At 60.2% G+C, this 109,430-nt stretch carries 118 protein-coding genes, 2 tRNA genes and 3 riboswitches (2 of these 123 only partly in view); of the genes, 61 read left to right on the top strand and 59 right to left on the bottom strand.

What is annotated here, in order from left to right; genetic code table 11:
• On the top strand, window positions 1-420 hold the 3' end of the coding sequence (locus tag ACEWMW_RS02285) for an isoaspartyl peptidase/L-asparaginase family protein (protein ID WP_409412272.1). Its footprint begins 582 nt before the window's first position; only the last 420 of its 1,002 coding nucleotides appear in the window; its start codon lies beyond the left edge, outside the window; its stop codon occupies window positions 418-420.
• On the opposite strand, the gene ACEWMW_RS02280 is transcribed toward ACEWMW_RS02285, so the two are convergent.
• The gene (locus ACEWMW_RS02280) at window positions 417-1,325 is read right to left on the bottom strand and encodes a prephenate dehydratase (RefSeq protein ID WP_409412271.1); all 909 of its coding nucleotides are present in this window, start codon (window positions 1,323-1,325) and stop codon (window positions 417-419) included. The two genes, ACEWMW_RS02285 and ACEWMW_RS02280, sit on opposite strands and share 4 nt — an antisense overlap.
• Window positions 1,326-1,485: 160 nt before the next feature.
• Between ACEWMW_RS02280 and ACEWMW_RS02275 the strand changes: the two genes are divergently transcribed.
• Entirely contained in the window at window positions 1,486-2,148 is a 663-nt protein-coding gene (locus ACEWMW_RS02275; RefSeq protein ID WP_409412270.1) for a c-type cytochrome, read from the top strand.
• Between the two features lie 17 nt (window positions 2,149-2,165).
• Here the strand turns inward: ACEWMW_RS02275 and ACEWMW_RS02270 are convergent, their stop codons facing one another.
• Window positions 2,166-2,831, bottom strand: a complete 666-nt coding sequence (locus ACEWMW_RS02270; protein ID WP_409412269.1) for an RlmE family RNA methyltransferase — start codon at window positions 2,829-2,831, stop codon at window positions 2,166-2,168.
• 8 nt (window positions 2,832-2,839) lie between these two features.
• A complete protein-coding gene (locus ACEWMW_RS02265; protein ID WP_409412268.1) occupies window positions 2,840-4,033 on the bottom strand; it encodes a Ppx/GppA phosphatase family protein in 1,194 nt (397 codons plus the stop codon).
• Between the two features lie 188 nt (window positions 4,034-4,221).
• On the opposite strand from ACEWMW_RS02265, the gene ACEWMW_RS02260 reads away from it, so the two are divergent.
• The 4 genes from ACEWMW_RS02260 (at window position 4,222) to ACEWMW_RS02245 (ending at window position 7,659) form a co-directional block, all read left to right on the top strand.
• A tRNA-Gln gene (locus ACEWMW_RS02260) sits at window positions 4,222-4,295 on the top strand.
• A gap of 229 nt (window positions 4,296-4,524) precedes the next feature.
• Window positions 4,525-4,689: a hypothetical protein gene (locus ACEWMW_RS02255; protein ID WP_409412267.1), complete on the top strand. Its 165-nt coding sequence runs from the start codon at window positions 4,525-4,527 to the stop codon at window positions 4,687-4,689.
• Between the two features lie 16 nt (window positions 4,690-4,705).
• A complete protein-coding gene (locus ACEWMW_RS02250; RefSeq protein WP_409412266.1) occupies window positions 4,706-6,085 on the top strand; it encodes a class I SAM-dependent methyltransferase in 1,380 nt (459 codons plus the stop codon).
• A 62-nt stretch (window positions 6,086-6,147) separates the two neighbouring features.
• Window positions 6,148-7,659 (top strand): sulfatase-like hydrolase/transferase, encoded by a 1,512-nt coding sequence (locus ACEWMW_RS02245; RefSeq protein ID WP_409412265.1) that lies wholly within the window; start codon window positions 6,148-6,150, stop codon window positions 7,657-7,659.
• Window positions 7,660-7,779: 120 nt separating this feature from the next.
• Here ACEWMW_RS02245 and ACEWMW_RS02240 read toward each other — a convergent pair whose 3' ends face one another.
• From ACEWMW_RS02240 to ACEWMW_RS02215, 6 genes are read right to left on the bottom strand one after another with little or no spacing between them, the layout of a single operon-like run.
• Entirely contained in the window at window positions 7,780-8,832 is a 1,053-nt protein-coding gene (locus ACEWMW_RS02240; protein WP_409412264.1) for an MBOAT family O-acyltransferase, read from the bottom strand.
• The gene (locus ACEWMW_RS02235) at window positions 8,829-9,875 is read right to left on the bottom strand and encodes a hypothetical protein (protein ID WP_409412263.1); all 1,047 of its coding nucleotides are present in this window, start codon (window positions 9,873-9,875) and stop codon (window positions 8,829-8,831) included. Before ACEWMW_RS02235 ends, ACEWMW_RS02240 begins: the two co-directional genes overlap by 4 nt.
• A complete protein-coding gene (locus tag ACEWMW_RS02230; protein WP_409412262.1) occupies window positions 9,857-11,305 on the bottom strand; it encodes an amino acid adenylation domain-containing protein in 1,449 nt (482 codons plus the stop codon). Before ACEWMW_RS02230 ends, ACEWMW_RS02235 begins: the two co-directional genes overlap by 19 nt.
• Window positions 11,302-11,565, bottom strand: coding sequence for a hypothetical protein (locus tag ACEWMW_RS02225; protein WP_409412261.1), 264 nt, complete (start codon window positions 11,563-11,565; stop codon window positions 11,302-11,304). Before ACEWMW_RS02225 ends, ACEWMW_RS02230 begins: the two co-directional genes overlap by 4 nt.
• Complete coding sequence (locus tag ACEWMW_RS02220; RefSeq protein ID WP_409412260.1) at window positions 11,555-12,385, bottom strand: hypothetical protein; 831 nt, start codon at window positions 12,383-12,385, stop codon at window positions 11,555-11,557. Before ACEWMW_RS02220 ends, ACEWMW_RS02225 begins: the two co-directional genes overlap by 11 nt.
• 18 nt (window positions 12,386-12,403) lie before the next feature.
• The gene (locus ACEWMW_RS02215) at window positions 12,404-13,819 is read right to left on the bottom strand and encodes a hypothetical protein (protein ID WP_409412259.1); all 1,416 of its coding nucleotides are present in this window, start codon (window positions 13,817-13,819) and stop codon (window positions 12,404-12,406) included.
• Window positions 13,820-14,299: 480 nt separating this feature from the next.
• On the opposite strand from ACEWMW_RS02215, the gene ACEWMW_RS02210 reads away from it, so the two are divergent.
• Window positions 14,300-15,067 carry a glycosyltransferase gene (locus ACEWMW_RS02210; RefSeq protein ID WP_409412258.1) on the top strand — a complete coding sequence of 256 codons (768 nt, stop codon included), beginning with the start codon at window positions 14,300-14,302 and terminating at the stop codon, window positions 15,065-15,067.
• Between the two features lie 24 nt (window positions 15,068-15,091).
• Here ACEWMW_RS02210 and ACEWMW_RS02205 read toward each other — a convergent pair whose 3' ends face one another.
• The 6 genes from ACEWMW_RS02205 to ACEWMW_RS02180 all read right to left on the bottom strand — a co-directional run bounded on the left by ACEWMW_RS02205 (window position 15,092) and on the right by ACEWMW_RS02180 (window position 21,931).
• Window positions 15,092-17,029, bottom strand: a complete 1,938-nt coding sequence (locus ACEWMW_RS02205) for a hypothetical protein (protein WP_409412257.1) — start codon at window positions 17,027-17,029, stop codon at window positions 15,092-15,094.
• The gene (locus tag ACEWMW_RS02200) at window positions 17,026-17,457 is read right to left on the bottom strand and encodes a hypothetical protein (RefSeq protein WP_409412256.1); all 432 of its coding nucleotides are present in this window, start codon (window positions 17,455-17,457) and stop codon (window positions 17,026-17,028) included. The genes ACEWMW_RS02205 and ACEWMW_RS02200 overlap by 4 nt, the downstream gene beginning before the upstream one ends.
• Window positions 17,458-17,533: 76 nt before the next feature.
• On the bottom strand, window positions 17,534-18,913 hold the full coding sequence (locus tag ACEWMW_RS02195) for an MATE family efflux transporter (RefSeq protein WP_409412255.1): 1,380 nt from the start codon (window positions 18,911-18,913) through the stop codon (window positions 17,534-17,536).
• 10 nt (window positions 18,914-18,923) lie between these two features.
• A complete protein-coding gene (locus tag ACEWMW_RS02190) occupies window positions 18,924-20,150 on the bottom strand; it encodes a WcaI family glycosyltransferase (protein WP_409412254.1) in 1,227 nt (408 codons plus the stop codon).
• Window positions 20,147-21,157: a hypothetical protein gene (locus ACEWMW_RS02185; RefSeq protein ID WP_409412253.1), complete on the bottom strand. Its 1,011-nt coding sequence runs from the start codon at window positions 21,155-21,157 to the stop codon at window positions 20,147-20,149. The genes ACEWMW_RS02190 and ACEWMW_RS02185 overlap by 4 nt, the downstream gene beginning before the upstream one ends.
• Window positions 21,158-21,163: 6 nt before the next feature.
• Window positions 21,164-21,931: a methyltransferase domain-containing protein gene (locus ACEWMW_RS02180; protein ID WP_409412252.1), complete on the bottom strand. Its 768-nt coding sequence runs from the start codon at window positions 21,929-21,931 to the stop codon at window positions 21,164-21,166.
• A 134-nt stretch (window positions 21,932-22,065) separates the two neighbouring features.
• On the opposite strand from ACEWMW_RS02180, the gene ACEWMW_RS02175 reads away from it, so the two are divergent.
• The 8 genes from ACEWMW_RS02175 (at window position 22,066) to gcvPB (ending at window position 32,523) form a co-directional block, all read left to right on the top strand.
• Complete coding sequence (locus ACEWMW_RS02175; RefSeq protein ID WP_409412251.1) at window positions 22,066-23,055, top strand: ArsR/SmtB family transcription factor; 990 nt, start codon at window positions 22,066-22,068, stop codon at window positions 23,053-23,055.
• A complete protein-coding gene (gene metF / locus ACEWMW_RS02170) occupies window positions 23,052-23,978 on the top strand; it encodes a methylenetetrahydrofolate reductase [NAD(P)H] (RefSeq protein WP_409412250.1) in 927 nt (308 codons plus the stop codon). The genes ACEWMW_RS02175 and metF overlap by 4 nt, the downstream gene beginning before the upstream one ends.
• On the top strand, window positions 23,978-25,024 hold the full coding sequence (locus tag ACEWMW_RS02165; RefSeq protein WP_409412249.1) for a homocysteine S-methyltransferase family protein: 1,047 nt from the start codon (window positions 23,978-23,980) through the stop codon (window positions 25,022-25,024). Before metF ends, ACEWMW_RS02165 begins: the two co-directional genes overlap by 1 nt.
• Window positions 25,024-27,681 (top strand): methionine synthase, encoded by a 2,658-nt coding sequence (metH, locus tag ACEWMW_RS02160; protein ID WP_409412248.1) that lies wholly within the window; start codon window positions 25,024-25,026, stop codon window positions 27,679-27,681. Before ACEWMW_RS02165 ends, metH begins: the two co-directional genes overlap by 1 nt.
• Before the next feature lie 54 nt (window positions 27,682-27,735).
• Window positions 27,736-27,834: riboswitch (glycine riboswitch) on the top strand.
• A riboswitch (glycine riboswitch) is annotated at window positions 27,835-27,933 on the top strand.
• Window positions 27,934-27,975: 42 nt separating this feature from the next.
• Window positions 27,976-29,115: a glycine cleavage system aminomethyltransferase GcvT gene (gcvT, locus tag ACEWMW_RS02155; protein WP_409412247.1), complete on the top strand. Its 1,140-nt coding sequence runs from the start codon at window positions 27,976-27,978 to the stop codon at window positions 29,113-29,115.
• A gap of 4 nt (window positions 29,116-29,119) precedes the next feature.
• The gene (gene gcvH, locus ACEWMW_RS02150) at window positions 29,120-29,491 is read left to right on the top strand and encodes a glycine cleavage system protein GcvH (protein ID WP_409412246.1); all 372 of its coding nucleotides are present in this window, start codon (window positions 29,120-29,122) and stop codon (window positions 29,489-29,491) included.
• Window positions 29,492-29,584: 93 nt separating this feature from the next.
• Window positions 29,585-30,949: an aminomethyl-transferring glycine dehydrogenase subunit GcvPA gene (gene gcvPA / locus ACEWMW_RS02145; RefSeq protein WP_409412245.1), complete on the top strand. Its 1,365-nt coding sequence runs from the start codon at window positions 29,585-29,587 to the stop codon at window positions 30,947-30,949.
• Window positions 30,946-32,523, top strand: a complete 1,578-nt coding sequence (gcvPB, locus tag ACEWMW_RS02140; protein WP_409412244.1) for an aminomethyl-transferring glycine dehydrogenase subunit GcvPB — start codon at window positions 30,946-30,948, stop codon at window positions 32,521-32,523. Before gcvPA ends, gcvPB begins: the two co-directional genes overlap by 4 nt.
• Before the next feature lie 111 nt (window positions 32,524-32,634).
• On the opposite strand, the gene ACEWMW_RS02135 is transcribed toward gcvPB, so the two are convergent.
• From ACEWMW_RS02135 to ACEWMW_RS02125, 3 genes are all read right to left on the bottom strand, one after another.
• Complete coding sequence (locus ACEWMW_RS02135; protein ID WP_409412243.1) at window positions 32,635-32,826, bottom strand: hypothetical protein; 192 nt, start codon at window positions 32,824-32,826, stop codon at window positions 32,635-32,637.
• Window positions 32,827-32,982: 156 nt separating this feature from the next.
• Window positions 32,983-34,266 (bottom strand): lipopolysaccharide biosynthesis protein, encoded by a 1,284-nt coding sequence (locus ACEWMW_RS02130; protein ID WP_409412242.1) that lies wholly within the window; start codon window positions 34,264-34,266, stop codon window positions 32,983-32,985.
• Window positions 34,267-34,285: 19 nt separating this feature from the next.
• Window positions 34,286-35,086 carry an NTP transferase domain-containing protein gene (locus ACEWMW_RS02125; protein ID WP_409412241.1) on the bottom strand — a complete coding sequence of 267 codons (801 nt, stop codon included), beginning with the start codon at window positions 35,084-35,086 and terminating at the stop codon, window positions 34,286-34,288.
• A gap of 68 nt (window positions 35,087-35,154) precedes the next feature.
• Between ACEWMW_RS02125 and ACEWMW_RS02120 the strand changes: the two genes are divergently transcribed.
• Window positions 35,155-35,880 (top strand): Nmad3 family putative nucleotide modification protein, encoded by a 726-nt coding sequence (locus ACEWMW_RS02120; protein WP_409412240.1) that lies wholly within the window; start codon window positions 35,155-35,157, stop codon window positions 35,878-35,880.
• Here ACEWMW_RS02120 and mmsB read toward each other — a convergent pair.
• From mmsB to ACEWMW_RS02080, 8 genes are all read right to left on the bottom strand, one after another.
• Window positions 35,867-36,733, bottom strand: a complete 867-nt coding sequence (mmsB, locus tag ACEWMW_RS02115) for a 3-hydroxyisobutyrate dehydrogenase (RefSeq protein WP_409412239.1) — start codon at window positions 36,731-36,733, stop codon at window positions 35,867-35,869. The genes ACEWMW_RS02120 and mmsB overlap by 14 nt on opposite strands.
• Window positions 36,730-36,894 carry a hypothetical protein gene (locus ACEWMW_RS02110; RefSeq protein WP_409412238.1) on the bottom strand — a complete coding sequence of 55 codons (165 nt, stop codon included), beginning with the start codon at window positions 36,892-36,894 and terminating at the stop codon, window positions 36,730-36,732. Before ACEWMW_RS02110 ends, mmsB begins: the two co-directional genes overlap by 4 nt.
• A gap of 95 nt (window positions 36,895-36,989) precedes the next feature.
• Window positions 36,990-37,772 carry an enoyl-CoA hydratase-related protein gene (locus ACEWMW_RS02105; RefSeq protein WP_409412237.1) on the bottom strand — a complete coding sequence of 261 codons (783 nt, stop codon included), beginning with the start codon at window positions 37,770-37,772 and terminating at the stop codon, window positions 36,990-36,992.
• Entirely contained in the window at window positions 37,769-38,815 is a 1,047-nt protein-coding gene (locus ACEWMW_RS02100) for an enoyl-CoA hydratase/isomerase family protein (RefSeq protein WP_409412236.1), read from the bottom strand. The genes ACEWMW_RS02105 and ACEWMW_RS02100 overlap by 4 nt, the downstream gene beginning before the upstream one ends.
• On the bottom strand, window positions 38,812-39,957 hold the full coding sequence (locus ACEWMW_RS02095; RefSeq protein ID WP_409412235.1) for an acyl-CoA dehydrogenase family protein: 1,146 nt from the start codon (window positions 39,955-39,957) through the stop codon (window positions 38,812-38,814). Before ACEWMW_RS02095 ends, ACEWMW_RS02100 begins: the two co-directional genes overlap by 4 nt.
• Window positions 39,954-40,343 (bottom strand): RidA family protein, encoded by a 390-nt coding sequence (locus ACEWMW_RS02090; RefSeq protein WP_409412234.1) that lies wholly within the window; start codon window positions 40,341-40,343, stop codon window positions 39,954-39,956. The genes ACEWMW_RS02095 and ACEWMW_RS02090 overlap by 4 nt, the downstream gene beginning before the upstream one ends.
• The gene (locus tag ACEWMW_RS02085) at window positions 40,343-40,606 is read right to left on the bottom strand and encodes an I78 family peptidase inhibitor (protein WP_409412233.1); all 264 of its coding nucleotides are present in this window, start codon (window positions 40,604-40,606) and stop codon (window positions 40,343-40,345) included. The genes ACEWMW_RS02090 and ACEWMW_RS02085 overlap by 1 nt, the downstream gene beginning before the upstream one ends.
• 50 nt (window positions 40,607-40,656) lie before the next feature.
• Window positions 40,657-42,153: a CoA-acylating methylmalonate-semialdehyde dehydrogenase gene (locus ACEWMW_RS02080; protein WP_409412232.1), complete on the bottom strand. Its 1,497-nt coding sequence runs from the start codon at window positions 42,151-42,153 to the stop codon at window positions 40,657-40,659.
• 161 nt (window positions 42,154-42,314) lie between these two features.
• Between ACEWMW_RS02080 and ACEWMW_RS02075 the strand changes: the two genes are divergently transcribed.
• Window positions 42,315-42,388, top strand: a tRNA-Gly gene (locus tag ACEWMW_RS02075).
• A gap of 42 nt (window positions 42,389-42,430) precedes the next feature.
• Complete coding sequence (locus ACEWMW_RS02070) at window positions 42,431-43,378, top strand: alpha/beta fold hydrolase (protein ID WP_409412231.1); 948 nt, start codon at window positions 42,431-42,433, stop codon at window positions 43,376-43,378.
• Here the strand turns inward: ACEWMW_RS02070 and ACEWMW_RS02065 are convergent.
• Both ACEWMW_RS02065 and ACEWMW_RS02060 read right to left on the bottom strand, forming a co-directional pair.
• On the bottom strand, window positions 43,375-44,445 hold the full coding sequence (locus ACEWMW_RS02065) for an NAD(P)-dependent alcohol dehydrogenase (RefSeq protein WP_409412230.1): 1,071 nt from the start codon (window positions 44,443-44,445) through the stop codon (window positions 43,375-43,377). The two genes, ACEWMW_RS02070 and ACEWMW_RS02065, sit on opposite strands and share 4 nt — an antisense overlap.
• 35 nt (window positions 44,446-44,480) lie before the next feature.
• Window positions 44,481-45,275, bottom strand: a complete 795-nt coding sequence (locus ACEWMW_RS02060) for an SDR family oxidoreductase (RefSeq protein WP_409412229.1) — start codon at window positions 45,273-45,275, stop codon at window positions 44,481-44,483.
• Between the two features lie 141 nt (window positions 45,276-45,416).
• Between ACEWMW_RS02060 and ACEWMW_RS02055 the strand changes: the two genes are divergently transcribed.
• Genes ACEWMW_RS02055 through ACEWMW_RS02040 form a run of 4 tightly spaced genes read left to right on the top strand, consistent with a single transcriptional unit; the run spans window position 45,417 to window position 48,340 of the window.
• Entirely contained in the window at window positions 45,417-46,700 is a 1,284-nt protein-coding gene (locus tag ACEWMW_RS02055) for an alkaline phosphatase PhoX (protein ID WP_409412228.1), read from the top strand.
• A 7-nt stretch (window positions 46,701-46,707) separates the two neighbouring features.
• Complete coding sequence (locus ACEWMW_RS02050) at window positions 46,708-47,247, top strand: hypothetical protein (RefSeq protein ID WP_409412227.1); 540 nt, start codon at window positions 46,708-46,710, stop codon at window positions 47,245-47,247.
• Window positions 47,248-47,249: 2 nt separating this feature from the next.
• Window positions 47,250-47,873, top strand: a complete 624-nt coding sequence (locus ACEWMW_RS02045; RefSeq protein WP_409412226.1) for a 6-phosphogluconolactonase — start codon at window positions 47,250-47,252, stop codon at window positions 47,871-47,873.
• On the top strand, window positions 47,861-48,340 hold the full coding sequence (locus tag ACEWMW_RS02040) for an NUDIX hydrolase (RefSeq protein ID WP_409412225.1): 480 nt from the start codon (window positions 47,861-47,863) through the stop codon (window positions 48,338-48,340). The genes ACEWMW_RS02045 and ACEWMW_RS02040 overlap by 13 nt, the downstream gene beginning before the upstream one ends.
• On the opposite strand, the gene dinB is transcribed toward ACEWMW_RS02040, so the two are convergent.
• Window positions 48,337-49,458, bottom strand: a complete 1,122-nt coding sequence (gene dinB / locus ACEWMW_RS02035) for a DNA polymerase IV (protein ID WP_409412224.1) — start codon at window positions 49,456-49,458, stop codon at window positions 48,337-48,339. The genes ACEWMW_RS02040 and dinB overlap by 4 nt on opposite strands.
• A 114-nt stretch (window positions 49,459-49,572) precedes the next feature.
• Here dinB and ACEWMW_RS02030 point away from each other — a divergent pair, with 114 nt between their 5' ends.
• Window positions 49,573-50,832, top strand: coding sequence for a multidrug effflux MFS transporter (locus ACEWMW_RS02030; protein ID WP_409412223.1), 1,260 nt, complete (start codon window positions 49,573-49,575; stop codon window positions 50,830-50,832).
• 133 nt (window positions 50,833-50,965) lie between these two features.
• On the opposite strand, the gene ACEWMW_RS02025 is transcribed toward ACEWMW_RS02030, so the two are convergent.
• The 7 genes from ACEWMW_RS02025 to crtY all read right to left on the bottom strand — a co-directional run bounded on the left by ACEWMW_RS02025 (window position 50,966) and on the right by crtY (window position 59,441).
• Complete coding sequence (locus ACEWMW_RS02025; protein WP_409412222.1) at window positions 50,966-52,510, bottom strand: acyl-CoA carboxylase subunit beta; 1,545 nt, start codon at window positions 52,508-52,510, stop codon at window positions 50,966-50,968.
• 106 nt (window positions 52,511-52,616) lie between these two features.
• Window positions 52,617-54,566 carry an acetyl/propionyl/methylcrotonyl-CoA carboxylase subunit alpha gene (locus ACEWMW_RS02020; RefSeq protein WP_409412221.1) on the bottom strand — a complete coding sequence of 650 codons (1,950 nt, stop codon included), beginning with the start codon at window positions 54,564-54,566 and terminating at the stop codon, window positions 52,617-52,619.
• A gap of 10 nt (window positions 54,567-54,576) precedes the next feature.
• A complete protein-coding gene (locus ACEWMW_RS02015) occupies window positions 54,577-55,041 on the bottom strand; it encodes a hypothetical protein (protein ID WP_409412220.1) in 465 nt (154 codons plus the stop codon).
• A gap of 44 nt (window positions 55,042-55,085) precedes the next feature.
• Window positions 55,086-56,111 (bottom strand): phytoene/squalene synthase family protein, encoded by a 1,026-nt coding sequence (locus ACEWMW_RS02010; RefSeq protein ID WP_409413590.1) that lies wholly within the window; start codon window positions 56,109-56,111, stop codon window positions 55,086-55,088.
• A 59-nt stretch (window positions 56,112-56,170) separates the two neighbouring features.
• Window positions 56,171-56,752, bottom strand: a complete 582-nt coding sequence (locus ACEWMW_RS02005; RefSeq protein ID WP_409412219.1) for an LOG family protein — start codon at window positions 56,750-56,752, stop codon at window positions 56,171-56,173.
• Window positions 56,749-58,257 (bottom strand): phytoene desaturase, encoded by a 1,509-nt coding sequence (locus ACEWMW_RS02000; RefSeq protein ID WP_409412218.1) that lies wholly within the window; start codon window positions 58,255-58,257, stop codon window positions 56,749-56,751. The genes ACEWMW_RS02005 and ACEWMW_RS02000 overlap by 4 nt, the downstream gene beginning before the upstream one ends.
• On the bottom strand, window positions 58,254-59,441 hold the full coding sequence (crtY, locus tag ACEWMW_RS01995) for a lycopene beta-cyclase CrtY (protein WP_409412217.1): 1,188 nt from the start codon (window positions 59,439-59,441) through the stop codon (window positions 58,254-58,256). Before crtY ends, ACEWMW_RS02000 begins: the two co-directional genes overlap by 4 nt.
• 106 nt (window positions 59,442-59,547) lie before the next feature.
• Between crtY and ACEWMW_RS01990 the strand changes: the two genes are divergently transcribed.
• Window positions 59,548-60,429 carry a MipA/OmpV family protein gene (locus ACEWMW_RS01990; RefSeq protein WP_409412216.1) on the top strand — a complete coding sequence of 294 codons (882 nt, stop codon included), beginning with the start codon at window positions 59,548-59,550 and terminating at the stop codon, window positions 60,427-60,429.
• Window positions 60,430-60,491: 62 nt separating this feature from the next.
• On the opposite strand, the gene ACEWMW_RS01985 is transcribed toward ACEWMW_RS01990, so the two are convergent.
• Window positions 60,492-62,468: a S9 family peptidase gene (locus ACEWMW_RS01985; RefSeq protein ID WP_409412215.1), complete on the bottom strand. Its 1,977-nt coding sequence runs from the start codon at window positions 62,466-62,468 to the stop codon at window positions 60,492-60,494.
• Between the two features lie 288 nt (window positions 62,469-62,756).
• Here ACEWMW_RS01985 and ACEWMW_RS01980 point away from each other — a divergent pair, with 288 nt between their 5' ends.
• A complete protein-coding gene (locus tag ACEWMW_RS01980; protein WP_409412214.1) occupies window positions 62,757-63,236 on the top strand; it encodes a hypothetical protein in 480 nt (159 codons plus the stop codon).
• Window position 63,237: 1 nt separating this feature from the next.
• Here the strand turns inward: ACEWMW_RS01980 and ACEWMW_RS01975 are convergent, their stop codons facing one another.
• The 4 genes from ACEWMW_RS01975 to ACEWMW_RS01960 all read right to left on the bottom strand — a co-directional run bounded on the left by ACEWMW_RS01975 (window position 63,238) and on the right by ACEWMW_RS01960 (window position 67,054).
• The gene (locus ACEWMW_RS01975; protein ID WP_409412213.1) at window positions 63,238-63,702 is read right to left on the bottom strand and encodes an MEKHLA domain-containing protein; all 465 of its coding nucleotides are present in this window, start codon (window positions 63,700-63,702) and stop codon (window positions 63,238-63,240) included.
• Window positions 63,702-64,925 (bottom strand): cytochrome P450, encoded by a 1,224-nt coding sequence (locus tag ACEWMW_RS01970; RefSeq protein WP_409412212.1) that lies wholly within the window; start codon window positions 64,923-64,925, stop codon window positions 63,702-63,704. The genes ACEWMW_RS01975 and ACEWMW_RS01970 overlap by 1 nt, the downstream gene beginning before the upstream one ends.
• Window positions 64,925-66,310, bottom strand: a complete 1,386-nt coding sequence (locus tag ACEWMW_RS01965) for a flavin-containing monooxygenase (protein ID WP_409412211.1) — start codon at window positions 66,308-66,310, stop codon at window positions 64,925-64,927. The genes ACEWMW_RS01970 and ACEWMW_RS01965 overlap by 1 nt, the downstream gene beginning before the upstream one ends.
• Before the next feature lie 114 nt (window positions 66,311-66,424).
• Complete coding sequence (locus ACEWMW_RS01960) at window positions 66,425-67,054, bottom strand: hypothetical protein (RefSeq protein WP_409412210.1); 630 nt, start codon at window positions 67,052-67,054, stop codon at window positions 66,425-66,427.
• A gap of 177 nt (window positions 67,055-67,231) precedes the next feature.
• On the opposite strand from ACEWMW_RS01960, the gene ACEWMW_RS01955 reads away from it, so the two are divergent.
• Together ACEWMW_RS01955 and ACEWMW_RS01950 are read left to right on the top strand one after the other, a co-directional pair.
• Window positions 67,232-67,861, top strand: a complete 630-nt coding sequence (locus tag ACEWMW_RS01955; RefSeq protein WP_409412209.1) for a TetR/AcrR family transcriptional regulator — start codon at window positions 67,232-67,234, stop codon at window positions 67,859-67,861.
• An 84-nt stretch (window positions 67,862-67,945) separates the two neighbouring features.
• A complete protein-coding gene (locus ACEWMW_RS01950) occupies window positions 67,946-69,748 on the top strand; it encodes a flavin-containing monooxygenase (RefSeq protein WP_409412208.1) in 1,803 nt (600 codons plus the stop codon).
• 44 nt (window positions 69,749-69,792) lie between these two features.
• On the opposite strand, the gene ACEWMW_RS01945 is transcribed toward ACEWMW_RS01950, so the two are convergent.
• A complete protein-coding gene (locus ACEWMW_RS01945; RefSeq protein WP_409412207.1) occupies window positions 69,793-72,162 on the bottom strand; it encodes a putative bifunctional diguanylate cyclase/phosphodiesterase in 2,370 nt (789 codons plus the stop codon).
• Window positions 72,163-72,421: 259 nt separating this feature from the next.
• On the opposite strand from ACEWMW_RS01945, the gene ACEWMW_RS01940 reads away from it, so the two are divergent.
• From ACEWMW_RS01940 to ACEWMW_RS01885, 12 genes are all read left to right on the top strand, one after another.
• Complete coding sequence (locus ACEWMW_RS01940; protein ID WP_409412206.1) at window positions 72,422-72,829, top strand: hypothetical protein; 408 nt, start codon at window positions 72,422-72,424, stop codon at window positions 72,827-72,829.
• Window positions 72,830-72,891: 62 nt separating this feature from the next.
• The gene (locus tag ACEWMW_RS01935) at window positions 72,892-73,488 is read left to right on the top strand and encodes a DUF2585 family protein (RefSeq protein ID WP_409412205.1); all 597 of its coding nucleotides are present in this window, start codon (window positions 72,892-72,894) and stop codon (window positions 73,486-73,488) included.
• A 90-nt stretch (window positions 73,489-73,578) separates the two neighbouring features.
• Window positions 73,579-74,178 (top strand): thiamine biosynthesis protein ThiC, encoded by a 600-nt coding sequence (locus ACEWMW_RS01930; protein ID WP_409412204.1) that lies wholly within the window; start codon window positions 73,579-73,581, stop codon window positions 74,176-74,178.
• Between the two features lie 57 nt (window positions 74,179-74,235).
• A riboswitch (TPP riboswitch) is annotated at window positions 74,236-74,343 on the top strand.
• A 34-nt stretch (window positions 74,344-74,377) separates the two neighbouring features.
• Window positions 74,378-76,288, top strand: coding sequence for a phosphomethylpyrimidine synthase ThiC (gene thiC / locus ACEWMW_RS01925; protein WP_409412203.1), 1,911 nt, complete (start codon window positions 74,378-74,380; stop codon window positions 76,286-76,288).
• 26 nt (window positions 76,289-76,314) lie between these two features.
• The gene (locus tag ACEWMW_RS01920) at window positions 76,315-76,881 is read left to right on the top strand and encodes a hypothetical protein (RefSeq protein WP_409412202.1); all 567 of its coding nucleotides are present in this window, start codon (window positions 76,315-76,317) and stop codon (window positions 76,879-76,881) included.
• Window positions 76,882-76,929: 48 nt separating this feature from the next.
• Window positions 76,930-77,646 carry a hypothetical protein gene (locus ACEWMW_RS01915; RefSeq protein ID WP_409412201.1) on the top strand — a complete coding sequence of 239 codons (717 nt, stop codon included), beginning with the start codon at window positions 76,930-76,932 and terminating at the stop codon, window positions 77,644-77,646.
• Window positions 77,647-77,681: 35 nt separating this feature from the next.
• Window positions 77,682-78,173: a RidA family protein gene (locus tag ACEWMW_RS01910; protein WP_409412200.1), complete on the top strand. Its 492-nt coding sequence runs from the start codon at window positions 77,682-77,684 to the stop codon at window positions 78,171-78,173.
• Between the two features lie 116 nt (window positions 78,174-78,289).
• The gene (locus ACEWMW_RS01905) at window positions 78,290-79,267 is read left to right on the top strand and encodes a hypothetical protein (RefSeq protein WP_409412199.1); all 978 of its coding nucleotides are present in this window, start codon (window positions 78,290-78,292) and stop codon (window positions 79,265-79,267) included.
• Between the two features lie 78 nt (window positions 79,268-79,345).
• Entirely contained in the window at window positions 79,346-79,792 is a 447-nt protein-coding gene (locus ACEWMW_RS01900) for a PaaI family thioesterase (protein WP_409412198.1), read from the top strand.
• An 87-nt stretch (window positions 79,793-79,879) separates the two neighbouring features.
• Window positions 79,880-80,506, top strand: coding sequence for a dioxygenase family protein (locus ACEWMW_RS01895; protein ID WP_409412197.1), 627 nt, complete (start codon window positions 79,880-79,882; stop codon window positions 80,504-80,506).
• Between the two features lie 40 nt (window positions 80,507-80,546).
• Window positions 80,547-80,924: an EthD domain-containing protein gene (locus ACEWMW_RS01890; protein WP_409412196.1), complete on the top strand. Its 378-nt coding sequence runs from the start codon at window positions 80,547-80,549 to the stop codon at window positions 80,922-80,924.
• A 128-nt stretch (window positions 80,925-81,052) separates the two neighbouring features.
• Window positions 81,053-81,256 (top strand): dodecin family protein, encoded by a 204-nt coding sequence (locus tag ACEWMW_RS01885; RefSeq protein WP_409412195.1) that lies wholly within the window; start codon window positions 81,053-81,055, stop codon window positions 81,254-81,256.
• A gap of 139 nt (window positions 81,257-81,395) precedes the next feature.
• Here the strand turns inward: ACEWMW_RS01885 and ACEWMW_RS01880 are convergent, their stop codons facing one another.
• Complete coding sequence (locus ACEWMW_RS01880) at window positions 81,396-81,530, bottom strand: hypothetical protein (protein WP_409412194.1); 135 nt, start codon at window positions 81,528-81,530, stop codon at window positions 81,396-81,398.
• 86 nt (window positions 81,531-81,616) lie between these two features.
• Window positions 81,617-82,099, bottom strand: coding sequence for a YaiI/YqxD family protein (locus ACEWMW_RS01875; RefSeq protein ID WP_409412193.1), 483 nt, complete (start codon window positions 82,097-82,099; stop codon window positions 81,617-81,619).
• A 78-nt stretch (window positions 82,100-82,177) separates the two neighbouring features.
• Between ACEWMW_RS01875 and ACEWMW_RS01870 the strand changes: the two genes are divergently transcribed.
• From ACEWMW_RS01870 to ACEWMW_RS01860, 3 genes are all read left to right on the top strand, one after another.
• Window positions 82,178-82,546 carry a hypothetical protein gene (locus ACEWMW_RS01870; RefSeq protein ID WP_409412192.1) on the top strand — a complete coding sequence of 123 codons (369 nt, stop codon included), beginning with the start codon at window positions 82,178-82,180 and terminating at the stop codon, window positions 82,544-82,546.
• Window positions 82,543-83,094: a hypothetical protein gene (locus ACEWMW_RS01865; protein WP_409412191.1), complete on the top strand. Its 552-nt coding sequence runs from the start codon at window positions 82,543-82,545 to the stop codon at window positions 83,092-83,094. Before ACEWMW_RS01870 ends, ACEWMW_RS01865 begins: the two co-directional genes overlap by 4 nt.
• A 255-nt stretch (window positions 83,095-83,349) precedes the next feature.
• Window positions 83,350-83,694, top strand: coding sequence for an HPF/RaiA family ribosome-associated protein (locus ACEWMW_RS01860; protein ID WP_409412190.1), 345 nt, complete (start codon window positions 83,350-83,352; stop codon window positions 83,692-83,694).
• 3 nt (window positions 83,695-83,697) lie between these two features.
• Here ACEWMW_RS01860 and ACEWMW_RS01855 read toward each other — a convergent pair whose 3' ends face one another.
• Window positions 83,698-84,213 (bottom strand): hypothetical protein, encoded by a 516-nt coding sequence (locus ACEWMW_RS01855; protein ID WP_409412189.1) that lies wholly within the window; start codon window positions 84,211-84,213, stop codon window positions 83,698-83,700.
• Between the two features lie 118 nt (window positions 84,214-84,331).
• On the opposite strand from ACEWMW_RS01855, the gene ACEWMW_RS01850 reads away from it, so the two are divergent.
• Complete coding sequence (locus tag ACEWMW_RS01850) at window positions 84,332-84,736, top strand: GFA family protein (protein WP_409412188.1); 405 nt, start codon at window positions 84,332-84,334, stop codon at window positions 84,734-84,736.
• A 3-nt stretch (window positions 84,737-84,739) separates the two neighbouring features.
• Window positions 84,740-85,183, top strand: coding sequence for a COG3650 family protein (locus tag ACEWMW_RS01845; RefSeq protein WP_409412187.1), 444 nt, complete (start codon window positions 84,740-84,742; stop codon window positions 85,181-85,183).
• A gap of 6 nt (window positions 85,184-85,189) precedes the next feature.
• On the opposite strand, the gene ACEWMW_RS01840 is transcribed toward ACEWMW_RS01845, so the two are convergent.
• Window positions 85,190-86,629: a S41 family peptidase gene (locus tag ACEWMW_RS01840; RefSeq protein WP_409412186.1), complete on the bottom strand. Its 1,440-nt coding sequence runs from the start codon at window positions 86,627-86,629 to the stop codon at window positions 85,190-85,192.
• A 254-nt stretch (window positions 86,630-86,883) separates the two neighbouring features.
• On the opposite strand from ACEWMW_RS01840, the gene ACEWMW_RS01835 reads away from it, so the two are divergent.
• Both ACEWMW_RS01835 and ACEWMW_RS01830 read left to right on the top strand, forming a co-directional pair.
• Window positions 86,884-87,480, top strand: coding sequence for a YbhB/YbcL family Raf kinase inhibitor-like protein (locus tag ACEWMW_RS01835; protein WP_409412185.1), 597 nt, complete (start codon window positions 86,884-86,886; stop codon window positions 87,478-87,480).
• 35 nt (window positions 87,481-87,515) lie between these two features.
• Window positions 87,516-87,761 carry an SWIB/MDM2 domain-containing protein gene (locus tag ACEWMW_RS01830; protein ID WP_409412184.1) on the top strand — a complete coding sequence of 82 codons (246 nt, stop codon included), beginning with the start codon at window positions 87,516-87,518 and terminating at the stop codon, window positions 87,759-87,761.
• A 114-nt stretch (window positions 87,762-87,875) separates the two neighbouring features.
• Here ACEWMW_RS01830 and ACEWMW_RS01825 read toward each other — a convergent pair whose 3' ends face one another.
• Complete coding sequence (locus ACEWMW_RS01825; protein WP_409412183.1) at window positions 87,876-88,313, bottom strand: cupin domain-containing protein; 438 nt, start codon at window positions 88,311-88,313, stop codon at window positions 87,876-87,878.
• Window positions 88,310-88,600 (bottom strand): DUF427 domain-containing protein, encoded by a 291-nt coding sequence (locus ACEWMW_RS01820; RefSeq protein ID WP_409412182.1) that lies wholly within the window; start codon window positions 88,598-88,600, stop codon window positions 88,310-88,312. The genes ACEWMW_RS01825 and ACEWMW_RS01820 overlap by 4 nt, the downstream gene beginning before the upstream one ends.
• Window positions 88,601-88,678: 78 nt before the next feature.
• Here ACEWMW_RS01820 and ACEWMW_RS01815 point away from each other — a divergent pair, with 78 nt between their 5' ends.
• Window positions 88,679-89,938: a dipeptidase gene (locus tag ACEWMW_RS01815; RefSeq protein WP_409412181.1), complete on the top strand. Its 1,260-nt coding sequence runs from the start codon at window positions 88,679-88,681 to the stop codon at window positions 89,936-89,938.
• Here ACEWMW_RS01815 and ACEWMW_RS01810 read toward each other — a convergent pair.
• From ACEWMW_RS01810 to dapD, 3 genes are all read right to left on the bottom strand, one after another.
• Window positions 89,935-90,159: a hypervirulence associated TUDOR domain-containing protein gene (locus tag ACEWMW_RS01810; RefSeq protein WP_409412180.1), complete on the bottom strand. Its 225-nt coding sequence runs from the start codon at window positions 90,157-90,159 to the stop codon at window positions 89,935-89,937. The two genes, ACEWMW_RS01815 and ACEWMW_RS01810, sit on opposite strands and share 4 nt — an antisense overlap.
• Window positions 90,160-90,162: 3 nt before the next feature.
• The gene (locus ACEWMW_RS01805) at window positions 90,163-90,429 is read right to left on the bottom strand and encodes a hypothetical protein (RefSeq protein ID WP_409412179.1); all 267 of its coding nucleotides are present in this window, start codon (window positions 90,427-90,429) and stop codon (window positions 90,163-90,165) included.
• 91 nt (window positions 90,430-90,520) lie between these two features.
• On the bottom strand, window positions 90,521-91,360 hold the full coding sequence (gene dapD / locus ACEWMW_RS01800; protein WP_409412178.1) for a 2,3,4,5-tetrahydropyridine-2,6-dicarboxylate N-succinyltransferase: 840 nt from the start codon (window positions 91,358-91,360) through the stop codon (window positions 90,521-90,523).
• A gap of 157 nt (window positions 91,361-91,517) precedes the next feature.
• Here dapD and ACEWMW_RS01795 point away from each other — a divergent pair, with 157 nt between their 5' ends.
• Entirely contained in the window at window positions 91,518-93,908 is a 2,391-nt protein-coding gene (locus tag ACEWMW_RS01795; RefSeq protein ID WP_409412177.1) for a S8 family peptidase, read from the top strand.
• A 13-nt stretch (window positions 93,909-93,921) separates the two neighbouring features.
• Here ACEWMW_RS01795 and ACEWMW_RS01790 read toward each other — a convergent pair whose 3' ends face one another.
• The 4 genes from ACEWMW_RS01790 to ACEWMW_RS01775 form a co-directional block, all read right to left on the bottom strand.
• Complete coding sequence (locus tag ACEWMW_RS01790) at window positions 93,922-95,007, bottom strand: phosphotransferase family protein (protein ID WP_409412176.1); 1,086 nt, start codon at window positions 95,005-95,007, stop codon at window positions 93,922-93,924.
• Window positions 95,007-96,095, bottom strand: coding sequence for a Zn-dependent alcohol dehydrogenase (locus tag ACEWMW_RS01785; protein WP_409412175.1), 1,089 nt, complete (start codon window positions 96,093-96,095; stop codon window positions 95,007-95,009). Before ACEWMW_RS01785 ends, ACEWMW_RS01790 begins: the two co-directional genes overlap by 1 nt.
• A gap of 15 nt (window positions 96,096-96,110) precedes the next feature.
• Window positions 96,111-97,445, bottom strand: coding sequence for an acyl-CoA dehydrogenase family protein (locus tag ACEWMW_RS01780; RefSeq protein ID WP_409412174.1), 1,335 nt, complete (start codon window positions 97,443-97,445; stop codon window positions 96,111-96,113).
• 100 nt (window positions 97,446-97,545) lie between these two features.
• On the bottom strand, window positions 97,546-98,418 hold the full coding sequence (locus ACEWMW_RS01775; protein ID WP_409412173.1) for an SDR family NAD(P)-dependent oxidoreductase: 873 nt from the start codon (window positions 98,416-98,418) through the stop codon (window positions 97,546-97,548).
• 173 nt (window positions 98,419-98,591) lie between these two features.
• Between ACEWMW_RS01775 and ACEWMW_RS01770 the strand changes: the two genes are divergently transcribed.
• The 3 genes from ACEWMW_RS01770 to ACEWMW_RS01760 are packed head-to-tail and all read left to right on the top strand — an operon-like array spanning window position 98,592 to window position 101,768.
• Window positions 98,592-99,779 (top strand): acyl-CoA dehydrogenase family protein, encoded by a 1,188-nt coding sequence (locus ACEWMW_RS01770; RefSeq protein WP_409412172.1) that lies wholly within the window; start codon window positions 98,592-98,594, stop codon window positions 99,777-99,779.
• Window positions 99,780-99,782: 3 nt separating this feature from the next.
• Window positions 99,783-100,937, top strand: coding sequence for an acyl-CoA dehydrogenase family protein (locus ACEWMW_RS01765; protein WP_409412171.1), 1,155 nt, complete (start codon window positions 99,783-99,785; stop codon window positions 100,935-100,937).
• A 21-nt stretch (window positions 100,938-100,958) separates the two neighbouring features.
• Window positions 100,959-101,768 carry an SDR family oxidoreductase gene (locus ACEWMW_RS01760; protein WP_409412170.1) on the top strand — a complete coding sequence of 270 codons (810 nt, stop codon included), beginning with the start codon at window positions 100,959-100,961 and terminating at the stop codon, window positions 101,766-101,768.
• A gap of 92 nt (window positions 101,769-101,860) precedes the next feature.
• Here ACEWMW_RS01760 and ACEWMW_RS01755 read toward each other — a convergent pair whose 3' ends face one another.
• The 4 genes from ACEWMW_RS01755 to ACEWMW_RS01740 form a co-directional block, all read right to left on the bottom strand.
• A complete protein-coding gene (locus tag ACEWMW_RS01755) occupies window positions 101,861-102,319 on the bottom strand; it encodes a DUF6841 family protein (RefSeq protein WP_409412169.1) in 459 nt (152 codons plus the stop codon).
• 246 nt (window positions 102,320-102,565) lie between these two features.
• Window positions 102,566-103,201, bottom strand: a complete 636-nt coding sequence (gene gmk, locus ACEWMW_RS01750; RefSeq protein WP_409412168.1) for a guanylate kinase — start codon at window positions 103,199-103,201, stop codon at window positions 102,566-102,568.
• A gap of 54 nt (window positions 103,202-103,255) precedes the next feature.
• Window positions 103,256-103,681: a hypothetical protein gene (locus ACEWMW_RS01745; RefSeq protein WP_409412167.1), complete on the bottom strand. Its 426-nt coding sequence runs from the start codon at window positions 103,679-103,681 to the stop codon at window positions 103,256-103,258.
• 40 nt (window positions 103,682-103,721) lie between these two features.
• Entirely contained in the window at window positions 103,722-104,225 is a 504-nt protein-coding gene (locus ACEWMW_RS01740; RefSeq protein ID WP_409412166.1) for an SspB family protein, read from the bottom strand.
• Window positions 104,226-104,327: 102 nt separating this feature from the next.
• Here ACEWMW_RS01740 and hisB point away from each other — a divergent pair, with 102 nt between their 5' ends.
• From hisB to tolQ, 10 genes are all read left to right on the top strand, one after another.
• Window positions 104,328-104,921 carry an imidazoleglycerol-phosphate dehydratase HisB gene (hisB, locus tag ACEWMW_RS01735; protein WP_409412165.1) on the top strand — a complete coding sequence of 198 codons (594 nt, stop codon included), beginning with the start codon at window positions 104,328-104,330 and terminating at the stop codon, window positions 104,919-104,921.
• The gene (hisH, locus tag ACEWMW_RS01730) at window positions 104,914-105,540 is read left to right on the top strand and encodes an imidazole glycerol phosphate synthase subunit HisH (RefSeq protein ID WP_409412164.1); all 627 of its coding nucleotides are present in this window, start codon (window positions 104,914-104,916) and stop codon (window positions 105,538-105,540) included. The genes hisB and hisH overlap by 8 nt, the downstream gene beginning before the upstream one ends.
• Window positions 105,537-106,265, top strand: coding sequence for a 1-(5-phosphoribosyl)-5-[(5-phosphoribosylamino)methylideneamino]imidazole-4-carboxamide isomerase (gene hisA, locus ACEWMW_RS01725; protein ID WP_409412163.1), 729 nt, complete (start codon window positions 105,537-105,539; stop codon window positions 106,263-106,265). The genes hisH and hisA overlap by 4 nt, the downstream gene beginning before the upstream one ends.
• Window positions 106,262-106,681, top strand: a complete 420-nt coding sequence (locus ACEWMW_RS01720) for a hypothetical protein (protein WP_409412162.1) — start codon at window positions 106,262-106,264, stop codon at window positions 106,679-106,681. Before hisA ends, ACEWMW_RS01720 begins: the two co-directional genes overlap by 4 nt.
• On the top strand, window positions 106,681-106,932 hold the full coding sequence (locus tag ACEWMW_RS01715; RefSeq protein ID WP_409412161.1) for a hypothetical protein: 252 nt from the start codon (window positions 106,681-106,683) through the stop codon (window positions 106,930-106,932). Before ACEWMW_RS01720 ends, ACEWMW_RS01715 begins: the two co-directional genes overlap by 1 nt.
• The gene (hisF, locus tag ACEWMW_RS01710; protein ID WP_409412160.1) at window positions 106,929-107,693 is read left to right on the top strand and encodes an imidazole glycerol phosphate synthase subunit HisF; all 765 of its coding nucleotides are present in this window, start codon (window positions 106,929-106,931) and stop codon (window positions 107,691-107,693) included. Before ACEWMW_RS01715 ends, hisF begins: the two co-directional genes overlap by 4 nt.
• 38 nt (window positions 107,694-107,731) lie before the next feature.
• Window positions 107,732-108,058 (top strand): phosphoribosyl-ATP diphosphatase, encoded by a 327-nt coding sequence (locus ACEWMW_RS01705; RefSeq protein WP_409412159.1) that lies wholly within the window; start codon window positions 107,732-107,734, stop codon window positions 108,056-108,058.
• Window positions 108,058-108,435 (top strand): histidine triad nucleotide-binding protein, encoded by a 378-nt coding sequence (locus tag ACEWMW_RS01700; protein ID WP_409412158.1) that lies wholly within the window; start codon window positions 108,058-108,060, stop codon window positions 108,433-108,435. The genes ACEWMW_RS01705 and ACEWMW_RS01700 overlap by 1 nt, the downstream gene beginning before the upstream one ends.
• A gap of 94 nt (window positions 108,436-108,529) precedes the next feature.
• Window positions 108,530-108,988 (top strand): YbgC/FadM family acyl-CoA thioesterase, encoded by a 459-nt coding sequence (locus tag ACEWMW_RS01695; RefSeq protein WP_409412157.1) that lies wholly within the window; start codon window positions 108,530-108,532, stop codon window positions 108,986-108,988.
• Window positions 108,985-109,430: the 5' portion of a protein TolQ gene (gene tolQ, locus ACEWMW_RS01690; protein WP_409412156.1), read on the top strand. 256 nt of this gene lie beyond the right edge of the window; only the first 446 of its 702 coding nucleotides appear in the window; the start codon lies at window positions 108,985-108,987; its stop codon lies off the right edge, out of view. Before ACEWMW_RS01695 ends, tolQ begins: the two co-directional genes overlap by 4 nt.

Raw genomic sequence — 109,430 nt, 5'->3', positions numbered from 1 at the left:
CACAAGTTCGGGACAGTGGGCGCTGTGGCGCGTGACAGCGAAGGCAATCTGGCAGCGGGCACTTCAACCGGCGGGATGACTGGCAAGCGCTGGGGCCGGATCGGCGATACACCGGTAATTGGTGCAGGGACCTATGCCGATAATCGGTCCTGCGCGGTTTCCGCGACAGGCTGGGGCGAGTATTTTATTCGCGTCGGTGTCGCACAGGAAATTTGTACACGGGTGCGCTTATCCGGAAACCCGGACTATCAATCGGCCGCTGACGAGGTGATGGCGGAAGTCGCCGAGCTCGGCGGAGACGGCGGAGTGATCGTGATGCCGTCTTCAGGCGAACCGATTTTCAGCTTCAACACATCGGGCATGTACCGCGCACGCGTCACCGCAGACAGTGCAGTAGAGGTCGGCATATTCGGTGACTAGCCGCGTTTGCGCGCCTGCCGGTAGGTGCCCAGCACGCGTAGTTCCTTGCAATGGAATGCCAGTTCTTCGAGCGCGCGGTCCACCGAAGGTGAGCCTGGCGCACCGATGATATCGGCGTAGAACATGGTGGCGGAGAAGCTCGCGCCCTGCTGGTAGCTTTCCAGCTTGGTCATGTTCACGCCATTGGTCGCAAAACCGCCCATCGCCTTGTAAAGCGCGGCGGGAATGTTTTTCACTTCGAATACGAAGGTGGTCATCGCTTCCTCGCCGGCCAAAGTTGCCGGATCGAGCGGCTCGCGTGCCAGCACCACAAAGCGCGTCATATTGTCATGCGCATCCTCCACGCCTTCTTCGACAATCTGGAGGCCATACAGGTCGGCCGATAATGCGGGCGCGATCGAGGCGATTTTCGGATCACCTCGCTCAGCGACATAGGCGGCTGAGCCAGCCGTATCGGCGTGGCTAAGCGGGACGATGCCGCGCTCGCGCAGGAACTTGCGCGACTGGCCCAAGGCCTGCGGATGGCTGTATGCCGCGTCGAAGGGTCCGAGTGAACCATCGGGATTGGGCAGCGCCATTAAGGCATGCCGTATCGGCATGAAATGCTCGGCGACAATCGAGAGACCGCTTTCCGGCAAGAGGAAATGGATATCTGCCACGCGACCGTGTTGCGAGTTCTCGATAGGAATGATGGCGCTGGCGGCAGACCCATTCTTCACCGCATCCAGCGCATCCTCGAAACTGAAACACGGCAGCGGCAAGGCCTCGGGCGCGAACTCACCGGCTGCGCGGTGAGAATTCGATCCGGGCGCACCCTGGAAGGCAATTGCCTGCTCGGGTGACGCCTGCGCGGCTTCGCGCATCGACTCGACGAGCTTCAGGGCGGGTGTCGGGAAACTGTGCATAGCGGCTCGCGCCTAAGGGCAAGCGAGAGGTTGGGCAAGAGTGTAGCGTAGGGTGCGCGCAAGCCACCCCTGCGCGGTGCACTAACCCTTGCGAAGTGGCCTCGGCCCCACTAGAGCGGCGCGCGAAACAGAACTTGGCCAATATTTCCGGATTCTTCGCATGCAAGATAACACCAACACCACCTTTGGATGGGTCCTCTTTTCAGGGATCGTGGCGCTTGGCCTCTCGATCGGCAGCGGCATGTACTACCACGCCGACGCGCCCGAGCTGAACGACGCGGGCTTTCCGGTAGAGGATGCCGAAGCGGGTGCCGCAGCCGATTCAGGCCCGTCTCTCGCAACCTTGCTCGTCACCGGCGATGCGGCTGCGGGTGAGCGCGTATTTGCGAAATGCGTAGCTTGCCACACGATCGATGCAGGCGGTGCCAACGGTATTGGGCCAAATGTCTATGGCATTATGGGTAAGCCGATCGGTCAGACTGTTGCCGGCTTTGCCTATAGCTCGGCGCTTTCCGGCCATGGCGGCAACTGGGGGTTCGAAGAAATGGACGCTTGGCTGAAGAGTCCGCGCGGTTTCGCCAATGGCACCAAAATGAGCTTTGCCGGCCTTTCCAGCGGCGAGGATCGGGCGAACGTCATGCTCTACATGTTGCAGAACGGCGGCGGCCCGGCGCTTCCCGAGCCCGAGCCGGAGCCGGAGCCCGACGCAACAGAGGGTGACGCTATCGATGATGCAGTGGAAGGCGGCGAAGTAAGTCCCGTCGATGCTGCTGGCGGCGCTTCTGATCTTACGGCAATTCCCGCAAGCGGTCCTGCCACCTGATAGGAATGCGAGCCGTTCTAGGCTCGTCCTTTGAAACTCTGAGCCACCACATACCACTCGGATGAGCCCTTGCGGCTCGCCGGTGGTTTGGCATGTTTGACCTTCGAGAAATGCTTCTTGAGTAGCGCCAGCAGGTCGTTGTCCGCGCCTCCTGCCAGCACCTTGGCCACGAAAGTCCCGCCCTTGTCGAGAGTGTCGATGGCAAAGTAGGCCCCGGCTTCGACCAGGCCCATGGTGCGAAGGTGATCAGTCTGCTTGTGACCGACAGTATTGGCGGCCATGTCGGAAAGTACCAGGTCAGGCGGCCCATCGAGCGCCTCGGTCAAACGTTCAGGCGCATCGTCAGCCATGAAATCCATTTGCAGGATTGTTACACCTTCGATCGGTTCGGTTGGCAAAAGGTCGATACCGACAACTGCGCTCTTTGGAGAGATCTTGCGCACCACCTGGCTCCAGCCTCCCGGCGCTATTCCGAGGTCGACCACCCGCTTCGCACCCTTGAGGAGTGCAAACTTCTCATCGAGTTCGAGCAATTTGTAAGCCGCACGGCTACGATAGCCATCCGCCTTGGCCTGTTTCACATAGGGATCGTTGAGCTGCCGCTCGAGCCAGCGGGTAGAGGATGCAGTACGGCCCCTGGCGGTGCGGACCCGTTTGTCAGGATTTCGGCCAGAACGACTCATGGCAGCTTTCAGCGATCCTGCTTTAATTCGCGGAGTGCGCGCTGGGCCTGCTCGCCCTCGTGATCGGCTGCAATCAGGCTGCGCAAGATACCTTCGCGAATCCCGCGATCGGCCACCGCGAGTTCGGGTGCTGGCCAGATGTCGAGTATCGCTTCCAGGATTGCGCACCCAGCGACGACGAGCTCAGCGCGGTCGGGACCGATGCAAGGAAGCGTGCCGCGCTCAGACATAGGCATGGCGGCCAGTTCACTGCTGATTTCGCGCATAGATGCAGACGGGACAATCAACCCGTCGACTGCCTTGCGGTCATATTGCGGTAAGCCGAGATGCACGCTTGCCAGCGTAGTGACCGTGCCGCTCGTGCCGAGCAAACGGATGTGCGATGCGGCATCGCGATTGCCAGCGATCCGCTCGATAAACGGGGCAAAACTTTCGAGCAACACGCGCTGCATTTCGCGATAGCGAGCGCGGCGGTCCTCTTGGGTTGGTCCCATGCGCGGAACGGTATCCGAAAGCGAAACAACACCGTAGGGCACGCTTTGCCAATCAAGGATGCGCGGCACCGGACCGCCCGGTTCGATCAGCACCAGCTCGGTTGAGCCCCCGCCGATGTCGAAAATGACTGCGGGGCCTTCACCGCTTTCGAGGAGGATGTGGCAACCAAGCACCGCCAGGCGTGCTTCTTCCTGCGCGGAGATGATGTCGAGTGCGATACCCGTCTCGTTTTTCACCCTCTCGATGAACTCCGCACCGTTGGTAGCGCGCCGGCAAGCTTCGGTCGCGACCGAACGGGCCAGCCGCACGTTGCGCCGGCGGAGTTTCTCGGCGCACACCGTCAATGCAGCAAGCGCGCGGTCCATCGACTGGTCGGACAGTCTGCCCGATTGCGCCAGGCCTTCGCCAAGTCGGACGACGCGGCTAAATGCGTCGATGACAGTAAAGTTTTCTCCCGATGGGCGGGCGATCAGCAAGCGACAATTATTGGTCCCCAGATCGAGCGCTGCATAGGCCTGCCTTTTCGAAGACGGATGCCGGTTCGGGAAAGATGAGGAGTTTTCGCGCGATGCGCCACTGCCCTTCTCGGGCCTTGCCTGCTTGGGTCGGGAGGGGCGCTTAAACCGAAAATCGGCTATCTTGCCGGACTTGCCGCCCTTTTTGCGTCCCGACTTCTGGTGGACGTCCGGCGGAGAAAATTCCGCCATTTCAAATGCTTTCTTCTCTTTTCGCGCCAAATTGGCAACGAAGACCTGCGCCCAAGCTAGCGATCAGTGAGACAAGCGGCAAGAGTGGTTGCGTGCGATACAATTCCGACTTGCTTCCAAGCGCCTTCGAGGCCTTGACCTTGCAGGTGTGCGAAACTAGATGGCCACGCTCGCACACGCGACCATCATGCCCCGTCGTCTAATGGTAAGACTACGGACTCTGACTCCGTCAATTGAGGTTCGAATCCTCACGGGGCATCCAGCTACTTTCGTGCTCATACGCTAAGGTCAAGGATGGTGAGGCTACTTGCCTCGTTATGAATTGCCTTGCCTTTTCACCCCTTCTGGGCACTGTCTTGAATTGGGACAGGGCGAAGCGGCGCATTGATCATGGCAATTTGCTAGTGTTTGTTGTTGTTTATGGAGCGTTAGAACGGGGAAACTTGATGAAACTGAAGGTAACTCTTCAACTATTGGCCTTATCATTTCTGATGCCGGTTTCGGCGGCACACGCTTATATCGACGCCGCAAGCGTGAGTATGGCGTTGCAAGTGATAATTGGTTCGGTTGCAGCAGCATTTATCGCGATAAGAGTCTACATCCACCGATTCATATCGTTGTTCCGACCCGAGCGTACAGACGAAGCTGAAGACTGATCTACAGGATTGACTCATGTTCAATCCAGGCTCGTTTCGTGACCCTGCTGGGCGGATCATCGAAAACGATGGCCGTGTATACCGGTTGATTTTTGAGGCAGGCGCGCAGTCTTTCGCAAAAGCCACTGACGCAGGGATTTTCGCACGATACGCCGCAAGCGGCATGATGCTGCCCGCTCAAGAGGTCGCATTGGACGCTTTGCCGTTCGATACCTTTGGAGCGAAGCAGGCGATCGAGCACCCGAGGATTCCCTTCTTCTCCTATCCCTATGAGTGGTGCTTCTCTCAGTTGAAGGCAGCCGCGCTCCTCCACCTCGACCTACAGCTCAATTTGTTATCTGAAGATTTCACCCTGTCGGATGCAACTGCTTATAACATCCAGTTCATTGGCACACGGCCGGTGTTCATTGATCACCTCTCTGTCATACCCTACAGGCCAGGAATGTTGTGGTCCGGACAGCGCCAGTTCGCCATGCAATTCCTTAATCCGCTCTTGATGTGGAGCAAGCTGAGCGTAGCCCCGAACGCGTGGTTCAGAGGCGGACTGGAAGGTATTCCGCCAGAAGATATGAACCGAATACTGCGCCTGAGAGACAAGCTTTCTTTCACTGTTGCCGCGCATGTTGTCGCACAGGCGAAAGTGCACGCGTCTGCAATCCAGCGTGGGGCTCGCAATGCGAAAGGCGTCTCCGCATCGCTCAGCAAGTCCCGCTTTGCTGCCATTCTCCAAGCTTTGCGCGTGTTTGTCGCCAAGCTTGAGCTGGAAGGCGACAAGAGCGTCTGGTCAAATTATGCTGACGACAATTCTTACGAGGTGGCGGAACGGACCGAGAAGCAATCCTTCGTTGCTGAGTTCGCGAAATCAACGCAGCCAGCGCTCCTATTCGACCTCGGCTGCAATACCGGTGACTACTCGTTAGAGGCTCTGAACGCGGGAGCGGGATCGGTGATCGGATTTGATTTCGATTACGGCGCGATCGAGAAGGCATTCGCTCGTTTCAAGGGGTCAGACCACTCGTTTACGCCTCTCTGGCTTGATGCCGCCAATCCAAGTCCATCGCTAGGTTGGGCAGAAAGGGAGCGGCAGGGTTTCGCGGATCGTGCTCATCCTGACGCGCTCATTGCATTGGCGCTGGTTCACCATATCGCGATAACGCGCAATGTGCCGCTTGATATGGTGCTCGATTGGCTAGTCTCTATTGCACCCGCAGGAATAATTGAGTTTCCCAACAAGGATGACGAGATGGTCCAGACTCTGTTATCTCAGCGTGGAGATATTTTCCCAGGTTATTCGCTCGAAGCCTTCCTTGGGCTGATGGCTGAACGGGCACGAATTGTCCGTACCCAGACCCTCTCTGGAGGGACGAGAACTTTGTTGTGGTATGATCAGGCGTGAGGCTCAAAGGGGCCATTAATAGGCTATCCAGAATTCCTCTCGCGTGGATTGCGCCATCGATCGTGATCACGGCTGTCCTGTGGTCGGACCTGAAGTTTCACATCGGTTATGTGGAAGCCGGCGAAGCTATGCTGGTCCTGGCAGTTTTTTCTTTTGCTTTGTGGGCTCTTTTCCGACTGCTCCTGAATGGGTGGATTCGGGCATCTTTGGCAACAGGAATGTGGTCGTTCTTTCTCCTGAACGGCAGTGAAATCATCGACTTCATGCCCGAATCATCGCTTGTGAAGAGCCTGATCTACGTGCTCGTCCTTTTCATTCTCGTCGACCTGACGCGACGGATTCCCGGACAGATCGAGTCGCTATTTGCCGTTAATTTCTGGACGAATGTTCTCCTGATACTACCGGTCCTCTTTCTATGTCTTCGGACCGCACAAGGGCAGATCTGGCTTGAGGAAACCCGTAATGGCGCTCAATTTCCTAGTACGCCATTGGCTGCACTCGAAATGCAAAGCGGTCCAGATGTGTGGCACCTGGTTTTCGATCGCTATGGCGACCGCGAAACCTTGCTTCAAGCTTATGATGTAGACAATTCAGACTTCTACGATGCGCTTCGTGCGCGGGGTTTTGAGGTGCCGGAATATGCCTTCGCCAACTACCAGCGTACCGCGCACTCGCTCGCATCAACCCTCAACGCTGATTATCTCGACCACTTCTCCGGTAAATTGCGCTACGCGCATGATCCGGTGCCGCTATATAATGCGCTCGGGCGGAATCGTGCACTGAGCACATTCAAACAGAACGGTTACTTAAGCTACTGGTCCGGCTCCTGGTGGAATCCAACCAGGGTAAGCGATGATGCTGATCGCAACATCAACTTCAGGGCTCTGCCACAACTCGTTTCCGTCGTGTTTAGGCGGTCATTCCCAGGCTTAATTGCCGAGCAGCTCGGTTTGCCGTTCGGCGATGTCCGGAAAGACCAATGCCTTCGCGTGCACTACAAGTTCGACGCCCTTGTGGAGCTCGCAAGAAATGAGGATCGCAAATATATCTTTGCCCATTTCTTGGTCCCACACCCGCCCTACGTAATCAATGCGGATGGCACTTGTCGCTCGCTGGCAGTCGCACGGGGAGCTACGCGAAGTGAGAATTACTCCCAACAACTGAGCTATACCAATGACCGTATCCTGCAACTTGTCGACCAAATTATTGCCGGACCGCGTCCCTCGGTAATATTAATCCATGCCGATGAGGGGCCTTGGCCCGAGCCGCATATTGGCAACGAGGACAGCATTGGTACCGATCCAGTCAAGATCAACTGGCACACGCTGAGCGTAGAGAAGAAGAAGCAGAAACTGGGAATCTTGATGGCTACTAGACTGGTCGATGGTTCACCCCATGAAGCCTTGTCGACGCCAGTCAATCTCTACCCATTCATTCTGAATCGCGAATTCGGCCAATCGCTGGGCATGCGAGAAGATCGAGTTTACATGTTTCAAGATCCCAGCAATCTCTATACATTCAAGGAAGTTACTACCGAAACCCTATCGGACAGGTCAAACCACCCGAATCAATGAGCAACCGACCCTAAAAATCATTATACGGCGATTCGACCATTCCCGGCTGGATGAAGAACAGCAGGAAGAGTGCGATGATCAGCAGGATCGCAATGTTGATCCATTCCTTGTTTCGCTCGCTCATTGTGCCAGCTCCCCGAAATTCGCCACATAGCTCAGACCGATCACGCAAACCCACGTAAACGCCGCGCCAAGGTAAAGCCGTGCGCCCACAAGCTCTTTCTTGGGCCAGTTCGCCAGCAGGATCCCGTGGCCGAGACCCCAGATGAAGTAGCCGATCGAGAGATTGTGCCACAGGCCCATGAAGACGAAGGCCGCGATGGTGGCGGCCTTGGGAGACCAGCCCTTGAGGTTCAGCGGCAGGAAGATGTACTGCATCACGAACTGCGCCATCGAACGATGCCAGCGCTGCCAGAAATCGCGGATGTCCTTTGCGCGCCAGGGCATGTCGAAGTTTACCGGCAAGACATAGCCGAAATAGCGCGAAGTGTGCTCGGCGATCAGCGATTGACCCCAGAAGGCTGTAAAAAGCTGGAGGAACAGGAGCGGTGCAGCGGCGATTGCCGGCAGCCCATAGCCGTCTTCCGATGTCATGGTCGCCGCAATCGAACCCATCGCTGGATTGCCCAGTATCGCGAGTACCAGACCTTGCAGCACCAGCCGGTGATCGGTGATCGTCGCTTCGTAACGCTCGCTCGCGGCCTTCTGTTTCTTCAGATCAAGTCCGGAGAAAACCGGGCCGATAAGGATTGCCGGGAGGTAGAATCCGCTGACCAGTACCCATCCCGTGTCGGACAAGGCCGGGGCCTTGCGCGCGCTCAGTAGCTGCTTGCTGGTCATGAAAATGCGGATCGTCGAGAACGAGATGGCCAGTGTCTCGACATTGAATCCAAAGACGAGCGGATGGATGTCGACTGCAAGCAGGTTGAGCAGCAGCACATAGGCGCCGTATTTCTTGAGGCCGTCATCGCGTGCGCGGTTGCGCAGCCACAGGAACAACAGAATGCCTTCGGCGCAGGTGAACAGGATCCATCCTGCCGCGAGCGGTGCGTATAGTGCCAGGAATATCAATCCGCCCAGGCTGAGGATGACTTCGCTGGCCTTGAAGCGCAGCGCAAAGCACAACACCCAGGCAGCAAGGATAAAGGCAAGATGGGCGAGGGGATCAGTCATGGCAGCCGCCCCTCAAGTTGCGACGCGAGCTCGGTCGAAAGCACCAGGGCGCCCTTGGCGTTGACGTGGTTTGCATCGACGAAGTGTGCGGCTTCATTTGCTTCGACCGCCGAATGGAAAGGCGTGTCGAGATCGATCACGTCGAGGTCAGGATAAAGCGAGCGGATCGAAGCGAGATCGCCCTGCGAGATGGTCTCACCGAAGATCGGGAACAAAACCAGCGCAACCTCGCTGCCGTTTGATCGGATCAGCTGGATAAGGCGGCGCATCTGGCCGACTTCGAGCGCGCGGTCTACTCCGGCAGGGTCGAGCGGCAGGTAGCCGGCGACTTCCGCTGCCCAATCCTCGGGCGAACCATGATCGCGCGGATCTTCGACCGTGGGCTCGCCCGGCAAATCGCCGTGCAGCCAGTTCCCGCTTTGGCGCAAGGGCAGGTCGTCGACACAGATAGTGTTCGGATCCATGCCGAGCGAGGAGAAATAGGGATAGCGCAGCGCGGCGTAGATATTGTTGGTGAACTTGTCGATCGCGACAGCGGTGATCGGGCGATAGCCGCGGCGAAGGCGCTCTCCAGAAGTTTCGGCTTCCGCTTCTTTCTGGACGGCATGGAGATCGCCAAGATCGCCAAGCAGCACGTTGCGCACATTATGCAGCGGTGCGCCGATCAGGGCCTGCCGCTCCGGCTCGCGATTGTAGAGCACTTGCAGAACGACCAGCTTCGGAGCGCCCCGTTGGCGCAAATACTCGCGGTAGAATACATCGAAGGAGGGAATATCGGGGTTGGCGAGCGAAAGGCGTTGGACGCTCACGTCGCCGCCCGTCTTCGCGCGCAGCAACGTCTGTACATAGGCGGCGTCGATCCCGCGTCCCGCGCGGCTGGTGCCGAAGACGAGGATATCGCTGGCAGGCTCGTCCAGCTGGGTGAATTCGAACGAGCAGAAACTCGCCGGATCGACCGGATAGGTTCGCACTTTCGAGCCAGCGAACGCGAGCCCGATCATTGCGGCAATGAAGATCAGCGGGGCTAGTCGGGCGAAGGCCACTCGATTTCCCCGAGTTTGCGGCGATCGACCTTGCCATTGGCATTCACCGGAAGTTCGTCCAGCCGCCAGATCCGCGCGGGAATCATGTAGCTGGGCAGGTGCTTCTCGAGCCCCTTAGTATCGGCCAGTTCGCCGGGAGCGGTATAGGCCACACGAATTTCCGCGTCCTCGAGTTCCCCGTGAACTATGGCGGCGGCGGAATCGCAATCCAGGTGGTTGCGGAAGGCAGATTCGATTTCCGAAAGCTCGATCCGCATGCCCCTGATCTTGACCTGGTTATCCTTGCGCCCTTCGTACTTTAGCTCGCCATTCCTGTAGGTTACGATGTCTCCGGACCTGTAGTAACGGCCCTCGACGAACGGGTCATGGCGAGGCGGCTGGTATCCGGCGAACACTTGCGGCCCTGCCAGCAACAACTCCCCGGTTGCTCCTTCGCTGACTGGCTGAACTGTACCGGTTTCATCGAGGATCGCGATTTCGTTATCTCCAAACGCATCGCCCAACGTCGCGGCTCCGTCGGTGCGATCAGAAGGGTCGATCAGCTTGGCGGTGAAGGCAATGGTCGCTTCTGTCGGGCCATACAGGTTCCACAGCGGCGCGCCGTCTTGCATCAGATCACGGAACCCGCGAACGTAGTCCATCGGTAAGGCCTCTCCGCAGAACAGAGCGAGCTTGAGGCAATGTGCAGGCTCCGCCCTGGCCAACCCGCGCGCGGCGCTCATCGCTAGCATCGGGACCGAAAACCACACGTCGATCTGCTGCTTGGCGATATAGGTATGCGGCATCAGAAGGTTGATCTCATTCGCCGGAACCAGTGTGCCGCCATTGGCGAAGGTCACGAAAATATCGTGGATTGAAAGGTCGAAGCTGAGGTCGAACAGCTGGCTGTAACGACCTTCGTCCGGAAGGCCGAGCGTTTCGCCGATTGCGCGCACATAGTGGGTCAGCGCGCTGACGGGAATCGGCACGCCTTTGGGCTCGCCGGTGCTGCCTGAAGTGAACATGCGGTAGGCAATCGCATCCTCAGACACCTCGACCATCGCACTTGCCGACTGGATGCCGTAAAGATCGATCGCATGCGCTGCTGCGCCCAGTTCATCGGCGACGCCAGTGGTCGTCGTGTCGTGCAAGACCAGGCTAACATCCGACAGTTCGATGATCTTGCGCAGCCGCTCTTCGGGAAACTTGGGATTAAGCGGCGTGAAAGGGATTCCGCCAAGATAGCAGGCCAGCACAGCCACATAGGCTTCGGGGCGCCGATTGCTGAGAATGCCGACAGATCCATGCGCGGCAACCGCCTCGGAGATTGCCGAAGCCAGCCCATACAGTTCGCGGTAGGTAAGCTGGCCGGCCTTGCCGCCATCTACGGCGAGGCGGTCAGGAAATTCTTGCGATACAGAAATCAGCTGCTGGCGCAGCCAATCGCTCATCCCGCAATCTCTTGGAGGAGTTCATGTGTGGCCTGGACGCTGGTGAGGTGGATCGCGTCATCGTCTTCAAGCTCGATGCCGAATTCTTCCGCGATGGCATTGTAGACGACTACGAAGGCGAGCGAATCCCATTCCTTGGGCGTGCCCATCGAAGATGTCTCATCGACTTTTGTCGAGAGCGGCTTTCCGCTGTTGGCCGTTACCAGCGCGCCTTCGATCACTGCGCACACATTCTCCATCGATATCTTGCTAAGTTCCATTGCCCTTGAACCCCGTATATTCCGCTATCGCTGCGTTGAGCGCCTCCCGCTCCTCGAGGGTCCAGCCATCGGCCTTGCCGACTTGCGCTCCCCCCGGTTTGCGGTTGCGAAATGCACTAAGGGCATCATGGTTAACAAAATGCTTAGATGGCAGGCCAAAGGTGCCGAAAATCTGTTGCCAGAAGCGGGATTCATCCTCCTTGAGTAGGCTGAAGTCGATCAGAGTGACCCTTTCCGGGAAGCGAGCCTCTGCCTCGAACAGCAACCGATTGGTCTCCCTCCACAGCCAGATATTGCGGCGAATGGCGCTCCATTGCTTCCATTCAGCCCATTCTGGCGATTTGCGGCCGGGCCTGATCCGGCCGAAGGAAATGAACTTCTCGCGGTCGGTCAGTTCTTTGTCCGGATGCGGCCAGCCGACAGGCATCGGATCCTCGCCCTCCAATTGCGTTGCCGACCGCACGAATCCTTCGGGTTCGCGGACTATTCCCACCATTTCGAGCGACGGATGCGCTTCAAGCAGTGCTTCGGCAATGGTGGGATTGTAGTAGGCGACGTCAACCAGCGTATCGGCCTGGGCGAGCTTCAGAGCGGCCCCAATGGCCTCGGCGTTGCGTTTCTGTGCCACCACGTCGGCTGCCTTGGCGCGAATCTGGAAGGCAAGATTGTTCTCTAGATTGATCAGCGGGAGGATCGGTTCGCCTTCGTGATCGGAACCAACATAGCCCTCATGGCAGGCAACCACTCCATCGACCTGGTTTAATCCCGCGGCGATATAGGTTGTTGCGGTGCGGCCAGTGCTGGCGATGATGTGGAACATGATGCGCTGGATATCCGTTTATCGAGGCGCCGCAGCCAATGCTGCCAGCGACTTTCGACGTTCGGCTGGCGAATTGTGGCGCACCTGCGCGGCCTCGGCTCTTGCGCGCCGCATCGCAAGAGGTGAACTGGGGAAGCGATGGGCGAGGACAAATGTGAGCGCCCACATGCAGAAGACCGGTCCAATATAGAATGGCAACACCCGGACCACGGTCAGCAATGTGCCGTCGCGAAACGATACGACTGCTGAGGCTATCATCACCGCGAACACCAACGTGAATACAGGCGAAGCGGGCCGATTGGCCATCCGCCTGTGGAACCAGCTGAACAACAGGGCGAATATGGCGGCCTGTATCGCCACGCCTGGCCATCCCCAGGCCAGCCAGCCGATACCTGCGATAGAGTAAGTGAATCCGTAAGGCCGCCCGTAATCGGGCAGGTCATACATCGCGATCGGGGGTCCAAGCGGTTTCTCGTTCCACCAGATCCGGGGAATTGGTTCGGTGAAGATCTGCAGGTTGTGTAGGAAGTAGTCGTGGGTCCCGCTGCGCTGCGGCACCGCGTAGACCGCGAACTCGAAATATTCGAGATTGGCGAAGTCCATGTGCTCGAACGGCTTGGTCTCATCGGCGCGCACGGCTTCGTAGGCATCGTCTTCGATGAACATCTCGCGCACGGCCTTGCCGCGGTCAGCCACGATGGCGTTGAATGCAAACGCGGCAAGCACGATCAGCATTGCGCTGCGCCATTCAGGCCATTGCCGCCGCCTGTCGAGCAGGAAAAGGATGATGATCGCAGCGGTTGCAATGATGATCGGGCCGCGGCCTCCTGTGCCAGCGCGCATGATGAAGAACAGCGCGAAAGGGATGAACGAGTACCAGCGAAAGCGCGTCAGCCAGGCGAAGATCGAGACAAGTGGTACCAGCGCCAGTTGCGAACTGGTAAGCCAGCCATTGTTGGCCGTGTTATAATTCACACCGGTATAGCGATCGACGGTCATGGTGGATGCATCGGTTGCCACCTCGATCCATTCGGTCACGGCAGAATAGAGCGCGATCGGCGCTACCAGGGCGGCAACAACGAGAAACGGCACCCATAAGTGCTCGCGGTGAATGTCACCGATATTCTTCGGGTATGTAACCGGGCGCGAGGCGATCCATAGGCTAACCGCGGCAAACACCACCAGCGCAAGATTGGCAGCCACGAGTACGGTGATCTTGTCGGCCAGGGATGGTTCGAACTGGGTCGAAATGTAAAGCGCTTGGTAGTCGAATATCCGCGACAGGATCGGACGAATTGTGAATACGATGCCATGCATCGCCAGATACATGGTCAGCGGATGATAGAAGGACGCTGCGGGATGGCGCAGGTATAGCCAGCTAATGCCGCTGAAGAGCAGCACGCCAGTTACCAGAAGAATGTCGTAAACGACCATTGCCTCGCTCGATCCCTCGATACTGCGACGAACTATAATGTATTGGCTTGGCGGCGATAGGGCGGCGCGCGGAAATTCCCCGACGCAAGGCGCTTGGCGTGGCCATGTCGACTGCCTAGAACCCGCGTCGTGAGTGGGCGCAGATCTTCAAGCGGCAAGAATTTCGCTTTCCTGTGGGAGAGCATCGGGCCCAGCCATCATGACCGATTGAGGGCTGTCGCTAACGCCGGACACGGCGTCACGGCGGTTGAGCTGTTTGCGCGTTCAGCGGTGTATAAATGGGAGGAGGGACCTTCGCCGGCTGCATACAAAGTCATCTCGCTTGCGCCCGATCGCGCTTCGGTATCAACATTCGAACTTTCACGAAGGATTGCTGATTCCTGCCGGCGAAGCGACGCCGTATTCCTTTGCCATTACAACGAGCCTGCCGTTTTTCACGCAGCACGGAAGTTAAGTGCCACGGGTAAGGCTGTCTTCACAATGATTGACAGCAAAACGGATGATCGCGTTCGCAATCGGCTGCTGGATATTCCCAAACGCATCATGCTTTCGCCCTATCATGGTGCATTGGTGGCGGGTGAGCGTTCGGCGCGATACGTGCGTTCGCTCGGTGTCGCGGCGGAACATATCGCTTCGCACTACAACACCCTCGATATTGCATCGCTCCGTGTGTTGACCGCGGGAATGGCGGCGTCCAAGTTCTCTGCTCGGCCCTTCCTGATTGTAGCCCGCTTGATCCCGGAAAAGAATCTCAGCGTGGCGCTGGAAGCGTACTCGCGTTATCGCAAGTCGGGAGGGAAGCGCAGACTTTCGGTCATTGGAGAAGGCCCGGAAGGAGATCGTCTTCAGGCACAGGCTCGGCGATTGAGCATCTCGGATGCGATCGAGTGGTGCGGATCGCGCTCACGCGCCGAAGTTGCTGCTTCGATGCGGCAGGCCCTTGCCTTGCTGCTGCCAAGTATGAGCGAGACTTACGGCCTGGTGGTAATCGAAGCACTTGCTCAGGGGCTACCCGTGATCGTAAGCACGCGCGCAGGAGTGGTCGATTTGCCGGTCACAAATGGGAACGGAGCAGTCCTGATCGATCCGCAGAATGTGGCAGGAATCGAACAAGCGATGCGTGAGCTGGATTGCGGCGAAGCGGAATGGAAGGTCTGGTCGGATGCCGCATCTGCTGCGGCGGGCAAGGCAGATGCGCGTCATTTCGCCGCATCGGTCGTCCAACTGGCTGGCCTGGAGCAGCACTAGAACGACTGCTCCAGGCCCGCAGGTTCACACGGCTGCGCTCGTCCAGAAGCCGTGCTCTTCCCAGCGGTTGCCGTGATTGTTCCAACGGAATTCTATCCAGTCGAAATTGGCATCAAGCACGCGGGTTTGCCGAACTACGAAGCTCGGATCGCTGCCACGTACGAAGCGAAGGGCCCCGGCATCGCCGCGCTTGTAAATGCGGATCACCTGCCCTTCGCCATAGCCGAAACTCGCTCCTGAAGTGGGCGCGGTCGGGAGGTGCAGGTCATAGGTCGCCTCGTCATCTACGCCTGTTGCGCACAGCGCTGCTCGCGGAGTAAAAATTCCGCTAGCTGCTACGCTCCCATGCCAGAGTGAGGAGCTCGCGCCGAAGAGCTGGGTGGTGACGACTTGGTCATGAACGATGAGCGGGAAGCTGACCGGCGGATTGTCCGCTGTGCGCACCGGGTTGTCGACCGATTGTTCGCCAAACTCGACAGTGATCGAGCAATTCGATTCGAGATGTCCGTTCCATTGCGGTCCAGCCCAGTGACGGTCATTCGCTGCCGCCTCGGCGGTGCGATGGCATCGCAATGTCATGTGAGAATTCCGGACCGCTTGCTGGAATGTACCGACCGGTGATGTCGGTACGGGGGTATTGAGAGTAGCCGGACCATTGACCGCCAACGGCACAACCCATGATCCCTGGTCGAGCCAAGCGTCGATCTCCAGCCTGCAATCCTCGATCGCCCACAAGGTCGCGCAATCGAGCAGAATCTGGCTATCGATAGTGGTTAGCGAGCCTTGGACATAAGAACCGATCAGCGCCTGCCCCACGTTGCGCAGCTCGCATCCTTCCAGCCGGCAAATGGGACCTGCCGCGGACGTGTCGCGATTGGGCCAGCGATAGTGGAAGCCTGGTAACGGATTCCTCCCGCCGACCATCCAGATACGGTCGCAATCGCGGAACGTCACGTTGCGATAAGTCGCGTTGGCCTGGCTCAAGGCTTCGGCAGCCTGGTAGCAGTCACCGAATTCGCAATCGACTATCGTCGCCGGGGCATCTGCCTGAACGTTCCAGGCATTGCCATTGCCGGTGACCATCCGGCAGCGTTCGGCGCGAATGCTGCGGGGCGAGTAGCCGACGATATAAAACATCTCGCCCTTCCAGCCGATAAAGTCGGTGTCGGTCAGGGCGATATCGCCGACAAAGCTGTCTTGGATGCGAAAGCCCTTGTGCGAGAAATCCCAGCCATCGCCGGTGACCGGATCGACTGGGTAAGTGTAGTTTCCCGTCCGTTCGGCATTCCCGCGAAAGATCAGGCGTTCGAGCCCAAGATAGTCGATCGAAAGATTGGTTGGCGCGCTTGGGCCAAGATCGCCCTTCACGAAGATGCCGTTGCCGCGCCACGCAGCGCCGCCGACATCCTGCCAATTGTCTTCCATGTTGCGGCCAGTGGTCGAGCGGCAATCGAGTGTCGTGCGCTGTGCTGCACTTCCTCTCAGTGTGAGCGTCGAGCCAATGACAAGGTAATGCCCGTCACTCGCATTCGGATCGCCCGCTGCGCTCGAGCGCAAGGTGGCCCATAGCTCGTAATGCGGCTGGGCAAATTCGACCGTCTCGATCCCAACCGCAGCGGCGTAGTCGATTGCTGCCTGGATTGATGGCTGGTCGTTGATATCCGCCGAGCCTTTCGCGCCGCCTTGCTCGACTGCGATCGATCCGTCGGGTGCAAAGAGGCGGAAGCTTCGCCCTCCAGCATCAGTGAAGGCGAAGCGCGGATGGTCTAATACCAGTTGGGGATTGGCCAGACTGTCAGCGATGTAGCTGCCTGCACCCAGCCCGAACTGCTCGTAGCCGCTGGAATAGACAATGCGCACTGTTGCCGGGAACTTCTGCTGCGCCAGATCGGCGAAAAGGCCTGTACCGCCTGTGCCCGTTTGCGAGGCACGAGCGAGCGCCGCGAAAGCGAGCGCGCTCATTGCGACACCCGGTATGTCAGCGTGCCAGAATTGATCGCGATATCGAGATAGAGCTCGGCGCCAGGCTCGCTTTCTTCCCAGACGGGCTCGCAGGCATTGGCCGCGTAGTTGCCCCATTGGGCCCCTGCGAGGGTGACGTCATGCATGGTTGCACCGCCATCGCTCGAACGCCGCAGCTGCACGGTGCCGCTCCAGCTGCCGCTGAGTTCGAGCATCACTGAAATGCCAGGAACCGGGCTGAAGGGTCCGGCAAGAATGGAAACCAGTGTGGTTCCTTTGAGCGGCTCTGGCCGTGTCCGGTCTCCGGATGCAACCGGGAATGGAGAGGAGGCTTTTGCGAGGACGAAGTCGCCGTTCTCATCGGAATAACCTAGAGCGAAAGCGGGAGCGAAGCCGGCAGGTAATTGAATGGGTGTTTGGGGAGGCATGATTGGTTCCTGATCTGAAAGGAACCAAATTGGTTATAGATGCGGGGCAATGTAGGAAAACGGATTCTGCCGCAGCCTATCGCGCCGGAGCGAGCCGACCTCGCAGCATGGATAATGTTTTTCGGGGTGATGACAGGACAATGTTTTGGTCGATGAGGCCGGCGCGCTTCGCTTGGCGGAAGGACCAGATAAGCATCAGGGTCTCCACCATGAGGACTGCCATGGCTGTGCCGCTGGCGCCGAATGAGGTTGAAAGCGGCCATGCAAGAGCCAGTCCTGCAGTTGACGCGATCAGCAGTGGCAAAGCAAAACGCGCCTGCTGGTTGATGGCGGTAAGGAAACTCGCCAGCGCTCCCCAAAGGCCGCCAGCTATTAGTATCCCAGCCATGACAAGAGCCAGCGTCGCGCTCGCCTGAATGATGCCGTTACTCCACAATGCGACGATTTCGGATCCGAACAGCGCGAGTACGATGGCGCCCGGAATGACCAGCAGCAAAGCAATTCCGAGATTGAACGCAACCAGATCGGTCGATCTATCGGCGTCCATTCGTGCGCGTGCCATTGTGAGCTCGGGCATCACCGCTTGGTTGATCACGGCAACCGCCTGCACGCCCAGCCTTGCCAGAGTTCGCATGGCGGTAAAAGCGGGCACAGCGGCAGCCCCTGCGGCCATCCCGAGGACGACCACTGTGCCCTGCAATAGAATGACTTGCCCCACTGCGATGATGATGAGGGCTATTGCCGGGCCAGCAAGCGCTTCCAGATGGCGCAGACTTGCCGTAAAGATGGCCGGCAGGAATTGGGGCGCAAAATGCCGCGTCAACACAAGCATTGCGAAGAGGCCCGTTGCCTGTCCCAACGCATAGCCGAGTGCCGCTCCCGCTAAGCCGCCGCCGAACCACGCAAATCCTGCCGCCAGAATCACGTCGAGCAATGCTGTGGCCGCGATGCAATATGCCCCTTTGGCAAAGTGTCTGGATGCGCGCAGGGCTGAAAGAAGCGCACGGGACCAGAGCGCGAAAACTGCGTAGGCGGTCAATGCGAATACCGTCAGTGCCGTGAAGCCGCCGGTCGCTCCATCGGCAAATGCGAGCCAGCCCGGTACGCCCTGAACGAGTGCGAGCGTCACCAACAGAAGTACCGCTAGCCCGAGCATGAAGTTTGCTCCGGTGAGTTCGCGATAGATCGTAGCAGCAGATGCGTCATCGCCTTGTGCGGCAGAGGCGGTCATTGCGTTTGCAGCGGCACCGATAAATCCAAAATCGGCTAGCGAGACATAAGCCGGGATGGTGAAGAGTATCAACCAAACCCCGTAATCCTCCAATCCCCATAGATGCGCGAAGATCGGGATCGTGACGAGCGCAACCACCAATTGGACGAGCAGGGCCAGTGAAAGTGCGCTGATATTGCCGACCAGTCCGGAGCCAAGTTGCGAAAAGAGCCTGCGCAAGATCATGGGCACGCCATCACGTTAAACCTGCAACAAGGCGGTCGGTTGTCTGCATGATCGCTTTGCGCGCCCAATGCTCCCGGGCTCTTGCTTTGCCAGCCATTCCTAGCCGTCGAGCCGAATGAAGATCCCCCGCAAGGTCCGCGATAGCGGCCGCAAATGCCTTAGCATCCCCGGGCGCAACCACCTCTCCGCAACCGTCGATTTCATCGGCTATTCCGGTATCCGCGTTGGCTGTGGCTATGATCGGCCTTCCTGAAGCCAACATGTTGGCCAGTTTTGAGGGCAGGACGAGGTCGGCTGCCCCGGCGACTTGCGGCAAGAGATGGCAATCGGCCATCTTCATCAGCTGGGCGAAGCGTTCGGGTGGCTGCAGCGGGCGAAACTGGATGTTCGTTAGCCTGAGGCTCCGGTCTTTTAGCCGCTTAAGATTGGGGCCACTCCCGCAAATGACAAAAGCGATGCTGTGGGTTTCACTGAGTTCGCGTGCGGCATCGATCACCACTTCGAGACCTTGCTTATTGGCAATGTTGCCCGAATACAGCGCCACGAATTTGCCTCCAAGGTTCCATTCCTCGCGCAGCTTCGACCCGTCCGCTCGCCCGATGTCATCAAGATGATTGGCCCAGTTGCGCATCTCCGCAATACGCTCGATCGGGACTCCCTTTTGAGCGAGGCGAGCGCACATCTGCGGGCTGATTGTGGTTACGAGATCGGCATTTCCGAAAAGCGCTTTCTCTAGCCAATGACCGGCGCGGGCGATGATAGAACTTTCCGTGGCTAGACCGGTCGCGAGGGCTGCATCGACTTCGAAATCCTGGACATGGAGCCACAGTTTCGCGCCGGCGAGCCGGGCCGCTACCCACGCGACAGGAGCAGCAATCAGCGAGGGCATCACAGCGCAAATGATCTGCGGTTTCTTGAAGGCTGCTTCCAGCATCACGGGCAAGCTCGAAAGCGCGAAACTTGCATGGTGCAGCAGCCGCCTGAAGCGGGTTGGCTCGCTGGGAACGTAATGGGGGCAGCGGATCACCTCCACACTGTTCTCGCAGGTGCTTTCCCACCAGCTGCCACTACCTTCTTTGACCGCCCATTCCGGATAGTAAGGCCAGCCTGCAATGACTTTAACTCGATGGCCTTGTGCTGCCAGATGCTCTGCTAGCCCGGTGGTGTAGGGTCCGATTCCGATTGCTTCGGGGGCATAGTTCAGCCCGAGGATCAGGATAGATGGCTTGTCGCTCAACGAAACTTCTCGGAGAGCTTGTGCGCAAGATCGCGAATGAATTTCACAGGGCCACGATGGGGCCAGCCCATCGCCGTGCAGTAGTTCTCGAAGGTGAGACCCAGCGCATCGGCGCCGGTGCGCGGATCGGCAGCGGGATCAGCAGCAATTCGTTCAAACAAATTGGTAAACCCCGTGCGTTTCTCGGCCGGCAAGTGCCACAACGTCAGCCAGCGATCCGAAGGGGCAAGGTTGTTGTAGCGGAAGGTTGTCCACATCCGGCGGATGAAACGCTCCGCAGTGCCGATCGCGATACCTTCCAGCGCGTAAATGACCGAAAGTAAATGCGCTTCTTCGCGCGGCGAATCCGCCACATCGGCCTGGAGATGAGGCCAAAGCTTAGCGAAGCTTTCGACAATCCGGCCAGCCGTCAGACGGTCGACCGCGATGATCTCGCCGCCGCAATATTCGATCCGCTCCTGGGCCTTTGCTCCATGCCGCATGGTAAACCGCGCCATGCCCTCACGCGATAATCCGTTGATCGGCTCGCCCTCGCGGTGCTCATTATCGTCCAGCGGGTAGGTCAACGCGCCGTGTTCGGCGATGGCTTCGGCAAGCGTATCGACCGGCTCGAGCCAGATGCAATCACTATCGAGTAGGACAAGCTGTTCGTCATCTTCTTGATGAACAAAATGTCGCAGGATATCAAATACATAAAACTGGTTGCCCCAGCTTTCAACGGCACCTGAATCAAGGCGAAAGGTGATCGGAAGCTGGACAACTTCGATACCCCAGCGCTCGAACAGGAGGCCGATATCGAGCCCATCAATTTCGGGTGGCTCGCAATTGGTATAGAAGGCGTGCGGCGCGTGCGGATTGACCGCCAGGCTCGAAGTAAAAAATACCACTGCACAGCGCCAGTAGACCGCTTGCGCTTCGCTGCAATCCGAGCGTGCTCCGACCTGCGGGAAGAAAGTCGCATCTGCTTGATTGTCGGCGACAAACCAGGTGGCAATCCGTGTGGCCAATTCGCCTCAGCCTTCGCCCGTCAGTTTCGATTTCAGGCGCCGCGCTGCCCACGCTGGAAAATTCCGCGCCAAACGCTTGAAAGCAATCGACTTGTAGGAAGCCACCTCCTCGTATTTCTCCGGATGCACGGCATCCATCGGCGCCAATAGACCTCGGGTAGACGGCACGAGATCACCCCCAGATGCCCCGAGACCGGCGCGCTCGATTGCCAGAGGTGCGGCGCGATTGACGTAAACAAACGCGTTCTGGCGATACCAATAGTGAACCTCGCGGTCTTCCCAATGGACCGGCCTAACCAGATCGAAGGGTTCATAGCCATGCGGCTCGAAAAGCGCGCGCCAATAGCTTGGCCATTGCTCGTTGATATGACCATGGCCGCCCTGCATCGGGATTGCCGCTCCGAACAGTATTACATCCGCGGCTTTAACCAATGATGCGACCAGGTTTCCGGCACCTTCGGCGGCAACATGTTCCGCAACTTCGAGGCAAACTGCGAGATCGAAGCGGCGGCCAAGATCGAGCGGCTGGCCCAGATCGGCTTCGCGGTAATTGCCGGCGTCGATCAGCAATTTGCTTTGTTCATTCCACGGGCCGTCGATTGCCAAAATCTCGTCAATGCCGTGCTCGAGCGCGACCCGTGACCAATGCCCGTGGCCGCAACCCACCTCGACCATCGACGAAACATCGAAACGCTCCAGTAGAGGAAGCAGGATGCGCCGAGCGGATTCCCCGGTCTGGTCGCCATAGATGCGATGCCATTGTGACGGATACATGCGCGCCCGATCCCCTTCCGCAGGCCTTTTCCCAGCGCGGGGAAGGCTTGGCAAGTTAGAGTATTTTAAGGTCCTCCGCGGTATCCGTTCTTCGGGGCATTTACAGATATAAGAATATCTTTATATGTGAGGCAATGACGATCGAGGCAATCATCCGGGCACTGGCCGATCCGACCAGGCTGCGCGTCATGCGCCTGCTGGGCGCAATGGAGCTCGCCGTGGGCGAGTTAGCGCAGGTCCTCGGCCAAAGCCAGCCGCGTGTTTCGCGCCATGTCAGCATATTGTGCGACGCGGAACTGGCCGAGCGCCGCCGCGAAGGCAGCTGGGTGTTCCTGCGCTCGCTTGCTTCGGGAGCTTCGGCACAGCCGTTGGGCGAGGCTGTTGATCGCTTGCTGGCTATCGCCGAGCGGGAAGATGCTACTTTCGCCAAGGATTGTGCTGCAGATCGCCGCAAGCTCGCGGCCATCCGGGCCAACCGGCAGGAAGGCGCCGAGCAGTATTTCGCGCGTCATGCCGAAGAGTGGGACAATCTGCGCCAGCTGCACAGTCCGGACAGACTGGTCGAGAAGGAACTGGTCGCGGCGCTGGGTAATGTATCGCTGGGTCGCCTGCTCGATATCGGGACTGGCACAGGACGGATGGCAGAGCTGTTTGCCGCCGAAGCGGATCATGTCGTTGCGCTCGACAACAGCCTCGACATGCTGCGGGTGGCGCGTGCCAAACTGCAGCACCTTCCGGCCGACGCGGTCGAGATCGTGCAGGGCGACTTTTCGGAACTGCCGTTCAATGCCCGCTCCTTCGACACGATCCTTCTGCACCAGGTCCTCCATTTTGCACAAAACCCGGCGGGGGTGTTGGCCGAAGCGGCCCGGGTAACCGAACCCGGCGGGCGCATTGCCATCGTCGATTTCGCCGCGCACGACCGCGAGGAATTGCGGACCCGGCACGCGCATGCGCGGCTGGGCTTTGCCGATGATGTGATGCGCGACTTGCTGGTGGACGCGGGCTACGCGCCGACCGACCCGATCGCTCTCGATGGCGGCGAACTGGTAGTCAAGATCTGGCTCGGCGAACGCAAGGGTGCGGCAAAAGGCACATCCGCCAAGCGGAGAGCCAGCGCATGACCGCCGAGCTTGACCCAGCCCACGAAGAGCGAACCGCGCATGATGAACCGCTGTTTTCCGGCTTGCCGGGGGACATCAATGTCAGCTTCGAGTTCTTCCCCCCCAAGACCGACAAGATGGCCAACACCCTGCGCGAAAGTGTTGCGACGCTTGCTCCGCTTGCGCCGCGCTTCATGTCCGTTACATACGGCGCCGGCGGTTCGACCCGCGAGCGTACGCACGAACAAGTCGTTCGGATCAATAACGAAACCGGTATTCCTGCCGCCGCGCATCTGACCTGTGTCGACGCAACGCGCGAAGAAGTTGATGCGGTTGCGCGCCATTATTGGGAAAGCGGCATTCGTCACATCGTCGCCCTGCGCGGCGATCCGCCAGAAGGTGAACATAGCTTTTCGCCGCATCCCCAAGGCTATGCCAATGCGGCCGAATTGGTTGCCGGGTTGAAGGCCATCGCACCGTTCGAGATCTCGGTCGGCGCCTATCCCGAAGTGCATCCCGATGCGGCCAGCGAGGCAGATGATCTCGACAATTTGAAGCGCAAGCTTGATGCCGGGGCCAGCCGCGCGATCACCCAGTTCTTCTTTGATCCGGAATGTTTCTTCCGTTTCCGTGACAAGGCTGCCAACACCGGGATTGATGCCGAAATCATTCCGGGCATCATGCCGGTGATGAGCTTTGCTGCCGTCCAGCGGATGAGCGGCCTGTGCGGCACCGCGATACCCGATTGGATGGAAGGCCTTTTTGCCGGTCTGGACGAACGCCCTGCAGCACGCCAGCTGGTATCGGCTACTGTCGCTGCCGAGCTGTGCCGCCGCCTGTATGCGGGCGATGTACGCGATTTCCACTTCTACACTTTGAACCGGGCCGAACTGAGCTATGCGATTTGCCATATGCTCGGTGTGCGCCCGCGGGGAGGCCAATAATGAGCGCGCTTGAGAAACTCCAGGCTGCTGCGAGCGAGGCGATCCTCGTCAAGGATGGCCCCTATGGCACTGCAATCCAGAATGCGAAGCTCGCTGCTGAGGAATACGCCGGTGATACCGGGCTGGCGCAGGACCAGAAGGGCAATAACGATCTCGTCAACCTGACGCAGCCGCAGGTGATCCGTGCGATCTGCGACAAGTATATAGATGCCGGTGCGACTTTGCTGGCGACCAATACCTTCAACGCAAACCGCATCAGCCAGGCCGATTACGGGGCGGAAAGTCTGGTGGCGGACATCAATATTGCCGCCGCGAGGATCATTCGCGAAGCATGCGATGAGGCCACGGCAAAGGACAGCAGGCCGCGCTTCGTGTGCGGCGCAATGGGGCCGACCAATAAGACGCTATCGCTTTCGCCGGACGTCGAGGACCCCGGTTTTCGCGAAGTGACCTTCGACGAAGTCAAGGACGTTTACCGCGAACAGGCCGCCGCACTGCTCGAAGGCGGGGCGGATTTTATCCTCATTGAAACGATCTTCGATACGCTCAATTGCAAAGCCGCGATCATGGGGGTGAAGGAGCTCGAGCGCGAGCTTGGCCGCGATGTGCCGCTGATGATTTCGCTCACGTTGACCGACCTGTCCGGTCGCAACCTTTCGGGCCACACGGTCGAGGCATTCTGGTACACGGTGCGCCATGCGAAGCCCGCGACGATCGGGCTTAACTGCAGCTTCGGCGCCGACCAGCTGCGGCCGCATGTGCAGCTGCTTTCCGGTATCGCCGACACATTGCTGATGGCTTATCCCAATGCCGGCCTGCCCAACGAGCTGGGCGAATATGACGAATTGCCCGAGACGACTGCCGGTCTTATCCGCGAATGGGCGGAGAACGGCCGGGTCAATATTGTGGGCGGGTGCTGCGGCTCTACGCCCGAACATATCGCTGCGATGGCAGTAGCGGTCGAGGGTGTGAAACCGCGTTCAATTCCTGCTGCCGATACCGTGATGCGGCTGGCTGGCCTCGAACCTTTTTCGATTGCAGCCTGATGACCGAAAAATTGTCTGATCGCCCTTCTGGTTCGCAATTCGTCAATATAGGCGAGCGCACCAATGTGACCGGTTCGGCCCGGTTCAAGAAACTCATCATGGCAGGCGACTATGCCACCGCGGTCGAAGTCGCGCGCCAGCAGGTCGAAAACGGCGCGCAGGTGATTGACGTCAACATGGACGAAGGCCTGCTGGACGCGGTCGAGGCGATGCAGACCTTCATCAAGCTGATCTCTGCCGAACCCGATATCGCGCGGGTGCCGGTGATGATCGATAGCTCCAAGTGGGAAGTCATCGAAGCGGGCGTTAAATGCGTATCGGGCAAGCCGATCGTCAATTCGATCTCGATGAAGGAAGGCGAAGAGGCGTTTCTCGAGCAGGCGCGCAAGTGCATGGACTATGGTGCGGCCGTCGTCGTGATGGCGTTCGATACTGCCGGGCAGGCCGATACCAAAGAGCGCAAGGTCGAAATCTGTTCGCGCGCTTACGAGCTGCTGACGGGCATCGGCTTCCCGCCCGAAGACATCATTTTCGACCCGAACATCTTTGCCGTGGCGACGGGCATGGAAGAGCACGATCGCTACGGGCTCGACTTCATCGAAGCGGTGGCAGAGATCAAGGCGGCTTGCCATCACGCCAAGACATCGGGCGGCTTGTCCAATCTCTCTTTCAGCTTCCGCGGCAACGAGACGGTGCGCCGCGCGATGCATTCGGTGTTCCTCTATCATGCGATCCCCGCCGGTCTCGACATGGCGATCGTCAACGCCGGCCAGCTCGACATCTACGACAATATCGAACCCGAGTTGCGCGATGCCTGCGAGGACGTGATCCTGTGCCGCAGGCCGGATGCGACCGAGCGGCTGATCGCGCTGGCCGAAAGCTACAAGGGTGTCTCGGCCAAGGACGAGAAGGAAGCCGAGGAATGGCGCGGATGGCCGGTCCAGCGGCGACTGGAGCACGCGCTGGTCAAGGGGATCGACGCGCATGTTGTCGCCGATACCGAAGAAGCGCGCGCCGCGCTGGCTGCAAGCGGCGGGCGACCGATCGAAGTGATTGAAGGCCCGCTAATGGACGGCATGAATGTCGTCGGTGACCTGTTCGGCAGCGGCAAGATGTTCCTGCCCCAAGTGGTCAAATCAGCGCGCGTGATGAAGAAGGCCGTGGCCCACCTCATCCCCTTTATCGAAGCGGAAAAGGATCTGCTCCCCGAAGAGGAGCGCAAGGCCAAGGGCAAGATCGTGATGGCGACGGTCAAAGGCGATGTGCATGATATCGGCAAGAACATCGTCGGCGTCGTGCTGCAATGTAATGGCTATGACGTGATCGACCTCGGCGTGATGGTGCCGTGGCAGGACATCCTCAAATCGGCCAATGACAACCAGGCCGACATGATCGGGCTTTCGGGCCTCATTACCCCCTCGCTCGACGAGATGGTGACCGTGGCCGAGGAAATGACCCGAGCTGAAATGAACTTGCCTCTGCTGATCGGCGGGGCGACCACCAGCAAAGTCCACACCGCGCTGCGGATCGATCCGGCCTATGATGGCCCGGTGATTCATGTGCTCGATGCGAGCCGCGCGGTGGGCGTCGCCTCAAAGCTCCTCTCCGATACGCTGTGCGATGACTTCGTCGAAGAAGTTTCGGGCGAATATGTGAAGGTCCGCGAAGCGCGCGCCGGCAAGACCCCGAGCGTGCTGCTCAGCCTGGAAGAGGCGCGGGCTAACTATTACGATGCTTTCCTCTCCGACAAGCCGGCTCCGCCTCTCCAGCCGGGGGTGCATGTGTTCGATGACTGGGATCTGGCCGATCTGCGCAGCTACATCGACTGGACGCCATTCTTCCGCGCGTGGGAATTGCACGGCAATTATCCGGCGATCCTGAGCGACGAATTGGTTGGCGAAACTGCCACGCAGCTGTTTGCCGATGCCAATGCCATGCTCGACCGGATTATCGGCGAGAAATGGCTCACCGCAAAAGGCGTCGCGGGTTTCTGGCCCTGCGCGCGCGACGGCGATGACGTGACGATTCACCGGGAATTTATCAGGGAAGGGGGGCGCAAAGAGCATGTCACGCTTTCCTTCCTGCGCCAGCAGGTCAAGAAAAGCCGCGATCGCGCCAATATGTGCCTCGCCGATTTCATCGATCCGGCGGGTGACTGGATCGGCGGCTTCGCGGTCGGCATTCACGGGATCGAAGAGCATTCGAAGCGCTTCCTTGAAGACAAGGATGATTACTCGGACATCCTCCTGAAGGCGCTGTCGGACCGATTCGCCGAGGCTTTTGCCGAGCGGCTTCATTTGCATACGCGCACCGATTTGTGGGGCTATGCACCGGGTGAGCAGCTGACCAATGAGGCGCTGATCAAGGAAGAGTATCGCGGCATCCGCCCCGCTCCGGGCTATCCGGCATGCCCCGATCACTCGCTCAAGCCGATCCTGTTCAACCTGCTTGATGCGGAAGCCAACACCGGCATCACGCTCACTGAAAATTTCGCCATGTATCCGACTTCGGCAGTCAGCGGGTTCTACTTCGGACACCCCGAAAGCCAGTATTTCGGCGTCGCGCGGATCGGACGCGACCAGCTTGAGGACTATGCCGAGCGGCGCGGGGTCGATATTTCCACGGCTGAACGTTGGCTCAGACCCAATCTGGATTGACCGCTGCGCTGGAATCGCGCAGGGCTTGAGCCGTCGCCGCGGAAGCGATTCTGCGGACGTATCAGCGGGAGAGTTCAACAGGTTGAAAGACCTCGCGACGCCGAAGGAGCAACCGCCCCGGAAACTCTCAGGCAACCGGACCGCGCTACGATCGACACTCTGGAAAGCGCGTTTGCCGCAAGGCTGCGCCACCGAAGGGGAAGGCTCGCCATGGCGAGCTAAGCTCTCAGGTTTCCCGACAGAGGGGGCAGCGCATCGCAATCAGCGGTGCGTGGTCCTGTCAGGGGAATGGATTTGAGCGACGAGAACACCGAAAACGCCGCCGAGGAATTGGGCATGCTGCCGCTTGATGCCTGGCACCGTGCGCAAGGCGCCCGCATGGTGCCGTTTGCGGGCTATGAGATGCCGATCCAGTATGAGGGCATCAAGGCAGAACACGATTGGACCCGCGAAAGCGCCGGCCTGTTTGATGTCAGCCATATGGGCCAGCTGACCGTGAGCGGTCCGGATGGAGACATGGCCAGTGCAGGCGGAGCGTTGGAAGCGCTGCTGCCGGGCGCAATCTCCTCGCTGACAGAGGGGCGGATGCGCTATTCGCTGCTACTCAATGAAGATGGCGGCATTCTCGACGATCTGATGGTGACCAATGCCGGGCCGCATTTCGGCCTGGTTGTGAATGGTGCGTGCAAGTGGGACGATATCGCCCATCTGCGCGAGCACCTTCCCGATGCGATCACGCTCACCCATTATGACGAGCAGGCATTGCTGGCGCTGCAGGGCCCCAAGGCGGGCGAAGTGCTGGCCGAGCTCGTTCCGCAATCCGCTGAACTCACTTTCATGACCGCCGCCTATGCCGATTGGGAGGGCGTGCCGCTGTGGATCAGCCGCGCGGGCTACACCGGAGAAGATGGCTTCGAGATTTCGGTTCCGGCAGAATTCGCTTCAAAGCTGGCCAACGCGTTGATCGCTGACGAGCGGGTTAAACCGGTAGGGCTGGGCGCGCGCGATTCGCTCAGGCTCGAAGCCGGCTTGCCGCTCTATGGCCATGATATGACCGAGGATATCGATCCGGTCAGCGCTGATCTCACCTTCGCGCTGACGAAGAAGCGCCGCGAGGCGGGCGGCTGGATGGGCCACGAAAAGGTAGCCCAAGTGCTTGCCGATGGTCCTGCACAGAAACGCGTCGGGCTGGCGCTCGAAGGCCGCTTGCCCGCTCGCGAAGGCGCGGAAATCTATTCCGACGATAGACGGGTTGGAACCGTCACCAGCGGCGGCTTTTCGCCGACACTCGGTCATCCCATTGCCATGGGCTATGTCGACATGGCGCAAACCGAAGAAGAAACGCAGCTCGAAATTGAGGTGCGCGGCAAGCGCCTGCCCGCCCGCGTCACATCCATGCCTTTTGTCCCCCACCGCTATTATCGAGGAAACTGACCCAATGCCCCGTTATTTCACCGATGAACATGAATGGATCGAAGTCGACGGCGACAACGCCACTGTCGGCATTACCGATTATGCGCAGGAACAGCTCGGCGATATCGTCTTTGTCGAATTGCCCGATGTCGGCGCGATGCTCGACAAGGGCGGCGACGCGGCGGTGGTCGAAAGCGTCAAGGCGGCGAGCGACATTTACGCACCCGTTTCAGGCGAAGTGATCGAGGCCAATGCCGCGCTCGAAGACGATCCGGAGCTGGTCAACAATTCGCCGGAAGAGGAAGGCTGGTTCTTCAAGCTGGCGATCTCGGACAAGGCCGAGCTTGAAGGCCTGATGGATGCCAAGGCCTACAAGGCTTTCTGCGACGAGCTTTAGAGTGCCCGCGCCGGCGGGGATCTCAGGCCGCCCGCGCTTCGCCAGATTGCCTGAGGCTTCCGCCTTCGCGGAGGATCATGATTGGGATTGAAAATGCGCTACCTGCCCCTGACACCGTCCGACCGTACCGAAATGCTTTCGGCTATCGGCGCGAGTGATATCGACGCGCTGTTCACCGATGTGCCGTCCGAACACCTGCTCGATGGCCCGATCGAAGGCCTTGCGCCGCACGCCAGCGAAATGGCGGTCGAGCAGCATATGAAGCGGCTTGCGGCGAAGAATAAGGCAGCGGGGGATGTGCCGTTTTTCCTCGGTGCGGGGGCCTATCGCCATCATATCCCGGCGAGTGTCGACCACCTGATCCAGCGCGGCGAATTCCTCACCGCCTATACGCCTTACCAGCCCGAGATCGCGCAGGGCACACTGCAGATGCTGTTCGAGTTCCAGACGCAGGTCGCACGGCTTTATGGCTGCGCGGTCGCGAACGCGTCGATGTACGATGGCTCGACGGCCTGCTGGGAAGCGATTGCAATGGCGACGCGCGTGAAGCGCCGGGGTGGCGTGGTGATCGGGCCGGTCCATCCGCATTACGTCTCGACCGCCGAGACCATGGCGCGTTTTACCGGAGACCGTATCCACAAGATCATGCCCGATCTCGATGCCGACCCGAACGAAGACGCGATCATCGCCGCGATCGATGATCAGACTGCCTGCGTGGTGGTGCAATATCCCGATATCCTTGGCCGCGTGCCCGATTTGGCCAAGATCGCGGAAGCAGCGCACGAGAAGGGAGCGCTGTTGATCGCGGTCAATACCGAACCAGTCGCGCTTGGCCTGCTCGAAAGCCCCGGCGCGCTGGGGGCGGATATCGTCGTGGGCGAAGGCCAGTCGATCGGCCTGGGGCTGAACTTCGGCGGACCGTATCTCGGCCTATTTGCGGTGCGCGATACCAAGTTGGTGCGCCAAATGCCCGGGCGGTTGTGCGGCGAGACGGTCGATGCCGAAGGCAAGCGCGGCTTCGTCCTCACGTTGTCCACGCGCGAGCAGCACATCCGGCGCGAGAAAGCGACAAGCAATATCTGCACCAATAGCGGGCTGTGCGCGCTGGCCTTCTCGATCCACATGACGCTGCTGGGCGGCGAAGGGCTGGGCAAGCTCGCGCGGATCAATCATGCGCGCGCTCGGCAGGCAGCCGACAAACTCTCCGCGATCGATGGGGTCGAGCTGGTCAACGGGCAGGGCTTCTTCAACGAGTTCACTCTGCGGCTGATCGGAAAGGATGCGCGCGAAGTGGCGCTGGCGCTTTCCCGGTGCGATATCCTCGGCGGCGTTTCGCTCGGGCGGCTGTATCCGGGCGTGGCTGAGCTGGAGGAAGGCCTGATCGTTGCGGTCACTGAAACCTGCAGCGCGGAGGATATCGAAGCCTTTGCCGCGGCGCTGGCGGAGGAATTGTCATGAACGCTCCTAACGCTTCCGGCTGGAAGCCCGAAATGGGGGATGCGGGCGAAGGCAGCTCCCGCCCCGCCACAGCAAGCGGCAACCGCGCGCTCCAGCTCGAAGAACCGCTAATTTTCGAGCTCGCCAATTCGGCCAATTGCGGGGTCGATTTCGGCGAAGATGCGGACGCGGAAGTAGCGCCCGAACTGGCGAAGTTTGCCCGCAGCGAACCGCTCGATTTGCCCGGCCTGACCGAGCCCGAAACGGTTCGGCATTACACCCGCCTCAGCCGCCAGAACTACGCCATCGATCTCGGCCCGTTCCCGCTCGGCTCCTGCACGATGAAGCACAATCCGCGCCTCAACGAGAAGGTCGCGCGGATGCCCGGCTTTGCCGATATCCACCCGCTCCAGCCGATGGACACGGTGCAGGGCGCTTTCGAAGTCATCGAGCAGCTGTCCGACTGGCTGTGCAAGCTCACCGGCATGCATGCAGTCGCGATGACGCCCAAGGCGGGCGCGCATGGTGAGCTGTGCGGTATCCTCGCGATCCGCGCGGCGCTGGAAGCGCGCGGCGATGCGCGCGAGGTGATCCTGTGCCCGGAAAGCGCGCATGGTACCAATCCTGCCACCGCAGCCTTCGCGGGATACCGGGTTGAGGATATCCCAGCGACGAAGGAAGGCCGCGTCGATCTCGACGCACTCCAGAACCGCCTGGGGCCGGACGTCGCCGGCGTGATGATCACCAATCCCAACACCTGCGGGTTGTTCGAGCGCGATATGAAAGCGATCTCCGACGCGGTCCATGCCGCGGGCGGGCTGGTCTATTGCGACGGGGCTAATTTTAACGCGATCGTCGGCAAGGTGCGCCCGGGCGATCTCGGCGTCGATGCAATGCACATCAATCTGCACAAGACCTTCTCCACCCCGCATGGCGGGGGCGGGCCGGGTTCGGGACCGGTGGTGCTTTCCGAAGCGCTCGCGCCTTTCGCCCCGATCCCTTTCGTGCGACGCGACGAGCAAGGCAGGATGCGGCTGGTCGAAGAACGCGCAGCGAAAGACCTGCTGCCGCAGAGCTTTGGGCGGATGGCGGCATTCCAGGGCCAGATGGGCATGTTCACCCGCGCGCTGACCTATATCCTCAGCCACGGAGCGGACGGATTGCGCCAGGTCGCCGAAGACAGCGTGCTCAATGCCAACTACATGCTGCGCAGCCTCGAGGATGTGCTCGATGCGCCTTTCGCCGAAAGCGGTCCGTGCATGCACGAGGCGCTCTTCAGCGACGACAATCTGGCCGAAGGGTTCACCACGCTCGATATCGCCAAGGGGCTGATCGACGAGGGCTATCACCCGATGACGGTCTATTTCCCGCTGGTGGTGCACGGCGCAATGCTGGTCGAGCCAACCGAGACCGAGAGCAAGCAGGGGCTCGACCAGCTCATCGCAAGCTTGCGCGCAGTGGCCGAACGCGCGCGGGCGGGCGACGAGTCGCTCAAGTCGGCGCCGCATTTCGCCCCGCGCCGCCGGCTGGACGAGACTTTGGCGGCACGAAAGCCACGGCTGGTCTGGGAAGAGGCCGAAACCGCCGAAGATTAACCGTTTATCGGTGCCGCACCCTTGATTCCCACCAGTTAAAAGGCTTTCCTGTCCTGAAATTAGCGAATGGTCTGCACCCATCGCGTGTTTCGAGCACCAGTTCGCCTTCCCTCACCGCGCTTCGGATGGTCTCGCCTCGAACCGAAACCGTTCGTCCGCCTCGGCCTCTCCCTGCAGCACCAAATTGGCGGGCTTCGCACTCGCGAAAACAGCACTGCTTTTGAAGATCATAAACACATCGCGCTGCGCCGGATCTACCGCAAGACCGTGCGATATCTCGCCCGCATCGCCAGAGCCGACCACGGTGAGATGCTCGTCGAAATACGCGCCGGGATCATCGAGCTGATGCTGTACTTACGGCGAACCCGAAGCGGCGAGCATGGCGCTGGCCGATGCTATCGCGGCCAATCCCTCTGCTGCCGCTCGTCTCCGCAGCGAGGCAAGAGCGCTTGGCGTGCCCTAGCTGTCGGGCTTTGGCGGCTTGTTTGCAGGCTCCGTTGCCGCAACCGTAATTCGAATTTGCTGCATCGAGAGGATCGCGACCCAGAAGCCAACCACCGCAAGTGCACTCGATCCCAGCACTGTGAAGGCCGCGCCTTTTAGGCCGTTCCAGTCCATCGCCACGTTGAGCAGCGCGAGCGCAAGGAGTGTGGGGACGGCGCGAACAACAAAGGCCGTTCCCGCGCGTCCGGCCGATACGAGCAGCGATTCCAGGCTGGCGCCAACAAGCTCGATCGCGCCGGCAATCGCCAGGATAACCATCGCCCAATAGACCACCCCGAAATCCTCTCCTGCGATGGTCTCAAGCGCCCAGCGTCCGCCGAAAAGTGCCACAAGCACAGCCAAAACTCCGCCGATCAGCGCGATATTGGCCATCCGGCGAGCGATCATATGCGCGTCCTCCTGCGCGTGGACCAGCTCTGGGTAAATCGCCTTGGAGACCGTCTGCGCCAGCTGCACGAGTGCCTGCCCCAGTTGCGAAGCGACGCGGAAGCCGCCGGCAAATGCTTCGCCGCCGATCGCGCCGACCAGCAGGATCATCACCTGCTTGGCTCCGACATTGAGACTGCCGGTCATGTTGGTCGACCACACAAAGCGCCACGCGCCGGGATGATCGCGCGGTATGCGGCGCAGGCTGATCTGCGAGAGGTCGATCTTCTCGTTCCAGGCGGCGACGATCCACAAGGCCACGGCCACGGCCACCTCGGCGGCGGCCCAGGCGAGAACGAAACCAAGCACCGTGGGCATGAACAGCGCGGCGAGCACCGCCCCCGAGGCACGGACGACCGGCTGGATTGCTTCGGCGGCAGTCGCCCGGCCATACTGGAAGCGCAGTCGCAGGAGCCCTGTCGGTGTGGCCCGGATCGAGAGCAGTGAGACGATGCAGAAACCGAACGCGACCCACAACAGGTCGTCAGGCAGAGGCAGCCAGAATTGCGCGGTCCATACAAGCACGGCGGCAAGGACCGCACCAAGCGCAACCGACATGATGTCGAGCGCGATGGCGAAACCGGTGGCTTCTCCCGGACCGTCCGATCCCGCGCCCCATTTGACCACGAACTGCCAAGTCTGGAAATTGGCAAGCCCGGTGACTGTCTGGCCGAGCGCGATGATCAGCGCGAAATAGCCGAAGCCATCGAGGCCGAGCGTGCGCGTCGCCAGTGCCAGGTAGACCAGGCTGAGCGCGGCATTGACACCGCGCCCTCCTAGGAGCCAGCCGATATTGCGAAACAGGCGCCGCATGATCCGAAAACAGGCCGGGCTAGCCGGCCTGCACCTCGCGCTTGGCCAGTAGCTTGTCGGCCACGGCATAGGTGCGCTCGTTATCGACATCGATCGCGAACTCGCCGTTCGAAAGTACGATCGTGCGCAGCGGAAAACCGAACCGCCGCGAGACCTGCTGGAATAGCTTTTCGCGGTCTCCGGTACCCAAGAAATAGCGCAGCAGGTTGAGTACGCCGAAGGCCTTGGCGATGCGGCTGGGGTATTTCACGAATTGCCCGCCCTGGCGAAAGATCTCGGCCGATGTGAGCGCTTCTTCGGAACCGAGCCAGTAGGTGTTGCAATTGGAGAAGCCTCCATCGCGAAACTGGTAGCGCCGGCGCTGCCCTTGCGGGTGCGCTGCCTGCACATCCTCGATCCGCGCAAGTGCGGCCGCTCCCCCGGCCTCCGCGGCAAGCGCGCCATCGATGAATTCCTCGTAACCAGAGGTCGTCACCAGCACATTGTCGGCGGTAGTGATGAGGATCGGGAACTGCGCCCCCTGTGCGCCCGCGATCACGCTGTCGACGAGATTGAATGCGCCGGGAATGATCTTGAGGCGGCCTTCTGCGATCAGCCTGGCGATCAGCGGGATGGCTGCAATCTCGCCCTCCTCATGCGCGACAATGCGGATTTCGCCCACCCGCTCGCTCGCCGATACCGCCGCTACGACATGTTCGATCAGCGGCTTGCCGCGGATGGGGACGACGCATTTCTGCGCCACACCGGCCTTCTGGGCCAGCGGGTCGAGTACGCCTGAGCGCTTCCCGGCCATGATCATCGCGGTAACCGTCACGCGCATCCCCCTAGCCGGATCGCGGTTTTTGGCAAGGCTTGCGAGGAGTGCGCGTATCGGGCAGCGCTGGGGGAATGCGGATCATTTTTAGCAGGAAGGGCTTCGATAGCGCGGCGGGCGGTGGGCCATCGCCGATCGTGGGCGGGAAGCCGATTTCGCTGCCTATTCCGGCGGGCACCACGTCGCAGACCAGTTATGGCTCGCTCGGGCTGGGCAAGCTTGCCGCGAAAGCGAGCAATGGCAGGCTCGGCGGTGATGACCTGTGTCATCACGATCCGATGTTCTCAGGCGACGGTACCTGCCTGTTCGGACAATGCGGTGCGGCGCAGACTCATCTCGCCAATCAAGGCGTGAGGGAGGGCGACATTTTCCTTTTCTTCGGGCTGTTCGCAGAAGAGGACACAGGCGAAGCGCATCACCGGATTTTCGGCTTTCTGGAAATCGAAGACATGGTGCGGCTGGAGGATGGCGCTCCGGAAGATCTGGTCAAGCGCGGGCACCCGCATGCGCTGGCGATGCACCACTCGAACGATGTCGTCTATTGCGGCCGGGGAGAAACGGCCAAAAGAGCTTCACGAGCGCTGCGGCTGACCGTGCCCGAAGGCCCGCCGAGCCTGTGGCACCGGCCAGTGTGGCTCAAGCGCGGAGGGCTGAGCTATCACGACCGGGAGGATCGCTGGATCAGAGGCGGCAGATTGAGAAGCGTCGCGCGCGGGCAGGAATTCGTTGCCGATGTGGGGCGGCGGCAGGCCCCGCGCGAGTGGCTGGATAAGATGATCGCGGAGATCAAAGCGACTTGATGATCCCCGAAAAGTCCATTCCGCCATTCTCTTCGGCGAATTTCTCGTAGAGTTCCTTTGCATGCGCGCCGAGCGGGGTCGAGGCATCGGCCGTCTCCGCCGCTTCCATCGCCAACCGCAGGTCCTTCAGCATGAGCGCCGTGGCAAATCCGCCCTGGTAGCCATTGTCCGCGGGGCTTTCGACGCCCACACCGGGCATCGGCGTATAGGCATTGAGCGACCAGCAATAGCCGGATGACTGCGAGGAAATTTCGTAAAACTTTTGCGGATCGAGACCGAGCTTTTCGGCCATCTTCATCGCTTCGGCAGTGCCGATCATGCTGATCGCGAGCAGCATGTTGTTGCAGATCTTGGCGGTCTGGCCTGCGCCGGCATCGCCTGCGTGGATCACCGCCTTGCCCATCGCCTGCAGGATCGGCTCGGCGCGCTTGAACGCGCTGTCCGTGCCCCCTACCATGAAGGTGAGCGTGCCGCCATTGGCCGCCGCGATCCCGCCCGAAACGGGCGCATCGACCATTTCATAGCCCGCATCCGCCGCAAGCTGCGCCACGTCCTTTGCGGTGGCTACGTCGATGGTGGAGCAGTCGAGCAGCACCGCACCTTCGGGCGCCTGGCCGATAATGTCGGAGGTGTAGACATCGCGCACGATCGCGCCATTGGGCAGCATCGAGACCACCGCGTCGCAATCTTCTGCCGCATCGCGCGCCGAAGCGAAGGTCTCGCAGCCATTGCCCCTGGCGGTTTCGATGGCCTCCTGGCTCAAGTCGAACGCGCGGACTTCATGCCCCGCCTTGACGAGGTTTGCGGCCATCCCGCCGCCCATATTGCCAAGGCCGACAAATGCGATTTTCATTTTCTGCTCCTCTCAAAGGCATCCTTGGCCCGCGTGCCGCCGACAGAGCCAAAGAACGACATCAATGCCGCGATGATTACTCCTAGTGCGACAAAGACATAGTCTGCCGTGCTCATCGTCATGCCACTGAACGCAAACATGCTCGCGACGATTGAGATCAAGAACGCTCCTGTGACCCCTGGCTTGACGTTCTGCCAAAACCAGCCACCAAGAAAGCCAGCTGCTAATCCGACTACCGGGTAGAACGCAGGGCTGATCACCGCCCCTTCCACTGGCCTTCGCGCTTCTCGATAAAGGCTTCCATGCCTTCCTTTTTGTCCTCGCTCGCGGTGAGGATCTGGAAGATGCGGCGTTCGACGATCAGCCCTTGATCTAGCGTCATTTCGAAGGCCGAATTGACCATTTCCTTGTTTGCGATCACGGCCATCGGCGGCATCGACGCGATGGTCTTGGCAGTCTTGAGCGCTTCCTCGATCAGGCTGTCGTGCGGCACGACGCGCGCGACCAGATTGCTGCGCTCGGCTTCTTCGGCGTCCATCATCCGGCCGGTGAGGCACATTTCCATCGATTTCGACTTACCGATCGCGCGGGTGAGCCGCTGCGATCCGCCCATCCCGGGCGCAACGCCCAGCTTGATCTCGGGCTGGCCGAACTTGGCGTTTTCCGAAGCGATGATGAAATCGGCCATCATGGCGAGCTCGCACCCACCGCCCAGCGCAAAGCCGTTCACGGCGGCGATCCACGGCTTGCGGGTCTTCTTCACGATCTCGCTGGTCCAGGGCGAAAAGAAATCATCGAGGTAGAAATCGGCCGCCGCCTTGTCGGCCATTTCCTTGATGTCCGCGCCTGCGGCAAAGGCCTTGTCGCCCGATCCGGTCAATACGGCGCACAGCTGGCTGTCATCGGCCTGATAGGCAGCGAAGGCGTCGATCAGTTCGGCCAAGACGGTCGAATTGAGCGCATTGAGCGCCTTGGGGCGGTTGAGCGTGATCAGCGTGACCGCGTCATGCTGTTCGACGGTGATGGTTTCGTAGCTCATAGAGGCTTCCATTCTTCGTTCTCGGGCAGCGGGGCGAAAATGCTGTCGATCAGCTCTTCGCTCACGCCTTCTGGTGTTGCGGGATCCCACTTCGGATCATTGGTCTTGTCGGTGATGACAGCGCGCACGCCCTCGGCGAAATCGGGCCGGGTCAGCACGCGCGAGGCGATGCGGTATTCCATCCGCATATTGTCGGCGAAATCGTCGAGCTCGGCGCTTTCCGCCAGCTGGCGCAGCGCAACCTTACAGGTCTGCGGGCTCTTGGTGCCGAGCGTGTCGCGCTCTTTCGCGGCCCAATCGGAGTCGTCGGCTTCAAGCGAGGCGAGGATGTCCTCATAGCGATCCGAAGCGAAGTGCTTGATGATCTTGTCGGCATTACCCTCGATCCGCGCGTCCGGCGGCGTAATCGACAATTCGGACAGCATGCCGCCGATCCGGTCCGGGTTTTTCGCAATCCGCGCCTTGGCTTCGGCGAGTTTCTCCGACGGCAGGTAATGCGTCGCCAGGCCGGCCCACAGGCATTCCGCCCCGTCGAGCCGCGCACCTGTAAGCGCGAGGAATTGGCCGAGCCGCCCGCCGAGGCGCGAGAGATACCAGCCGCCGCCGACATCGGGGAACAGTCCAATACCCGTTTCCGGCATGGCGAACCGGGTGTTTTCGGTTGCGACGCGATAGCGGCACGGCTGCGAAATCCCCACGCCGCCGCCCATCGTGATCCCGTCCATGAAGGCGACGGTCGGCTTGCCATAGGTGAACAGCTGGTGGTTGAGCTGGTACTCGTCGTGGAAGAACTTGCGGCCAGAGATGCCGCCGTCATTCAACGCCGAATCGCGCAGGAAGGCGATATCGCCGCCCGCGCAGAACCCGCGTCCTTCGCTATGATCGATGATGACCGCTTGCACCGCATCGTCATCGGCCCATTTGCTCAGCGCCGCGCTCATCGCGTGGCACATCGGGAGGGTCAGCGCGTGCAGCGCCTTGGGCCGGTTAAGCGAGATATGACCCGCCGCGCCGTGCGTGTGGATGTTCACTTCGTCTGTCATTGGCGCAGCAAGTCCCTGCCTACGATCATTCGCATAACCTGATTGGTCCCTTCGAGGATCGAGTGGACCCTAAGGTCGCGCCAGAAGCGCTCGATCGGATATTCCTTGAGGTAGCCATAGCCGCCGAACAGCTGCAGTGCATTGTTGACGACGTTGGAGCCGCTATCGGTTGCCAGCCGCTTGGCCATGGCGGAAAAGCGGCTCTTGTCGGGCGCGTTCTCGGTCACCTTGCAGGCGGCAAGGTAGAGCAGGGCGCGCGCAGCCTCCAACTCAGTCGCCATATCGGCGAGCATGAATTGCGTGTTCTGGAAATCGGCTACCGGTTGGCCGAACTGCTGGCGCTCCTTGGTGTATTTCACCGCTTCGTCGAGGCAGCGCTGCGCTCCGCCGAGCGAACAGGCACCGATATTGAGCCGCCCGCCATCGAGCCCGGCCATGGCGAAGCGGAATCCGTCGCCTTCTGCACCGACCCGGTTGGCGACAGGCACGCGGCAATCCTCGAATATCAGCTGCGCGGTGGGCGAGGCGTTCCAGCCGAGCTTTTTCTCCGGCTTGCCGAAGCTCAGCCCAGGCGTGTCTTTCTCGACGACAAGGCAGGAGATGCCCTTGGACTTGTGCTCGCCGGTACGCACCATAACGACATAGATGTCGTTGAAACCGCTGCCAGAGATGAACTGCTTGGTACCGTTGAGGACGTAGTGATCGCCATCCAGAACGGCGCTGGTCTTCAGCCCTGCCGCGTCCGAACCCGATCCCGGCTCGGTCAAGGCGTAGCTGGCAATATTTTCCATTGTGACAAGCTTGGGCAGGAAGCGCTGCTTCACCTCGTCGCCGCCGAACCGATCTATCATCCAGGCCGACATGTTGTGGATCGAGATGTAAGCGCTGGTGGCGGGACATCCATAGGCCATGGCTTCCATGATCAGCGCCGCCTCAAGCCGGCCCAGATTTATTCCGCCGGATTCTTCGGAGACGTAGATCGCGCCGAAGCCGAGCTCGCCGGTCTGCTGGATCACCTCGCGCGGGAAGTGATGTTGCTCGTCCCATTCGGCGGCATGCGGAGTGATGTTGTCCGCGGTAAAGCGCTGCGCCATTTCCTGGATCGCAAGCTGGTCGTCGGTCAGTGCAAATTGGTTGGTCATGGATTTCCCATAATCGCTTCGGCTTCCACTTCAACTTTCCATTCTTTGCGGCACAGCCATGAGACGCCGACCATGGTGGCCGCCGGGCGCGCCTTGCCGAAGAAACGGGCTTGCACAGCGCCAACTGCGGCCTGGTCATCGAAATCGGTCAGGAACATGCGCACACGTACGACATCTGCCGCGCTGCCGCCCAGTTCTTCGATCGCGTGCTGGATCAGGGTAAAGCAGCGCTCTGCCTGCGCGGTGACATCGCCGGACGTGCTCGAGCCGTCGTCTTCAATCGGGCCTGTGCCTGCGACAATAATGCGATTTCCCACGCGTATGGCGCGCGAAAAGCCGAACTCCTCCTCGAACGGAGAGCCGGAAGAGGCATGCTCGCGAGTCATCAGCCGCAGGTAATCGCAGTGATTTTCATGTCGCGATCATAGCGCACATTCAACCGGTCCTGCCGGTAGTCCATCGTCCAGGCGCTGTCCGGCGGGCCCCAGCGCAAACTGCGAGCACCCGATAGCTCAAGCAAGATAGCGCCTGACTGCTGTGACGCAGTATGGCCGATATGGTCTTGCAGCGCGGAGGCATCGCATGTCGCACCATCGCCAACCGGACGGCGTTCCGGCTCATCCGGCGCTGCATCTGCGGCATATGTCATGCACGCTCCAAGTGGTGCGGCAAGGCAAAGTGCAATCAATCGCATCAAGACTATCCCATGGTTGGAATGACAAAAGCATTCGACCCATCGCCGCCGCCGTCGGGCCAGCGCTGGGTGATCTTCTTGTTCTTGGTCCAGAAACGCAGACCTTCCATACCGTACTGATCGATGTCGCCAAAGCCGGAGCGCTTCCAGCCGCCGAAGCTGTGGTAGCTGACCGGTACGGGGATCGGCACGTTGATACCCACCATGCCGACATTCACCCGGTGCGCGAATTCACGCGCGGCATGGCCGTTGCGCGTGAAGATCGCGACACCGTTGCCATACTGGTGTTCGCTCGGCAGGCGCAGCGCGTCTTCGAAGTTCTTTGCCCGCACGATTTGCAGAACGGGTCCGAAGATCTCCTCCTGGTAGCTCTTCATCTGCGGTGTGACGTGGTCGATCAGCGTCGGCCCGACGAAGAAGCCCTTCTCGTGGCCCTGCAGGCTGAAGCCGCGACCGTCGATCACGATCTCGCCGCCTTCTTCTTCTGCGGTGGTGATCCATTGCTCGACCCGCGCCTTGTGCTCGGGCGTGACGACGGGGCCGTAGTGCGCATCGGGATCATTCGATACGCCGACGCGCAGGCCGTTGATCGCCGGGATCAGCTTTTCCTTGAGGTTCTCGGCCGTGTCCTCGCCCACGGGAACCACGACAGGCAGCGCCATGCAGCGCTCGCCCGCCGAACCGAAAGCGGCTCCGGCAAGATCGTTCACCACCTGGTCGAGATCGGCATCTGGCATCACGATGCCGTGGTTCTTCGCGCCGCCGAAGGCCTGCACGCGTTTCGCATTCTCCGTCCCGCGCGAGTAGATATATTGCGCGATATCGCTCGAACCGACGAAGCTGATAGCCGGGATATCGGGGTGATCGAGGATCGCATCGACCATTTCCTTGTCGCCGTGGACGACTTGCAGTAGCCCTTCAGGAGCGCCCGCTTCGAGGAACAATTCGGCGAGGCGCACCGGTACCGATGGATCGCGTTCCGATGGCTTAAGGATGAAAGCGTTGCCCGCAGCGGTCGCCATGCCGAACATCCACATCGGGATCATCGCGGGGAAGTTGAACGGAGTGATGCCCGCCCCGATGCCGAGCGGCTGGCGCATCGAATAGACATCGATGCCTGGCCCTGCGCCCTGCGTATATTCACCCTTGAGTACCTGAGGGATACCGCACGCAAATTCGATGACTTCGAGCCCGCGCTGCACATCGCCCTTGGCATCGTCGATCACCTTGCCGTGTTCGGAAGACAGCAGTTCGGCAAGCTCCTGCATGTTCGCTTCGATCAGCTGCTTGAACGCGAACATTACGCGGGCCCGTTTTTGCGGGTTGGTGGCCGCCCATTCGGGCTGGACCTTCTTCGCGGTTTCGACCGCGCGGTCGAGCAAGGCTGCATCGCCCAGCGGCACTTCGGCCTGTACCTCGCCGGTCGATGGGTTCCATACTTGGTGCATGCGGCCACTTGAGCCGCCTGCGCCGCCAACAACAAAATGATCAACTGTGCGCATTATTATTTCTCTCGGTGATTTCAAACTTGTTTGGCCGACCTCTAGCGCATGGAATCGCCCCGCTACAACTAGCGGATTTCCGACTCTCTTGCAGTCGGTTCCGAATTGACGCGCCAGCAGTCATGCGGCACATGCCCGCAGCCCCATTCGGGGTCACCCATGCGGGTGTAGCTCAATGGTAGAGCAGCAGCTTCCCAAGCTGACGACGAGGGTTCGATTCCCTTCACCCGCTCCAGATTGCAATCGCGTTCAGCCGAGGCAAGGGACCAGACCGAAAATGAGCAATGGCCCCGGCGATACCAGCACTGACACGCTTCTAGGCGCATTCAAGGGCCAGCGGCCGCCGGCCGAGCCTTGGTTCACCGATGCGATAGCAAATGCGCCCGAACGCTCGCGTTTTGCCGTCGAAGGCGCGCAGATCGAGCTGCTGACATGGGGTCAGCGCGGGAAACCGGGCCTGCTGTTCCTGCACGGCAATGCCGCACATGCCGACTGGTGGAGTTTCATCGCGCCGCTGTTTGCAGAGGACTATCGCTGCGCCGCGATTTCATGGTCGGGGATGGGCGGATCGGATTGGCGCGAAGAATATCGCATACCCTTGTTTGCCGGGGAGGCGCTGAGCGCCATCGAAGTGGCGTGCCTGGCGGAATCGGGCGAGCCGCCCGTGATTGTCGCGCATTCATTCGGCGGGTTTCCTTCGCTCTACATCGCCAGTGAGCATCCCGAGGCAATTGGCGGTGCGATCCTGATCGATTCAGCCTCAGCCACCCATGGCAAGAAGGGGCCTCCGCCCAAACTGGTCAACCGCAGCCGCGATCACCGGGTTTACCCTGAATTGGCCGAAGCGCTTACCCGGTTTCGTTTCATGCCGGAACAAGCCAGCGGCGACCGCGCAATCATTGATTGGATTGCCCGGGGTTCGCTGAAACACTTCGAGCAAAAAGAAGGCGCGACCGGATGGTCGTGGCGTTTCGATCCGCGATTCTGGCAGAAGTTCGATCGCAACGCGATCATGAGCGACGATCTGAGCCCCAAGGTCCCGCTCGGAATAATCTACGGCGCGGATTCGGCACTATTCCCGAAAGGCGTCGATCAGGACGTGATCGATGGATATCCCGATTGCCGCTTCGTCACCGAGATCGCCGATGCTCATCATCACATCATGGCCGACCAGCCGTTGGTACTGGTTGAGGAAATCCGCAAGGGGCTAGAAAAGCTGCGCTAGCCGGCGAGGCTCGCCATATCGATCACGAAGCGATACTTCACATCGCTCGCTTCCATGCGTTCGAACGCGTGATTGACGTCCTGCATATTCACCATTTCGATCTCCGGCACGACACCCTTCTCGGCACAGAAATCGAGCATCTCCTGCGTTTCGGCGATCCCGCCAACCCCGCTTCCCGTGAGGATCCGGCGGCGGATGAAATCGATCGAATGCATTTCGGGCAGCATGTCGATCACGCCGACCAGTACCTGCACTCCGTCGAGACGTAGCAGGCGGAAGAAGGGCGCGACATCATGCCGGACAGGGATGGTGTTGAGGACCAAGTCGAAATAGCCGTTCCTGGCTTTCATCGCCCCCTTGTCGCTTGAATTCAGGAATTCATGCGCGCCCAGCAACTGGGCATCGCCGCGCTTGTCTTCGCTGCGGCTGATGACGGTGACCTCGGCCCCCATCGCTGCAGCGAACTTCACTCCCATATGGCCCAGGCCGCCGAGCCCGATTACCGCGACCTTGCTGCCGGGCCCGACTTTCCAAGTTCGCAAGGGTGAGTAGGTGGTGATCCCGGCGCAGAGCAGCGGCGCAGCATGCTCCATCGATAGTGCTTCGGGCACTTTGAGGACGAATTCCTCGCGGCACACTATCCGCTGGGAATAGCCACCCTGCGTCATCGATCCGTCGTGCCGATCCTTGCCGCCATAGGCGCCGGTGCTGCCTTCGAGGCAGAACTGCTCCAGATCGGCGTCGCAGGATTTGCATGACATGCAGGAATCCACCGTGGTGCCCACGGCAACGCGGTCGCCTACCTTGTGCTGAGTCACTGCCTCGCCGACCGCCGCGACCGTCCCAGCAATCTCGTGGCCCGGCACCAGCGGGTAGCGCGCATTGCCCCAGTCGTTGCGCGTGGCATGCAGGTCCGAGTGGCAGATCCCGCAATGCGAAATCTCGATCAAAACATCGTTGTCGCGCAAGCCTCGCCTCACGATGTCCATCGGCACGACCCCGCTGTCGGTTGCAGTCGCGCCATAGGCCTTAGTGGGGTATTCGTTGGTCGTTGTGTGATCGGACATGGAAAATCCTTGCGCGCGCGTGCGGGAAGTCGAGCTTACTTCGGCGGCATCCGGATGGCGCCGTCGAGGCGGAACTGGTGCCCGTTGATGTAGGTGTTGCGTGCGATCTCAAGGATCAGCGAGGCAAACTCTTCGGGTTCACCAAGGCGCTTGGGGAATGGGACAGAGGCATTGAGCTGCGCCCACATCGCCGGGTTGCGATCCTTCATGCCGAGCATCAGCGGCGTGGCGAAGATACCGGGCATGACCGAATTGATCCTGATGCCGACATCCATCAGGTCGCGCGCCATCGGCAGTACGAGCCCGTTCACGCCCGATTTGCAGCTGCCGTAGATGACCTGGCCGATCTGGCCGTCCTGCGCGGCGACCGAAGCGGTCAGCGTAATCGCACCGCGCTCGCCATCGTCATTGAGGGGTTCGGCATTGGCCATGCCCAGCGCGCTGATCGAGGCGATCCGGTAGCTGGCAACCAGAATTCCTTGTGCGCCGAACTCGTAATGCTCGGTCGGCAAGCGCTTGTAGCAATTGTTTTCCTTGTCCCATCCCAGCGTCTTGCCGCGCTGGCTGGCCATGGCGCAGTGCACGGTGACACGTTCCTGGCCATTGGCCTCGCGGGCGGCTGCAAACCCGTCCTGGGCCGATTGCTCGTCCATGATGTCAACATGATGGAAGGTGCCGCCGATGGCCTTGGCATGCTCTTCGCCCGCCTCGTCATTGATATCGAAGATCGCTACCTTCAGCCCGGCATCGCTGAGCGCCTGCGCGCTTGCCCGCCCCAGGCCGGAGGCTCCGCCTGTAACCACCGCCGCCAATCCACTTTCGAGTTTCATTCGCTCATTCCCTCCTGCTATGCCATCAACCTGCAACGTGGCGCGCGCAGGTGCCACTGACCAATTCACGAGGAGTAGACACGGGTCGTGCACTTACCAAATCAAAATCGTCGGCAATTCCTGGCTGCAACCGGCAGTGCGATGGCCGCGCTTGTGGCAAGCGGATGCTCGGTCCGCGAGGTGGCCGATGCTTCCGTGACCAACGGAGTAGGCTACGGTCCACTGACCCCCGATCCGGCGGGACTAGTCGATCTGCCTCATGGGTTTTCTTACCGCGTCATCTCGAAGCTGGGCGATGCGATGAATGATGGTGGCACAGTTCCGGATGCCGCTGATGGCATGGGTTGTTTCGATCTCGGTAATGGCAAGTTGGCCCTGGTGCGCAATCATGAGCTTATCCTGACACAGGGCAGCGGCGGCGAGATTGCAAAAGGTTTCGGCAGGTGGAACGGTAGATTCGTTCCTGGAGGAACTACCAGCATAATTCTCGACGCAAAAACACTCGAGGTGGAGCACCAGTTCCGCTCGCTCGGGGGCACGATCCGCAATTGTGCGGGCGGTACGACTCCATGGGGCAGCTGGCTCACTTGCGAGGAAGCGGTGACCGGTCCGGGCCAGCGCTATGGCGACGGGCTCGATCGCAACCATGGCTGGGTGTTCGAAGTGCCCGCCGATGCAAGCGAGATAATCGATCCAGTGCCGCTCAAGGCCATGGGGCGCTTCAATCACGAAGCCGCTTGCGTCGATCCGGTCACCGGGATTGTCTACCTGACCGAAGATCGCGACGATTCGCTGCTCTACCGCTTTCTTCCCAATTCGCCTGGTATCCTCGCGGAGGGCGGCAAGCTGCAAGCGCTCGTTCTTGGTGATGTGAAAGACACGCGCAATTGGGACTCGGTCCAGATCGCTCTCGGCGATCCGCTTACGGGCAGCTGGATCGATATGGACGATGTCGAGGCGCCGGGGGATGATTTGCGCCAGCGCGGCGCGGCGCGCGGGGCGGCAGTTTTCGCCCGCGGCGAGGGCATCTGGATGGGTGACGGAGAACTCTATTTCGCCTGCACCAGCGGCGGTTTGGCGAAACTGGGACAGATTTTCCGGCTCAAGCCGGGACGCGGCGAGCTTAGCGACAAGCTCGAACTGTTCTACGAATCCACCTCTCCAGACCAGTTCAACTATGGAGACAATTTGACCATCGCACCCGATGGCCAGCTTGTGGTCTGCGAAGATCAGTATGGCGCCATAGTGAAGAACTATATTCGCGGCATCACGACCGGCGGCGAGGCGTATCCGATTGCTTTTCTCGACGCCCAGACCGAATGGGCGGGAGCGTGCTTCTCGCCCGACGGCGGAACGCTATTCGTCAACGTATACAGTCCCGCAAAGACGCTCGCGATTACCGGCCCCTGGCAGCATCTGGGCTAGGTAAGGAGTGGCTCTAGCGATCTTTGCCTTTGTCTGCGCGCTGGTCATTGGCCTGTCGGGCAATGCGGCGCGGGTGGTCGAGATCGTGGCCAGCAAGAATGGCGCGGGACTGCCGCTGATTGTTCCCGCATTTGCCGGGCAGGCGGTAATCGCAGGCCTGATGCTGCTCGCCGGGGCAGCGCTGTCGCCAGCGTTGGGGCATGAGCCGATCCGGGTGGCAGTTGCTGCTTTGCTTGCGATCGTCGTGTTTCTCGTCCTCAGACCCTACTCGCTCATCGCCCCGGAGGAACCGACCCGTTCGTCCATCGCTACCGGGATTGTTGTTGCGGCATTTGCCGTGCGTGACGGTTCGGCAATTCTCGCTTTGGCGGTTGGGCTGTTGGCCACACATTACACCTGGCCTGCCGCGGGACTTGCCATGGGGGCGGGTATGGCGATGGCGATTGCCTCAAACGGCGGAGCGAGCAGGTTCGGCACCAATGCCCGCTACCTCGCCGCAATCCTGATGGCAGCCAGCGCGCTCTACATCGGCGCATTCTGGAAATGAGCATGGAAAACCTGACTATCATCGAGCAATCCGACCCCGCAATCGTGGCGGCTTGGCTGGAAGGCATCCTGCGCGAGTCGCTCGCCTCGCGAGAAGGAGAGCTTGCGATCACGGTTCCTGGCGGATCGACGCCGTTCCCGATCATGGAAAAGCTGGCCGTGGCAGATCTCGATTGGTCCAGGATCGCGATCTGGCCGGGCGATGACCGCGTGGTGCCCGAGGCTCATCCAGCGAGCAATACCGGCAAGATCCGCGCAATCTTCGAGCCTGTTGGTGCGAAGATTGCCGAACTGACGGAAGATGCGCTGCCGCCGCATTTTGCATTAGCGTGGCTGGGAATGGGCGGCGATGGACATATCGCGTCGCTTTTTCCCAACACGGATCCGCAAATCGATGATCTGCAAGCGGTGCGCCGGCTGACACCCGATCCCTTGCCGCCGGAAGCTCCGTTCGATCGCATCACGCTGACCATACCGTCGCTATTGGCCAGCGCTTCGGTACTTTTCACCCTAGGCGGAAGCGGAGAGAAGCGGGAAGTTTTCGAGGCGGCTTTACGCGCAGATCACGACCTTCCGGTCGCGCGTTTCCTGGCTGCCGCGAGGCAGCCGGTTACATGTTTCGCCTGATACCGCCTTCACTCCATCGGCTGATCCTTCCTCCGGCCTTCGCGCTGCGGCATTATTGGCGCAAGTTGCGCAAGATCGAGCTGTTCGGTGTCGTCGCGATCCTGCGCGACCAGCAGGATCGCGTGCTGTTCGTGCGCCACAATTACGGACCGCAGGTCTGGTCGATCCCGGGCGGCGGAATGAAGCCTCAGGAGGCGCCTGAGGAGGCGATTGCCCGAGAGGTGCTTGAGGAAGTGGGCTGTTCAATCCTCGGACTGCGCCTCATCGATACGATCAGGAGCGAGCTGTCGGGCTCTCCGCATACGATGTATCTGTTCACCGGAACGATCAATGAGCTGCCAAGGGCCGATAAGAGGGAGCTGAGCGATGCAAGGCTGTTCCCGGCCAGTTCCATGCCAACGCCAATCGGAAAGCAGGCCCAGATGTGCCTTGATCGATGGCGGGAATCGATGCGCCGCGCGCCCTAGAGCAGCGAGAGCTGGGCTTCATCCTTTGGCGGAGCTTTCTCGGCCCCTTCGAGGTTGGAGAGCGTCAGCCCCATCAGGCGGATCGGGAGCGGCAATGGCAGCAGTTCTTCGAGCAATTCACGGCTCATCCGGGCGAACTCCGGCTTGTCCGCGACGTTTCGAGGCAGCGATTTGGCCCGCGTAACCGTCTGGAAATCGGTGTATTTCATCTTGAGCGTGACGGTGCGCCCCTTGGCCTGTGTTTTCTCGATGCTGCCCCAGACGATGTCGATGATGTTATCGAGCGTTTCGCGCAAGGCGGGGCCGGATGAGATGTCGTCCGAGAATGTACGCTCCCCGCCCACTGATTTGCGGATGCGGTTCGCACGCACGCGGCGCAGGTCGATTCCGCGTGCCGCGCGGTAGAGATAATCCGCCGAGCTGCCGAAATGCGCGCGCAGGAAATCGATGTCCTTGGCAGCGAGGTCCGCGCCCGTTTCAATCCCGAGCCTGGCCATCTTCTCGGCTCCCTTGGGACCAACGCCATGGAACCGGCGCACCGGCAGCGTGGCGACGAACTGCGCGCCTTGCCCCGGCTTAATGACACACATGCCGTCCGGCTTGTTCTGGTCGCTGGCGATCTTGGCGAGGAATTTGTTGTAGCTCACCCCGGCGCTTGCGGTGAGCTTGGTCTTGGCCTTGATCTCCTGCCGGATCAGCTCGGCGATGCGCGTGGCTGACCCAATTCCCAGCAGGTCTTCGGTGACATCGAGATAGGCTTCATCGAGGCTCAATGGCTCGACATGCGGTGTATGATGTTTGAAGATCGCGCGGATCGTGCGGCTGGCTTCCTTGTACGCATCGAAGCGGTGACGCACGAAAATCAGGTCGGGGCACAGCCGCCTGGCAGTGACCGAGGGCATGGCGCTGCGCACGCCAAACTTGCGCGCTTCATAGCTTGCAGCAGCCACCACGCCGCGCCCGCCCGATCCGCCGACCGCCACCGGCTTGCCGCGCAACTCGGGATTGTCGCGCTGTTCGACGCTGGCGAAAAAGGCATCCATGTCGACGTGGATGATCTTGCGCAGGCCCGGCTCCTGCTCGGCCATTTCCGCATCGTCTGGTGCCGCATCGTCCATGTGGACACGTTACTAGCGGTTGCCGCGATTCAAAACCTCCAACCCGCAGTGCAGTGATCGGCTGCGCAAAAGAACTAGCTTCCAATCTTTCCCAAGACTCTCCAAGGACCTGCGATGGCCGCAACCGGGACATCAGCGAAACGGCCCTTCGGGGAGACAGAGCTCATCGTGCTCATGGCGTCGCTGATGGCGCTGCAGGCGCTGGGGATCGATTCCATGCTGCCCGCGCTCGGCCACATCGCCGATGACCTGGGCGCGGCAGGCAATGATCGTCAGTATGTCATCAGCTCTTACTTTCTCGGAGCGGGCCTTGGCGCGTTCTTTCCAGGAGCGTTTGCTGACCGTTTCGGACGCCGGCCCGTGCTGTTCATGGGGCTGGTGTCCTATGTGATCCTATCGCTCGCCTGCGCGATGGTCAGCGATTACTGGACGCTCATTGGGTTGCGCATTGCGCAAGGCATCCTTTGCGCAGGGTTGAGCGTAGTGCCGACCGCCATTGTCCGTGACCGTGTGGGCGGAGACAAGATGGCGAAAATGATGAGCCTGATCATCATGATCTTCCTTGCAGTGCCGATCTTTGCACCCGCGATCGGCCAACTGGTGCTGATGGTGGCCGGCTGGCGCGAGATTTTTGTCGTCATGGCGGTACTCGCGGCCGTTGTGGGCGTGTGGACCTGGATCCGGCTGCCCGAATCGCTGGCGGAAGAGAATGTACAGGAGATCGACCCGAGGACGATCCTCAAGAACATGGGCCTCTCGCTCTCCAACCGCGTTTCCTTCGGATATGTCGCGGGCAGCGCGCTGGTGTTCGGTTCGCTCTTCGGCTTTCTTAACTCGAGTCAGCAGCTGATATCCGAGAGCTTTGGGGCGGGTGACTATTTCGCTCTGATCTTCGGCGCATCGGTCTTCGGGATGGTGATCGCCAGCTTCACCAACTCGCGGATTGTCGAGCGGTTCGGCGCGCGCCGGGTCGGCCAGACCGCGCTGATCGGGTTCTTCTTTATCAGTCTCGCACAGCTTTTCTCAGCCGGACCGGAGCAGACGCTGTGGGAATTCGTCCCGCTCCTAGCTCTGTCGATGACCATGCTGGGCTTCGTCGGTTCCAACTTCAGTTCGATAGCGATGCAGCCGTTCCAGTCGATCGCCGGGGCGGCGTCATCCGCGCATATGAGCCTGCGCATGATCACCGGCGCGGTGCTGGGCGGGGCGATCGGGCAGGCCTATGACGGGACCGCAGTACCGCTCGCGATTGCGATGCTGGGGTGTTCGCTCGTGGGCCTCGCGCTGGTGCTCTATAGCGAGCGCGGCAAGCTGTTCCGCCGCCCGAGCGAGGCGCGGCGTTACATGTTGCTCCATGATATCATGCGGCACTGATTCTATGCGCTATCGCTTCGCTACTTGAGCGCGAAACCGGCCCGAAGGGCCGCAAGGCCGACCGGCCGCCCGCAGCGATGCGACCTTTAGGTCGCGTGAGCGAGGAAATCGCACGCCGGATGGCGTGCGGAAATCAAGACATCAATTTGCGCCAGGCCAGATCGGCGAACTCGCATAGCAAGGGCCGGGTATCGCGCGGATCGATAATGTCCTCGACATTGAACATCTCGGCGCTGCGAAACGGCGAAGTCACTTTTTCCAGCCGCGCCTTGATCTTCTGCAACTCGGCGGCGGGATCGTCGGCGGCTTCGAGGTCGGACTTGTAAGCGACTTCGAGCCCGCCCGCGATGGGAAGCGAGCCCCAATCGCCCGAGGGCCAGCAATAGCGATACTGGTAGAGATCGGCATTGCTCATCGCGCTTCCGGCAATGCCATAGGCGCGGCGCATGACTATGCAGGACAGCGGAACGGTGGCCTTGTAGACCGCATTCATCGCCTGCACGCCGTAGCGGATCGTGCCGGCCACTTCGGCCTCGCGCCCGATCATGAAGCCCGGATTATCGACCAGGTGGGCGATCGGCAGGCGGAACTGGTCGGCCAATTTGACGAAGCGCTCGACTTTCTCGCTGGTCTTGGCTTCCCATGATCCGCCGAGGAATGAGGGGTCGCTCGCCAGTATTGCCACCGGCCAACCGTCGAGCCGGGCGAGCGCGGTGATGCAGGCGCGGCCCCAATTCTTGCCGATTTCGAATACGGTGCCGCGGTCGAACAGCATCGCCATCGCGCGGCGCATGGAATAGACCTGCTTTGGGTCGCGCGGGACGAGGCTGAGCAGCGCTTCCTCGCGCCGGTCAGCGGGATCGTCCGTTTCGGCGCGGCGGGCGAATTGGCCGACATGTTCGGGCATGAAGGAGAGGAAATGGCGGGCGCGGGCGAATGCCTCCGCCTCGCTTGCCACCTCGTCATCGACCACCCCGTTGCGGGTGTGGATTTCCGATCCGCCAAGGTCTTCCTTGGCCTGCTGGTGATCCGTGGAGCCTTTGTAAGCTTCGCCGAGACCATCAACCACAGCCGGCCCGGCAGCGAAGAGCTGGCTGAGCCCTTTGACCATCACCGAATAATGGCTCGCAGCGATGCGGGCCGCGCCGAGCCCTGCGGTCGGGCCGAGCGCCAGTGCGACCACCGGGACGGTGTCGAGGTTCTTGACCGTATCGCCCCAGCCGGGGACTGCAGGAATGTAGGTCGCTCCGATCTGCTCGAGCGTCTTGACCGATCCGCCGCCGCCAGTGCCGTCGATCATCTTGATGATGGGCAGCTTGAGCTCATGCGCCATCTGTTCGGCCTGAACCATCTTGCGCTTGATCCCGGCATCTGCCGCGCCGCCGCGAATGGTGAAATCGTCGGCAGTGGCGACCACGGGGCGACCGTTTACCTCAGCTTTGCCGAACAGGAACGGGGCGGGGAGGACGCTTTGGAGATTGCCCTCCTCGTCATAATGGCCCTTGCCGGCGATCTTGCCGATCTCGCGGAAGGAACCCGGATCGACCAATGCGGCAAGCCGCGCGCGGGCATCCATCTTGCCGCGGCCATGCTGGCGCGCGACCTTTTCCGGCCCGCCCATCTGTTCGGCCAGCGCCTCGCGGTGGCGCAGTTCTTCGAGTTCTTTCGCCCAGCTCATATTTGTTTGTTGCGTGCCATAGCCACCCGCGCCCTCCACCCTTCCACCCGGATCCTACTCCGGAGTGATAATCCGGGTGGAAGGGTGGAGGGCACGGGTGGCTAGGTCAATCCTCTGAAATCGGCTCCACGACGCACAGCACGGCTTCGACCTGTACCTGCCCGCCGGTGCTGGCGGAGAGTTCGGTCACGGTCCCGTCGAAGGGCGCGGTAAGCGCGTGTTCCATCTTCATCGCCTCGAGCACCATCAGCCGCTGGCCCGTAGTGACAGTGTCGCCCTCGGCCACATCGACCGCGATGACCTTGCCCGGCATGGGCGCGAGGATGGCGCCGTCAGCGGCGGAGGCGTGGCCGGTGCCTCTCGTCTCGCTGACTTTGTGCTTGACGGTCGTCCCGAACATAGAAATGTAAACACCTCTATCCGGCGTCTTGTCCGTTCGGACTGATGTCATGATTGAGGGTGAATATCTGGCGGTGAAGTGTCCTTGAGCGTCTTTTCCGTCTGATAGTAAGTTAACAATTTCATTCTTATCCGCGTTCAAGCGAAAACCCTTTGGACCTCTGCTGTAGAAGTCAGTGGCGAGAATCCTTGCCGCGATATCGCGGTCGATCTGCTCACTGCCATCTATGAGTTCGATCTTCTCAGTAAGCCTTTCAATGTAGCTTGTGTCTATATCGCCGCGGACAAATTCTGGCCTCCCGATTAGGGAAGCTAGATAGCCGGCGTTATGTTTCACAGGCCATATATCTACTTGCTGGAGAGCACACGAAAGATTGAGGATTGCAGTCGTTCGGTCGTTGTCATGCCAGATCAACTTCGCGATCATTGGGTCGTAGTGAGGCGACACTTGATCGCCTTGCTTTACACCCGTCTCTATCCTGACGCGGCCATCAGGGTCACGTAAACCTTTGCGAACTCCACGCGCTGGGTCGGACCATTCGTAGTCAGCCAAGGCATGTGGAATCCGAAAAAGTTCAAGCTCGCCCGTGCTCGGCAAAAACCCCTTTGCCGGGTCCTCCGCATAGAGCCGCGCTTCGATGGCGTGGCCATTGATCGACAGCTCGTCCTGCTTCAGCGGGATCGGCTCGCCGCTTGCAACACGTAGTTGCCATTCCACCAGGTCGACCCCGGTGATCTCCTCGGTCACCGGATGCTCGACCTGCAGGCGGGTGTTCATCTCCATGAAGAAGATGCGGTCGGCGCGCAGGCCTTCGCTGGCATCCGCGATGAATTCAATCGTGCCTGCGCCCTCGTAATCGACCGCTTTCGCGGCGCGCACTGCGGCGGCGCAGATTTCCTCGCGCGTCGCCTCGTCCATGCCGGGGGCGGGGGCTTCCTCGATCACCTTCTGGTGGCGGCGCTGAAGCGAGCAGTCGCGTTCGAACAGGTGGACGACATTACCGTGGCTGTCGCCGAACACCTGCACCTCGATATGGCGCGGCGAGGTGATCCACTTTTCCAGCAGCACCTCGTCGTTGGAGAAGCTGGCCTTGGCCTCGCGCCGGCAGCTTTCGAGATCGGATTCGAAATCTTCTGCCTTGTCGACCTTGCGCATGCCCTTGCCGCCGCCGCCTGCGACCGCCTTGATCAGGACGGGATAGCCGATCGCTTCGGCCTCCTTCTTGAGGCGCTCGACCGACTGGTCCTTACCCAGATAGCCCGGAGTCACCGGCACGCCCGCATCCATCATCAGCTGCTTGGCCGCATCCTTCAGCCCCATCGCCTCGATACTGGCGGGCTTGGGCCCGACCCAGATCAGCCCGGCATCGATCACCGCCTGCGCGAACCCGGCATTCTCGGAGAGGAAGCCATATCCCGGATGGATCGCATCCGCTCCGGTCTCCTTCGCCGCTGCGATGATCTTCTCGCCCACGAGATAGCTCTCGGCAGCAGGCGAGGGACCAATATGCACCGCCTCGTCTGCCTGCCGCACATGCAGCGCCTTGGCATCGGCATCCGAATAGACCGCGACGGTGGCGATCCCCATCTCGCGCGCGGTGCGGATGATGCGGCAGGCAATCTCGCCGCGATTGGCAATCAGGAGCTTCGTAATCATAGGTCTGAAATTACCGTCCTTCGGGGCAGCCTTTGGGCTCGACCGTGTACGCCATGGCGGAGATTTTCCACACGCCGTCGACCCGCACCATGTCGAAGCTGTCGATCCCGCAATGCGAACGCTTTCCGTCTATATCGATGCTGTAAGGCGCCCAGAAAATTGCGATATCGCGATGGACAACGATTGTCGGGTCCCAATAGATTTCGTTGAGCTCGGCAGTGTTGTTGCGGAAGTTCTCGATATCGTCCTTGAAAGTACGGGTGATGACCCGCTCGCCCTCATCGCCGTAGATCACGATGGTGGTGATCCCTTGCTCGATCATTTCGGCGGCCATCGCGTCGGGGTTGTTTGTGTTGAGGCCAACAAAGAAACGATCGACCGTCGCGGTAATTTCGCTCACCGCGGCATCCTGCGCAGCTGCCGGACCAGCGATCGTAGCCATTGCCGCGAGTAATGCTGCAATCCATGTTCTCATCGCCCAATTCCTCCCTTGAAAACTGAATTGCCGAGCTAGCGTGCCTAGCCTTCATCGTCCAGCGGAGGTGGCGGCGCTATCGCGGGGCTGGCGAAATCATGGAGGCCATAGCGCGGCATCTCTGCCGGGATAAACGGACGGTTGACGAGCGCTTCCCAGAACGCCGCAAATACATGCCAGACCTTCTCGGGCGCGGAGGTGTAGACGCGGCTGTTCCATGCCAGCTGTCCGCGATCGCGCACCTTGCGGCCGATTGCACCGTAAATCCGCGCTGCTGACAGGATCGCCCAGCGCTGGCGAAAGCGCAGGTGTGCTGCGCCGAGCCTCGCCGCATCCTCATGCTGCTCCATGCGGTCGATCAGGCGGGCTGCGAGCGCAGCCGTGGCGAAGCGATAAGGCGGTTTCATATGTTCGCCCGGGGGAATGTCGGCGCGCGCAATCCATTCTTGCGGCAGATAACACCGGTCTGCCGCATCATCTTCGTCGAGATCGCGCGCGATATTGGCGAGCTGGAACGCCATGCCGAGATCGCATGCCCGGTCGAGCACTTCGTGGGAATCGCGCGGCACACCCATCACCCGGGCCATCAATACGCCGACTGCTCCGGCGACATGATAGCAGTAGCGCATCAGATCTTCTTCGGTGCGTGGCCTCCAGCCATTGGCGTCAAGCTCGAAGCCCTTGATAACCTCATCCGCGTCCTCGTAGGTGAGACCAACCTCGCTCGCGACCTGGCCGAAAGCATCGAAGCCGATGTCGGCGGTCGGCTGGCCTTCGAGCGCGCGCCGCGTGAGCGCCTTGATACCCCGCACGCGGCCCTGCAGGTCGCTCTGGTCGCCCAGTTCGCCGCCCAGCGTCTGCCCATCGGCAATATCGTCACACCGGCGGCACCAGGCATAGAGCAGCCAGACCCGCTCACGCGTTCCTTTGCGAAAGATCAGGCTGGCAGCGGTGAAACTGGTCGAGCCCTTCTCGATCATGGACCGCGCCTTGGCGACCAACGGTGCGCGCATCCGGCCCCCGCCTGCGGCGGCCATCGTGGGCCGAAGTATGCGCGAGGGAGCGAGCATGCGCTCGCGCCGTTTCAGCCGCTTGAGGCGCTGGCGCCTTCCAAAGACGCGCGGTGCATTCACAAATCCTCGGCTTTCATGCGAAAGATCGGTGTATGCGGCTCATAGGCCGCCATCTTGTCGAGCAGGTCAGCCAGATGGTCGGCATGGATCAGGATCCCCTGATGTGCGGGCCGCACGAAGCCGACTTCGGCCATGTGGCGGTTGAAAGCGATCAGGTGATCGTAGAAGCCGAAAGTATTGAGTAGACCGACCGGCTTGGTGTGATAGCCCAGTTGCGCCCAGCTGACCGCTTCCCACAGTTCGTCCATCGTTCCGACCCCGCCGGGAATGGTGATGAAGCCATCAGAGAGATCGGTGAACTTCTGCTTGCGTTCGTGCATGCCTGAAACGGTGTGCAGTTCTGTGCAATCGGAGTTGGCGACTTCGGAGTTGGCCAGCGCTTCAGGAATGATGCCGATTACTTCGCCTCCCGCCTCGAGCGCTCCCGATGCGACCGCTCCCATCAGGCCGAGCCGCCCTCCGCCATAGACCACGCCGATACCGCGTGCGGCGAGTGTCATGCCGACTTGCCGGGCAAGCTTGATATAGCGCGGATCCTCCGGTGAGGCCGACCCGCAGTAAACGGCGATACGGTTCATGCCCCCAGGTCCTCTATCATCAACCCCGCGGTAGCCTTGGCGCTGCCGACGACGCCGGGAATACCTGCACCGGGGTGCGTGCCCGCACCGACAAGGTAGAAATTCTTGATAACATCGTCGCGGTTGTGACCTCGGAAGAACGCACTCTGTGTCAGCAACGGTTCGAGGCTGAAAGCGCTCCCCATATGGGCGTTGAGGTCCATCGCGAAATCGCGCGGAGCGTAGTGGAATTTTGTCACGATCCGTTCTTCGATATCAGGAATCAGGCGGCGTCCGACTTCCGCAAGGATGCGCTGTTCGAGCATCGGCCCGATCTGGTCCCAGTCGACCGCCAGCTTGCCCATGTGCGCCACCGGGACGAGCGCGTAGAAGGTGCTCTTGCCCGCCGGAGCCATCGAGGGGTCTGTGACGGTCGGGTGATGCAGGTAAATCGAGAAATCCGCGGGCAGCACACCATGATCGTAAATGTCTTCGAGCAGGCCTTTGTAGCGCGGACCAAAGAGGATCATGTGATGCGGGATACCGGGCCAGCTGCCTTCGAGCCCGAAATGGACCACGAATAGCGAAGGGCTGAAGCTTTTCTTCGCAAGGCTCGCCGCGTTCTTCTCGCCGCGCTTGGTGCCCGCCAGCAAGTCTTTGTAACTGTGCATGATATCGGCGTTGGAGGCGACTGCGTCGAACTTTGCCTTGTAGCCCGATTGCGTCTCGACTTCGCTGGCGCGGGTTCCAACCGTGTGCACTTTCACAACCGGATCGTGCAGCCTTATCGTCCCGCCGAGCCGTTCGAAATGGCGTACCATGCCGGCAATCAGCCGATTGGTGCCGCCGCGCGCCCACCACACGCCGCCGTCTTTCTCCAACTTGTGGATCAGCGCGTAGATCGAGCTGGTCTTCATCGGATTGCCGCCTACCAGCAGGGTGTGGAATGAGAGCGCTTGCCGCAGTTTCTCGCTCTTCACGTACTTGGAAACGATCGAATAAACGCTGCGCCATGCCTGGTACTTGGCGAGGGCAGGGGCGGCTTTGACCATGCTGGCGAAATCGAGGAATGGCACCGTGCCAAGCTTGACGTAGCCTTCCTTCCATACGCCGGCAGCATACTCGAGGAATTCGCCGTAACCGCCGACATCGCCGGGCGCGACACGGGCGATTTCCTTGGTCAGCAGGGCATCGTCATTGGAATAATCGAAGTTGGTCCCGTCGGGCCAGTTGAGCCGGTAAAACGGCGAGACGGGCATCAGTTCGATGTCGTCTGCCATGTCGTGGCCGGAGAGTTCCCATAGTTCCTTGAGACAGGGCGGGTCGGTGATGACGGTCGGCCCGGCATCGAAGGTGAAGCCGTCTTTCTCCCAGAAATAGGCGCGGCCGCCCGGCTTGTCGCGCGCTTCGATAACGGTTGTCTCGATGCCGGCAGATTGCAGCCGGATAGCGAGCGCCAGCCCGCCGAATCCCGATCCGATGACGCAGGCGGTCTTGCCCTGAGGATCCTTGTCAGGAGCGTTCATCGGGAATCTCCCGAGACAAGCGGAGTGCCGCTTCCGGCGAGCGCGCGCATCGCGGCGAAGACGGGTACCGGCGGCTTGCCGCTCAACACGCGCATCTGGTCGGTCAGAGTTGAGCGACCGGCGTAGAACCGCTCGATCAGCCCTTCGGGCAAGCGGTAAAAGCGCTCAAATATCCGGAAACGCAAGTCAGGTTCGGCAGCATCGAAAAGCATCCGGCCCAGATTGCGATAAAACCCGGTCAAGCGCCAGTGGGCAGCGGCGCGGTTTTCCATCATTTCGGCAAGCTCGTTTCCATTCATTGGCAGCCCATTGGCTATCGCAAGCGCGTTGGCAACGGCAATCGGCAAGGTGTAGCTCGTAAGCGGGTGGGTAAACAGCGCGCGCGCGCCGGCTACAGCGACGTTCGGCTGGCAAACAGAGGCTCTCGCCGCATCAAAATCGCCATGAGTGATGACCGGCAGGATACCCTGCTCTTCATCGATTACTTGGCCTTTCCAGCCGTGTCGCTCGACATAGCTCGCTATCCGATCAGCCAGGACGTCGCGATCGAGCCGGGGCGTGTTGGCATAGTAGGTGTCTTCGAGAAAGAGCTCGGTCTCGCTCAGCGGCAGCAGATACATGAAGCGATAAGCACCATATTGATCGAGATCGGCGTCCATGATCACCGGGTGTTTTACGCCGTGCGGCTTGGCCATGCGCCAGGTCTGGCCGCAGAAAAGCTGCCATCCGCCTGAAAGATGTGGTGAAGGCAGGAAATTGCGGCAATCGAGGACGGCCTTGGCCGAGATTTGCTTCCCATCTTCCAGCGTGACGCTGCTTTCATCGAGCGCCGTGACACTTGCTCCGGTTCGGCAGGCATCCTCCGGCAAGGCTGTGTGGATCGCTGCACTGAAATCCTGCGACTTGAGTGAATTATATGTTCCGCGCAGATGGCGCGAATGCGCGGGAAAGTGCACATCATAGCCACCTTCCCAGCGCTTGGCGGAAAAGCTGGACATCAACTTGCGCCCAGCTTCGGACAGGTCGCTATCGAACCAGCTCCAGCGATGATGTCCGCCGAGAACTTTACCCGCTTCAAGCAGCAGGATGTCGAGCAGCGGGGCCTGGCGACGTGCAGCCAGCGCGGTGAGGCCTCCTGCAAGTCCTCCGCCGACAATGATCAAATCGTAAGTGCGCCCGCTCATCTTCAAGAGGCCCTAGGCGAGCCGCGAGGGCGAGGCAATTGGCTTGCGATCTTGGAACGCAGACGGTGAAGGTGCGTTAAGGCCGCATACGCAAAGGGAAAATGCGATGAATTCTGCTCTTAGGCTGGCTTTGTTTGCCGCCCTGCCATTTCTCGCGCAGCCCGCATTCGCACAGGAGGACCAGCAGGCTGAGGGACTGTTTGCCCGCTCCGATCGCGGGGAGGAAGGCAGCGTCTATGACGATACCTGGCTGGCGGTCGGTTTTGGCGCGCGGCTCGGCCCGAGCTATCCCGGCTCGGATGACACCGAGTTCAATGCCTTTCCCGTCATTGCAGGCAGCATAAACAATATCGATTTCACTCCCCGGGCAGCAGGCCTCGCGGTCGATGTGTTCCAGTTCGATATTGCGCCAAATGTCAGGATCGACGGCGGCCCCGTTGGACGCGTGCGCTTTACGCGTACTGGGGGGTTCAAGGATCCGGTGGTCGAAGCGGCAGGCAAGCTTGACGAGGCGGTCGAGCTTGGGGCGCAGTTCGGCGTCACTTTCAAACGCATCTTCTCGCAATATGATCGTATCTCGATCGGTGCCGATATCCGCTGGGATGTCGCCGGCGCGCATGGCGGCATGATATTCGATCCCGGCATTTCCTATCGCACTCCGCTCAGCCGCGGAGTGCTGGTCAGCGCCTCGGCTGGCGCAGACTACGCCAGCGACGGATTTTCGGATTACTATTTCTCGGTCAATCCGCAGCAAGCGGCCGATAGCGGACTGCCGCTCTACACAGCCGACGGAGGCTGGTACAAAGCGGGCGGCTCGCTCGGCCTCGCGGTCGATCTTGATGGTAATGCCGAGAACGGGGGTCTGATTTTTGGTGTGCTCGGAAGTTATTCGCGCATGCTGGGTGACGGCGGGGATACGCCTTTCACCAATATTCGCGGCGAACGCGACCAGTGGAGCCTTGCCGGCGGCCTCGGTTACGTATTCTGACCAATGGTGAGAAATGGTGAAGGGCCGAGCGGCAGTCCCGTCGCCCGGCCCTTCATAAGCGACTAATCGTCGCTGTCTTCACCGGTAATTGCATCAGGCAATTCCGGCCGGGTGGGCGGCATTTCGGCGTCGCGGTCACCCGTCATCAAATAGGTATCGAACCAGCGCATCATGCGAAGGTTGTAATCATAGCGAGCGGCCGCCCCGGCATTGCCGTGGCCTTCACCCGGGTAGATGACCAAGCGCAGCGGCGTCTCGGGCTGGCGCACCTTGATCCAACGGTAAAGCTCTTCACTCTGCGTCACCGAAACGCGCAGGTCCTCTTCGCCATGCATGATCAGCAGCGGGGTCTTCGCGTTGTCCGTGTAATAGAGCGGGCTGCGACGCAGCGTGTCCATGTAGTCTTCCCACGGATAATCGCGTGCGTGGACGAGATATTCCTCTTTCGGGATGTCGGTAGTGCCGTACTTCGAAAGAATGTTCGAGATGCCAATGAACATGACACCGGCGGCGAATTCCTCGCTGTAGCGGGTCGAACTCCAGGCGGTTGCAAATCCGCCATAGGAACCACCGGTCACACCGACGCGGTCTGCGTCGGCGATGCCCTCGGTCACCAACGCGCGCTTGGCATCGACGAGGTCGTCAAATTCCTTGCCCGCCGCATCGGCCTGATGCTGTTTCGCGAATTCGATACCGTAGGCCGTTGAGCCGCGATAGTTAGGCAGGAACACGGCATAACCTTTGCCCGCCGCCACTTGGCCGGGAGCACCGTAATCTGTCTTGAAGCCATTCGATTCGTGCGCCTCGGGGCCGCCATGGACATCGAGGATCAGCGGAGCGCCGCCGGCAGGAGTGCCGCCAACAGGCTCGATCAACACCCCTTCGATTTCCTGGCCGTCTCGCGCCGTGTAGGTGAAATTGCGCTGCACACCCATGTCGATCTCGGAGAGCCACGGGTTATGCGTGGTCCAGCGAGTGAAATTGCCCCTGTTGTACGAAAATAGCTCGAAGGGATGCGATGGTGAGTCGGCACGTACGACGATATCTTCGCCATTCGATTCCAGCGATGCCAGGACCAGGTCGCCCGGATCGACTTCACGCGCCACGCTGCCATCGGGGTTGTAGATGCGCAGGCGGCTTTGCGTACCGACATGGATGACGGCCGCAAGGCGACCATTGTCGAGCCACTCGGCATCGACTGCAGCTTCTGCAGCGCCTGCGTTGAGCGCGCGAATACTGCCATCGGCAAGATTGACCAGATGCAGCGTGGTGTCAGCGGGGTCATGCTGGTCGACTGCCGCGACTAGCGACATGGTGCGTCCGTCACGGGAAATTTCGGCATCGCCGACCTTGCCGGTTGTGCCAATGATGCGGATCACTTCGCCGGTGGTCAGGTCGACGATGTGGTGGCGTTTGGCGACGAAGCTGTCATCGACCAGCGTGGTCGGTGCACTGCCCACCACTGCGTAGCGGCCATCGGGCGTCACATTGAATTCGTCGACATGGCCCGGGACAGCGATTTCAGCCGGTTCCTCGTCGATATCCTTGCCGACATTGGCAATGAACATCCGGTTGAAGCGATCTTCTTCCTCATAGACGATCGCATCGAAGCCAGCCTTTTTCTGCTTGTCGCGTTGCTCGTCCTTGGCTGGACCGGCGAGGAGGTAAAGCCTGCTGCCGTCAGCAGACCATTCATAGCTCGAGATGCTCGCTCCATCGACTGCGGCCAGCTTGCGATAGGCACCGCCTTTGACCGGGACGCCCCACACCGCGGTCTTCTCGTCTTCGTCAGCCCACCGGAATGAAATCATCGTGCCATCGGGGGAAAAAGCGAGGCCGGAGACGTTCATGTCCTCGGGAAGCCACGCCCGCGCATCGCCTGCCCCCGAGGCGAGGAAAAGCTGCTGTGTCGCACCGCCATCTTCTTCGCCTTCGGTCACATCTGGCCGCGAAATAGTGGTGTATGCGACATGCGAACCGTCAGGAGAAACGGCTACGCCGCCGACATATTCGATCTTGGCGACGTCTTCCGGTGTCATGGGACGGGCCTGGAGGGATAGGGGGGCGAGCAAGGTCGCGGCCAACAGGGTGGCACGAATGCAGATCATCGGTCGAAAAGTCCTCTCAAGTGAAACTATCGTGGGCGCGCCTATAGCAATATTGCGCGTTTTGACAACGCATGCGGACTTGGGCCGGTTCCGCTGTAAAGAGCTGATTGCGCCCGGATAGGTATTCAGCTTTGGGCAAATGGAGACCTGCAAAGACAGGTTGCGAAATGCCTCACTATAATCGAAATAGAAGCTTGAAGTTGAACGATGGAGGGATTCTTGGCCCCTAGAATACTGTTGCCGCTGGTTATTTTAGCTGCTGTGTCGAGTCCTGCTGCAGCACAGGAAGCCGCACAGGGAGAGGGCCTGAGCCGCGCCGATTTCATTGCCCAGATGGATGCTGAATTCCGTAACCTCGATATCGATTCGAGCGGTGTCGTGCTGCCCGAAGAGATCGTCGCAACGCAGCGCGCCGCCGCTCAGGCCGAGGCCTTCCGACAGAACCAGGCGGTATTCGCCAATCTCGATCAGGATGCAAACGGACAGCTCAGCCCGCAGGAATTTGCGGCGCTGGCCAATCCCGATGCCATTGCTGTGAGCGCCGATCCGCTGTTGCAGCAATTCGACACGGACAAGGACGGTGCGATCACGCTGGTCGAATACCGTATCGCAACGCAGGCCAATTTTGATCGCATCGATACTGACCGCGACGGCGTCGTCACTCCGGTCGAAATGCAGGCAGCGGGGATCGTGCGCTAGCTTACCGAAGGAAAGTCCAGTCTTCGAAAGCGGCAGCCTGGCCGTGGACCGCGCCGCTCGGGTCGACAAGGTTCCACACGGTCGCGCGCTCAATCCGGAAGCGCCTGCCGATCAGTGAAATCCGGACCCCCGAGTAGTCGTCGATAAAGCCCCGCGCCCTCACACGGTCCATCAGCATTTCGCGTTCTTCTCGTAGCGGCGCTTCTGCAGACATGCGTGACGGCAACGCGGTGAAGGTTGCGATATCGGTCTCAAACAAGTCGAGCGCCGTGCGATTGCCAAAGAAGAACAACGGATCGGCCTGCGTTCCGTGCGCAACGATTGCGGGCTTTGCGTCCCAAAGCGCCGCGACCGGATCGGCGCAGTCGATCAGTGTCTCCCCGAGCAGTCGTTCGTAACTCTCTGCGATGAGCGCGATTTGCCGAGCATGTGCACTGTACTGTGCGGGCACCGCACGGCCTTCCATTAGCGCCGCTCGATCTTAACCGGCATATGGGTGAAGCCGTGGAGGAAGGGGCTGGCGAGGCGCTTGGGATCGCCTTGCGGCAAAATCCGCCAGTTCCGCTCGACGATTTCCTCGATCAGCGTAGCGATCTGGACTTCGGCCAGCCGCGCTCCCACGCAGCGATGGATACCGTGGCCAAAGCCAAGATGACGCCGCGCGTTCTTGCGCGTCACATCAAAAGCATCCGCTTCCTCGAACACGCTCTCGTCGCGATTGGCGGAGATGTACCACATCACGATCTTTTCGCCTTCGCGGATTTGTTGCCCGGCCAATTCAATGTCGCCCGTTGCCGTGCGCCGCATATGCGTGACCGGAGATTGCCAGCGGATGATTTCCTGCGCAGCGTTCGGGATCAGCGAACGATCAGCATGCAGCACGTCGAGCTGACCCGGGGAGCGGTCCAGCGCCTCGACCAGTCCGCTCATTGAGTTGCGCGTTGTGTCGTTCCCGCCAACGATGAGCAGCGCGATATTGGCGATCCGCTCCATCGGGGTGAGATTGCCCATCGCTTCGGAGTGGACCATCCGGCTGAGCAAATCGTCGGAAGGTGGCAGTGCGCGTCGCTGTTCCATCAATTCGTCGAAGCGCGCGAGCATCCGGCCCATCTCGGCCATGAAGCGCTCGAAATACTCCTCAGTGCCGGTGTCGGGCGAGACGTTGGAGGCCATATCGGACCAGGTCTTGATATCGTGGCGATCCTCGAATGGCATATCGAACAGGATGCACAGCATTCCCATTGTCAGCGGTATCGAGACTTCCTCGACCCAGTCGAAGGTCTCGCCTTGCGGAAGCGCGCCGAGCAATTGTCCGGTGCGCTGGCGGACCAGTTCTTCGAGCCGGGCCATCGAGGTTGGATTGAAGGCGGGGGCGACGACCTTGCGCTGCGCGGTATGGCGGGGCGGGTCCATCGCAATGAAATTGGGAAACTCGTGCCCGGCAATTCCGTCCTGGATCGTGATGTTGCCGATTTCGGACGACCACGCCTCGTGGTCCAGCTCGACCTCTGCGACGAGGTCGTACGTCACCGCCGACCAATAAGGACCGTAGGGGCTGTCTTCGCGCCAGCTCAGCGGCATTTCTGCGCGCAGCCGGGCAAAAGGTTCATGCCAGCGATTTTCGACGTAGAGCGCGTCTTCGCTCAGGTCGATCGGCGCGTGCGGACGGTGTTCGAGAACTGTGGCCATCACGCTTGCTCCATAGTGCGCGCCGGGACCGGGCGCGGATTGCCTGCTTTCGCGGCGCGCTTCTTGCCCGCTTCGATCTCTTTCAGGATGTCGCGCACATAGACGTCGAAATCGAGCTGGATCGTGTGACGGCGGGAATCGTAGAATTGGCCGGTGTGGTATTCCTCGTCGGCCGTGATGATGCGGTGCATCTCATCGGCTGGCGGCGGCGCATACTCGCCCGCAAGGTAGGCTGCGACGAGCTTCGATTGCTGCTCTGCGAAATTGACTAGGGTTGGTAGCGGCTGGCCGAGACCCATGTAGAACAAGTCCGGTGTATCGGGCTTGAGAATGCGCTTAAACAGCGGCGGTGGGCAATTGTCGCTGTCAGCCTTGAATGACGGCTCGTCAAAGAAGGGAAAGGAGATGTCGTAGCCGGTGGCCCAGACGATCACGTCGATCTCTTCGCGGCTGCCGTCCTTGAACACAACGCCATTGCCGTCGAGTTTCTCTATCGCGCCTTTCATCGTGATATCGCCCGATCCCGCACGCAGCAGGAACTCGCCGGAGACCGTGGCATGGCTTTCGAACGGGCCGATCTCCGGCTCGGGCAGGCCATAATCGCTCATCTTGCCGACCAGCTTCTTGATAAAGCGCTCACCCAGCTTCTGGCGCATCTTCTTTGGCATCCATGCCGGGGCCGGATTCTTGTCGAGCGGTTCGCCGTTGTAATATTTCGGCAGCACCCACACCCCGCGCCGCGCTGAGACGAACAGTTTTTCCGCAATCGGACGCTGCGATAATTCGCTGGCGACATCCATGGCCGAATTGCCCATGCCGACGACCAGTACGCGTTTGCCGACGCAGTCGACCGGTTCGAAAGGCGTGCGGTAATTGTGACTGTGGATCTGCTCGCCGTTGAACGCACCCGGATAGTCCGGAATGCGCGCGTCCCAATGGTGGCCGTTGGCGACGCACAGCGCGTCATACAGGCGGGTCTCGCCGCTCGAAAGTGTGATGTCCCAGCCGCCGCCTTCGCGTCGCTCGGCCTTCTCGACCGCAGTGTTGAAGTGGATGAACTTGCGGAGGCCAAAATGATCGACGTAGTCGTGGAAGTATCGCAGCAGGTCGCTGTGGTGCGGGTAGTCGGGCCAGACCTCGGGCACCGGATAATCCTCGAATGCGAGCCGCCATTTCGATGTGTCGATGTGGAGCGACTGGTAGCAGGACGACATGCCGTTGGGGTTCTTGTAGTACCAGTTGCCGCCGATATCGTCCGAGCTTTCGAAGATGTCGAACGGGATGCCGTAATCCTGCAGCCGCTTGGCCGTGGTGAAGCCCGAACAGCCTGCACCGATGATGCAAACGCGGGGAAGGGGGGTGCTGGTTTCGTCGCCTCTCGCCATGCGCGCGGTTATGTTGCTGGATGAAACGGAAGTCCAGAGGTCGCCGCAAGCAAAGACCCCGGGAAGCGGCTGTCGCTCCCCGGGGCATTCCGGTTCAGCCAAGAATGATCCGGCTTAGCGACGGGCCGGTTCGCGGACCTTCTGGACAGCGGGGAGCAGCAGTCCTGCCTGCCCTTCGGATTCAGGCGCCTGAACTTCGCTTGCTGTTTCGACGGTTGTGCCATTCTGGCTAAGCCTCGCGCGTTGCGGACGCTGTTCAGCAGTAGGAGCCTGCACTTCATTGGCAGTGGCGACCGTCGTACCATTTTGGCTGAGCTTGGCCCGCTGCGGACGCTGCTCTTCGGTTTGTGGAGCCTGTACTTCGCTCGCGGTGCCAACCGTGGTTCCGTTCTGGCTGAGTTTTGCGTTTGCGCGTTCCATCTGAACGCGGTTGTGGCTGACTTTCCCGGCTCCTCCGGCTCCGCCAATGTGGGCTTGCGGCTTGGATTGGATGTCGTCTGCGGTTGGTACCGTAGTGTGGCCTTCCTGGCGGAACGACTCACCTTCCGCAGCGCTTTCGTCGATACCATCGCGAGAGACATCGCTTACGGCTACTCGGACAGCGCGCTGCGTACCCGCCTCGATGGCGCGCTTCGCTTCCTTCTTCGCAGCCTTCGATACTTCATTCTTAAGAAAATCGAGCGGCCCGGCGTGGGCTGGGGTGGCCGTCATCAGGCCAGCGCTTGCAGCAAGTGCGAGCGACATGGGGATCAGTCCGCGGTTTAGAATTGCACTCTTCAACATTGTCATTCTCCAAATCAGGGCCGCGCCAATCGCGACAACGAATCACCCTCTAGGCAAAAATAGAGGAATAGTCTAGAGTAATAATCTAGAAATAGATTCTAGAGTGACTTTTACGATCGGATGCCCCAGATGCGAGCCATGGTTCAGCAGCGAAGCCAGGAAACACGCGACAAGGTTCTCGAGACAGCGGAGGCGCTGGTGATCGAGCATGGTCATGAGAATGTCTCGATGAAGGATCTTGTCGATCGCTCGGGCATTTCGAACGGATCAATCTTCCATCATTTCGGCTCTAAGGATGGTGTGCTGGAAGAGATTTTTGTACGCGAACGGCGAGCCTATCTGGGCCACGTCGCCGAGTGCATCCTTGGCCATGACGGCGATCCCTGCGATGCGATGGGAGAAGGCACCCGCGGTGCGGTCTTGTTCCAGGCGCGCGATCCGGGGCGACATTTCCGCCTCGCAACCCAGTTTGCCCATTCCGATTGGGCAACACGCCACGCCATCACGTCCAAGCAAGTGTCAGCAGAGATCGAGGCGCCCGTGATGCAGTGGGCTATGCCCCATCTCGCGGCCGGACGCCTACCCATGCTCCCTCCTGCCACGATCCAGTCGCTCATGCTGGGAGGGGCAGAGCTGATCTGCAACCAATGGCGCATGGAGCGTATCCCTGGCCCGCTTGCAGACCAGGCACCCATCGCTGCCGGTTTCGTCTCGGCCGGATTGAAGCATCTTCGCGATCAGCAGGCTGCGAGCACCGGCGAACGCTAGCAAAAGCGCGCAGGCCGATGGATTGACCGGTTGCCAATTGAGACCTAGTCCTATTTGCGAACTCACAAGCGTATTGGAAAACTCATGGCCACCCAGCTCGCCCCCTCGATCGACAAGGAAGCGCTTCGCGCCAAGTACGCCGAGGAACGCGACAAACGCCTGCGCGAAGACGGTTCGGCGCAATATGTTCGGCTTGAAGAAGAATTCACCGATCTCGCGACCGATCCTTACATAAGGCAGGAAGAGCGCGATCCGCTGACTGATCATGTCACATTCGCCTTTATTGGCGGCGGCTTTGCTGGGTTGATTGTTGGCGCGCGGCTGAAAGAAGCTGGCATCGGTGATGTCCGTATCATCGAGAAGGGCGGCGATTTTGGCGGCACCTGGTACTGGAACCGCTATCCGGGCGCGCAGTGCGATACCGCATCGCTGATTTACATGCCGCTGCTCGAGGAGACTGGCCACAAGCCGAGCGAAAAGTATGCCCATGCGCCCGAGATCCGCGATCACTGCTCACGCATTGGGGAGAAGTTTGATCTTTATGAGAAGGCGCTTTTCCATACGCAGGTGACCGACCTCGAATGGGACGCATCTCGCAAAGTCTGGATCGTGCGGACCAATCGCGGCGACGAGTTTACTGCGAAGTATGTCGGCATGGGTACGGGGCCGCTGCATGTCGCCAAGCTTCCGGGCTTGCCGGGGCTCGAGACTTTCAAGGGCAAGGCGTTTCACACCAGCCGGTGGGACTATGAATATACCGGTGGATCGCCCGAAGGCGATTTCATGGAAAACCTGACGGACAAACGCGTCGCGATTATCGGCACCGGTGCGACCTCTGTCCAATGCGTCCCGCACCTAGCAAAGGCTGCGAAGGAGCTGCTCGTATTCCAACGCACGCCTTCATCCGTTGACGAGCGCAATAATGCGCCAATCGAGGACGATTGGTTTGCCGAGATTGCCGAGGAAGGCTGGCAGAAGAAGTGGCAGGAGAATTTTGTTGCCAATCTCACGCCCGGTTTTCCTAGCGAGGACCTGGTCAAGGACGGCTGGACCGATCTGGGCGGCCGGGTACGCGCGGGCATGCGCAATATCCCGCCCGAACGCTGGACACCGGAGACAGTGCTCGAAGCTTTCGAGGAAGCCGATTTCCAGAAGATGGAAGAGATCCGCCAGCGTGCGCAGGCAATCGTCGATGATCCTGATACGGGCGAGAACCTAAAGGCGTGGTATCGCCAGCTCTGCAAACGACCGTGCTTCCATGACGAGTACTTGCAGGCCTTCAACGAGGCTTCGACCCGCCTGATCGATACCGATGGCAAGGGTGTCGAGCGAGTCACCGAAAACGGCGTCTTCGCCAATGGCGAGGAATACGAGGTCGATTGCATCATCTATGCTTCGGGCTTTGAGGTCTCGACCGATTACGTCGCGCGCGCCGGTTTCGACCTCACGGGGCGCGACGGGGTCAAGCTGTCCGAATACTGGGCCAATGGCATGCGCACCAAGCACGGGATGCATGTAAATGGCTTCCCGAACGCCTTCATTGTCCAGCCTGCGCAGGCGGCGAATTTCATTGCCAATGTGCCGCACAATATTGTCGACCATGCCAATACGATCACAGCGATTGTTTCACATGCCGAGGGCGAGGGGCGCGACGCAGTCGAGGTGACGAAGGATGCCGAAGACAGTTGGGTCGAGTTGATCCAGTCAGGTACCGGCGGGAACATCGGCAATACCGAATGCACGCCGGGCTATTACAACAATGAAGGCAAGGGCTGGGAAGACACCGATCGCTTCAACATGGGCTATCCGCACGGCCCCCTGGCGTTCTTCTCCTATATCGACCAGTGGCGCAAATCAGGTGAATTCGAAGGGCTGGAGTTTAGCTAGCAACCAAACAGGCCATCCTGATTTGCGAGCATTAAACTGGTGGCTTACCGGGTCCCGTTCAGGCGGCGGGCAGCTTCCGCCGTGCCGTCCGGCTCAATGTCAGGCTTGGCCCGATAGGCATTGAGCAATGCCAGAGGCTCACTGATCCTACCATTCTCACTGACCATTCGCAGGTTTGCGACCATGGCAGGAGGTTGAGGCCGCGCGAACAGATAGCCTTGCGCTTCGGTGCAGCCCTCAAGGCGCAACCGGTCCAGTTGATCCCGTTGCTCAACGCCTTCTGCCGTCGTTTCCATTCCCATGCGCGAGGCCAGTTTGGTGATTGCACGAACGATAGCCTGGGAATCGGAATTGGAGTGCAGATCGTGGACGAAGCTCTTGTCGATCTTGATTTTGTCAAACGGGAAGCTGCGCAGATAGCTTAGTGAGCTATAGCCTGTCCCGAAATCGTCGAGCGCGATGCGCACGCCGAATTCGCGAATTCGGTGTAGGATGGCGAGGTTGATCTCGCTATCATGGAGCAGGATATTCTCCGTGATCTCGAGCTCCAGCCGGTGTGGCTCGATCCCTGCGGTGGCCACGGCACTAAATATCATCTCTACCAGGCCAGCATCGCGCATTTGAACCGGCGATAAGTTGACTGAAACCCGCAAATGCGAAGGCCAGAGTGCCACCTCGCGGCACGCCTGGCGAAGGACCCACTCTCCCAGCTGCGAGATCAGGCCGGTATCTTCAGCGATCGGAATGAACGCGTCGGGCATTACAATCCCGTGTTCGGGATGGTGCCAACGCAGGAGAGCTTCGTAGGATGTTGCTTCACCGGTCTCGATATTGATCAGCGGCTGGTAGTAAAGTTCCAACTCATGGCGAGCGAGCGCTTGGCGCAGGTCCATTTCAAGCTTGCGCCTGGTCTGTGCGTCTTCGTCCATACTTGGCTCAAAGAAGGCCAACCGGTTTCGACCCGCAGCTTTCGCCGCATAGAGCGCAAGGTCTGCGCGGCGGATAATCTGTTCCGCCGTGTCATCGTCCGACTCGCGCAGGGTAATGCCGATACTGGTTGCGGTGACCATGCTGGTTCCGTCGAACTCGAACGGATGGGACAGCGCGTCAAGGATCTTGGCTGCAGCGGTTCGGGCGGCTTCTCTTGGATTTTCGCTGCAGATCAGAATGACGAATTCGTCACCGCCCAGCCTCGCAACAAGCGAGCCTTCGGAAACGACATCCTTGATCCGTTCGGCGACTCTCGCCAGCAGCTTGTCTCCAACCTGATGCCCGAGTGTATCATTGATGGTTTTGAAGCCATCGAGATCCAGGCACATCACGGCTAGCTCGCCTTCTTGGCTCGAATTCTTGAGCTGCTGTTCCAGCTTCTCATTAAACAAAAAGCGATTGGCGAGATTGGTCAGCCCGTCATAATGCGCCATGTAATTAACGCGTTCTTCGGCCTGCTTTTGGGCGGTGATGTCGGATCCGACCCCGCGCATTCCGCCGTCGTCAAGCGGCTGGCCACTCAAGGTCCACCAGTAGCTTTGACCCTGGATGACAATTCGCACGGTCAGGTCGCGGAAGCTGGTCTTGTTGGTGATATGATTGGCGAGGATGGTGCGTTCTTGCCCAGGCTCGAACAATTGGACAAAATCGCTGTGATCCAGTTCCTCGACCGGACGACGGGCTGCCTCTCCAAATCGTTGGCTGGGAAGCTCGATATTGCCCAGATGATCGATCTGCCAAAGCCAGTCTGACGTTTGAGATTCGAAATCATTCAGCAGCAGTTTGATTGTGTCCCGGCTTTGCTGGAGCAGGGCGCGGTTTCTGATCCCTTCCATGAAATGATCCTCGCGCCGCCGGGCACTGCCTACCAGCAGGGCCATGTAACAGCCCAACAACAGCGTACCGGAAAGGTCCGGGGCACTGGGATAGGTCCACAATGCTAGAACTCCGCCCGCCGCCATCGGTGCAATAAAGAGCAGAGCAGCCTTGGCATTGGTTGAATAGGTGATGATTGACCCACCCATCATGCCGCTGCAGATCATCGCCAGAAGGGTAAATTGTGCAGGTGTAGAGGTATAGGCCAACATGCTCAGGCCTATGCCCCAGCACCCGCCGTTGAAGAGCGCCAGCGCTTCGATCCATTTTAGATAGCGATCGATCGTGTTGGCGTCTCCGTCGAGATAGCCATCGTTGATGAGCAATCGCGTTCTGGCGAGCGCGCCCAGCAGGATCATCGCCAACCAGAATCCAAGAAACGTAGCGGTCTCTGTCGACCAGAAAACCGCAGCGGTCACCAGCGCGTTGAAGCATCCCGCGACGGAAGCAGAGCTCGCGTGCCGCAGACTCGCGGCGACTTGCTGGGATCGAACATGGATCTCCAGTTTCTCTCGCCTGAGCCCCTGTGGAGCGAAACTCGTTGCCATGCGGAAATTTACCCCAAATCGATCTCGTACCCGGGGGCTTCTACCTCGCATTCAATAAGGGAAACTTAAGTTGAGGTTGATCCGCGATTAACCAAAGAAATTAAGCATGAGCGTCTCGGCTGGCGCATTTGTAAGCTGCAGATGCGTGATATCTGGCTGGTTCGAATGAACGAGAAAGTCATGCGATGAGCGGAATTGTTGAACGGTGCAGTCGCGTGGTATGATAGATATCATGCGAATACAGTAAGGAGGCGGCATCATGGCTACCGCAGAAACAATTCCAGCATGGATCGCGCTCTTCCTGGGCCTGTATTCGCTCGCTGCAGGTGTGGGCGAGCTGCGCAATCCTGGCATGTGGCAAAAGATGACCGACGACTTTGCAAGAAATGGTGCGGTCGTCTTCCTCACCGGCATCATGTGCATCGGTTTTGGCGGGGCGATCTATCTCGCTTCGCCGTGGCAGCAGGGTGACTGGCTAAGCATCCTGATCTCGCTCGTCGGAGGCGTCATGATCGCGGAAGGCGCCGTGTTGATCGCGATGGGTGACCGGCTGATCGGCGTCTGGAAACGCTTCCTCGGCGCGAACACGGGTATCTGGGCGGGCCTGTCCTGTTTGATTGGCGCTGGCCTGATCTTCGCCGCACTTTCGCGGCTCCAGATGATCTGAATCCCCAACGAGTCGTGTGCGACCGCTTGCCAAGCGGCAAGTCACGCGTCACGCTGCGAACAATGGCGGCACTGACACCAAGTCGGAAAACCATCCTCGTATCGATCGGCATCGCGATCGCGGCGGTGTTGATCCTGCTTGCGATGGGTCGCCCGCCGATTTGCGAATGCGGTTACATCAAGCTCTGGCACGGCCAGATCAACAATGCGGGTAACAGCCAGCACCTCGCCGATTGGTACACGCCCAGCCACATCATCCATGGTCCGATCTTCTACGCGATAGGCTGGCTTCTGTTCGTCAGATGGGGGTGGGGCGGCGCGAACGCGGCGCGCTGGGGTTTGCCGCTGGCGGTGCTGATCGAATCCGCCTGGGAAGTGCTCGAGAACACGCAGATGGTGATCGAGCGTTTCCGCGCAGTGACGGCGAACTTTGGCTATTCGGGCGACAGTGTGCTCAATTCCTTTGCCGATATCGGCTGGATGGCATTCGGTTTCTGGCTCGCCATGCGATTGCCGGTGAAGCTGGTGGTGGCGCTGGCCATCATTGGAGAACTGGTGGTGGGTTGGATCGTGCGTGACAACCTCACGCTTACGGTCATCATGCTGCTGTTTCCGATTGATGCGATTGCCGATTGGCAGGCGGCCAGCACGCACGGGTAACTTTTTCCGCCGGCGCGAATTTGCGGAGTAACCGGCGTGGCACTAGGATCGAACTTTAGGGACGTCAGACGATAACAAGAGGGGCAGGCCATGGATTTCACCTTGAGACAAACGGTTCGGACGATTGCCGCATTGCTGATCACAGCTGCAGTTACGCAGTCGATCTACACCGCGATGTATATCGCGGAGATGACACCGCCCCGGCAACTTATGTGGGGTCTTGAAGCGCTGATCTTCGTCTTGCTGGCCGCTTTTGCCGGTTCGGCCTTGGCGCAGGCAAAAACCCTTAGCTTGGGATTTGCAGCGATAGCCTTCGCTGCGGCATTGAACGTCGTGCAGGTCGGCATCGGCCTCACCATGTTCGAGCCGTTCTTTGGAGCGGCTGAGGCGATTGAGGCGCTCGGCCCAATAGCCGATTCCATTCTGGCTTTCTCGTTCATGGTCTACAACGCGGCCAAGATACTGCTCGGTCTCGCGGCCATCGTGTTCGGGATGGCCAAGGCGAATGCCGGATCGAAAGCGCTGGGCGGCCTCACCGTCATTGTCGGCGGTATCGCCATGCTGGCCAATTCACTTTCGATGGCCATCGGGCGCGATTTTATGGGCGAAATCCCGCTCGCTGGTGGATCGGGCGTCCTTGCCACGATACTGCTGGCGCTGTGCCTGTCGAGTGTAGTCAACGACGACTGACCCGCACGTGACATTGGGGCGCGCTACTGGACTTGTGGCAGCCCCCAGCCTACATCTCTCCCATCCCCGGGGAGCCTGCTTTGGCTGAGAGGTGAGTGTTGCGGCTCACGACCCGTTGAACCTGAACCGATTAGCATCGGCGGAGGGAGCGGGCCTGATCATCGGGAAACCCGCACTCCGCTATTGGAGAGCGAAACACATGGCCGACATCAATTCCCCCATCGAAATCGGTGTGACCACCGGGCCGATCCGCGGCAGCCGCAAGATCCATGTCGGTGCGCGCACCGGCTCAGGCATCCGCGTCGCCATGCGCGAGATTGAGCTCGAAGGCGATGAAACACCGGTGCGGGTCTATGACACCTCCGGCCCTTACACCGATCCCGATGTGCTGATCGATATCGACAAGGGACTGGAGCAGAAGCGCCGGGACTGGATCATGGCGCGCGGCGATGTCGAGGAATATGACGGGCGCGAGATCAGGCCGGAAGATAACGGCCAGCTTGGCCCCGATCGCAGCGGCGGCGTTCCCGCGTTTCCCAACACAGTCAAGCGTCCCTTGCGCGCCAAACCCGGCATGAATGTAAGCCAGATGCACTACGCGCGGCAGGGCATCATCACGCCCGAGATGGAATATGTCGCCGAGCGTGAGAACTTGGGCCGCGAAATGGCCTCCGAGCTGATTGCAGCCAATAGAGAAGGCGCCGAGAGCTGGGGTGCACAAATCCCCGATCTCATCACCCCTGAATTTGTCCGCGACGAAGTGGCACGCGGCCGGGCGATCATTCCCAACAACATCAATCACCCTGAAACAGAGCCGATGGCGATCGGGCGCAATTTCCTGGTCAAGATCAATGCCAATATCGGCAATTCGGCGGTTGCATCCGATGTTGCCAATGAAGTCGACAAGATGGTGTGGTCGATCCGCTGGGGCGCCGACACGGTCATGGACCTCAGCACGGGCCGCAACATCCACGACACACGCGAATGGATCATCCGCAACTCGCCCGTCCCGATCGGCACCGTGCCGATCTATCAGGCGCTGGAGAAAGTCGGCGGCGTCGCCGAGGAACTCACTTGGGAAATCTTCCGCGATACGCTGATCGAACAGGCCGAGCAGGGCGTCGACTATTTCACCATCCACGCCGGCGTGCGCCTGCCCTACGTCCCGATGGCTGCAAACCGCGTCACCGGGATCGTCAGCCGCGGCGGCTCGATCATGGCGAAATGGTGCCTCGCGCATCACAAGGAAAGCTTCCTCTACGAGCATTTCGACGACATCACCGAGATCATGAAGGCCTATGACATCGCTTATTCGCTGGGCGATGGCCTGCGCCCCGGCTCTATCGCGGACGCCAACGATGAGGCGCAATTCTCTGAGCTCTACACCCTTGGCGAACTGACCCACCGCGCATGGAAGCAGGACGTGCAGGTGATGATCGAAGGGCCGGGCCATGTCCCGATGAACAAGATCAAGGAGAACATGGAGAAGCAGCTGGAGGTGTGCGGCGAAGCGCCCTTCTACACGCTCGGCCCGCTCGTCACCGATATTGCGCCGGGTTACGACCACATCACCAGCGGCATCGGTGCGGCGCAGATCGGCTGGTACGGCACGGCGATGCTTTGCTATGTCACGCCCAAGGAACACCTCGGCCTGCCTGACCGCGACGATGTGAAAGTCGGCGTGATCACCTACAAGCTGGCGGCGCATGCGGCGGATTTGGCGAAGGGGCATCCGGCGGCAAAGGTTCGCGACGATGCGCTGTCAAAGGCGCGCTTTGAGTTCCGCTGGCGCGACCAGTTCAACCTCAGCCTCGATCCGGACACTGCCGAGCAATATCACGACCAGACACTGCCTGCGGAGGGCGCCAAGACCGCGCATTTCTGCTCCATGTGCGGGCCCAAGTTCTGCTCGATGAAAATTTCGCAAGAGGTGCGCGACTTCGCCTCCAAGCAAAACCAGAGCGCGGACAGTTTCCTCGCCTCGGCACAGGCGGGCACCGACGCCGCCGCCGCGTCCAAAGCCGCTGCGCTTGAAGGAATGGCGGAGATGGCGGAGAAATACCGCGACGGCGGCGATCTCTATATGAAGGCGGAGGAACCTGCGGAATAGGCGCTTAGCGGGGAGGGGGAGAAACGATGATCGATCCGGAAGTGATGCGGCTTGAGCTGTTTGACGTTGGCGCCAAGTATTTCGAGTTAGGCGCGATCACAGGCGGCATTCTGATCACCGTGGTGACCGGTTTTCTCGTCATGGCCTACACGGTCGGCGCGCAGCTTTCGCGCTTCCAGGCATGGCTCGCTTCGATCGTCTTTGTCGTGTTCCACATGTCGACGCTCTATGGCACCGTTGTTTACACCGTGATGGGCAACAACTTCTTGCCGGCCAACTATCTCGATCCCGATCGCGGCCCATTCAGGATCATCCGGTTTGATGAACCATTTGCCCCCGGTAATAACACGGCAGTGGTCGGCCTGCTGCTGATGCTGGGCGCGCTGTATTTCCTCTACGACGTGCGCCGGAAGGCTCGGCTGGAAAGCGAGATGGAGGCCGAGGATGACAATCAGGCAGCGTGTGCCCAAATCGATGATGCGCCTGCCGAGATGATCGCTGAGGCACCTGAGCCTGATCCTGAAGTTGGGGATGCAACTGACGACGATGCCGATCCAACCAATCCGCAAAAGTCCGATTTGCCGCACGGCTAACTTTACCGCATAGCGCTCTCAGCATTGTACCGGGTAGGGGAGGGACAATTGGGGCAAGCTGAACTGGTGCGCGATGCGCGGTTCCTGCGCGTGATGGCGATCATCCTGCTGGTGATGACTATCGCTGGATTTATGCCGCGTTATATCCTGCCGATCGCGCAGGGTGCCTACGATCCGCCGGCAAGCTGGAATGTCTGGATGCACCCGCATGCGATTGCGGGTTTCGGGTTCTCGCTGCTCTTTATCATCCAGCCCACGCTGATCGCACGCGGCAACTTTGCCTTGCACAGTAGGATGGGCTGGATTGGCGCGGCGCTCGTTGCGCTCAGCGTCGTGAGCGGAGTGGGCGTGCAGCTGGGCATGTTCCCGACCGCACGAGGCGACGAATCCAACATCGTCGGCGGCGCCTTCCGGCTGCTGCAGAGCTTGCCGATGATGGCCGGTTTCTTCATCGCCGCATACCTGCTGCGCGCGCGGCCCGGCTGGCACTGGCGCTTCATGTATATGGCCGCCTTCGCAGCGGTCGGGACGATTATCGGGCGGCTGTTCCAGTACTACACGCCCATGCCGCCGGAAATGATCGGAGCGATGGTGGGGCCGGCCAACCTCGCCTTCGTCCTCGTGCTGCCGATATCCGACAAGCTGCGTCATGGCCGCGTGCACAAGGCGAGCTGGATCTCGCTCGCGGTGTTTATCGCGTTTCAGGCGGTGGTGGCACCCTTCGCATTCAGCGATACTTGGATTGGCTTTGCAACCGGAACGTGAGATCATTGCAAACATGCGAACTTGAGGAGAACCCTATGAGAACCCTGACAAGTACTATCGCGCTTGCTGCCATGGCGCTCGCCGCAACCCCTGTGCTTGCGCATGAGCATGGGGATGATCATTCATCCAAACGCGCAATCATGCCCGAGAACGAGCAGGCCCGCGCTTTCCAGGAGCAGTTCGGCTTCTCCGAAGCGACCATCCACGGCGACAGCGTCTACCTTTCGGGCATCATCGCCGGGCCAGTGCCCGAAGGCATGACCGACGAGCAGATGTACGACGCCGTCTTCGCCTATATCGGCGGGGTGCTGGAGCGCGCCGGTTCGAGCTGGGACGATGTGGTCGACATCACCACCTACCATGTCGATATCGAGCAATCGTTGCCGCCGCTTTCCGCCGCCAAGAACAAGGTGGTGAAGGCGCCGTTCCCGGCCTGGACTGCGATCGATATCGACCGGCTCTATACGCCCGGCGGGCTGGTCGAGATCAAGGTGACGGCAAAGTTGAGCGCTGCGGAGGCGAAATGAGCGCGGCCCGATCGACAATCGACATGTCGTAGACTCGCTCTAGATCAGGCTTGCAGCGTCGTATTCCGCAGATTAGCTATTCCGGAATCGCAATCGTGCAACGGGGGTCGCACATCATGTCTTTGAAACAGCTTGGCGCGCTGGCCATTCCGGCAGCGCTGTTCGTCGCAACTCCGGCATCGGCGCAGTACATGCCGCATCTCGATCCGAACACCTATATCCTTGCCACCATGCAATACGGCGACGGAACGGGCGGTTGCATGGCCGGCACCGCGCCACCGGAAGACGAAATCGATGAAGCGCGACTTCCGGCGCCCGGCGTGATGCAGGCCTATTTCGACGCCGCGCAGAGCGGCGGAACCATGAGCGCATCCTTTCGCGAATCGAAAAAGTCTACCTGGGCGCACGGCAGCGTAACGGCCGCGTTCGAACAGATCGACGCCCAGCGCGATCCGCTGGCTGTCGCCGGAAACCGGCTCGATCCCGATCCGCTGCGCTTTTTCCGCGCGGGCAGCTTCGAAACCGCGCATGGCCAGTGGAGTGTGCTGGATGCGGACGGTTCAGTGGCTGGCGTTTACGATGCTCAGTTCAAGCGGCAGCGGGGCGAATGGAAGCTCCAGAACCTGACCGTGCTTGACGCCGGAGAGAAGGTCGTTCCCGCGATGCAGTATTGCTGGGAGCCGGGTGACGTCACGCCGCACATGGTCGAATCCGCTGGCGATCGGATCGAATATCTCGAGAAGCAGATCGCCAAATCGGAAGAGAAGCTCGTCAAGGAACAATCGCGCCTTGCCGGTGCAGAGGAAAAGCTCGCGGCGAAGCCGGATCGTTCGCGCAACAAGGAAGCTGTGGCCCGCGCGCGAACCAAGGTTGAGAAACGCGAGGAGAAGCTGGCCGATCTACGCGAGGGTCTCGAGAAAGCGCAGGAAAGCCTGATGAAATCCAATCGCGATGCCTCCGAAATCGCGGCGATGACACTCCCGGTCCGCGATGCTTTGCGTCTGCGCGGTTTCGAGACGACCACAGCGAAGGAAAAGGCCGAAGAGGAAGCTGCCGAGAAAGCTGCCGAAGAAGCGGAAGCGGCAAACGGATAGCGCGATTGGATGAACGTGGTGCGATGATGCTGTGGCCCAGTGCGGATTAACGCCTCAGGCTGAAAAGGAGAATGCCGCATGACTGAAACCGCAGCCGAAAAGCCGGTCTACCGCGTCCCGTTTGTCGAGAACACCGGGATGCAGAAACTGGTCGAGGAGCGTGGGTATTCCAGGCTGCTGATGCCGCTCGCGCCCAATGCCAACCATGTCGACGTGATGTACATGGGCGCGCTCTGCGTGCTGGCGGAGGCGGCCGCGGCGGGCCCCGGCATCTCCTTCCTCGACACGACGAAATTCTTCCCCATCGTCAAGGACATCGCGGTCGACTTCCACCGCATGGCGGCGAGCGACGTGACGGCGGAATACCGCCTGTCGGAAGAGCAGATCGAGGGGCTGCTGGCAGACCTCGAACGCAAGGGCAGCGCGACCTACATCGCCGAAGTGCCGATGCACGATGCGGACGGAACGCTGGTCGCGACCGGCAAGGTGACGATGAAACTGCTCAGCCACGATTGGGGTGGGTGAGGGGCAGCGAACCAAGCTGGACCTGCTGTCCGGCGAGGACTAAGTGTTGATTTGGGTCGCCCTCGATTTTCTGAAGGGGTTCGACTCATGGCTCACGAGAAATACATCATCACGCGCCGCGCTTTTGCAGTCGGAGCTCTGGCGAGCGCAGCGGGTGCCTCGCATGCACTGGCCCAGTCGATAACGCCCGGATCGACCATCGGCCCGTTCTACCCGGCCGGATATCGCGGGGAAACCGACGCAGATCTCAGCCGGATCGCCGGTCACACCGAACGCGCCAAGGGACAGGTGATCGAAGTTATGGGCCGTGTCCTCGACCGAAACGGCAATCCGATCACCGGCGCGAAGCTCGAAATCTGGCAGGCCAATACCCATGGGCGCTACGCCCATCCCGAAGACGTCGCGACCATGCCGCTCGATCCGGATTTCCAGGGTTTCGCGACCATCCATACCGGCAGCGACGGAAGCTGGAAAATCACGACGATCAAGCCGGGCACTTATGATAGTCCGATCGGCTACCGCACGCCGCACATTCACATGGATGTGAGCGGCATGACATCGCGCAATATCATGCAGATGTATTTTGCCGATGAGCAAGAGGCCAATGCGGTGGACGGGCTATACCGCGAACTTGGCGACAGCGCCCCGCTTTCGACCGCGAAGGCGCTCGGCGATCATCGCTATGGCTGGGATATCGTGCTGATCGAAGGCTAGCGCGCTCGACTCGACCTCGGCGCAGCCCTAGCATGAGAAAATGCTCAAACTCACCTACTGCCTTCACCGTCTCCCCTCGCTCACGCGCGAGGACTTCCAGCGTACCTGGCGTGAGGATCATGCGCCGCTGGTCAAGGCCGCTGCGCCGCATCTCGGCATCTTGCGCTATGTCCAGAGCCACACCGAAGAGAATGCGATGATGGCCGCCGGGGCGGAGGGTCGCGGGATACCGCACGGTGACGGCGAGGATTATGACGGCGTCGCCGAACTATGGTTCGAGGACGATGCCTTCGGCGCTCCTGATCCAAGCGAGGAAGCGCAGAAGCACGGCAGCATCCTCGCAGAAGACGAAGCGCGCTTCATCGATTTCGCGCGCAGCCGGATCTTCATCACCCGCGAGAACGTGGTGATCGACTGACCAAATAAATCATTCATTTAATTGAACCTTTGGTCCGGTCGACCGTTGAGTCGATATGAAGCGGGCGAACCGTGCCTGCTCGCGTAGGCGAAGCGCCCGAGCTTCCCAACACGAACAGGAGCATTCCCATGTCAGTCGCCAAAGTAACAGAGATCATTTCCTCCTCCACCGAGAGCATCGAAGATGCCGTCCGCCAAGGCGTGAAGCGCGCCTCCAAGACCATCAAGGGCATCGAAGGCGTGTGGGTGAAGGACACCAAGGCCAAGGTCTCGAACGGCGAGATTACCGAATGGCGTTGCACGTTGAAGGTCACTTTCATCGTTAACGACTAGCATCGCTACCGATTAGCAGTCTCGCGCTGGATCGATCGCCCCGTGTGGGGCGGTCGGTCAGTGCGCCAGTCTCACTATTGTCTGGTCCGCGCCGCTCACCCGCGAGAACGGAGTGAAGGGCTAGACCAGGGCCTCGCCGCTATCCGTTCTTCATATTCTCCAGGCCCCTGATCGCGCCGGGCTTGAGGCTGGGGTTGGATGCGTTCTGTTTGGGTCCCTTGTCCGCTTTGGGCTTGCGTGCTTCGCGGCTCTTCTTGCGTTGGCCTTTGGCCATGACAATTTCCAGTCGGGGCGGAATGCCCCGCGGCTACCCTACGCCTGTTCGCAAGATTACACGCATGAATTCGGTACTGCGCCGGATTACCTCGCCAGCCTCACCAGCACCTTGTCCAGCTCCTGCAGGAAGCGCGAACGATCCGCCTTGCTGAAGGGCGGCGGGCCGCCGCCAACACCATCCATACCTGCGCGCAGGTCTTCCATGATCGCGCGCGTCGCAACAGCGTTGCCAATGCTCGCTGCGTCGAACGGCTGGCCATTGTGCTTGAGTACGCGCGCGCCCGTTTTGAGGCACCGCTCGGCGAGCAGAATGTCGCCCGTCACCACCACGCTGCGCGCATCGGCATGCTCGGCGATCCAGTCGTCCGCCGCATCGAAGCTGTCGTCGACGATGACGCGCTTGATTCTGGGGCTGTCGGGAATGCGGAATGGCGAGTTGCTGACCACGCGCACTTGCGCCTTGTAGCGCTCGGCCACGCGGTAGATTTCCTGCTTCACCGGGCAGGCATCGGCATCGACAAGGATGGTGACAGGGTTGGGTGCTGGATCGGGCATCGGCTCTGACATTGCCGTGCTGCGTAGCGGATTGCTTGCCGAATGCCACGTCCTCTGCCATTTTCGAACACCGGTGGCGGGGGAAACACAATGAAATTCTGGCGCATCTTCATGTTCGCAGCAGCGGCGTTCAACTTGCTTATAGGGGTGGGTGGCTTGCTCGATCCCGCAGCAACGGTGGAAGGCCGCATGACCGGCCTGCTAGTGGCGTGTTTCGGCGTGGTCTACGCGCTGGTGGCGACCGATATCGCGCGTTACCGCCCGATGCTGTGGGCGGGCGTGATCGGCAAGTTCGGCGCAGTGGCGCTGCTGGGACCCGAAGTCGCCGCAGGGGCCTATCCGGCCTTTGTCGGGCCGATCTTGGTGGGCGATGCGATCTTCGCCACCGCCTTCCTGTGGCTCTTGATGAAGCCGCCCGCCTGGGCGCGGATGAACGCGTCTGATGGTGACGTGTTGTGAGCGAGCCTGACCTCTCCGATTTCGAACTCCTCACGCTGATGGCGCGCTTCGAGGAGGTGGGCTTGATCGCATCCGGATTGTTATTGACGGTCATCTCCGGATTCCTCGTCATGGCCTATACCATCGGCGACACGCTGACGCGCCGCCAGTTGTGGCTGGTCGTGCCGGTGTTTATCATTTTTGCAATGCTGGGGATGTATGCGGCAATCGGCTACGGCGCGCTCTCGGACTACTACAACCCGGTCAACTACAATGCACCTGACAGAGAACCGTTCGCGATGATCAATTCGCAACGGCCCTTTGCGACACCCAATATCGGAATGGCCATCGGGGTTATCGTGATTGTGGGCTGTCTGTTGTTCCTGCGTGATGTGCGCAGGACAGCGGGAAGGGCTCTACAAGGGACGCAGGCCGATGCGCCACAGGAGAAAGTGGTTCCACAAGTCGTCGAGGAGGAGGCGGACGCCGAGGATACAGTCGACGCCGTCGACGTACGAGAGGCGGATGCCGCCGTCGAAGGCACGCCTGAGGAAGAGCCGAAGCGATAAGCTCAATTGCAATCCATAGATTAAGCGTGCCCAATAGCGGCGCGGTGCACTTTCCTACATGGCGGATTTTTGGCTTAAGCGGGCCATGATTGCCCGCTTGCGAGGACCTGGAAATTCCTCTCCCAGGACAGTGCTCCATGTGCTCCATCGCGTAGGAAAGGCGGTGTCAGGAGTTCGTGCGAAAGTGCTGGAATTACAGCACAAGCGCCCCATATCGAAACGGACGGGTTAGATATGAGAGAGGAGCATCCGACGATGCAGTTCCAGTTCAATTCAGACAGCTCGGTGATGGGCACTGAAAACGTCGCCGAGCGGATCGAAGAGATGCTGCGCGGCAAGCTCGCGCGGTTCGAAGATCGGCTCACCCGGCTCGAAGTGCATGTGTCGGACGAGAACGCGCACAAACACGGTTCGGATGACAAGACCTGCATGATCGAGGCGCGCCCCCGCGGCGGCAGGCCGATCGGGGTCACCGAACATGCCAGCAAGGTTGACGATGCGGCGCGCAAGGCAGGCAATACGCTGGCCCAGCGGCTCGAACGGCATTTCGGCAAGGAGTCGAAGCACAAGCACGATCCGCGCCCCGACAAGGTACTTTAGGCCTTAGTTCCGCAGCGCCCCCGCGCAGTCGAGGCGGGCCATGCGGGGTTCCGCCTTGAGCACGGCGGCCGTTCGCTCGACCGGCTCTTCTTGAAGCGGGGCGGCGTCCGCGGTCGCGGTGTCGATTGCCTGCGCTTCACCCGGTACGATGACCACGGGCAGACTGGCTGGCGTGTCATCCGGCATCTCGAAGTCATGCGCGGCAGAGTAGCCGGCATCATCCGCCGGATCGCTTGCGCCCGCGTAATCGTAACGCGCATCGAGGTAGCGGCGGTTGCGGTACAGGCCATGATCGGCCAGCTCATGCACTTCGATCGTACCCTCCGGCGTTTGCAAGGGGTAGTGATCGGGTCCGCGCCGCTGGGGCTCGAACGCGGCCTGCGAAACCGGGTGCTTGGGGATCTCAGCCAGCGGATCCCCGCCCATCGCGATAGGCTTTGTGGGTAGCGTCAACCCAATCGCTGTCCCCGCGCAGGCGGCGACAACCGCTGCGCCAGCAAACATCGGCGCCACTTTCATGGCCACTCTCCAAACTGATCTGTGTCTTGCCCCTATAAACGCACTGAGTTGGCAATGGTTTCCATTGGGAAATCGTACGCGAGTGGGTAGAGTGTGCGTGAGCAAGAGAGGATGAGTTATGGGACAGACCGGGAAATGCCTGTGCGGCGCTGTGAACTACGAAGCGCAGGCCGAGCCGTTGATGCAGGCGGTGTGCCACTGCAAGAACTGCCAGCGACAGGCCGGCAGCGCGATGTCGATCATCGTCGGTTATCCCAAGGGCACCGTCGATATATCGGGCGAGGTCACAACTTATGATGACAGCGGCGAAAGCGGCCTGGCGGTGCACCGCCAGTTCTGCCCGAAATGCGGATCACCTCTATTTACTCTGGCCGAGAGCGCCCCGGACATGATCTTCATCAAGGCTGGAAGTTTCGATGATACGAGCTGGTTGCAGCCCAGCATCCACTTCTGGACCCAAAGCGCCCAAAGCTGGTTCGAAATGGGCGATGTGCCACAAACGCCAGGCAATCCTGGAGCCTGAGTGATGATCCGTAGGAAAGTTTGGAGCCTGGCGCTCGGCGTCACACTTGCCGCCTGCCAGCCTTCTGCGGATGGTCGCGGCGATGGTATCACAATGGATGAGGCTGAAGCTTTCGATGCCATAGGCCCGGATGAAACGGTGGAATTTGCCGGCACCGAACCTTTCTGGGGCGGCGAGGTATCCGGTGGCACCATGCGTTACACCACACCGGAAAACATTGACGGTGTCGAAGTCGCGGTCGAGCGATTTGCCGGAAACAACGGAATGTCATTCTCGGGCGAGTACGAGGGCCAGCCGCTCGACATGGCGGTGACCCCGGGCGGGTGTTCCGACGGCATGTCCGACCGGACTTATCCCTTCGTCGTCACCCTTCAGATCGCGGGGGAGACCCGCTCCGGCTGCGCGTGGACAGAGGCTTCACCTTTTGAAGGTCCCGAGGCGCCTTAGCGGGCGCTAGAACAGACCGGGCACTTCGCGCTGGGCAGCGGTTGGTCGATCCGGCTGCAACAGCTGTTGCCGCGCACCGCCAGCGGTTGTCCGCGTGGCAGAGATTGCATTGCAGCTGCGTCCGGCCAGGAAGTCGAGCGCGGTCGCAATCGAGGCTTCGGTTGGTTCGCCTAGCTGGGTTGAGATATCATCGCTGGCAGCACAACTGTTGGGGAAGACGCTCGCCAGTCCATCGAAGTACTCGCCCTGGCGATCGGCATTCTCCGTCTTGAATGCGACGACGCGCATGCGGTCATCGCAAGATGCCTTGTCGATGGCAATCTGGCCGACGGGCTTTCCGAAAGTATTGGTTCCTACCAACGCGGTGTTCGCGTTCAGATAGGGAATGAAGCTGTTGGCAACCAGTTCGCTTGCCGAGGCTGTGCCGCCGCGCCCGATGAACGCGATCTTGGTCGCGCCGATGGCGTTTGGCTCGGACTGGAAGAGTTCAGTCTCGTCATTGGCGGATTTGGACGCGCGAAATGCAGTGTAACTGAAGACGTCGCCCACATTGTCGGCACCAAGCAGGTCTCCCATCAAGTCGGCGGTGCGAACAAGCCCCCCTCCATTGTAGCGGAAGTCGACGATAATTTCGGATATCCCTTGTGCCTTGAAGTCTCCGATGGCGGTACGAAGATCGTTGTCCGCCGTGTCGATGAATGTGCGAAGATTGAGATAGCCAACCAGCTTGCCGCCATCGTTGATCACCTTGGCACCATAGCGATCGGAAACTGGATCGATGTTGAATTCAGCTTTGGTCAGCGAAAGCTCACGCGTGACACCGCCTGAATCGCGAACCTGAAGTACCCGTGTGACGCCCGGATCAGAGGGCCCGAGTGCATTGATGACCGCTTGCGGGCCGCCGGACGACATGAGAGAGGAAATACTTTGCAGGCTGCTTGAGCTTGTCCCGACCGCAAGTAACTCGGTCCCACGATCAATATTCTGGCCCAGAGCAGGCGCATTTTCATACGCTTCCAGGACGAAGACGCGATTGTTGACCGTGTCATAGCCGAGACGAATTCCGAACCCTGCAGAAGTGCCGGAATTGAAGAACGCGTTCTCTTCCTCGATCGAAGTGATGTAGGTGAAGAAGCGATCCTTGTTCTGGGCACGTGCCGGCGCAACCAGTGCATCGATGTAGGCCTGGACCGAGCTGAAGGAAGATTTGTTCACACCAGTGTCGAGCAGGTCCGGGAAGAGGTACCACTCGTTGAGTACGTCTCGGGCGAAATCCTGGCGCTCCGATAACGAACAGCCATCGCCGCCACCTCCGCCGCTGCTGCCCCCTCCGAAGCTGCCTCCGGAGCTGGTGTTACCCCCGCTTGATCCACCACCACCACCACCACCGCAGGCAGCAAGCGACGTAACTAGCAATGCGGACAATGCGGTGCGACCCAATCCCATTCCGAATATTCCTCTCAAGTGTGCTCTTGCGGGCAATAACGCGGCCAAGCAGGACGATTCAATGCTTGCCGGAAAGTTGTCCCTCACTCGGTGATTCCCGGGATTTTTGACGAGAAAATACCCGCGAAACCGGAATTACCCCCTCAATCGGCCAGAATGGGGTGTAAAACAGTGCATATTTACCTCTGCCGCCCTCGCGTGCCCCCGGCGAATCAGCCAAGATGCGCAGGATTATTAGGCGGAACGAATATCTTATGTCTCAAACTGCTCCTTCCTGGCTCCATGGTGCACTCGGCTCGCCGCGTGCCGGTCATGCGGGCCTGGCAATTGCCAAGCTGGGGAGCGAGCGGACTTTTGGACGCGGCGGATTTTCGATCAAGAGCCCAGCCTTTGCCGCAGGCGATGAACTCGATCCCTGTTTCACGGCGGATGAGGAAGACGCAGTTGCGCCGCCGTTTGAATGGACCGCCCCGCCGCCAGGCGCGCTGGAAATCGTTCTCATCGCCGAAGATGCAGACAATGCGGCACCGAGCCCTTTTTGCCATTGGTTGGTCTGGGGAATGCCCGGCCAAAAGGGGCAGCTGCTCGAAGGAGAGGCTCCTCCGCGCGTGGGAAAGAATGCTCACGGCAACTCCGAATGGCTTTTGCCCGAGGTCACCCACGGTGATCCGGAACACCAGTTCGTCTTCCAGCTCTTCGCCCTTGAACTTCCGATGACACTGATGCCCGGGGCGACCCGGGAAGACGTGATCGCTTCGATGGAGGGGCATGTGACGGCCTGTGCTGTCACCACTGCCACTTATGCGGGATCGGAAGCCGAGGACGAGGGCGGCTGGGACGAAGAATTCTAACTGCTTCAACGCCAGAAAAAGGAAAGGACCTAAAAATGGCTGGCAATGCTCTACAAAAGCCGGTGACTGTGTCTCCGCAACTCGAGAATGTGATTGGGAAGGGGCCAATGACCCGTGCCCAGGTCACATCGAAAGTGTGGGACTACATCAAGGCAAACGGATTGCAGGATTCGAAAGACAAGCGTCAGATCAATCCTGATGACAAACTTGGTGCGGTGATCGGCACGTCGCAGATCTCCATGTTCAAGATGACCGCTGCGGTTTCAAAGCACCTAAGCTAATACTACCTTGGCGGCGGCTCGTTTGCGCGAGCTGCCGCCCACTTTCCCTGCGAGCACGCTCCTTGCGGGCGTAGCGGGATATTTGCGCCAACTGACCTCGGCGGCGTTCTGGTTCTAGCGCCCCGGCTTCCAGCCTTCCACCGCCATTTCGAAGCCGCTGAATTCAAACCCCGGCGCAACCACACAGCTGACCAGGACATACCCATGCTGTCCGCCAGGTTGCGGCTCGGCCGCTTGCCAGTGCCCGGCGGGGATCACTTTCTGCGGGCCATGCCCTGAATCTCCTGACGGTCCGAGCAGGGTCGCGAGCGGCGGCGAATCCTCGTCGGCAGCAACTAGCAGCTTGAGTGCATCACCCTGATGCCACAGCCATATCTCGTCGGCATCGACACGGTGCCAGTGTGAACGCTCGTGCGACTTCAAAAGAAAGAGGATCGCGGTCGAGCTTGTGCGTTCGCCATCGATTGTCGGTGCGCGCCAGGTTTCGCGAAACCAGCCGCCTTCGGGATGCGGCGCGAAGCCGAGCTCAGCAATCAGCTCTTCGGCGCTCATCCCTCGCCGACCACCACACCTTTCCAGAATGCGATCCTATTTGCGATCTCGCTCGCAGCCTCCTTCGGCTCGGCGTAGTACCAAGCCGCATCAGTATTCGTTGCTCCATCGACGACAATCGAATGGTACTGCGCCGTACCCTTCCACGGGCAATAGGATGTGGTCTCGCTCGGCAGCAGTACCTCCGGGTTCACTGCATCGGGCGAAAAATAGTGATTACCCTCGACGATCACGGTGTCATCGCTGCGGGCAATCTCGGCTCCGTTCCATGTTGCGACTATAGGCATGATTTCGCTTCTTCCATTGCTGCTTCGGTCCGCTAGGGTTCCAGCATAGCCTATTCAGCGAACCTGGAGTCGTCCTAAATGAAATACCTTGCTGCAATTCTCGCCGGCAGCTGCCTCGCACTTCCTGCGTCGGCACATACGCCCGAGGAGACGGCTGCCGCCGCACTGGAAGCAGCGCCGGTTTGGGATGGCCACAATGACGTGCCGATCCAGTTGCGCGCGCGGTTGAACAACCAGATCACGGAATTCGATTTCCACGATACGCTGAGCCACCCGGTCGGTTCGCCCGAAACGCAACCCATGCACACCGATCTTGTGCGATTGCGCAAGGGCAAGGTGGGAGCCCAGTTCTGGTCGGTCTATGTCAGCGCTGATCTGGCTGAACCCGATGCGGTGCAGGCGACAATAGAGCAGATCGATGTAACGAAACGCCTGATAGAGCGTTATCCTGGCGATCTGGCCATCGCCTTGGGCAGCGAGGATGTCGAGCGTGCATTGACCGAGGGGAAGATCGCATCGCTGATGGGCATGGAGGGGGGGCACTCCATCGGCTCGAGCCTGGCGGTCTTGCGCCAGATGTACGACCTCGGCGCGCGCTACATGACGCTCACCCACTCAAAAAACACGCCTTGGGCTGACAGCGCGACCGATGAAGCCGAACATGGCGGGTTGAACGAATTCGGCCTCGACGTCGTCCGCGAGATGAACCGCATCGGCATGCTGGTCGACCTCAGCCATGTGAGCGCAGAAGCGATGCACGATGCCCTGGATGTCACCAAGGCTCCGGTCATTTTCAGCCACTCGGGAGCTCAAGCCGTGAATGGTCACGCGCGCAACGTGCCGGACGATGTGCTGGTTCGCCTCAAGGGGAATGGCGGGATCGTGATGGTTGTGGCGCTGACATTCTTCGTGAACGAAGATGTACGGATCTGGCGCGAAGCAGCCATGGCGGAACAGGCACGCCTCGCCGAGCTGCACAAGGATGATGCCGAGCAACTGGCCGCAGCACGGCAGACATGGCTCGAAGCCAATCCGCAGCCCGTCACGACCGTTTCGGATGTGGCGGATCACATCGATCACATCCGGGATGTGGCCGGGATCGAGCATATCGGGATTGGCGGTGATTATGATGGCATGCCGCCCGGGCCGGTCGGAATGGAGGATGTGTCGGGCTATCCGAACCTGTTCAGCGAGCTCGCACGGCGCGGATACTCGCAGGACGAACTGGAGAAGATTTCCTTCCGCAACATGATGCGCGTAATGCGCGCTGCCGAAGCCCATGCAGCATCGGTTCGTGAAGATACGCCGATCGAGACCCGCTTGGAAACGGCCAGTTAGGCGGCTTCAAGCTCCGATCCTAGTTTGAGCACCTCAGCGCCGTCATCCTGCTTGATGAGATAGGCGGGGTCTTCTTCTGAACCGTCGCGAGTGACTTTCGTGCCTTTCAGGGTCCGCTCGACTTCGCGTTCGAACCGTTCCTCGATCTGGCCGCAGCCTTCGCCGTTGCCCCAGTTCCATTTGACATATTGCCCGGTCTGGAAGCTGTTGCTGTTACTCATCGTTTACTCCGGCGCGACTTCTTCGTTGTCGAGGAGGGCCGGAGCTTCGCCCACCGATGACTGATTGGTTTCAATACGGCTACCGTCGCTGTTGACCGAGATATCTTCTTCGGCTTCGCTCTGCGTCATCACGCCGGTCGCCCACATGATCGCCAGGATGCCGCCGGCCAGCAGCAAGCCCCAGAAGAGGACATTCCGCGAGGTGCCGTCTTTGGTCGCAGCCGTAGCTTCGACTTCGTCGACGTGAACTTCTTCGCCTTCAGTATGCATTATATATTCCGATTTCCTGTCTCGACCCGGTGTCACGCAAGATACGTTTCGCCGACCGGTTTGTTCCACGGACAGGATCTAGAAATGGCGATCAGGCCCGTAGTAGTTCGTTGATTTCCGTCTTCGCGCGCGTGCGCTCGTCAACTGTCTTGACGATCACTGCGCAGGCGAGCGATGGACCGGGGAAGCCGTCCGGCAATGATCGACCAGGCATGGCTCCGGGTACGACGACACTGTAGGGCGGGATATGGCCGGTAACGATCTCGCCGGTTTCGCGGTTCACGATCTTGGTCGATTGGGTAATGAACACGCCCATCGCCACCACGCAGCCTTCACCTACAACCACGCCTTCGACGATTTCCGAACGCGCGCCGATGAAGCAATTGTCGCCGATGACTGTGGGGTTGGCCTGCATTGGCTCGAGAACCCCGCCAATTCCGGTGCCGGCGGAAATGTGGCAATTCTTGCCAATCTGGGCACAGCTTCCGATCGAGGCCCAGGTGTCCACCATCGTCCCTTTGTCGACATAGGCGCCGATATTCACGAAACTGGGCATCAGCACCACGCCCTTGCCGATATGCGCACCCCGGCGCGCGATCGCTCCGGGCACAACGCGAAAACCAGCGGCGCGGAATTCCGCATCGCCCCAACCTGCGAACTTGCTGGGCACCTTGTCATATGCGGGATGGCCGGCCGATCCACCTTCCATCACGGAGTTGTCGTTGAGGCGGAATGACAGCAGAACGGCCTTCTTGAGCCATTGGTTGACTTTCCAGTCACCGTTCCCGTCTGGCTCTGCGACACGCGCTTCACCGGAATCGAGCATTGCCAGCGCCCGATTAACCGGATCCCGCACATCGCTATCGGACGTGTCGAGGTTGGCCCTGTCATCCCATGCTTGTTCGATGATTGCGGCGAGTTCGTGCGACATATGCGCTCCTGGCGGGTGGGCTGCGGGTCTTGCGCGGCTGCTAGCGAGGCTTGGAGCAGGCGGCAAGCCGACAATTCAGGGTTACGGCACCATTCACAATGATTGTGTATGCCATTAAGCGTTTCTTTGAGGGTTTCACGCTTAGGGTCGCAAGTGAATGAACGAAGCACGAAAATGTTCGACTGGCATTAGGCTTGCTGGCGCAAGTCTGGCTGCACTCGCGCTCCTGGCTGGATGCGGCGGCGGCGGCACTCGAAGTACACCGGCCCCAACTCCGACCCCAAGTCCCTCACCAACGCCAACTCCCAGCCCAACGCCTACGCCGACCCCGCCACCTGCCACGAATTTCGATACGCCTGAATTCCGCCGCTCGGACGGACCGGGATTCCATGGTGCCATTACAGCGTGGCAGGATGGGAGCACCGGCGATGGCGAGATTATCGCCGTGATCGACACTGGTATTGATAGCGACAGCCCCGAATTTTTGGGGCGTATCCACCCTGACTCGCAGGATGTGGCTGATGTTCGTGGAGTTGACGGCGTTGATGAGCACGGAACGCATGTAGCGATGATTGCCGCTGCCGCCCGCGACGATACAGGCATCTTGGGCATCGCTTTCGATTCGACCGTTTTGGCTTTGAGGGCTGATGATCCCGGAACCTGCTCGCCAAATTCGTCGGGAGCGGAAAACAGCTGCGGTTTTCTTGATGCCGATATTGCGGCGGGTGTCGACCAGGCGATCGCTTCTGGCGCGACTGTGATCAACATCAGCCTTGGCGGCGGAGCGGCATCGCAGGTATTGCTGAGCGCGATTGGCCGCGCCGCCAATGCCGGTATCGTAATCGTTGTCTCTGCTGGGAATGACGGGGATGGCGGTAATCCTAGCATTCCGCCCGATCAGCCCGATCCGTTTGCATCATCGCTAGTCCAGGCGGGTAATGGCAATGTGATCATCGCTGGCTCGGTCGATGCCAACGGGGTAATTTCCGGCTTCAGCAATCAAGCCGGGAGTTTCGCTTCTAGCTACCTGTCCGCATTGGGCGAAGCGGTCTGCTGCATCTATGAAGATGGCGAACTTGTCGTCACCACCGATTCCAATGGCAACCAGTTCGTGACTGTGTTTAACGGTACGAGCTTCTCGGCCCCGCAGATTTCCGGCGCTGCCGCCTTGCTGGCGCAGGCCTTTCCTAATCTCACTGCGATCGAGATCGTCGAGATCTTGCTCGACAGCGCGCGAGATGCGGGCGCTGCCGGGCCGGATGCGGTTTATGGCAGCGGAATCCTCGACATTGCCGAGGCGTTCCAGCCTCGCGGATTTACCTCGTTGGCAGGGGGAACGCAGGTCGTTTCCCTTGGCGCAGACACTGCGATCGGTTCAGTTGCGATGGGTGATGCGCTTGGTACGCAAGGGCCGCTCTCTGCCGTCCTGCTCGACAAATACCAGCGCGCGTACGAGTACGACCTGTCGTTGGGGATGCAGGATGCTTTATCGCTGCAACGGCTCCAGGCTGCGGTCGACGCGCCCGGTAGGCGTGTTGCGGCATCATCTGCCGGGCTTTCGATGGCCTTCACGATTGGCGATCGCGGACCAGATGCCGAGCACGGTTGGAGTCGGCAGCTGCGACTGACCGGTGAGGATGCCGAGAAAGCCCGTGTCCTGGCAGGCAGGGTCGCCGCTCGGATTGCTCCGGATACCCAGATCGGATTTGCCTTCTCCGAGGGCGCACAGGGTCTGGCAGCTCAGCTTCAGGGGAGCGAGCGACCGGCGTTTCTCATCGCCGGTGCTAGCCGCGCTGACAGCGGCTTCGCGCAAGGTAGCGACTTCTCACTCGCGCTGCGGCAACAGCTTGGTCCATGGGGCATCACTTTGAGCGCCGAGCAAGGCGAGGCATGGCTGGCGAACTTTAGGAACGACACGGATGTAACCGGCTTCGGCCGCGAATACTTCGCGACGCGGAGCTTCGGTATTGCTGCCGATCGCACGTTCGGACCTATGCGGACTGTCGTAGGTGTTTCCTGGCTGGACGAGGATCGCACCGTTTTAGGCGGTTATTTCCATGACGCTTTGGGCGGCGGCGGTGCGGAGACGATATTCTTCGACGCGGCTTTGGGTTTTGAACTGGCACCGCAGTGGACGTTCGGAGCCGAATTCCGCCGCGGCCAAACCAACGCACGTAGCGGCGGAGCAATCAGCTCCGGCTCGCATTTCCGGAGCCAAGGCTGGTCGATGGATCTGGTGCGGTCCAACATTTGGCAGCGTTATGATAGCATTGGGCTGCGTATTTCGCAGCCGCTACGCGTTGAAACCGGCGGCCTGCTGCTCAACCTGCCCGTCAGCTATGATTATGCTAGCGAAAGCGCCACATTCGGGTTGCGCCGCCTTTCGCTCGCACCGGAAGGTCGAGAATTGACTGGAGAAATCGCCTGGAACGGCGCGCTGTGGAATGGCGGCGCTTCGGCCAGCCTGTTCTACCGCCGCGAGCCTGACCATATCGTCAATGCGCCTTCCGACGCGGGTGTGGCGTTCAAATGGGCGAAAGAGTTCTGAGTGCCTGTTCGCGCTACTCTGGCATTCCTGCTGCTCGCGCGAAATCGTAGGCGCGCTCGATCAGCGGAGTAACGCGGTCGCTCATCTGCTTGGCATGAGCGGATGAGGCCGTCCCATCGATGACGCGCTTCTTGATGCCCTGCATGATCCCGGCAAGCCGGAACAGGTTGTATCCGAAATACCAGTCCATCGGCGGAACCGGATATCCGGTGCGCGCAACATAGCGTTCGACCGCTTCGTCCTGAGACGGAATGCCGAGCTCGTCGAGGTCCAGCCCTTCAAGCCCAGCCCTCCCGTCAGCCGGATTATGCCAATTAAGCATCAGGTAACTGAAGTCGGCAATTGGATCGCCGAGCGTCGAGAGCTCCCAGTCGAGCACTGCCAGGACCTTGTTCTCGTCCTTGCGGAAGATCATGTTGTCGAGCCGGTAGTCACCATGGACGACCGAGCTTTCGTGCTGCGGCGGGATGGTCTCGGGCAACCATTCGATCAACCGCTCCATCTTGGGCTGGTGCTCGGTTTCCGATAGCTTGTACTGCTTGGTCCAGCGCGAAATCTGGCGCGCGCAATAATCGGTCGGCTTGCCGAAATCGCCCAGACCGATGGCTTCGGGATCCTTGGTGTGCATGTCAGCCATGGTGTCAATCATGGCATGGTAGATTTCGCGGCGATCGGCGGGCTCGATGCCCGGAAGTGCGCCGTTCCACAAGCTACGGCCATCGGCGAGGCCCATCACGAAGAACTTGCTGCCGAGAACGTCCGGGTCTTCGCAAACGCCGTAGGTTTTCGGTACCGGGAAGCCAGTCGGCCCCAGCGCGGCCATTACCTTGTACTCTCGGTCCACCGCATGTGCGCTGGGCAGCAACTTGCCGAAGGGCTGACGCCGCAAGACGTAGGAACGGCCGGTCGTGTCGATCCGGTAGGTCGGGTTGGACTGGCCGCCCTTGAACTTCGAATATTCGATCGGTCCGGCGAAATCGTCGACATTCGCTTCGAACCAGGCGCTGAGCGCTTCGAGGTCGAGCTTATGCTCATCGGTCACCTCGACGGTGCCGACCATTTCCTTGTCGAAGTCGATCGGTTTAGGGTCTTCTGCCATTAGTCAAACACGATCACGCTACGCGCGCTATGTCCCTCGCGCATCTTGTCGAAACCGGCGTTCACTTCGTCGAGCGGGATACGCTCGGCGATGATCGTATCGAGATCGAGCAACCCGCGCATGTAGAAATCGACGAGGCGCGGAAGATCCACCGGGAAGTGGTTCATGCCCATGATTGCGCCTTGCAGCTTCTTACCCGAGAGCAGGTCCATGGCGCTGAGGCCTACCTTGCAATCGAGCGGCATCATACCGAGGATCGTGGCGGTACCGCCGCGGCGCATGATCGCAACAGCAAGATCAGCAGAGGCCTGACGACCAACGGCTTCGATGGCATGGTGCACGCCGCCGCCGGACATCTCCATGACCTGCTGAACGGCATCATCGGCCATGGCATCGACCGTGTGCGTCGCGCCAAGTACTTCGGCAAGGTCGCGCTTCTCCTTGATCGGATCAATCGCAATCACCTTGCCGGCACCGGCGATCTTGGCGGCGTTGATTGCGGCGAGGCCTACGCCGCCGCAGCCGACCACGGCAACCGTTTCGCCCGGCACTACCGAGCAGGCGTTGAAGATCGTCCCGGCACCCGTCGTGACCGCGCAGCCGATCACAGCAGCCCGGTCGAGCGGCATGTCCTTGTCGATCGAGACACAAGCGTTCTCGTGGATCAGCATTTGCTCGCTGAAAGCCGAGAGGTTGAGCATCTGGTTCACTGGCGAACCGTCACCGCGGGTGATCCGCGGTGTTCCGGTGGGATCACGCCGCGTATTTGCTCCAAGGCACAGCGCCATCCGGCCTGTGACGCAGAACTCGCACTGGCCGCAAAAGGCGCTGAGGCAGGAGACCACGTGATCGCCGACCTGCACCGAGCGGACTTCGCTTCCCACTGCGCTGACTACCCCTGCGGCTTCATGACCGGGAATGGCCGGAAGCGGATGTGGATAGGCACCGTCGATGAAGTGCAAGTCCGAATGGCACAGCCCGCAGGCCTTGGTATCGATCAGGACTTCGTGCGGTGCCGGATCAGCCAGTTCGACATCGCCGATGACGAGTCCTTCGCCGGGTTGCTCGAGAATTGCGGCTTTCGCCATAATGGTATGCCTCCCTTAGCGCGTCGCTGCCATATCGCCCGACGAATAAGACTCGCCGCTGCTGGTGGGAGCCTTGCCGTCGCGCATTGCGTTGGCCGTAGGACCCGGATTGGGCATGTGCTTGGCGAATTCCATTCGCGCGATCGAGCGGGAGTGAACCTCGTCCGGACCATCTGCCAGACGCAGCGTGCGCTGGTGCGCGTATGCCGACGCGAGGCCGTAGTCTTCGGATACGCCGCCGCCGCCGTGCGCCTGGATCGCGTCGTCGATGATCTGCAATGCCATATTCGGCGCTTGCACCTTGATCATGGCAATTTCCTGTTTGGCCGACTTGTTGCCGACCTTGTCCATCATGTCGGCCGCCTTGAGGCAGAGCAGGCGCGTCATGTCGATATCGATACGGGCGCGTGCGACCCGCTCTTCCCAGACCGAATGCTTGTAAATCGGCTTACCGAATGCCTCGCGTTCCTGGAGGCGGCGGCACATCTTGGCCAACGCTTCCTCAGCGACGCCGATGGTCCGCATGCAGTGATGGATCCGGCCCGGGCCGAGGCGGCCCTGTGCGATCTCGAAGCCGCGACCCTCGCCGAGCAGGACATTCGAAGCCGGGACGCGCACGTCCTTGAGCTCGACTTCCATGTGCCCGTGCGGCGCATCGTCATAACCGAAGACCGGGAGGTGGCGCAGGATGTTCACGCCGGGCGCGTCGACCGGCACGATCACCTGCGATTGCTGCGCATGGCGCTTGGCACCGAAATCGGTCTTGCCCATGACGATGGCGACCTTGCAGCGCGGATCGCCGAGGCCCGAAGACCACCATTTGCGTCCGTTGATGACGAGGTCATCCCCGTCGCGCTCCATCCGGGTTTCGATATTGGTTGCGTCGGACGATGCGGTGAACGGCTCGGTCATGAGGAAGGCGGAACGGATTTCGCCATTCATCAGCGGACCCAGCCATTCTTCCTTCTGCTCGCGCGTGCCGTAGCGATGGAAGACTTCCATATTGCCGGTATCGGGAGCCGAGCAGTTGAAGACCTCGCTCGACCAACCCACGCGGCCCATCTCTTCTGCGCACAGCGCATATTCGAGATTGGTCAGGCCGGGGCCTTCGAATTCGAACGTGTCATCGACATGGTGATGGCTGTCATTGCGCGGTGGCATGAAGAGGTTCCAGATGCCGGCTTCCTTGGCGATCTTCTTCTTCTCTTCGACGATCGGGATGATTTTCCAGCGATCGCCTTCGGCGTCCTGCTGCTTGTAGACATCGTTGTTGGGGCGCACATGCTGCTCGATGAAATCGCGAACCCTGTCGCGCCAGTAGGTTTGCCGTTCGGTGGGTTCGAAATCCATCTTCCAATTCCTCGTTTGCTGTCTGCTTGTTCGATTTACCTGTCGGGCTTGGCAGAGTGCCGGGGCGAGGCCAAGTCCCGTTTGTGTCAGTCGGCCGTGTTCATCCCGCTTCGAGCTGCCGTTTGTATTCCTCTTCGATCGCCTCAAGCGCGGCGTAGACGCCTGGCTCTTCCTCGTCCCAGCTTGAGCGAGGACCGATCGTCAGGCCGCCATCTACGAGAAGCGACGTGCCATTGACGAAGCTGCCGGCCTCGCTCGCAAGATAGGCTGCGGCCTCGGCGATATCGATCGGCATGCCCTTGCGATGAACCGGCTGGGCGTTGGACGACATCTGCGCGATGGCCGCCTTGGCCTGGTTCTTGAGATTCTCCGGGATTTCCATCGAAGCAGTGAAGATGTTGGTGTTGATAAAGCCCGGCTGGATCGCGTTCACGCGAATGCTGTGCTTGGCGAGATCCGCCGCCGCTGATTTTGTGAGGTGAAGGACCGCGCCCTTGGCAACGGCATAAGCGCTGGGCGAATAGCCCGGACCGCACGCCGCCACGCTGGCGGTATTGACGATCGCGGCACCCGGCCGGCCCTTCATATGGGGCACGGCGTAGCGGATTCCGAATGCAACCGAACGCAGCAGCAGGTCCATCGTGCGGTCCCACTCTTCGGGCTCAATCTCGTCGAGTCCTGGACGAGCGCCTCCTGCCCCGGCATTGTTGAACACAACATCGATGCCGCCGGTTTCTTGCGCCGCGCGGTCCATCAGCGCCTTGATATCATCCGTGTTGCATACATCGCAGCGCTGGAAGCGGATCGAGCCATCGCTGCCGTCGGCCAGAGATTGGCCGGCGGCCTCATCGATATCAGCAGCGTAGACAATCGCACCTTCGCGCGCGAACAGCTTGGCGCTTTCTTCGCCGATGCCCGAAGCAGCGCCGGTTACGATGACTGTCTTGCCCTTGAATCGCTGAGTTTCCGCCACCGCACCTTCTCCCGCTTTGTGCGATGAAGCTTACGCCAGTTAACGCGCGCGTCAACGCGGATCATCCTGACGTTACGGCATGGCGGCACGCGTCGGAGTAGCTTGCAGGCGGCAGGCGAATCGCCTTAACGTGCGCGTAAAGGAACACCGGCTTCACAGAGAGGATTCGCCTGATGTCTGACCAGGATCTCGACTCATTCCGCGAAGAAACACGCAGTTGGCTCGAAGCCAATTGCCCCCAAGAAATGCGCCAACCCGTGCGTGACGAGGATGACATATATTGGGGCGGCCGCAACGCCAGTTTCAAGAACGATGCGCAAAAGGCGTGGTTCGAAGTGTGCCGCGACAAAGGCTACACCGTTCCTGCTTGGCCGAAGGAATATGGCGGTGCAGGTTTGAATCCGGCAGAAGCCAAGGTCCTGCGGCAGGAAATGCAGCGCATCGGCGCGCGCCCGCCGCTCTCCAGCTTCGGCATCTGGATGCTCGGTCCGGCTTTGCTGCATTTCGGGACTGAAGAGCAGAAGAAGCATTTCCTGGGCCAGATCGCGCGCGGTGAAATTCGCTGGTGCCAGGGCTATTCGGAGCCAGGTTCGGGCTCGGACCTTGTTTCGATGCAGACCTTCGGCGCTGATGAGGGGGATCACTGGGTCGTCAATGGGCAAAAGATTTGGACCAGCTATGCCGATAAGGCTGACTGGATTTTCTGCCTTGTTCGCACTGACAAGGAGAACAAGTACCAGGGCATCACCTTCATGCTATTCGACATGGAGACCGAAGGTGTCACCACGAAGCCGATCAAGTTGATCAGCGGCAATTCGCCGTTCTGCGAAACTTTCTTCGACGATGTCAAAGTCCCGAAGAGCTATGGCGAAGGCATTCCCGGCTATGTCGGCGAAATCAATCGCGGCTGGGACGTGGCAAAATACCTGCTCGGCCACGAGCGCGAGATGATTTCGGGTGCGAGCGACGGCGATCGCTCGGCTGCAATCGGCGCGACAATGAAGCGCAATGCCGGGGAACTTGATCCGCTGCTGCGCGCCGAGCTCGCCCAGTTCGATGTCGATGCGCTCGCCTACACGGCGATGGGCGAGAAATTCCTCGACGAGATCAAGGTCGGCAAGGCGCATCCCGCGCAGCCCAACATGATGAAGTATGCCGGGACCGAGCTCAACAAGCGGCGTCACGAATTGATCATGGCAGCGGGCGGTTCGCGCGCGCTCGAATGGGAAAGCGAGGAGACCGGCGGCGGCAAGCCTTCGCGTAACTGGCTGCGTACGAAGGCCAATTCGATCGAAGGCGGTACGAGCGAAGTGATGCTCAACGTCATCTCCAAACGCATCCTCGACCTTCCGGGAGCCTGATCCATGGCGCTTTATCATACAGACGACCAGGCCATGCTGGCCGACACCGCGCGCCAGTTCATGGCCGAAGAAGGCAGTATCGCAAAACAGCTGCGGCACTGGCGTGATCGCGATTGCCCTGATGGTTTCGGGCACGAGCTATGGAAGCAGTTTGCCGAACTCGGTTTCAGCGGCATGCTGGTGAGCGAGGATGATGGCGGTCTCGGCATGGGCAATGTTGAAGCGGGCATCGTTCTCGAAGAGATCGGGCGGAACCTCACACCTTCGCCGTTCCTGTCATCCTCGGTGCTGGCTGCTGCCGCGCTTGCGGAAGGAAGCGACGATGTGCGCGGTCGCTGGCTTCCGGGGCTTGTCTCGGGCGAGAAGGTCTACGCTGTGGCGATCGACGAAGGCGCAAAGCATCGCCCCGAGCGGATCGCGACCAAGGCCGAGAAATCAGGCAACGGTTTCCGGCTTTCGGGCCAGAAGGACTTCGTGGTTCATGGTGCCAGCGCCGACATGATTATTGTCGCTGCGCGCACATCGGGTTCGGATAGCGACGAGGACGGTATCACGCTCTTCGCCGTGCCCAAGGATGCCGCGAATATGAGCCAGACTGCCGAGCGGCTGGTCGACAGTTCGGTCGCCAGCCATGTGAAATTCGACGGGGTTGAACTCGATGGCGACGCGGTGATCGGCGAAGTCGACGGCGGGCGCGCGGTCCTCAAAAAGATGCTCAATGCGGGCCGTGTTGGCGCGGCTGCAGAAGGCGTGGGCGTTGCCAGCGGCGCGATGGACATGACCGTAGGCTACCTCAAGGAGCGCAAGCAATTCGGCAAGCTCATCGGCGAATTCCAGGCGCTGCAGCACCGTGCGTCGCACCTTTATTCAGAAGTCGAAATCGCGCGTGCCGTCACGATCAAGGCGGCGCAGCTGCTCGATGCCTGTAAAGATGGGGCGAGCAGCGAAAAGGCGGAACTGATGACCTCGGTCGCCAAGGCCAAGGTCGCCAAGGCTGCCGGACTCGCCGTGCGCGAAGGCGTGCAGATGCACGGCGGCATCGGCATGACTGACGAATACGACATCGGCCTCTACATGAAGCGCGACCGCGCGCTGCAAGAGTTCCTCGGCGACCAGTATTATCACGCCAACCGTGTGGCGGAAATGAGCGGCTATTAGGCCGCACCAGGGAGATACATCATGGATATCCAATCACTTTTCGGCCTCGATGGCCGCGTTGCCCTGGTCACCGGCGGGAGCCGGGGCATTGGCAAGATGTTCGTTGAAGGCCTGCTCGCTGCCGGCTGCGCGCGGGTCTACATCTCGGCACGCAAAGCCGAGCAGATGGATGAGACGATTGCCGAGTTCGGTGCCGACAAAGTCATCGGTATCCAGTCAGACCTCAGCCAGATGGACGGGATGCAGCATGTCGCAGACGAGATCGCCAAGCGTGAAGACAAGCTCGATATCCTGATCAACAATGCCGGTGCTGCATGGGGGCAGGACTATCTCGAATTCAGCGAAGCGGGATGGCACCGCACGATGGATCTTAATGTGAAGACGCCGTTCTTCCTCACGCAAAAACTACACAATCTGCTGGTCGCAGGCGGCAAGGGCGATCACCTCGCCAAGGTGATCCACGTTTCCTCAATCGATGGGCAACGGATCAACCCGTGGGAGACCTATGCTTACCAGGCCTCGAAAGCGGGCGTTATCCAGCTGACGCGGCGCATGGCGGCTCGGCTGATCAGGGACAATATCGTCGTCACGACTATCGCTCCTGGTGCTTTCGCCAGCGAGATGAACAAGGCGGCAAAGAATGCGCCCGACGCGTCTGCCTCGGGGATTCCCGCAAAGCGGATCGGCACCGCGGAAGACATGGCGGCAGCGGCGATTTACCTGTGCAGCCGGGCAGGGGACTATGTCGTCGGCGAAACGCTTACGGTCGATGGCGGCGTGGTGAATGCGTCACTACCGCAAGTGTTCAACGATCCCAGCGGCGGTGGCTGAGGCGGGGCCAGCCTCGGCCGACAATTGAATGTCTGCTAATGGGGTGGGAAGCGGACCTAAGCGTTCGGCACGATCTTACTGCTGGGTCAGGCTCAACGACCGCCATCCATCTGCATTCCCGCTAAACTTTGACCCACAGCCAACAAATTGACGATCTTCCAAGATCCATCTTTTAGGACAAGTGTGTAATATGCTGTGACATTTTGGATAATAACATCATCCTCATTGAATCGGCTGAAATTTACGCGCAAGAGGGCAGACTGGTTGTTTGCTTCGAGAACTTCAATCTCGTTGAACCTCGAATAGGCCCAGCCGCTGGCACGCATTACGTCATATGTGCGTAACGGTATCTGGCGATCGTCGATGATCGTGAACGCATCTCCCAGAACTCGGCCATGCGGATAGGCAAATCTTTCAGCGTAGTCCTCCATATCACCTTCGTTGAAGTGCTCGAGCAAACTCGTAATGAAGACAACTGGATCTTCTCGCTCTTGCGCCGCCGCGGGAGCGGTTAGTAGCAAGGATGTGAGAGCAAGAAGCGTCCGTAACATAAGCAGGTCCTTTTGTTTTCGCTTGCGGCTAGTTAACTGTGGCGATTGCGCTGTCGCACTAGTTCAGACGTTATCGTACATTCCAGCGTTGGCAAAGGGATGGGCACTCAAACTGCAACGGGGGCTCAGATAGGTTTGCTGGCGAACTTTCTTAGCCGGTGCTTGAGCGATAGCCCTCATCTGGGTTCGACCGACGTCCGCAATTGGGTCGTTAGCGGACATCATTCTCTCCAGCGAGGCGAGGACCTACTCCATCAATTCCCGCACGAACGGGATCAGTCCCGTTTGGCGGGTGCGGCGCATTCGCTCGGCGTGGAGGATCTCGCGCACCTTGACGAAGCATTGATCAACATCGTCGTTGATCACGACGTAGTCATATTCGGCCCAGTGGCTGATTTCCGCCTTGGCGCGCTCCATCCGGCTGTCGATCACATCGTCGCTATCCTGACCGCGCGATTCCAGCCGCCGACGTAGCTCGACGATGGTGGGAGGCAGGATGAACACCGAAACCACGTCCTGATCATCCTTCTGCTTGAGCTGCTGCGTCCCCTGCCAATCGATGTCGAACAGGTAGTCGCGTCCTTCTTTCAAGCCTTTGCGAATGTATCCCTTGGGAGTTCCATAACGGTGCCCGAAAACATGCGCCCATTCGTAGAAATCGTCCTTCTCCACCATGTCGTCGAACTTTTCTTCGCTGACAAAGTGGTAATCGATACCTTCGATTTCGCCCGGGCGTTTTGGGCGCGTGGTGGCGGAAACCGAGAGATTGATCTCGTCATCGGCTCCCAGCAGCATGTGAGATATGGTGGTCTTGCCCGCACCTGAAGGTGACGACAGGATGAAGAGCAATCCCCGGCGATGGAGCGTATCGGTATCGGCCATGCGCGCTGTTGCCGCAGTCAGGGCCGGAAAATCAAGTGCTGCGGGAGACTGTCCTCAGATAGCCGAATCGGGATCGGACTGTTTCTCGAGCACTTTATCGCCAGAGCGCCGCGATTTTCTGCGCAGTTGGCTGCGATCGAACAGCACTTTGAGAGCAAGCCCCGTTCCCACCACCAGCGCTCCCGGCACGGAACGTGTGGCGACTTTCGTCACCCCATAGGCAGCCAGCGTGTGGACCAGCGAACGGTTCTCGACCACGTCTTTGGCGAACTCGGAACTGTAGCGCCGGCCCAGAATGGCTTTTTCGATCGTCTGGCGCGAGAGGCGCCCGATGCTGCGTATCACAATGTCGCTGATGATAAGGTTGGTCGAAGGATTGGTGCTGGGGCCGGGAACTTCCTCGGTGTGACCCAGGCCGTCGTCTATCGCGCGCGCGGCCTTGTCGGTCAGGTGGGTTGCCTCGCTGTCTTCGCTCGCCATGGATTGTCCCCGTTCCGGCTCGGGGCTTTTAGCCCGGTGCCTATTTCTTGCGGCCGAAGTCAACTGTGACGACATTCGAACCGTCTTCGCTGGTAGAAACGGACCCGTCCTCGCCTAGTTCCGGAGAATCGTTCTCCGCATCCTCGTAGGGTTGCGGTTCGAGATCCGGCACCGTCGCCTGGAACTTGAGACCGAAATCGACCGCAGGATCCACGAAATCCGTGATCGCCGAGAATGGCACGACCAGTTTTGCCGGGATCTGGTTGAAGCTCAGTCCGACAGAAAAGCCATCGGAATCCACTGAAAGATCCCAGAACTTGTTCTGCAGGACGATCGTCATCTCGTCCGGGAACTGTTCCTCCAAATGGGGCGGGATCGATACGCCGGGTGCCTGGGTTTTGAACGTAATGTAGAAGTGATGCATGCCGGGCAAGCTGCCGCCGCCGCTCTCGATTTCGCTCAGCACGCGTCCGACCACGGCGCGCAGGGCCTCCTGCACGATCTCGTCATACGGGATCAGGCTGTCTGGCGGACCTTCGCTCATCTCATTCCCTTAACCATCGAGTGGATAGGTGGCTTGGGAGATGCAAGCGGTCAAGCGCGAATGCTTGCGCCATCCCCGATTGCGCTTATAGCGCCTTTCGCTATGCGAACCGCAACGATCAGTCGGAAGACCGCCGAAACGGGCATTGAGGTCGAAGTGAACCTCGATGGAACCGGAAGCTACGAAATAGACACAGGAATTGGCTTTCTCGATCATATGATCGAACAGTTTTCGCGCCATTCGCTCATCGATGTGAAGCTGAAGGTCGATGGCGATTTGCATGTCGATCAGCATCACACCACGGAAGATAGTGCGCTTGCGCTGGGCCAGGCCTTGTCCGACGCGCTGGGCGACAAGGGCGGGATCGGGCGCTACGGCACAGCTTACTCGCCGATGGACGAGACCTTGTCGCGCGTTTCGCTCGATATCTCGGGCCGGCCATATCTGGTGTGGCGCGCGGGCTTTACGCAGGAAAGGCTCGGCGAGTGGGATACCGAACTGATCGAGCACTGGTTCCATTCGGTGGCGCAGACCGCTGGGCTCACGTTGCACGCCGAGCTGCTCTACGGCAGCAATAACCACCACATTTGCGAGAGCATCTACAAGGGTTTTGCCCGCGCTATGCGGCAGGCTGTGGAGCTTGATTCGCGCAAGGGCGGGGCAATTCCCAGTACCAAGGGGAGTCTTGGTGGCTAACGCCGTAGCGCTGATAGATTACGGTGCTGGCAATCTTCATTCTGTCGAAAATGCACTGAAGGCAATCGGCGCCAGGGTTGAGGTGACCGCCCACCCCGATGTCGTTCGGAAGGCAGAACGGATAGTTCTGCCGGGTGTCGGCTCGTTCGTCGCATGCGCTGAAGGTCTTCGCGGCATATCCGGAATGATTGATGCGCTTGAAGAGCGTGTGCTGCTACAAGCTGCGCCCTTCCTGGGAATTTGCGTCGGGATGCAATTGCTTGCCACAACCGGCCTCGAGCATGGCGAAACACCTGGCCTCGACTGGGTGCCCGGCGAAGTCAGACGGATCGAGCGGACTGATCCCGTAATCAAGGTGCCGCACATGGGGTGGAATGATGTAGCCCTGACCCCGCACGCGCGCGATCATACCTTATTCGAAGAGGGAGAGGCCTACTTCCTTCACTCCTATTATTTTGCGCCCGATGATGGCGGTGACATTGCGGCGATGACTGATCATGGCGGCGGGCTTGTCGCAGCCGTGGCGCGCGGCAATATTGCTGGCGTGCAGTTCCATCCCGAGAAGAGCCAGGCCTATGGGCTGGCGCTGTTGGAGCGCTTTATGGAGTGGAAGCCTTGATCGTATTCCCGGCCATCGACCTGAAGGGCGGCGAAGTCGTCCGCCTCGCAGAGGGCGATATGGATCGCGCGACTGTCTACGGGGACAATCCGGCCGCGCAAGCGATGCTCTTTGCCGAAGCGGGCGCGATGCACCTCCATGTCGTCGATCTCGACGGCGCGTTCGCAGGCGAGAGCCGCAACCGCGAGGCTGTCGAAGCGATTGTCGAAGCCTTTCCCGGCCATGTCCAACTGGGCGGGGGCATCCGCGATGCGGAAGCGGTCGAGGGGTGGTTCAATCTTGGCGTCAGCCGGATCGTGATCGGTTCTGCTGCGCTCAAGGATCCGGAATTCGTGCGTGACATGGCGCGCGAATGGGAAAATGGGATTGTCGTGGCGGTTGACGCGCGCGATGGCATGGTCGCGACCGAAGGCTGGGCCGAAGTGTCCGACGTCTCGGCGGTCGATATGGCGCGCCGCTTCGAAGATGCAGGCGTTGCCAGCCTGCTGTTCACCGATATCGGGCGCGACGGCTTGCTCAAGGGCTGCAATATCGACGCGACGCTTGATCTGGCGCGCCGGGTGGACATTCCCGTGATCGCCAGCGGCGGAGTGAAGGGACTGGACGACATTCACGTCCTCTCGCTGCACGCGCATGAGGGGATCGAAGGCGTGATTACCGGCCGCGCGCTTTACGAGGGTCGGCTGGAATTGGCGGCAGCTATTGCAATGGGAGAACGTGCATGAGCCTTGGAATAATTGTCCTCATCATCCTTGGTGTTGTCGCTGTGATCCTTATCAAAGCCAAGTCGTCGAACAGTTCGAGTGTCGTGGTTACCGGCCCGGGAGTGCGGAAAATCCATGATGTCGAGTGCAAGTTTCGCACCGGTTCGACCTATCACGGCGATCTCGACCAGAGCCGCTGGAGCGACGGGCAGGAGCGTTTGGAAATGAACTTGCGCAGGTTGCCGGGCGCTTACAGCGGGCCCGTGCGGATGTTCTACAGGGGTCAGCACTTGGCGGATCTGGATGCCAAAGGCGGGCGAATTGACTTCGCGTGGAAAGGGAGGTCCGACGAAGGCAATCCGAAGTTCGAGATCGGCGAGGAAATCCGGCTCGAGTTTGGTGGTCAATCACTGACAGGAATCGTTGAGGCGGACTGATGAAATTCTTCGTCGTCATTATTGTTGGAGCGATTTTAACTGGCGCAGTTTCCTTGGTGTTGAGTAGTTCCACCGAGGTTGCCTTACTCGCGGCGGTCGAGTTCTCAGCTATATATCTGCTGGCAACGGGACTTTGCCAGATTGGTAAGCGCTTTGGCTGGTTTCAACTCAAGGTCAGCCCTATAGCCATCGGACTAGTGGCATTTGCAATAGTGACCTTTGTTTCGCTTTCTACTGGCAGCATGCCTTGACCGTCCGCATCCGTGTCATACCCTGCCTCGACGTGCGCGATGGGCGCGTAGTCAAGGGCGTGAATTTCGTCGACCTCACGGATGCCGGTGACCCGGTCGAGCAGGCTCAGGCCTATGATGCCGCGGGTGCGGACGAACTCTGCTTCCTCGATATCTCGGCCAGCCACGAAGGACGCGGTACGCTGCTCGACATGGTCCGGCGTACGGCCGAGGTGTGTTTCATGCCGCTTACTGTGGGTGGCGGCGTTTCGAGCGTAGAAGATGCGCGCGGGCTGCTGCTTGCAGGTGCAGACAAGGTTGCGGTGAACAGCGCGGCTGTGGCGCGTCCGGAAGTGGTTGCAGAAATCGCCGAGAAGATGGGCAGCCAATGCGTGGTCGCGAGTGTGGATGCGCGCCGCGTTGACGATGGCAAGTGGGAAATATTTACGCATGGCGGCAGGCGCGAAACGGGGATCGACGCGCTCGAACATGCGCACAGGCTTGCGGAGCTGGGCGCGGGCGAACTGCTCGTCACATCGATGGACGGCGACGGCACCAAAGCGGGTTATGATCTCGAATTGACGCGCGCGATTGCGGACAGCGTGAGCATTCCGGTGATCGCGAGCGGCGGTGTCGGCACGCTCGATCACTTGGTTGAAGGCGTGACAAAGGGCCATGCGAGCGCCGTGCTCGCCGCTTCGATTTTCCATTTCGGCCAGCACACCGTTGCCGAAGCGCATGCGGCACTTCGCGCGGCCGGCCTCCCGGCCCGAGGGATATGACTATTGCCTGCGCGCGGGGTTTGAACCACATACGCCGCATGGATACCTTATCGCGTCTCGAACAGGTCATCGCCGAGCGCCGCACTGCGTCGCCCGAATCCAGCTATGTCGCCAAGCTCAATGCCAAGGGGATCGAGAAGATCGCGCAGAAGCTGGGCGAGGAAGCGACCGAAGCGGTGATCGCCGCGCTTTCTGGCACCAGCGAAGAGCTGGTGGGCGAGGCTGCAGATGTGCTGTTCCATCTGCTGGTACTCCTGCAGGCGAAAGAGATCCCGCTCGCTGATGTACTGGACGAGCTGGATCGGCGCGAGGGCACTTCGGGCCTTGACGAGAAGGCCGCACGAAAAACTTCTGGGAGTGACTAATGCCGATCGATCCGACACTTCCCTATGACGACCAGAATATCTTCGCCAAGATCCTGCGCGGGGAAATCCCGTCCAAGCGCGTCTATGAAGACGAATGGGCGATCGCCTTCCACGATATCAATCCGCAGGCCGAGATCCACATCCTCGTGATCCCGCGCGGCAGCTATGTCAGCTGGGATGATTTTTCGGCGAAAGCCAGCGACGAGGAAATCGGCGGCTTTATCCGCGCGGTTGGCAATGTCGCGCGCGAGCATGATTTGGTCCAGCCCGGCTACCGGTTGCTCGCGAATGTCGGGCGTCACGGCGGCCAGGAAGTGCCTCACCTGCACATCCATCTCTTCGGTGGCCAGTTCCTGGGGCCGATGATCGCGCGCTAGGAACGCTTTGCCGAACGCCAGGCGCGGTTGGTGGATCGCTACTCAGGTTTCGTTTGCTGCCGGACTCGCGCGCCTGTAATGGGCGGCGCAGGATATGGCCGCGCTTCCTCCTCCACCCGATGGCGTCATCGATGGCGACACGCATTGGTATGCCGTGCGCGTATACTACGAAGATACCGACCTTTCGGGGATTACATATCACGCAAACTATTTGCGCTGGTTTGAGCGCGCGCGCTCGGACCTGCTGCGGCGGCTGGCTATCGACCAGCGCGCCGCAATCGAAGCGGGCGAGGGCGCTTATGCCGTGGCGGACCTCAATATCCGTTACCTGATGCCGGCCAGGCTGGACGATGACGTGCTGATCGAAACACGCTGCACCGAAATGAAGGCCGCCAGCTGCCGGATGGAACAGCGGGCATTGCGGGGAGATAATGTGCTGACCACCGCCAGCCTTCGCGTCGGTTTTGTCGCACCCGATGGCAGGCCCAGGCGCCAGCCTGAGGAATGGCGCGCAGCGTTTCAGAGCTTCATGAATGCGAAAGTGACCGGATGAACGAATTACTTCTCACGATGCTGGGGCAAACCAGCGAACGGCTCGATCCGTTACGGCTGTTCCTCGATGCCGATATCGTTGTGCAGGCGGTGATGCTCGGGCTGATCGTGGCGAGCATCTGGGTCTGGATGATCATCATCTCTTTCTCGCTCAGGATCGGGAAGCTGCGTCGGCGCACAATAGCGTTCGAAGAAGAATTCTGGAGTACGAAGGAGCATCAGGCCCTGATCAAGCAGGGCCGCGACGATGAGCTGCCACCGGCGAATGTTGCTTGGGCCGGCATGTCCGAATGGCGCCATTCCACTTCGACCCAGCCGATCGACCGCGATGGCACTCGCCAGCGCGTCGCAGGAGTGATGGAAAGCCAGGTCGCGGCGGAAGCCGACGAATTGGCCGAGCGGTTGAACTTCCTTGCCACCGTCGGATCGGTCGCGCCCTTTGT

The sequence above is a fragment of the Litorerythrobacter xanthomarinus genome, from assembly GCF_046254955.1.
In the GTDB taxonomy this organism is placed as follows: Bacteria; Pseudomonadota; Alphaproteobacteria; order Sphingomonadales; family Sphingomonadaceae; genus Qipengyuania_C.
Note: the sequence above shows the minus strand (reverse complement) of the source record. Positions and strands in the feature narration are given on the sequence as shown.

Excerpts from the sequence above, each read along its gene's own strand:
- ACEWMW_RS02280 (WP_409412271.1), bottom strand. The coding sequence starts at position 1,325 with ATGCACAGTTTCCCGACACCCGCCCTGAAGCTCGTCGAGTCGATGCGC.
- ACEWMW_RS02275 (WP_409412270.1), top strand. The coding sequence starts at position 1,486 with ATGCAAGATAACACCAACACCACCTTTGGATGGGTCCTCTTTTCAGGG.
- ACEWMW_RS02270 (WP_409412269.1), bottom strand. The coding sequence starts at position 2,831 with ATGAGTCGTTCTGGCCGAAATCCTGACAAACGGGTCCGCACCGCCAGG.
- ACEWMW_RS02265 (WP_409412268.1), bottom strand. The coding sequence starts at position 4,033 with ATGGCGGAATTTTCTCCGCCGGACGTCCACCAGAAGTCGGGACGCAAA.
- ACEWMW_RS02255 (WP_409412267.1), top strand. The coding sequence starts at position 4,525 with ATGCCGGTTTCGGCGGCACACGCTTATATCGACGCCGCAAGCGTGAGT.
- ACEWMW_RS02250 (WP_409412266.1), top strand. The coding sequence starts at position 4,706 with ATGTTCAATCCAGGCTCGTTTCGTGACCCTGCTGGGCGGATCATCGAA.
- ACEWMW_RS02240 (WP_409412264.1), bottom strand. The coding sequence starts at position 8,832 with ATGACTGATCCCCTCGCCCATCTTGCCTTTATCCTTGCTGCCTGGGTG.
- ACEWMW_RS02230 (WP_409412262.1), bottom strand. The coding sequence starts at position 11,305 with ATGAGCGATTGGCTGCGCCAGCAGCTGATTTCTGTATCGCAAGAATTT.
- ACEWMW_RS02225 (WP_409412261.1), bottom strand. The coding sequence starts at position 11,565 with ATGGAACTTAGCAAGATATCGATGGAGAATGTGTGCGCAGTGATCGAA.
- ACEWMW_RS02220 (WP_409412260.1), bottom strand. The coding sequence starts at position 12,385 with ATGTTCCACATCATCGCCAGCACTGGCCGCACCGCAACAACCTATATC.
- ACEWMW_RS02215 (WP_409412259.1), bottom strand. The coding sequence starts at position 13,819 with ATGGTCGTTTACGACATTCTTCTGGTAACTGGCGTGCTGCTCTTCAGC.
- ACEWMW_RS02210 (WP_409412258.1), top strand. The coding sequence starts at position 14,300 with ATGATTGACAGCAAAACGGATGATCGCGTTCGCAATCGGCTGCTGGAT.
- ACEWMW_RS02205 (WP_409412257.1), bottom strand. The coding sequence starts at position 17,029 with ATGAGCGCGCTCGCTTTCGCGGCGCTCGCTCGTGCCTCGCAAACGGGC.
- ACEWMW_RS02200 (WP_409412256.1), bottom strand. The coding sequence starts at position 17,457 with ATGCCTCCCCAAACACCCATTCAATTACCTGCCGGCTTCGCTCCCGCT.
- ACEWMW_RS02195 (WP_409412255.1), bottom strand. The coding sequence starts at position 18,913 with ATGATCTTGCGCAGGCTCTTTTCGCAACTTGGCTCCGGACTGGTCGGC.
- ACEWMW_RS02180 (WP_409412252.1), bottom strand. The coding sequence starts at position 21,931 with ATGTATCCGTCACAATGGCATCGCATCTATGGCGACCAGACCGGGGAA.
- ACEWMW_RS02175 (WP_409412251.1), top strand. The coding sequence starts at position 22,066 with ATGACGATCGAGGCAATCATCCGGGCACTGGCCGATCCGACCAGGCTG.
- metF (WP_409412250.1), top strand. The coding sequence starts at position 23,052 with ATGACCGCCGAGCTTGACCCAGCCCACGAAGAGCGAACCGCGCATGAT.
- ACEWMW_RS02165 (WP_409412249.1), top strand. The coding sequence starts at position 23,978 with ATGAGCGCGCTTGAGAAACTCCAGGCTGCTGCGAGCGAGGCGATCCTC.
- metH (WP_409412248.1), top strand. The coding sequence starts at position 25,024 with ATGACCGAAAAATTGTCTGATCGCCCTTCTGGTTCGCAATTCGTCAAT.
- gcvH (WP_409412246.1), top strand. The coding sequence starts at position 29,120 with ATGCCCCGTTATTTCACCGATGAACATGAATGGATCGAAGTCGACGGC.
- gcvPA (WP_409412245.1), top strand. The coding sequence starts at position 29,585 with ATGCGCTACCTGCCCCTGACACCGTCCGACCGTACCGAAATGCTTTCG.
- gcvPB (WP_409412244.1), top strand. The coding sequence starts at position 30,946 with ATGAACGCTCCTAACGCTTCCGGCTGGAAGCCCGAAATGGGGGATGCG.
- ACEWMW_RS02130 (WP_409412242.1), bottom strand. The coding sequence starts at position 34,266 with ATGCGGCGCCTGTTTCGCAATATCGGCTGGCTCCTAGGAGGGCGCGGT.
- ACEWMW_RS02125 (WP_409412241.1), bottom strand. The coding sequence starts at position 35,086 with ATGCGCGTGACGGTTACCGCGATGATCATGGCCGGGAAGCGCTCAGGC.
- ACEWMW_RS02120 (WP_409412240.1), top strand. The coding sequence starts at position 35,155 with ATGCGGATCATTTTTAGCAGGAAGGGCTTCGATAGCGCGGCGGGCGGT.
- mmsB (WP_409412239.1), bottom strand. The coding sequence starts at position 36,733 with ATGAAAATCGCATTTGTCGGCCTTGGCAATATGGGCGGCGGGATGGCC.
- ACEWMW_RS02105 (WP_409412237.1), bottom strand. The coding sequence starts at position 37,772 with ATGAGCTACGAAACCATCACCGTCGAACAGCATGACGCGGTCACGCTG.
- ACEWMW_RS02100 (WP_409412236.1), bottom strand. The coding sequence starts at position 38,815 with ATGACAGACGAAGTGAACATCCACACGCACGGCGCGGCGGGTCATATC.
- ACEWMW_RS02095 (WP_409412235.1), bottom strand. The coding sequence starts at position 39,957 with ATGACCAACCAATTTGCACTGACCGACGACCAGCTTGCGATCCAGGAA.
- ACEWMW_RS02090 (WP_409412234.1), bottom strand. The coding sequence starts at position 40,343 with ATGACTCGCGAGCATGCCTCTTCCGGCTCTCCGTTCGAGGAGGAGTTC.
- ACEWMW_RS02085 (WP_409412233.1), bottom strand. The coding sequence starts at position 40,606 with ATGACATATGCCGCAGATGCAGCGCCGGATGAGCCGGAACGCCGTCCG.
- ACEWMW_RS02080 (WP_409412232.1), bottom strand. The coding sequence starts at position 42,153 with ATGCGCACAGTTGATCATTTTGTTGTTGGCGGCGCAGGCGGCTCAAGT.
- ACEWMW_RS02070 (WP_409412231.1), top strand. The coding sequence starts at position 42,431 with ATGAGCAATGGCCCCGGCGATACCAGCACTGACACGCTTCTAGGCGCA.
- ACEWMW_RS02065 (WP_409412230.1), bottom strand. The coding sequence starts at position 44,445 with ATGTCCGATCACACAACGACCAACGAATACCCCACTAAGGCCTATGGC.
- ACEWMW_RS02060 (WP_409412229.1), bottom strand. The coding sequence starts at position 45,275 with ATGAAACTCGAAAGTGGATTGGCGGCGGTGGTTACAGGCGGAGCCTCC.
- ACEWMW_RS02055 (WP_409412228.1), top strand. The coding sequence starts at position 45,417 with ATGGCCGCGCTTGTGGCAAGCGGATGCTCGGTCCGCGAGGTGGCCGAT.
- ACEWMW_RS02045 (WP_409412226.1), top strand. The coding sequence starts at position 47,250 with ATGGAAAACCTGACTATCATCGAGCAATCCGACCCCGCAATCGTGGCG.
- ACEWMW_RS02040 (WP_409412225.1), top strand. The coding sequence starts at position 47,861 with ATGTTTCGCCTGATACCGCCTTCACTCCATCGGCTGATCCTTCCTCCG.
- dinB (WP_409412224.1), bottom strand. The coding sequence starts at position 49,458 with ATGGACGATGCGGCACCAGACGATGCGGAAATGGCCGAGCAGGAGCCG.
- ACEWMW_RS02030 (WP_409412223.1), top strand. The coding sequence starts at position 49,573 with ATGGCCGCAACCGGGACATCAGCGAAACGGCCCTTCGGGGAGACAGAG.
- ACEWMW_RS02025 (WP_409412222.1), bottom strand. The coding sequence starts at position 52,510 with ATGAGCTGGGCGAAAGAACTCGAAGAACTGCGCCACCGCGAGGCGCTG.
- ACEWMW_RS02020 (WP_409412221.1), bottom strand. The coding sequence starts at position 54,566 with ATGATTACGAAGCTCCTGATTGCCAATCGCGGCGAGATTGCCTGCCGC.
- ACEWMW_RS02015 (WP_409412220.1), bottom strand. The coding sequence starts at position 55,041 with ATGAGAACATGGATTGCAGCATTACTCGCGGCAATGGCTACGATCGCT.
- ACEWMW_RS02010 (WP_409413590.1), bottom strand. The coding sequence starts at position 56,111 with ATGCTCGCTCCCTCGCGCATACTTCGGCCCACGATGGCCGCCGCAGGC.
- ACEWMW_RS02005 (WP_409412219.1), bottom strand. The coding sequence starts at position 56,752 with ATGAACCGTATCGCCGTTTACTGCGGGTCGGCCTCACCGGAGGATCCG.
- ACEWMW_RS02000 (WP_409412218.1), bottom strand. The coding sequence starts at position 58,257 with ATGAACGCTCCTGACAAGGATCCTCAGGGCAAGACCGCCTGCGTCATC.
- crtY (WP_409412217.1), bottom strand. The coding sequence starts at position 59,441 with ATGAGCGGGCGCACTTACGATTTGATCATTGTCGGCGGAGGACTTGCA.
- ACEWMW_RS01990 (WP_409412216.1), top strand. The coding sequence starts at position 59,548 with ATGAATTCTGCTCTTAGGCTGGCTTTGTTTGCCGCCCTGCCATTTCTC.
- ACEWMW_RS01985 (WP_409412215.1), bottom strand. The coding sequence starts at position 62,468 with ATGACACCGGAAGACGTCGCCAAGATCGAATATGTCGGCGGCGTAGCC.
- ACEWMW_RS01975 (WP_409412213.1), bottom strand. The coding sequence starts at position 63,702 with ATGGAAGGCCGTGCGGTGCCCGCACAGTACAGTGCACATGCTCGGCAA.
- ACEWMW_RS01970 (WP_409412212.1), bottom strand. The coding sequence starts at position 64,925 with ATGGCCACAGTTCTCGAACACCGTCCGCACGCGCCGATCGACCTGAGC.
- ACEWMW_RS01965 (WP_409412211.1), bottom strand. The coding sequence starts at position 66,310 with ATGGCGAGAGGCGACGAAACCAGCACCCCCCTTCCCCGCGTTTGCATC.
- ACEWMW_RS01960 (WP_409412210.1), bottom strand. The coding sequence starts at position 67,054 with ATGTCGCTCGCACTTGCTGCAAGCGCTGGCCTGATGACGGCCACCCCA.
- ACEWMW_RS01955 (WP_409412209.1), top strand. The coding sequence starts at position 67,232 with ATGGTTCAGCAGCGAAGCCAGGAAACACGCGACAAGGTTCTCGAGACA.
- ACEWMW_RS01950 (WP_409412208.1), top strand. The coding sequence starts at position 67,946 with ATGGCCACCCAGCTCGCCCCCTCGATCGACAAGGAAGCGCTTCGCGCC.
- ACEWMW_RS01945 (WP_409412207.1), bottom strand. The coding sequence starts at position 72,162 with ATGGCAACGAGTTTCGCTCCACAGGGGCTCAGGCGAGAGAAACTGGAG.
- ACEWMW_RS01940 (WP_409412206.1), top strand. The coding sequence starts at position 72,422 with ATGGCTACCGCAGAAACAATTCCAGCATGGATCGCGCTCTTCCTGGGC.
- ACEWMW_RS01935 (WP_409412205.1), top strand. The coding sequence starts at position 72,892 with ATGGCGGCACTGACACCAAGTCGGAAAACCATCCTCGTATCGATCGGC.
- ACEWMW_RS01930 (WP_409412204.1), top strand. The coding sequence starts at position 73,579 with ATGGATTTCACCTTGAGACAAACGGTTCGGACGATTGCCGCATTGCTG.
- thiC (WP_409412203.1), top strand. The coding sequence starts at position 74,378 with ATGGCCGACATCAATTCCCCCATCGAAATCGGTGTGACCACCGGGCCG.
- ACEWMW_RS01920 (WP_409412202.1), top strand. The coding sequence starts at position 76,315 with ATGATCGATCCGGAAGTGATGCGGCTTGAGCTGTTTGACGTTGGCGCC.
- ACEWMW_RS01910 (WP_409412200.1), top strand. The coding sequence starts at position 77,682 with ATGAGAACCCTGACAAGTACTATCGCGCTTGCTGCCATGGCGCTCGCC.
- ACEWMW_RS01905 (WP_409412199.1), top strand. The coding sequence starts at position 78,290 with ATGTCTTTGAAACAGCTTGGCGCGCTGGCCATTCCGGCAGCGCTGTTC.
- ACEWMW_RS01900 (WP_409412198.1), top strand. The coding sequence starts at position 79,346 with ATGACTGAAACCGCAGCCGAAAAGCCGGTCTACCGCGTCCCGTTTGTC.
- ACEWMW_RS01895 (WP_409412197.1), top strand. The coding sequence starts at position 79,880 with ATGGCTCACGAGAAATACATCATCACGCGCCGCGCTTTTGCAGTCGGA.
- ACEWMW_RS01890 (WP_409412196.1), top strand. The coding sequence starts at position 80,547 with ATGCTCAAACTCACCTACTGCCTTCACCGTCTCCCCTCGCTCACGCGC.
- ACEWMW_RS01885 (WP_409412195.1), top strand. The coding sequence starts at position 81,053 with ATGTCAGTCGCCAAAGTAACAGAGATCATTTCCTCCTCCACCGAGAGC.
- ACEWMW_RS01880 (WP_409412194.1), bottom strand. The coding sequence starts at position 81,530 with ATGGCCAAAGGCCAACGCAAGAAGAGCCGCGAAGCACGCAAGCCCAAA.
- ACEWMW_RS01875 (WP_409412193.1), bottom strand. The coding sequence starts at position 82,099 with ATGTCAGAGCCGATGCCCGATCCAGCACCCAACCCTGTCACCATCCTT.
- ACEWMW_RS01870 (WP_409412192.1), top strand. The coding sequence starts at position 82,178 with ATGAAATTCTGGCGCATCTTCATGTTCGCAGCAGCGGCGTTCAACTTG.
- ACEWMW_RS01860 (WP_409412190.1), top strand. The coding sequence starts at position 83,350 with ATGCAGTTCCAGTTCAATTCAGACAGCTCGGTGATGGGCACTGAAAAC.
- ACEWMW_RS01855 (WP_409412189.1), bottom strand. The coding sequence starts at position 84,213 with ATGAAAGTGGCGCCGATGTTTGCTGGCGCAGCGGTTGTCGCCGCCTGC.
- ACEWMW_RS01850 (WP_409412188.1), top strand. The coding sequence starts at position 84,332 with ATGGGACAGACCGGGAAATGCCTGTGCGGCGCTGTGAACTACGAAGCG.
- ACEWMW_RS01845 (WP_409412187.1), top strand. The coding sequence starts at position 84,740 with ATGATCCGTAGGAAAGTTTGGAGCCTGGCGCTCGGCGTCACACTTGCC.
- ACEWMW_RS01840 (WP_409412186.1), bottom strand. The coding sequence starts at position 86,629 with ATGGGATTGGGTCGCACCGCATTGTCCGCATTGCTAGTTACGTCGCTT.
- ACEWMW_RS01835 (WP_409412185.1), top strand. The coding sequence starts at position 86,884 with ATGTCTCAAACTGCTCCTTCCTGGCTCCATGGTGCACTCGGCTCGCCG.
- ACEWMW_RS01830 (WP_409412184.1), top strand. The coding sequence starts at position 87,516 with ATGGCTGGCAATGCTCTACAAAAGCCGGTGACTGTGTCTCCGCAACTC.
- ACEWMW_RS01825 (WP_409412183.1), bottom strand. The coding sequence starts at position 88,313 with ATGAGCGCCGAAGAGCTGATTGCTGAGCTCGGCTTCGCGCCGCATCCC.
- ACEWMW_RS01820 (WP_409412182.1), bottom strand. The coding sequence starts at position 88,600 with ATGCCTATAGTCGCAACATGGAACGGAGCCGAGATTGCCCGCAGCGAT.
- ACEWMW_RS01815 (WP_409412181.1), top strand. The coding sequence starts at position 88,679 with ATGAAATACCTTGCTGCAATTCTCGCCGGCAGCTGCCTCGCACTTCCT.
- ACEWMW_RS01810 (WP_409412180.1), bottom strand. The coding sequence starts at position 90,159 with ATGAGTAACAGCAACAGCTTCCAGACCGGGCAATATGTCAAATGGAAC.
- ACEWMW_RS01805 (WP_409412179.1), bottom strand. The coding sequence starts at position 90,429 with ATGCATACTGAAGGCGAAGAAGTTCACGTCGACGAAGTCGAAGCTACG.
- dapD (WP_409412178.1), bottom strand. The coding sequence starts at position 91,360 with ATGTCGCACGAACTCGCCGCAATCATCGAACAAGCATGGGATGACAGG.
- ACEWMW_RS01795 (WP_409412177.1), top strand. The coding sequence starts at position 91,518 with ATGAACGAAGCACGAAAATGTTCGACTGGCATTAGGCTTGCTGGCGCA.
- ACEWMW_RS01790 (WP_409412176.1), bottom strand. The coding sequence starts at position 95,007 with ATGGCAGAAGACCCTAAACCGATCGACTTCGACAAGGAAATGGTCGGC.
- ACEWMW_RS01785 (WP_409412175.1), bottom strand. The coding sequence starts at position 96,095 with ATGGCGAAAGCCGCAATTCTCGAGCAACCCGGCGAAGGACTCGTCATC.
- ACEWMW_RS01780 (WP_409412174.1), bottom strand. The coding sequence starts at position 97,445 with ATGGATTTCGAACCCACCGAACGGCAAACCTACTGGCGCGACAGGGTT.
- ACEWMW_RS01770 (WP_409412172.1), top strand. The coding sequence starts at position 98,592 with ATGTCTGACCAGGATCTCGACTCATTCCGCGAAGAAACACGCAGTTGG.
- ACEWMW_RS01765 (WP_409412171.1), top strand. The coding sequence starts at position 99,783 with ATGGCGCTTTATCATACAGACGACCAGGCCATGCTGGCCGACACCGCG.
- ACEWMW_RS01760 (WP_409412170.1), top strand. The coding sequence starts at position 100,959 with ATGGATATCCAATCACTTTTCGGCCTCGATGGCCGCGTTGCCCTGGTC.
- ACEWMW_RS01755 (WP_409412169.1), bottom strand. The coding sequence starts at position 102,319 with ATGTTACGGACGCTTCTTGCTCTCACATCCTTGCTACTAACCGCTCCC.
- gmk (WP_409412168.1), bottom strand. The coding sequence starts at position 103,201 with ATGGCCGATACCGATACGCTCCATCGCCGGGGATTGCTCTTCATCCTG.
- ACEWMW_RS01745 (WP_409412167.1), bottom strand. The coding sequence starts at position 103,681 with ATGGCGAGCGAAGACAGCGAGGCAACCCACCTGACCGACAAGGCCGCG.
- ACEWMW_RS01740 (WP_409412166.1), bottom strand. The coding sequence starts at position 104,225 with ATGAGCGAAGGTCCGCCAGACAGCCTGATCCCGTATGACGAGATCGTG.
- hisB (WP_409412165.1), top strand. The coding sequence starts at position 104,328 with ATGCGAACCGCAACGATCAGTCGGAAGACCGCCGAAACGGGCATTGAG.
- ACEWMW_RS01720 (WP_409412162.1), top strand. The coding sequence starts at position 106,262 with ATGAGCCTTGGAATAATTGTCCTCATCATCCTTGGTGTTGTCGCTGTG.
- ACEWMW_RS01715 (WP_409412161.1), top strand. The coding sequence starts at position 106,681 with ATGAAATTCTTCGTCGTCATTATTGTTGGAGCGATTTTAACTGGCGCA.
- ACEWMW_RS01705 (WP_409412159.1), top strand. The coding sequence starts at position 107,732 with ATGGATACCTTATCGCGTCTCGAACAGGTCATCGCCGAGCGCCGCACT.
- ACEWMW_RS01700 (WP_409412158.1), top strand. The coding sequence starts at position 108,058 with ATGCCGATCGATCCGACACTTCCCTATGACGACCAGAATATCTTCGCC.
- ACEWMW_RS01695 (WP_409412157.1), top strand. The coding sequence starts at position 108,530 with ATGGCCGCGCTTCCTCCTCCACCCGATGGCGTCATCGATGGCGACACG.